Here is a 115343-nt window from a genome sequence, read left to right on the forward strand (position 1 = left end):
TCCAAGATGCGACGATTATAGACCATCCGAGCAGTAACCAAGCCATAATAGAAAACTCATTTCATCTGTATTCGACGACAATAGATGAAAAGGGGCAAGTGACCAAAAAGGAAGAGCTGGAAAAAGGGAAGGATTATGAGCTAGACCTTGAATTCGATCCAGATTCTTTTCAAATCAAATTTAAAGAAGAAATCACGAGACCATATATTTTAGAATACCAATCTCTCATTTTAGATAAGGTGGGAAGTACACTACAAAACGAAGTAACGTTTAGAGGTGAAAATGTAAAAGAAATTAAAAAGGAATCCGAAGCCTCAATTGTGGTCAAACGTACCGCTGGCATGGGAGATGGCACAGGAGCGATTGGCGCTTTAACCATTAAAAAAGTAGATGCGAGTAGTGGAAAAGTGCTAAAAGGAGCAAGCTTTTCTCTGACAGATGCGGCGAGCGGTATCGTCATTGGAACAAAGACAACAGATGAAGAAGGAGCTCTTCGATTTGATCGTCTTCTGTATGGTGACTATATCGTGACAGAAGAGAAAGCACCCGATGGTTATATTAAGACAAAAGAACCAATCAATGTCACGATTGATCAGCCTTATGAATCAGGAGATCAAGCGAAAACAGGAAATAGCATGACGGTGCAGAACCAAGAAATCCGCCAGCATGTCAAGCTCACGAAAAAAGACAAAGAGACAGGTGCTGCATTAGAGAATGCAGAATTTGAACTAAAAAATGAATCTGGGGATACCGTTCAAACCCATTTGAAAACGGACGAAAAAGGAGAAATTCTTTTCAAACATCTTGACCCAGGTTCCTATTATTTTGTGGAGACAAACGCACCGAAAGGCTATCAATTAAATCAGCAAAAATGGCCGTTCACCATTAAAGAAAATCAAACAGAAACAACGATTGTCACTGCAGTAAATGACATCATCAAAGGCTCTGCTGAATTGAGCAAAATAGGTGAAGGCGGAGAGAGACTAGAAGGTGCACAGTTCAAGCTCTTAGATCAAGATGGGCATGAGCTAAATGGTTCGCTCGTCACAGGAGAAAATGGCAAGATCACGATAAGCGAACTAAGACCGGGTACGTATCAGCTCATTGAAACAAAAGCACCCGATGGTTATGTATTAGATGAAACACCAATCACATTTGAAGTACCACTCGATCCAACAGAACCAGTCATCATTTCACAAAAGAACCTATATGAAACAAGTGCACTAGAAGTGATGAAAGAAGGGGAAGATGGCAAGAAGCTTCAAGGTGTTCGATTTGAAATCACGGATCAAAATGACGAAGTTGTACGTAAAGATTTGACAACAGATGAAGATGGGAAGCTTTTGGTCAATAACCTCAAACCGGGAAAATATCAGCTTGTAGAGACAGAGAGTATTGATGGTTATCAAAAGAAAAACAAACCTTATCCGTTTACCATCGAAATCGCACAAAAAACACCGGCAGAGATCAAAGTGATCAATGATCTCAAAACTGGAGCTGTCCAGCTCACGAAGCTTGGTGAAAAGAATGAAGCGCTTGAAGGAGCAGAATTCAAGCTTGTAGATGCAAATGGAAAAGAGATAAAAACAGGTCTTGTCACTGATCAGAACGGGGAAATCATCGTCAACGATCTTAAACCAGGAACCTATCAGTTTGTTGAAACGAAGGCTCCATTCGGTCATGAGCTTGACGAAACACCTGTCACTTTTGCTATCCCATTTAACCCTGAGAAGCTAGTCAGTGTGACAAAAGAAAATAGCCGCACTACAGGCGGAGTGCTGTTACACAAAAAAGGCGAAGATGGAAAATCATTAGAAGGGGTTGTCTTTGATCTATCTGATGCCAAAGGAAAAATAGTGGCAGGAGGAGAAGGAATCTCAACCAATCAGGATGGAAAGATTACCTTCACAGGTCTAAAACCAGGAACCTATCAATTTGTTGAAAGAAAGAGTCTTGAAGGCTATGAATTGAGTGCGACACCACTTGTCTTTGAAGTTGAATTAGGTCAAAAAGAATTGATTCAAGTGGAGGCCATCAATCAGCTCAAGAAAGGTTCTGTAGAACTAACAAAAATAGGGGAAGAAAAAGAAAGATTGAAAGGCGCAGAATTTACACTTTTCAATGACGATGGTAAAGAATTGATGTCAGGTTTAACAACCAACGAAAAAGGCATCATCACTGTCAACGATTTGAAACCAGGCGCTTACCAATTGGTTGAAACGAAGGCTCCTTTTGGACATCAACTTGATGCAGAACCAGTAGACTTCAAGATTGATTTCAATCCAAATCAACTGGTGAAAGTGACAAAAGAAAATATTCGGACGACAAGTGCTGTGAAACTTGAGAAAAAAGGGGAGGATGGTCAGTTGCTCGCTGGCGTGACCTTTGAACTGATTGATGCGCACGGTCAGCGTGTGAAGAAAGACTTAAAGACAGACAAAAACGGTCAACTGACAGTCGATCAACTGAAGCCAGGAACCTACCAATTTGTCGAAACAGCAAGCATTGCCGGCTATGAATTGGATCAGACACCTGTCTCATTTACGATTCGATTAGGTCAAGACAAACCAGCAAAAGTAGAAATGATCAACAAACTGACGCCGGGAGCAGTGGAACTGACCAAAGTGGATGATGAGGGACATACGCTCGAACATGCAGAGTTTGCTCTTCTGAGTAAAGAAGGGAAAACGTTGAAGAAATCACTTGTAACCGACCAAAAAGGAAAGCTTCATATCAACGATCTAAAACCGGGAGAATATCAATTCGTTGAAACGAAAGCACCTCATGGCTATCAATTGGATCATAAGCCGATCCTGTTTACAATTGAAAAAAATCAGCAGAAGCCACTTCAATTAACAGCAAAGAATCATTTGATCTTAGGAAGTCTGCGTATCATAAAGGTAGATTCGCAGACAGATAGAACCTTAAAAGGTGCAGCCTTTGACATTCGTACAAAAGCTGGAAAAACGATAAAATCTGTGACAACAGGAAAAGACGGAGAAGCCATTGTCAAAGGGCTTAAACCTGGTGAATATACACTCACAGAGACGAAAGCTCCAAATGGTTATGTAGCTTTAAAAAAACCACTCGCTTTTACAATTCAAATGGGCGAAGTGGAGATCAAGACAATGATTGTGAAAAATGCTCCAATGAAGAATGAAGAGGACCACACGAATCCTCCAGCCTCAGATAAAGGGGATCAACATCCGCCCCATGACTCAAACGGTGAGCTGCCAAAGACTGGAGAAGAATGGCTGCGTTATATGATGTATGCAGGGATTTTACTAGTAGTATCTGGAGCTGTTCTCCTTGTTCTTAGAAGAAGAACCATTCAGTAAAAGGAAGGAACGAGTGTATTAATGAAAAAAAGAACCTTATTAGGCAGCTTTTTGGTGGTCGCGGGACTAATGCTCATCTCCGTTCCTTTTATATATGAGTGGCGAACTTCTCAAGAGACAGCGGCAATGGAACAGGCATTAAAGATGATAGAAGAAAATGACAGTGATGCCCTTTCTTCTATTCCACATCTCACTGTGTCAGAAGAAGACCTTCGAGATGTAATGGAGCTAGAGATCCCGTCAATTGATTTAAACGAAAAAGTGCTTCCTGTTACATCAAAAGAAAATTTAGGTATTGCACTGACTCAGATCAAATCTCATCAAATGCCAGGTGAAGGGAATTTCACGATTGCAGGCCATAGAGGGTATAGAGGTGATCGGCTTTTCAGGCAGCTGCCTGAGGTGCCGAAAGGAGAAAAAGTTGTCTTACATCATCAAGCGAAAACATACGAATATAAAATTGTCAGCTCAGCTACAATTGAACCGACGGATGTTGATGTATTAAAGGATCGCGGGAAAAATGAACTGACATTGATCACTTGTACTCTTGATGGCCAGAAACGATTTGTCTTAAAAGGAATACGAATCAATGCTTCAAAAAGTGAGCAGCCGTCGGATGTATAACACCAACATAATAGATGATGGGTACGATGGAAAAGCAACGCTCACAACCGACATGTTACACCAATTGTTATCAGAGCATTATCCAACTTTAAAAAACGAATGTTGGGATGTTGATGTAGATACAATCCGGACTTCGCCTATTCTTCACCCTATATTAAAAAGAAAGCTTCCAATTGGTATCGAAAAATTCACCTGTGTTTTGTTCACGCAGCAAACAGTAGCTTTTGGCGAACCTTTGATTGTGTACTTTTTATTAGATGAAAAAGGCGAAATGATTTACGCAATGGGTATCTTGCTCGAGCAGCAAGATATCCATTAAACGAGAAATAAAAAAGGAAGGGACTTTGATCCCTTCCTTTTTTGTGATTTAATTACGCAAATAACTTCAGCCCAACGACGCCAATCACAATCAGCAGCAAGCTGAGGATACGAATCATGTTTTTCGGCTCTTTAAATAGAATCATATTAAACAAGACAGAGCCCGCTGTTCCAAGTCCAATCCAGACTGTATAGGCAACGGATACTTGAACGGAAGAGAACGAGGCGTATAAAAACAAAAAGGATAAGGCAAATCCGCCAACAAATAAAATGCCTGTCGTGATTTGCTTTTTCTTACTGAACATATTGAGACCAATGGTTCCGCCAATTTCAAAGGCAGAGGCTAACAGCACAAAAAACCAGCCCATTTATACCGCTTCTCCTTTCTGCTCATGTGCATCTCCATCAGACACTTTCAGTCCAATAATGCCGAGAATTAAAATACCCATAAATAAGAGTTTTTCTAATGAAAACGAACCGCCAAACAGCGCATAATCCATCAAAGACGTACCAATCGTTCCAACTCCGGCAAACACGGCGTACACGGTGCCTGTCGGCAGCTTCTCGCAGGCTTTCATTAAAAAATAAAAATCAACCGGGATCAGGCAGATAATGATCGCCCACTCCCACACAGCATCAGCTTTATTTAAACCAAATACCCAAAGTAATTCGAATAAACAAGTGAGTGCGACATACATCCAGCTTTTTTTCATCGTATTTCCTCCTAAAACTAAAAACTGACGATTCGTCATTTTGAAACCAAAAAAGAGCGTACAGCAAGTGCTGTACTAAGTTAAGGTGTCTCTATGCCAAGTGCGTAAAGGAGAAATTGCTTTACCTCTCGCTTTTGAATCAGAACCTCTTCTGTATCTGTTTCTGTAAATAAGTACATTTGCTCAGCAGACGATTCCAGTAAACCGATAATGAATTTGGCTGCATATTGACAGTTCAAATTCGCACGGACCTTATTGTCCTGCTTTGCTTTTTCTAAAAAAGCAGCGACCCATTTGTAAATCGGCTCATAAATATCTTCCCATTCCTTTAAATGCTCCGTGGCAGCTAAACCTGAGTAGGTCAGAGCAAGGACGTCACGGTATTGTCTTGTAAAAGAGAAGATGAATTCAACAAGCGCATCTGCTTGATCGAGGACATCTGCATGCTGAGTTAATTCCTTTTCGATCGCAGGCACCATCTGTGCGATAAGATGTTCTGCGATAGCAGGCATGACGGAAAGCTTTGAAGGAAAATATAAATAAAACGTTCCTTGCGCTACTCCTGCTGCTTTCACAATATCCGAAATGGTCGTCTTTTCGATTCCTTTTTCTTTAAACGCGCCAATGGCAGCAAGCATAATCTTTTCTCGTTTCGACACATCATCACCGACCTTAAATGACTGAATGTCAGTCAGTTTAGCGGAAAAATGACGATTTGTCAATATGGGTTTCTCGTCATTGAATAGGAGAATAAGTGATGAATAGATGCAGGCAAGCCTGAATAAGCTGTAAATATGGTCAAGCATCATGTGAGAAAGGGGCAGCTCTCCGTATGACATTCAGTGCGATGTTTTCCATTGCTTATTTTCTCTTGCTCGTCCCGCTCTATCTACATATGAGATACAGACAGGCGAAAAAGCACAAACGATTTATCTATTTACGAACAGAAATCGTTCTTGCCTTTCTGTTTATGTATACGAATGTTTTATTGTATTTGACGGTCTTTCCTAATCGTTTTTCCGCACCAAGGGATCAGGTGAGTGTCAACCTCATGCCTTTGCAGTCCATTTATCAAAATCTCCATGCCTATCATCACGGCTATCCCAATCTTGTTTTTTTAAATTTGGCAGGGAACATTTTGTTATTTGTGCCACTTGGTTTTTTTCTCTATCAAGCATTCCGAACCTTGCGCTGGCAAAAGGCGATTCTTGCTGGCTTTTTCTTGTCAACAATGATTGAAGTGCTTCAATGGATATTCTCGCAATCTGGTATGATTACAAGAAGCAGCGATATTGATGATATTCTCTTAAATACACTTGGCACAGCGCTAGGTTGTATGTTGTATCGGATGTATCAACGAAGGAAGGAGAAAATCAAGTGAAGCGAGTTTGTATCATTCCATGTGGGGCGAAGAAAATGTGGGACGTCCATCCAGAGGCAGGGAGCCAGCCGGCGAACCTCGTTTATTTAAGTCCGCTGCATCAACGTACGAAAAGCTATGCCCAAACATTCTTTTCAGACTACCTAATCATTTCAGCGAAGCATGGATTCTTAAAGGTAGATGATATTATTCATGAAAATTATGATGTGGCTTTTGGTACACCGCATACTGATCAGATAACAAGAGAAGCACTAAGTCAGCAATTTCATGAAAAATATCTCACTGCATATGATGAATTAGTGATACTAGGTGGAAAGAAATATCGAAAGGTGATCGATCCTTTATTACTTCCTCATCAGAAAGCGATTTATCCGCTAGCTCCATATAAGGGAATTGGCTATATGCTTCAGGCGTTAAAGCAAGCCGTTGAGACAAAAGTAGAACTTCCGCCGCATATTTAACGTATTCACATCTACCGGTAAGCAGGGTTTTGATCATTAAAAAGAGAATGAATGAAGTAGCGATGCTGATTGTTTCATATCTTTTCAGCAGCCACTTGGATGTCCGCATCGCTTATTAGAGTGGCTATATGAAAAAGGGGGCGTATGAACATGACAACCATCTATTTAGCTGGTGATTCAACCGTTTCATCTTACCCAGATCGTCCTGTTCAAGGAGGGTGGGGAGAGTTTTTACATCGCTACACAGCGCAGGGTGTGAGCGTCGACAACCGCGCAATCGGTGGAAGAAGCTCAAAAACATTCATTGAAGAAGGACGGCTTGATAAAATATTGGCTGACATACGGCCTGGGGACTGGCTGTTCACACAAATGGGGCACAATGATGCTTCAACGGAGAAGCCCGAACGGCATACAGATCCTTTCACAACGTATAAAAGCTATTTGTCACAATATATTCACGGAGCAAGAGCGAAAGGAGCTACACCGCTTTTATTAACGCCAGTTGGCCGCTTTCATGAAAAAGACGGAGAATATATCAATGATTTCCCTGATTACTGTGCCGCTATGAAAGAACTAGCTGATGAAGAAGAAGTCCTTCTTGTAGATTTAAATACGGCAAGCCTTCAGTTTTATCAAATTTCCGGCATAGAGAAAACGACTTCTTACTTTATGCTGTCAACAGGCATAGAGGATCGCACGCACTTTACAAAAGAAGGAGCAGATGCGATTGCAAGACTTGTTTCGCTGGAATTAAAGGACCTTGGATTAACGATTGTGTGATGGATGACAGGACGAGAAAGCGCTCGTCCTGTTCTTTTTTTGCAGAAAGCTATTGATTCCCTTCACCAGAGTAGACTACAATAGGTACATATGATAATGAGAATCAATATCACTTATAAATAGATCAATCGATGAAAAACTGGAGGGACTCAAATGACAGAACAACTTGAATTGTTTGACGTCACCATTATTGGCGGCGGTCCAGCAGGAATGTACACCGCCTTTTATAGTGGGATGCGGGATTTAAAGACGAAGGTACTTGAGTATAACGAAAGCCTTGGCGGGAAAATCCTACTGTATCCTGAAAAGGTCATTTGGGATGTAGGCGGTTTGCCGCCAACAAGAGGTGAACAGTTGATTCAGCAGCTGGAAACGCAGGCGAAAACATTTGAACCAGAGATTGCACTGAATCAAAAAATCACGTCATTCGAGCGCGATGAACATCAGAACATTTTGCTGACAGCTGAGAATGGTGATCGCCATTTGACGAAGACCCTCATTTTAGCAATGGGCCACGGTATTCCTGTTCAGCGGAAACTTGAAATCGAGCATGCAGACCGTTATGAAGTGACAAACCTTTATTACACAGTGCAGGAGCTTAAGACATTTGCAGGAAAGCGAGTGGTCATCTCTGGAGGCGGCGATTCTGCGGTTGACTGGGCAAATGCCCTTGTTCCAATTGCTGAAAGTGTCACCGTCGTGCATCGCCGTGACATGTTTGGCGGACATGAGAAAAACGTCGCCAACATGAAAGCATCTTGCACACGAATTTTAACCCCACATGAACTGACGGAACTTCATGGTCAAGGTGACAAAATTGATGCTGTCACTATTCAACATTTAGAGACAGGTGAAATCGAACGAATAGAAACAGACGCTGTCATCGTCAACCACGGTATGAAAGGCGATTTAAGCGTGCTATCAGAATGGGGACTCAAGCAAGGTGAATGGGGACTAATCGAGGTCAATGAAAAAATGGAAACCAATTTACCGGGCGTCTATGCGGTAGGCGATTTATGTACACATAAAAGCAAGGTCCGCTTAATTGCTGGGACATTTGTTGACGGAGTCAATGCGCTCAATAGCGCAAAGCTGTATATCGAGCCAGAAGCCGAAAAAGTGGCGTATGTTTCTTCTCATAACGAACGCTTTAAAGAGAAAAACAAAGAATTGCAAACGGCTGGCGCTCGTTCATGAACAGGAACATCCAGTCAACCATTGAAGTGCTAAAATTTTAGCACTTTTTTTATATGGAAGGAGAAAGAGAAAATGACAACCCGTACTCATACCATTCTGCGCATGAAAGAAAGTAGAGAGCGATCTCTTTCTGACAAACAAACAGTCTCCTGGCAAACATCTTCCCCTATGTTCTTGACTTGCGATGGATCTGTGAGAATTGAAATGGAAGGATTACAATATCAGCTAAACGCAAAAGACAGTATATTGATCCGCTCAGGTATAAACGTCATGCTCCAATCTTTATCAAGCGAGGTGGTGTCAATTCACACAATCACATTTAACCAATTTACCCTGGCAAATGATGCGCAAAATGAATTGGTCTATAAGATGAATTATGACGATCTCCCGGATAATGGATCGATGGTCAAAGGCTCTGCCATGCTTTTTTCCTGCATCAAACAAATGAAGACGAGTCAAAGCACCCAAGAACAGGTGAAGGGGCTGGAGGACATCATGCACATCTTTCACCGTCAATCCAAGCCATACACTGAGAAGGTGCATTATTCTATTGAAATGATTTTGCAATATATGGCGCAGCATTATGAAAAAAAGCTAACGAGAAAAGACTTAGCCCATAAGATGGGTTTTCATGAGAGCTATTTTTCGACCTTTTTCAAACAAAGTATGGGACTAAGTGTGACGGACTATATTGCCCAAATTCGAATGGATGAAGCAAAAAAACGTCTTCTGCAAACAGATGATCAAATTCAAATGATTGCGCGGCAAGTGGGCTATACAGACAGTTTATATTTCAGCAGGATCTTCAGGCGGAAGACAGGAAGGACCCCTAGTCAGTTCCGAAACAATCGAAGACCAGAGCGGATTGCTGCTTTTCAATTTGTCGGAACATTGGTCGCGCTAGGCATTCGCCCTGTCTGCATTGAAAAAGAAACCTTTCTTCATTCAGATATACTCAAAGATCAGCTGGCAGGTGCGCTGGTCATAGATGAACACACGCCTGATGACGTTTTCAAATCACTTCAACTAGATTTAATCATCATTCCTAACTATTTTTATTCGAAGCCTGAGTTGATCAAGCGGTTGGAGCGGATTGCCCCTGTCCTTGTTTTGCCATATGGCGGTGGTCATGTGGTACAAGAGGTCTTATCTACAGGCCGCCTGTTAGGAAGAGAGAAAGAGGCAGATGATTGGGTGAAACGCTTCAAACATGTGAGTCAGAAGGCAAGAAATGATCTATCTTCCTTTAGGAAAAAAGGAGAGACAGTGGCGATTTATGAAATGAGAGGACATGACAAAGTGTATATGTGGTCCTATGATGCTAGAGGCGCCTTCTACCTTTATGAAACGCTTGACTTAAAGCCTCCGAAGACGATTCTAGAAGAAGTTCTTCTCCCTAATCAACATACAGTCATTCCTTTAGAGAGGCTAAGAGAATTCGAGGCGGATCACATGTTTTTTATTGTAAGTGTTGAACATGGGTGGTATGAACAAATGGATCAGCGGCTGGAGGAAAGCGATGTTCTTCGTCAATTATCTGCTGTGAAAAACGGAACCTTCTATCCACTAAAGCTAGAGGAGTTTCGATTTGATGAGGGGGAGCGGGTGATTCATTTAATGAACCGATTTGTCTCCCAATTAACTCAGGCAGCCGATCCAACAATTGTCCATATGTAAGTTGCGAGAATCCTCCATAGACCATTTCGTATGAGGTTGTTAGAATACATGAGACTAGTAATTGATAACTATTCTCATTTATATCAGGGAATGAAGGAGGAATACTCATATGAAAAAGACATATTGGATATGTGCTGTCATCCTCATGCTGATATTGTCAGCCTGTGGTCATAAAGAACAAGCCAAAACGGCAGAAACAAAGGAACAAACGAAAACCATTGAGACCGTAAAAGGAAAAATCGACATTCCGGCAAACCCAAAACGCATTCTCATAGATGGATATTTAGGCAGTGCCATTGCATTGGATGTTCACCCTGTAGGTGCAACAACACAAGATTTAAAGAATGTACACTTGAAGGACAAGATCAAAGGAATAGAGGACATTAGTGACGAACGTTCAGCTGAAAAAGTACTTAGCTTAAAGCCTGATCTGATTATCACAGCAGTACAGGACGAAAAAGTCTATGATGTGTATAAAAAAATAGCGCCAACACTCGTATACCCTTACAATTCATTCAAAGATGCACAGGAAGAAATCAAGACTTTGGCTAAAGTGTTAAACAAAGAAGCGGAAGGAAAGGCGTTTCTTGCCTCCTTTGATCAACGAATCGAAACAGCTCGAAAAAAAGTGAAGTCTGCATTAAAAGAGAATGACACAGTGTCCATCATGGGCGCGTTTAAAAACGATGTGTATGTGTATGGGAACGGAATTTACCGAGGTGGACAGGCACTATATCAACAACTGCAAATGAACCCACCAAAGCAGGTCGAAGATATAATTTTAAACAGTAAAACAGGCTACGAAGTACTCTCCTATGAAACCCTTCCGAAATATGCAGGAGATTATATATTCATTGATGAATCAAATGGCGGGACATTTGATAAAAATAATTCCATTTGGAAGAGTTTAAAAGCTGTCAAAAAAGAGCAAACCTATCAACTAGATGCAGAATTCTTTTGGCCTTATGATCCAATTGCAGTCATGAATCAAGCTGAAAAATTTGCTGATATATTGACAGATTTATCTCATCAGTAGGAGGTCTGTCAATTGTTTAAACGCTTTTTTTCATACTACAAACCCTATATGGGACTATTTATATTAGATTTTTCCTGTGCGGTACTGGCGGCCTTACTCGAACTATCCTTTCCACTAGCCATCAGTAAAGTGATGGACGATTTACTGCCAAATGGTAATTGGGAAGCCATTTGGTTCTGGGGCAGTTTGCTGCTTGTTTTATACGTTATCAGCTCCACCATGCATTACGTTGTGACCTATTTTGGCCATAAGCTGGGCATCAATATTGAGACTGATATGAGGAACCAGCTATTCTCTCATGTACAGAGAATGTCCTTCCGCTTCTTTGACCAAAAGAAAACAGGCAAGCTCGTTTCTCGTATGACCAATGACTTAATGGATATTGGAGAGATGGCACATCACGGCCCAGAGGATTTATTTATTGCCATTATGACATTAACGGGCGCGTTTGGCCTCATGCTATCGATTAACTGGCAGCTTGCGGTTCTTACATTTATTGTCGTTCCATTCTTGATCGGATTATCCGTCTACTTTACGAAAAAAATGTCTGCTGCTTTTGATAAAATGTTTTCAAGCATTGGACAATTCCATTCACGAGTGGAAAACAATATTAGCGGCATTCGTGTGGTGAAAGCATTCGGAAATGAGTCACATGAAATGGATCGTTTTATCGAACATAACGAGGAGTTTAGAAAAACAAAACTGACAACGTATCAAATGATGGCAGTTCATACAGCAGTGAGTCATTTCCTCATTAAAAGCGTCACGGTATTTGGCCTCGTGTGTGGTGCATGGTTTGTATTGCAAAAAAATATGACGTATGGCGAATTTGTTTCATTCGTCCTATTAACAGGTATTTTCTTAGGACCAATTCAACAAATTAATGCAGTCATTGAAATGTATCCAAAAGGTGCAGCCGGCTTTAAACGATTCGCATCACTCATCGATCAAACACCAGATGAAAAGGATGATGAGGATGCAATCGAAGTCCAGCAGTTAAAAGGGAATATCATTTTTGACCACGTTTCTTTTCAATATGAATCAAACAAACCCGTGCTGCATGACATCAATCTAGAGGTCAAACAAGGAGAGAAAATTGCCATTGTCGGCCCATCTGGTGCTGGGAAATCGACCCTTTGCAGTCTGATTCCCCGTTTTTATGAATGGCAGGAGGGGAGCATTACAATTGATGGCATAGAAACGAGAAAGATGACACTTGCATCGCTGCGTTCTCAAATTGGTGTCGTGCAGCAAGAGATTTATTTATTTCATGGAACGATACGTGAAAACATCCTATACGGAAAACTGGATGCATCGGAAGAGGAAATTTGGCAGGCAGTAGAGAAGGCTCAGCTGATGGATTTAGTCAATAGTTTGCCAAAAGGGCTTGATACGATCATTGGTGAGCGCGGGATGATGTTATCTGGCGGACAAAAGCAGCGTATCTCCATAGCACGTATTTTCTTAAAAAATCCGCCGATTTTCATTTTAGATGAGGCGACCTCTTCGCTTGATACCGAGACAGAGTCTTTTATCCAAGCATCACTAGAAGAGCTGGCTCAGGGACGAACGACCTTTATTATTGCGCATCGTTTAGCGACAATACAGCATGCTGACCGCATTATCGTTCTCACAAATGAAGGCGTGAAAGAGCAAGGAAAGCATGAAGAGTTACTCAAAATGAACGGTCTGTACCGCCGGTTATACGAAACACAATTTAGAATGTAAACTTTACGCTAAAAAGAAGACAAAGGGCTAAAATAACCTTATTTTAGCCCTTTTTGTTTTGTAGACATGAGACAATTAACTGCGAGGCGCAAATAACATCACACTGACCCCGGCTAAACAGATCAAAGCACCCATCCAGTCATAGAGATCAGGCGTTTTTCGATCGACCCACCAGCCCCAAAACACAGCAAGAACCACAAATACACCGCCATAAGCCGCATAAACCCGTCCGAAAGTCGGGAACTGCTGGAAGGTAGGGATGACCCCGTAAGCGACGAGAATGAGGCTGCCGGCGATCCCGAAGCTGATAGGTTTTGCTTCACGCAGCCAAAGCCACACAAGATAGCCGCCGCCAATTTCTGCTATTCCTGCTAATAAAAAAAGAACGATCGTCAAGATCATGTAAGAACACTCCAATTCATTTCGTTACCTTCTATTATGACATGTTGAAAAAATGCGTTCTACTTCATTTCCATTGTGAGGGACATGAGAGTCTGCTAAAATCAACTGAACAGAGAATGGAAACACATGGATTCTTGACTTTTTAGATATAAGTGATCCAAATGGCCTTGCTTTTCGTACAGTAAGTACATTCTCATGAGGAGCACATTTCCTTTTTCGGCGCTCTTTTTTTCTCCTTGAAAAAAGAGTAAAGTACAAAGTAGGCTTATTTCAGCAAATCGAGTGATAAGCAATACGTGAAGGATTTCATGATGAATGCAGCATGCTCTTTCTCATGAAAAAGGAAGGAGATGACCATGGATACACTGAAAGATTCTGAGCTGTATCACAAGATCAAATTTGATCGTCACAAGCCTTCGCTTGAAGTGCTGTATGATCGTTATGAACGTGTGTTATATTCGTTTATTTATAAAATGACTGGAAGCCGTGAGCTTGCGGAGGAAGTGCTTCAAGAAGTCTTTATCAAGCTCTGGCGCGGTATAGGAGAATACCATACGGATAAAGGGAAATTCTCCTCGTGGTTATTCATGATGTCACGCAACACGGCCATTGATCTTCTAAGAAAGCACCGGAACGAAACGGCACTAGAAGATGAGCATATTGAATATTTAGCCGATCATCAAGAAGATGTGTCAGAGGAAGTCGAATGGAACGAGGAAAAACAAATCATACGTGAAGCAGTATCTACATTGTCAAAAGAACAGCAAACCATCATAGAAGATGTCTATTTTAAAGGAATGACACAAAAAAGCATTGCTGAAAAGCTAGGCATCCCCATTGGAACAGTGAAGGGAAGGGTTCGATTGTCATTGAAGCACTTACGGACGAGACTGTCTCGCGGAGGAAAGGAGGAAGAGGCATGACTCAGTGTAAACATCAAGTGATTGATTATTTCAACGGGCATATCCAAGGAGATGAAAAAGCACAATTTGAAGAGCATCTCAAGCACTGCTCAGCTTGCAAAGAAGAGCTTGAAGAATTGACATCGCTCATGTCTGACATTCCATTTCTAGCAGGTGACCAAACACCTCCGGCAGGGATGAAAGACCGTATTTTATCCCAGGTGTTTGAAGAAGAGACAGTCGAAGAAAAGAATAGCCATAGAAAAGACCTCAAGGCAGCATGTGAACCAAACGAGATGAAACCACTGCAAAAGAAACGAAACCAGTGGCTATTGCCGCTCGTTGCCGCACTGCTTCTCATTTCAGCAGCTGGAAACGTGTATTTCTTATCGAATGGAAAAGAACAGGCGGAAGAACCTGTCAGAGTTGTTGCGACAAAATCACTGGCATCAGCCGCATCACCAAAAACAACGGGTGCTTTTTCAGTGATTGAGCATAACGGCAAAAAAGAGCTGGTTGTGAGTGCAGACGGATTAAAGGGTCAGCTTGATTCATCTGCTGTTTATCAAGTGTGGCTCATTAAAGGAGATCAGCCGGTACCAGCTGGTGCCTTTAAAACAGATAACAAAGGAGAAGGAACCGTCACCTATGCGTTATCTGAAAAAGAAGCAAGCGAATCATGGGATACCGTGGCAGTCACCCTTGAACCAAAAAAGGATAACAAGCTGCCGCAAGGACCTGTCGTACTAAGCGCTGCATTTTAAATATGATTCAGGAAGGATGCCTTTTTGGCATCCTTTTTTGATAGGCAGAGGGAACTTTATGGCAGAGCAGACGTAGTACATATGGAGGTGACACAGATGAAACCATACATAGAAAAAGAACTATTTCTCTTATCAGTGAGACACGCATGTATTGCATGTTATTTTTTAGTGTTTCCATACGTTGCACAAGTCCTTTATACCCCATCACCTTTATTGATCGCCCTCATCGCTCTTTTTATGACTCATAACTTAGTAGAATGTACCATTTGGTTTTATAAATCGAGAAAGATCAGGAAGCGCCAGTCTGGTGATCTATCGAAACGAGGACATGTCTTGACCCAGCTCATGCAAAGGCTGGAACAGTTGATCATGATCGGTTTTGTTGTTTTCTTTATCACGGAATGGATGCATGGAGCAGCTGATCACCTAACTCTTTTACTAGCTATTTTTCTATTCATGCTCTTTTCCCTTCAGCACATCCAGTTTTATTACGTTCAGCTATTCTTTAAATCCAAAAGCTGGTTTTCCTATGTTCCTTCATTGCAAAAGACACGCCCTTCTTATATAGCAAGGGAGAGAAAGGCTTTGAAGAGTTCTTAATGTGCATTCACTCGTTTGATTACCTATAAACATCAGAAAATTATGATAAAATGTGGAAAAGAAGCATAGAGAAAGGGAGTGCAAGCGAGTGAAAGCTGTTGGATTATTGGAGTACTTACCGATCGAGCATGAGAAAAGCTTGATGGACCAGGAAGTAGAAAAGCCTAAAGCAACGGGCAGGGATATACTGGTGAAGGTAGAGGCTGTGTCAGTGAATCCAGTTGATACGAAGGTGAGATCACCGAAGGATCAGAAGGAAGAAAAACTGAAAATTCTTGGCTATGATGCAAGCGGTACAGTTGTTGAAGTTGGCGAAGCATGTACATTATTTCAGCCAGGTGATCACGTATACTATGCGGGAGATATCACGCGTCAAGGCTCAAATAGTGAGTATCAGCTTGTGGATGAACGGATTGTGGCAAAAAAGCCTGTCAATCTCTCCTTTGCAGAAGCAGCCGCGATGCCTCTGACGACGATTACGGCATATGAAGCGTTATTTGACCGGATGCATATGAAACGAAATGCAGAAGGGGCAACACTGCTCATCATCGGCGGTGCAGGCGGAGTAGGTTCTATTGCCATACAACTAGCCAAATTAGCAAATGCCACTGTGATTGCTACTGCATCGAGACCTGAAACAAAAGAGTGGTGTCTGTCATTAGGTGCTGATCATATCATTGATCATCATGAGCCGCTTCTTGAGCAGCTTCAGGAAAAAGAAATAGGCGAAGTGGATTTCATTTTATGCCTAAATGATACAGACGGACATTTCAAAGGCATGGCAGAAGCCATAAAACCGCAAGGCACGATCTGTACCATTGTCGAGAATCAGCACAACCTAGACATTCAATTACTCAAAAATAAAAGTGCGGCATTTGTATGGGAATTCATGTTCACACGCCCTATGTATGAAACAGCGGACATGATCAAACAGCATGAGCTTTTGACAGAGGCGGGTGAGTTATTTGAGCAGGGAAAAATAACGCATACCTTAACAAAGGTTCTCAGTCCGATCAATGCTGCTAACTTGAAGCAGGCACATCAAACCCTTGAACAAGGAAAGATGATTGGCAAATTTGTACTTGAAGGATTTGAGAAAGGGGAGAGGGTATGACGTCATTACAATATCCGATTGGCTTATATGAACCAGTTGAAAATAAAACAAAGGAACAGCTAGAGTCATGGATAGATCGGTTGGCTGAGATTCCCCAAGAATATGAAACGGTCACCAATCAATTGACAGATGCTCAGCTGGATACACCTTATCGGCCTGGAGGATGGACCGTCCGTCAGCTTATTCATCATGTAGCAGACAGTCATCTGAATGCATACTTACGATTCAAGCTTGCGCTCACAGAAGAAACACCGCACATACGTCCATATGATCAGGCGGGATTCGCCGAGCTTCCAGACAGCAAAGCGTCCATCAGCCTATCACTGCCCTTAATCAGTAGTCTGCATCGCAGGTGGGGCACTTTACTGCGGGGAATGTCAGAGGAAGACTTCAACGCTTCTTATTATCACCCAGCCGATCAACAAACGGTGTCCTTATATGATGCAACAGGTATGTACGTCTGGCACTCAAAGCATCATCTTGCCCATATCACGGAATTAATCAAAAGAAATCAGTGGAATTAAAGGAGTAAACGCATGTCTGGTAGAAGAATTGTCGGCGCCATGTTTATCTGTATGGCGGCATTGTTTTATTTAGCGAAATATGTTCTTTTTGAGATACGCTATAGTAACAGCTTAGGCTCAGAAAGAACGATTGAGGAACTTGAACAGCTGCTCCCTGGCGGTACGTGGATCAGCATTCTATTTCTCATCATCGGTTTAGCCTATCTTTTATGGGATGACAGAGTCGTTCTTCAAAAAACCTTCATCCTCTCAGATAAACAAGTAGAAGAACTAAAAAAGACGGATCTCAAGTGACCGTCTTTTTTCCTTTTCATGTTTAGCCGCGTTCAGGACGCAGTGCTTTTTCTAAAATAGCCAGCCCTTCGTTGACTTTTTCTTTTTCCTCGTCATTGAGCCGTTGCAGGGAGTTTTTGATTTTTTCGTGTCCTTTTTGATAAATGCTTCTGAAAATATTTTTCGCTTCCTCAGTTAGTTCGACGACAATGATTCTCCGGTCACGCTCAGAGTGCTTTCGTTCAACAAAATGAGACTGTTCTAACCGATCAAGCAGACCTGTCATATTGGACAAAGAAGCGCCCATTTTTTCAGCGATTTCGGATACCTTGAGAGAGCCATGGTTATTGAGCAGCATGAGTACCTTCATTTGAGGCATACTCATATCGAGCTTCATCCATTCTGACACATCTCCAAGACCTGCAGCTGTGAGTACTTTCATATAAAGCACCCATGTCTTTTTTTCCTCTGGAGATAGAATCTCTTCTTTTAATACTGTGGTGTCATGAATATTGTATTCCACGCTTGTTCACTTCCTTTAAGCGGCTCTTTTCTCTATATTACTGATTTTTACTTCTAATTGAAAGGTTCGTCAAGCTTTTGAATGTTAAACTGCATGAATCAAGTGGTATTTGTTGTATAATAATGTTCAGTCGAAATAAATGAAGCAACTTAGAAAGTTGGGAAAAACATGTGGAACAAAAAAACGGGTATGACGATCTTAAAAATGCTTTTTCCGATCGTGATTATCCTTGTCTTAATATTTGTCGCCAAGAAGGAACTGAGCGGCCTTTCCATTAAAAAAACGTTCTATATCATTGACAGCTTGAATCGAATGGACTTGTTTATTCTTGTCTTTCTTGGACTTGTTGCAGTGTTATCGATGTCCTTATATGATTTTATTTTACGAAAAAGCCTGAATATGCCCATCAGCGGCTGGAAAACGATTCGCATTTCTTGGATTGCGAACTCCTTTAACAGTGTCCTTGGGTTCGGCGGTCTATCAGGAGCAGGGCTTAGAACACTTCTATATAAGGAGTACATAACCGATACGAAAAAACTGCTCAAAGGCATTGCCCTTTTGACTTCCTCGGTCCTTTTGGGCTTATCTATTTTCAGCGATCTGATCTTGGTGAGGGTGCTTCCTGTTGAAAGTATTATCAGCCAAGAGCCGTGGCTGTGGGCTTTTGTGATCATCTTTGCTTGTATTGTGCCTATTTACATCATTATGGCGTCCGTACGAAAAAGCTCAATTGAGAGCGGTGAAAGCGGACTGAAGCATCCGATTTACGCTTATATTGGTGCATCGTTTTTAGAATGGCTCGCAGCTGGTCTTGTCATGTACATGGCTGTCGTCTCTATGGGGATGAATGTCGATGTCCGGATTGTATTAGGTGTATTTGCGATTGCGTCAATTGGCGGTTTAATCAGTATGGTTCCGGGCGGTTTTGGTTCGTTTGACCTCATCTTTTTATTGAGTATGCAGTACATTGGGTTTGATAAAGAGATGGTGCTGACGGCGCTCGTTTTGTACCGCTTCGTGTACTCGATCTTCCCGTTTATCCTTGGGCTTTGTCTAGCTGCTTATGATTTAACGGGAACGACGCTTAGACGTCTTGAAGGCAATCCCAGAATGGCACCAGCCGTAGAAACAACGAACGTCTTAATTGTGCTGCACCGTGCTTTATTAATCCGTTTACTGTACGGATCATTATCAATTTTAACCTTTGGAAGCGGCTTGCTCATTATGGCGTCTGTTGTCCTTCCTGTCGATCGATTAGGTGTAATTACAAGCATTCCACGCTTTTTGTTATCAGGATTTAATGGTCTTTCTTTAATGTTCGGCATTATCCTGATGGTTTTGTCCATTGAAGTGTACAAACGAACGAAAAGATCGTACGTGCTAACGATGATCGCCCTAGCAGGCGGCTTTGTGTTTACTTTGTTAAAAGGGTTTAACCTGAGTCTCATCTTTATATTGCCAGTCATCATGGCTGTCTTTTTCTCTCTTCGAAATCAATTTGTGAAGCAGCAGGCTCCTTATTCGTTGTATCAGTTTGTAGCAGCTGCCGCTGGTTATTTACTCGTGCTGTTTAACTATAACGTCATCGGCAACTTTATTTGGACCAAAATCGGGCATTTCTTGAGTAAGGATTACCTCGTGCATAATGAACGGCATATCACGATGACAAGCATGATTGCGCTCATCGGTGTACCGCTTTTCTTCTTCATTAGTAAATTGATTTTTAATAAGAAAGCATTTCCGATTGGAGAAAAAGCAGATGAAGAAAAACTAAAAACATTTTTAGAAGAAAAGGGCGGCAATGCCCTTAGTCATCTTGGCTTTTTAGGCGATAAAAAATTATTTTTCTCAAGTGATGGAGAGGCAATGCTTCAATTTGGACGTATTGGCCGCTGCGTCATTGTGCTCGGAGATCCCTCTGGACGTAAAGCATCCTATCCACTTGTGCTTGAAGAGTTTTTACAGCAGACAGAAAAAGCAGGCTATCGCGTCGCTTTTTATCAAGTAGAACGGGAAGGAATGGCGCTCTACCATGACTTAGGCTTTCATTTCTTTAAGCTTGGAGAAGAAGCCATGGTTGATTTAGAAACGTTCTCTCTCTCCGGTAAGAAAAAATCAAATTTACGGGCTGTGGCCAATAAGTTTGAACGAGAAGGCTATACGTTTGACATGCTGGAACCTCCTTTTTCAGATGAGCTGATCTCAACCTTAAAACAGATTTCTGATAGCTGGCTTGGAAAGAAAAAAGAAAAAGGGTTTTCGCTCGGCTATTTTCAAGAAGATTATCTTCAAAAAGCACCAATTGCGATACTGAAGGATGAACATGGGGAGATCATTTCATTTGTGTCATTAATGCCGATGTATCAAGAAGGGGAGATATCGATCGACCTTATGCGTCATATGCATGATGCACCGAACGGGATGATGGATGCGCTGTTTATCCACCTTTTTCAATGGGCGAAAGAAAAAGGCTACAAATCCTTTAACATGGGAATGGCGCCTTTATCAAATGTAGGAACATTTCATCAGTCCTTTCTCACGGAGCGTTTGGCGAGTGTTATTTTCAACAACGTCAGATTTATGTACAGCTTCAGTGGATTACGCTCGTTTAAACAGAAATATAAACCTGAATGGCGCGGAAAATATTTAGCGTATAAAAAGAATACATCTTTACCTGTCACAATGGTGCTTGTCACCAAGCTGATAGGGATGGACCCAAATCGCAACCGGCGTCCATAGATCAAAAACCTTTACCTTTCACTAGGTGAAGGTTTTTTTAGACAAAAGAATAGCAAAAGTGGTAAAGTTGAAGAGTAAGGGGGATGTAAATATGACATTAAATGAATGGTTTGCAAAGGGATTAACTGAACGTACATATGTACACAACATGGAGAAAAACCGAGAAAATCTACTCACGGTGTACAACCAGTACGCAATTCATCAAAAAGAAAAAGAGCTGCTTCAAAAGCTGCAAAAGAAAAAGCTCAGAGCGCTTGTCATCACAGCGGATTGGTGCGGAGATGCGATGGTCAATGTACCAATTTTCATGCGTATTGCAAGTGAAGCACTCATTGAAGCGCGCTATTTCATTCGGGACGAGCATCTAGACCTGATGGATCAGTATTTAACGAACGGAACCGCAAGATCGATTCCGATTATCGTGATCATTGATCAAGACGGGAATGAAGTAGGAAAATGGGGACCACGCTCAACAGAAGCACAACGCTTTGTTGATGAGAAAAAACCAGACAAGGATGCTCCTGATTTTGAGGAAGCTTTTCAAGTATTTGCGAAAGAAGCCGCACATCACTATACGACAGATCGTTACTTATGGAAAGATATTGAGAAAGAAATAGTAGAAGTTTTGGAAAAAATATAAACCAAAAGACTACTTCGCCGCAAAGGGAAGTAGTCTTTTTTTATCTTGTTTTTGCGTTTCACCTACAAAACACCGCATAAAGATGTAGAAAAACCGCAGAATTCTACAAAAAACCGCAGAAAACCGCAACGCATCACGATTTTCCCAACCATTTTTAGTTGAAAAACCTCATATGTGCCATGAAAACCTCAATTTTGCCCTTATCTAAAGGCTCATATAACGCACGTTGGTTTGCTTTTTCCCAATACAAGAGGCCCAGCAACTATAGTAATCTAGTTGTAATCTCCTTTGAACGAACTAAAAAAACAAATGACGGAAAAGGGCTGGCGATCAATCTATGAAAAAAATCATTTATCTCGATCAGGAAAAAAAGAAGCTCGCTGAATCGAAAAAAAGAGAACAGCGTTCCATCAAATCACTTAGGCTGCTTGTGTTTTATGACGGGCAAAGTCCTTCATGTGCAAAAGCGATAGACTTGTTGAAAGCTCTCGATTGGAAGAACCGTATTCATTTTGAATCCTTTCGACACTCGCAGCTGCTCAAACTGAACAAAATAAGTGAAGAAAAGGCAGAAAAGCGGATCGTGTCAATTTCCTTAGCCAAAAACCAAAAAAATTCGGGGATCTATACATTGCTGAAAATTGCTTGCAATATCCCTGCATTATGGGGAACGATCCCATTCATCGTGCTCAGCATTTGGTTAGGCTTTGGGCAGCATGCGTACGATTACTTTGCGAGAAAGCGGTATGTTCATTCAGTCAAACAAGTCACCCGTCCTGATACAGATCAACAGAAGACCATTTAATGAATAGGAAAAGCATGACCTTCGATCGGCAGAAGGTCATGCTTTTTTGTAATAGGGGACATATGATGCAAGATGATGAAGCAGCGTTTTCGTGTAGGACATATAGGTACGTTCGTCAAGCTCAGAAGCCGCATAGGAAAGCAAGGTTCTTAGAGCAAACAAGTACTCACTGTGCAGCTCATTGTGTTTAAAGTAAGGAAGGGCTGCTTCGATTAAATAGGTTTTCAAATCAAGAGGGTTTTCCTCAATCATCAATTTATAGATTTTGATCATATATAAACAGTTTGGCTGAATACGAGGCTGTTTTAACAGCTCATGTATGTAGGGAAGTGCCTTTTTGCGGTCGTATTCAGCATATAATGTCGCGATTTCATACAGAGTTTCACAGTAACGGTCTTCTATCTGTTCTTGATTAAAGTAATTGAGTGAATCTAGTAAATAAGGCACAGCTGAAGAGAAATCACCCTCCCGTTTTAAAAGTACCCCATAATAAAAATATGCGGTCATTTTAATATAGGCATCAGGATAAAGGGATGTGTGCAAAATCACTTCTTTTAAATATTTCTTCGCTGTTTGAAAGGCTTTTAGTTCCAGTGAGATCACGCCATGAATGAGTGTGCAGTGAATGATCCGTTTGAAATTGTTTTTTTGTCTATATAAATCCATCGCTTGGTGGGTTGCTTCAAGCGCATCACCAAGATGTCCCATGTTTCCAAGTGCTTTTGCATAGTGATAATACAGGTCACTTTGTTCAACAGACGCATAAGAAAAGCAGCTTTCCAGTTTCTTTATGCCTTCTTCAAGCTGACCATTTTTAATGAGATGAATGCCATCTAGATATTCAAATATTTCTTTTTCCGTTTCAATAAAGGTTTTTTCAAACTTTTTCAGTACGCGGTGTGTTTTTAAGGCAAGCGGCTGCTTGTCCGATAATAAATAAAATTGAAATAAGGACAAATGATACTGAATGCCTAAATCCAGCGAAAAGAACTGTTCCTCGTGCTGAATGATCATTTCTGCATTTTGTTCCGCTTGATCGAGTGCATAGAAATACATATTCATTTGAAACTCATCCAAGAGTGACAGCAGGTGACGAGCCTTTTGTGACAGCGTTTCTTGACTGATGCCGAGTCGTTCAAGCAGTAAATTGATCGTATCTTGATTGGCCTCTTTTGAGCCATTTTCGATTTTACTTAAATGAGAGACAGAACAAATTCCTTCTGCCAATTCAGATTGGGTCATATTTTGTTTATACCGGTAGAGCTTAATGATTTGCCCGATATTGATTTTCATTCCATCCAGAAGCCTCCCTTCCAATCATGGGTTGAAAGCCTTTTGACAATAGAACCGAATCAGACAAAATGGGAATACCTGAAATCATTTCATCATCTTGGCTTTTTTCTCAAAATTTGTTTAAAACGTAATATGATTGTAACATTACTTGAAAAACTCAAACAACTTTTTAGCAGACGGGAGGGGAAACATCATTTGCAACTGCTCGAAATGATGTTTATAATGTGAATGAGAATCAATTTCAATTAAGATTGATTGAAAGGATGACACATATGCCAGAAATCAAACAACAAACAGAAGCGTTAACGGTACGAGACGCTGTCAGATATAGACGATCCATTCGGAAATTCAAAGAAACGCCTGTGACCATTGAGCAGCTTCAGCCGTTATTAGAGGATGCGGTCTATGCACCGAATCATAAAATTACGGAGCCGTGGCGCTTTCTATATGCAGTGACGGAGGAAGCGAAAGCGACATTTGTTGATCGCTTCGTTGCGTTCTTCAAACGCAACAATCCAGATGCAAAGGAAGAAAAGATCAATCAATATAGAGATTACTTTTCAAAAGTTCCAGCCCTTTTACTTGTAGTGTTAAAGGAAGACGAAAACCCAGTAGTGAGAAATGATGATTTTGCCGCTGTGAGCGCACTCATTCAAAACTTCCAGCTGCTTGCTTGGGATCAAGGAATCGGTATGGTCTGGAAGAGCGGCCGCATCTTATACAACAAAGGCTTTCAACAGGACATGGGTCTAAAGGAAAACGAGCGGTTTGCTGCCATCCTTCATATTGGTTATCCAGAAGAGGTGCCTGAGGAAAAATCACGTCAGAAAGCATCAAGTCTTCTTACTGAAATCAAATAAAAGAAAAGCAGACCGCTAAAGGGTCTGCTTTTTACTTATTGTTTTTTGGCGCGCTGGTCGGCTGCTTTCATACGTGCCATTGCTTTTACGTCATTCGGATCTGCAAGTTCTTTGGAAAATTCAACATATTCGCCATCCGACTCTTGTGCTGCAAGTTCGTGATTGGTTTTTTGGTGTTGGTCTTTTTTCAAAGCCTTTCCCTCCTTTACAAGATCACTTTAGTTATGTGCTTGTTGGAGTGGAATATCCATCTTATTTGTTTCTTTTTTCTGCTGCTCTTTCCGCTTTTTTGAATTCCTGCTGATACAGGACTTCCTGGGTTTTCTTCAGCTTTGAAGTTGGCTGGTGTTCTTTTTTCTTCATCAAAATCGCCCCCTCATCTCATTTCTAATAGGATGGGTGTTTTTGACAAAATTTATTCCTTTGAATGCAAAATCGCTTCTTTTAATTCAGGATGCAAAAAGTCATAAGAAGAAAGCAATGCCTTCTTTGGCAGCGCACGCTGACCTTCTAAAACAAGTAATGACATTTCGCCAAGTGCCGTTCGAATGACAAAGGATGGAACCTTCAGCCAGTGAGGGCGGTGAAGGGCAGACGCTATCGTTTGTCCAAGCTGTTTCATTTGAACAGGATTCGGTGATGTGACATTGAGTGGACCTGAGATGTCGTCATTGTGTATGGCATAAGCAATGAGATGTGCTACATCTTCGACATGAACCCATGAAACCCATTGCGAGCCGGAGCCAATCGTTCCGCCGGCAAATAGTTTATATGGCAGTGTCATCAGTGGCAAGGTACCTTTTTCTCCTAACACGACGCCGAAGCGTGTGTAGACGGTACGAATGCCGAGTGCTTCAATCTTTTGCCCCTCAGCTTCCCAACGCTTAGATGTATGACTTAAGAAATCAGTATCCGCAGGAGGTGATTCCTCTGTAAAATCTCCTGTTTGAGACGTGCCATAAATTCCGACAGCACTTGCTTGAATGAGCACGGATGGTTTCGGTTCCTGCGCTTCTATAATGCGCCTTACTTCTTGTGTGGATTGAATACGGCTAGAGAGGATGCCTTCTTTTGCCTTGTCTGTCCAGCGGGTGAAAATGGATTTTCCAGCAAGGTTAATCCAGACATCAATCGCAGGCAATTCATGCTCAGGCGCAGCACCTTCTGTCAGCCACTGCACATAGTGTAAATGATTTTGTTCGGATTCCTTTGGATTTCTTGTTAAAATATATAGATGATGTCCTTCAGCAGCGAGCACTTTCGTGACGTGCTGGCCGATAAAACCGGTTCCTCCGGTGATGGCGATATTCAATTGACATCTCTCCTCTCATATACATACCTATATCTTTCACGAATTTGAATCAGAAGAAACATCCTGACTGTTTGAAAAAAGGAGTGATCACAGGATGCCCTATATTACAAAAATCTCCGCTCAGAAAAACAATACAGAGCGGGTAAACATCTTTCTTGATGAAAAGTACGCGTTTAGCGTGGATCTAGATGTGCTCGTCCAGCACGATTTGAAAAAGGGAAAAGAGCTGGACGAAGCCGATATCATCGACATTCAATTCGGTGATGCTGTGAAAAAAGGATTTCAGCAGGCCGTCGATTATTTATCCTACCGAATGAGATCGGTGAAAGAAGTCACCGATTACTTGACGAAAAAAGAAATCCCGGCACCTGCCATTAGTGAAATTATACACAAATTAAAGCATTACAAGTATGTAAATGATCTTGAATTTGCGGAAGCCTATGTCAGCACCCACCGTAAAACGAACAGCAAAGGGCCGTCCGTCCTGAAAAAAGAGCTAAAGCTCAAAGGGATAGATGATGACAACATTGAACAAGCACTATCGCAATATCCTGATGACTTACAGCTGGAGGAAGCTGTGAAGCAGGTTCAGAAGCTTGTGAGAAAAGAAAAAAATCGCTCCGCAAAAGAGATCGAGCAGCGCATCAAGCTGCAGCTGCAGCGAAAAGGATTTTCGTTTGAGATCATTGATAAAGCCCTTCAAGAAGCCTATGATGGACAAGAAGAGGAAAAGGAAGAAGAAGCGCTCCTTTATATGATGGAGAAGGCAAAACGAAAGGTAGGATACGACGGATCATTTGAAAAGAGGATGAAGGTGAAGCAATTTTTATTCAGAAAAGGCTTTGATCTCGACACAATTGATCACGTTTTAGACAAAGGGGAATGACAGATGGACAAACGTTATAGTGAGATGACGGAATACGAATTGAAGCAGGAGATAGCCTCTCTTTCTGAAAAAGCACGAAAGGCTGAGCAGCTTGGCATTGTGAATGAATATGCCGTCTTAGAACGGAAAATCGATATGGCCAAAGCCTACTTAGTAGATCCAGCCTTGATTCAAACGAAAACGACTTATCAAATCAAAGATACAGATGAAGAGTTTTACGTGGAATATTTAAATGGTGTATTTGCGTGGGGACACAGAGTATCAGCCCCAAATAAGGAAGATGCACTGCCAATTTCAATGCTTACGAAAAAGGACTGATCCGAGAGATCAGTCCTTTTCTTTACTTCGAACGTTGTTTACGGACGTTGTTCTGAAGTACGATGTCGTGCTGCGTTTGCTGCGTTTCTCCGTTGACCTGAGAGGCAGAATGCTTTGCATTCGCCCATGGTTGAGGGTAAGCGGTTGTCCTTAGTTGAACAAAGTCTTCCATATACGATTTCCCATTTGAACTCATATCTCAAGCACTCCCTTTGGAAAAATTAGCGTTTCCCTGATGCCCTCATTCGTTCCTGTGGACGTGTATTCGTCTCACCATTCGGCCTTTTAGACGCATAAGCATCTGTGGCGCCTGGCTCGCCTTCAAATTTGTGATTCACTTGATTTGGAAAGCCTTTTGCTTTATTACGCATATCGATTCCCTCCAAACAATACAAATCATTTGCGTCTTTTGAAGACGTAAGGGTAGTATATGAAAAAAGAGGTTTTTTTAAAAAGGCACTTTCTGCTAGATGAAGGAGGAACCGACATGGAACAATACTTTGAGCGATTAACAGAACAACTGATGGAAAAAAACAATATGCTGACATATGACGAAGCACGTACATGGGTAGAGCTGCTTTGGAGTGATTTTGAAACGACCTATGCAAAGGCTGGCCACAAGTATAAAGGACAGGAAACAACTGAACGGATTGTCCAAGAGTGGATTGAGAGCTACGGTGCGCAGCTGCATTTATTCCAAAATAAACAATCGAAGGCAAACGAGCATCTACAAGAGCAGAATAAAGGGCTGCTTCATTAAAAGAAGTGCCCCCTCATCTTTTTCAATAAATAGGAAAATATATAAATGAGTAAACAATTTTATGATACAATACCCAGTCTGTGATCGAAATTACAGGCTTTTTACAATGGTTAAACTTAAAATTACATTAAATTCATCTTGCTGAAAATCAATGGAAATAAAACTTTGATATAATGGAACGATTAAAGAAACATGTAATTTATGGATAATAAAAAAGGGTTTCGTTTCCTGATAAAAAAGGAATAATGAACATATCAGACTATGTGAAAAAAGTGAAGAGAAGGTGCGATATGGAACGAGAATTGCTCTCTGTTATAATTCCTTCTTACAATGAAGGTGAAAACATCAGACGAATCTTTGAGGCACTCGAGGAAGAGTTTCGCGATTTTCATTATGACTTTGAAATCATTTTTGTGAATGATGGAAGCAAAGACAATACACTTCAATATATGAGAGAGCTCTCTCGCAAAAGTGCAAAGGTCAAATATATTTCCTTCTCACGTAACTTTGGGAAGGAAGCCGCTATTCTGGCAGGACTTGAATATGCGAAGGGAGTAGCTGCGATCATCATGGACGCCGACCTGCAGCACCCAACGTATTTGATTCAGGACTTCGTCAGAGGATATGAAGAAGGCTACCATCAAGTCATTGCCAAACGGAACCGTAAAGGAGACAGCAAGCTTCGCTCTTACTTATCATCCATGTACTATAAAGTGATGAACAAGGTAGTCGAAGTGGACTTGCGTGATGGCGTCGGAGATTTCCGCTTAATTTCGCGCCAAGCAATCGATGCATTGCTTCAGCTGAAAGAAGGAAATCGTTTTTCTAAAGGGCTTTTTTGCTGGATTGGGTTTGAAGAAAAGGTCATCTATTATGAAAATGTAGAAAGACAGCATGGTGATACAAAATGGTCATTAAAGAAGTTGTTTAACTATGGCATAGATGGCGTTATTTCCTTTAACAACCGCCCGCTGCGTATTTGTTTTTATACTGGCATACTGATCTTATTCCTCTCTTTGATTTACATCGTGGCCACCTTTATTCAAATCGTCAAAACGGGCGTGATAGTACCTGGTTATTTCACTTTAATATCGGCTGTGCTTTTCCTCGGAGGTGTCCAGCTTTTGAGTCTAGGTGTGATTGGTGAATATATTGGCCGCATTTATTATGAAACGAAAAAGAGGCCGCATTATTTGATCCAAGAATCAAATGTCATGCAGCAAGAGACAAGCTCTAAGGAACAAGACCGAGTGTTAACGCAGTTATTTAAATAACGTGGAGTCAAATAACCGGCAAGCACGAATCGCTTGCTGGGTTGTTTTGTTTCAAAGAACAATGGATCTTTTGTGGAAAGGATTTAGATGATGAAACGTAGATGGATAATCATTGGAATGTGCCTCATTCTCGCATTATTAGGCCACTCCTTTTTCTTATATGAATATACGCAAGGCCGGTACATGACAGGAGATGGGGATGGCATTTCGCAAATGCTCCCATTTAAAAAGCTGCTTTACGACGAATACGTCAAAGGGAATTTCTTTTATTCCTATCAATTCGGTCTAGGCGGCGGTACATACACGCAATTAGGGTATTATTTCACAACGTCGACGGTCTTTATGGTGACAGTCGCTGTCGTCTGGCTGATGAATGCGCTCCATCTCATACAGTCAACAGACATCCATTTTTGGGCAAATGCCGTCATTTGGCTGAGCGTGATCAAGCTGACGCTTATTCTTTTCATCGCTTACCGTGTGCTTCTTTCAATGGTTCAAAATAGATTGGGTGCACTGACAGGTGCAGCAATCTATGGATTATCTATTGTATATTTCCGGCATCAAACGTTTTGGGAATTTTTCACCGACAGCATGATGTGGCTTCCGCTGCTTGTGCTTGGGGTTGAGCGGATATTCAAAACGGGTAAGCCCGCTTGGTTTATTGCGAGTTGCAGTCTGATGCTGATCAACAACTTTTACTTTGCTTATATTCACTTTATCTTTTTAGCGATCTATCTTATCTTCAGATATATGATCAAACTGCGAAGTGAGGAGCACGGGTGGAAAGTGTTTTGGACACTTGCGATCTCTACGCTGTTATCCTTTGGGATCAGTGCTGCCTTTTTTATCCCGTCTGTTTATGGCTTTCTTAACAATATAAGACCGCCGTATGAACAGACCATTCCTTGGTTCGAGCTGCATGATCATCTGCTGTTTACGAGCAGGGTGTATTTATTACCTGTGATTTTTCTCATTTGTATGTTCCTCGTTCCGCTTTACCGGAACAGGTGGTTTTTCATTTTTACATCGATCAGCGTTCTGCTCATTGTTTTTCACTACAGTCCAAAGATGGCGAGCGTGTTTAATGGTTTTTCAGCACCGCAATACAGATTTGAATACATTCTTGCCTTTACAGTTGGAGCGGTCGTTGCCATCACGATCAAGCATTTCTCACAAATCGAGTGGAAGTGGAAAAAGCGTGCGGTCTTAGGCGCTTGGATCGTGTTCCTTCTCGCTGTCGTCTTTTCAGAACGAGCAAAGGGAAACATGGATGTCGTTGTGTTTATAGGTATAGGACTGCTTGTGATCAGCTTGTTCATCCTATGGATGCATGCGGAAAAACGTCAGCACCTTCGTCTCTTTTCAGCTGTGCTTATTGCCATCAGCTTACTGACAGCAGGCGTGTATCAGCAGGGATACTTATCTGAAAGAAGCAATATTAAGAGCGTATCAGATACGTATCTGAATAGTGAGGCATATGCTGGACATGAACAAATGAAGCTCATTCAGCAGATTCAAAGCCGCTCTTCAAAAGATCCGCTTGCCCGGATTGATTGGATGAACGGCGTGCGCAACAACACCCCGTTATTTGAAGGCTTTCAAGGCATGAGTGCGTATTCAAGTATATTGAATCAGCATTTGCTCCATTTCTACTGGAATGACCTGCAAATTGATATGGGGAGGGAAAGTGTCAGCCGTTATGCAACAATGGGGGACAGGGCGAATTTATACAGTCTGACCTACGGGAAGTATTATATGAGAGACAAAAGGGTGTCTTTCTCACCGCCGGTTTATTTTAAGCCAATATTGGAAAGCGAACATTATGAAGTGTATGAAAATACACGCCCGCTCCCATTTGCAAGAACAACGAGTACCGTCTATTCAGAAAAGTCACTAGAGCATGCGTCAGCACTTGATAAAGAACATGCGATGTTGCAAGGTGTGATCTTAAACAAAAAAGGAAATGCTGAAATCGACCAATCGCCTGATCGAATAAAGGATACAAACATTCATACTGAACAAGCGGTATACGAAAATGGCGTGCTTGATGTATACGGGAAAACGGGCGGGCTGAATATCACCCTTCCAGATGATATCGCTCGCGTGGGGGATGTGTATGTGAGTTTTTATGTGAAGCGGACAGACCGCAATGAAGGGTTTCAGTTATCCATTGACGACTATGTTACATCTCGAAAAAGCAATACATCCATCTACAAAACAGGTGTCAATGAAGTGACGATTCGGGTCCCTGCGGAAAAGATCCTCTCCATTCGAGTACCAAAAGGGACATACGAACTCAATCAACTGAAGCTGTATCAAGAGCCTTACCGCGTCCTAGAGAAAGCATATAAAAAAGAAAAACAAGATAATGGCAACCAGCAAGTAAAGCTTAAAAATAACCGCTTTACGATTTCATATGATAACAAGCGCGGCGATAATTATATGGTTCTGCCAGTACCATATGAAAAAGGCTGGGAGCTCACGGTGAACGGCCATCAAACCGATATTGAACAAGCCAATTACGCCTTTATCGGTTTTCCAATAGAAAAAGGCGAAAACGAGATTGTGCTAACCTACTATCCGCCTTATATCAGAATTCTCGCATTGATTTCACTCGTCAGTTTGATTGGTGCGATCCTCTATGCACGGAGAAAACACAAGAAACACCACTTTTCATCATAAGTGGTGTTTTTTTATCTTTCATCTCATACGTAAGTTTCTTCATCCCATTCAATCGTGTATTCGTTCATTTTTTTATCAATATCGTTTTGAATACTCATGTGCTGAAATAGCGCATTCAATTCTTCTGTCCTCTTTCTTCGATCCTTTTCATAATAATAGAACGCATCTCGATAATCATGATCCCTTAGCATCTTTGCTATGAGCATGGCATCTTCTAGACTATACGATGCTCCTTGACCAACAAAAGGGTTCGCCGTATGTACCGCATCACCTACAAGAACAACACGTCCTTTTGACCACACAGGAAAATCCTTTATTTCATAGATACTTCTTGGAAAGAACATGTTTGTATGATCGATGATGTCAGAAAGGTGTTTAGGAATGTTCCAATGTTCCATTTGTTTATATAATAACTGTCGGATGGTTTCTTTATTGGCTTTCTCAAAATGTTTTGTAGGTAACTTCTCAGGACACTGAGAGAAAGCTTGCCACAAAATATTCATTTTATTTGTTGGATGCGCTTTTCCAAAAATGAATTGAAAGTTTCCGTCATTGTAAAAATAACTTGTTGCCTCATCCAATACAAAATTCTTCACAAACGATACTCCTTGTAGTCCCCAAAAACCGCTATAGTCTAATTTAGCATTAAACGCAATAGCCTCTCTTGTTTTAGAAAAAGTTCCATCTGCTCCTATTACGATATCACCTGTTATCTCAGTTTCATCTTCAAAAAGAACCTGAACGGAATGAGGCTGCTGTTTGATTGAGATTAACTTTTTGTTGTATTTCACTTCTATTCCTTGGCGGTGAACTTCTTTTAAAAGTGATTGGATGATTTGGTCTCTCATGACGTTCAGTAAAGGAGCATCATAATATTTTTCACTATAATTGTGAAAGGTCGCTTCTACTTCATTTTCACTGTTTATTTGCTGGATCTTCTTTATCACTGTTGCATTTGCTATCACTTCATTTTTACACCCGATTCCAGCCAAAATCTTTACCCCATTCGGAGAGAGTAAAAAACCTGCTCCTGTTTCTAATTCTTCATCTGACCTGCTTTCATAAATCGTACTTTCCATTCCAGCCTTTTTTAAAAATAAAGCAGTAGCCAATCCTGCTACACCACTGCCAATAATGATCACATTTTGAGATTTCATCATTTTCCCTCCCTTTTTATAAACAGACCGGTCGGTTTATTTTTGTGCAAAAAAATAAGCTTTTTCATATAGGACAGCGTATCACAATTCCCCCCTTTTCATTTGGTAATTAAAGTATATGATAATATGTTATAAATGATTTAGCAAGAATGAAACTATCCAATTTCTGATCAACTTCTTTTAAAAACATGAAGGGGATAACAAAACATGAACAAAGACACCGTGATAAAACACTATGAACACACCCTTGAATGGGTACAGTCACTAACGGAAGTAACAGAAGAAGAATGGCGTAGCACCATCGCTGATGGAAAGTGGAGCATTGCTGAGATCATCGCACATTTCGTTCCATGGGATGAATTTATTTTACACGATCGCCTAAAGGAATTTTGGAACAATAAAGCGTTACCTCAGGCACCTGATGTGCATGAAATGAACCGGCAGTCAGCCGAAAGAGCAAGAAAGGAAGAGAGAAGCGAGACGATCGGGCGATTTATTGCTGTTAGAACAATATTGCTTCAAGAAATGAAGAAAATCGAAGTATCTCGCTGGACTACACCCTTTCTGATCGGTCAAATCGAGCTGACGTTATCAAGTTATTTTCAAGGTTTGATTAAGCATGATCTCCATCATATGGAGCAGGTCAAACAAGCGCTCTCCACAAAAAGACGATAGCGCCTCACGAAGCTTCCTTATCAAACGAAAACGTCGCATAATCAAACAAAAAATGAAATAGCCAAAGACTTAGCGCAAAGAGAATTTCTTCAGAAGTAGTCAGCAAAATGCCGTCAACCAATTCATCTGATAAGTAGACAGCACCCCAAATAAACAAAAGGTGAAATAAAACGGCATAGAAAACGATGGATCGTTTTTTGGACCGACACTTACGAACAAACCGCATGAGCACGTGTTCCAGATGTTCAAAAGAGATCCCAAGTACAACATAGATGCCCATAAACAGAAGCAGCGATAAAATCGAATGATAAAAAGCACCCGTCAAATGAAAGAACAGCACACAAAACAACAAAAATATGTAACAGACAGCCGACGCCGCCATGAGCCATTTCAGCCCTTGCCATAAAGCGTGAACAGATTGTTGCATGGGTAAACAACACTCCTTTACATGAAGATACCTGCAAAAAGGACAGCCTTTTTGCAGGAAGGTTGGAATTAATCCTCTTTTTTAGGTGCAGCGATAACAGGATGTTTTTCAGTATCAAGCAGTTTCAAGAATTCTTCGCCTTGATCTAAATGATCCAAAACAAGCTGTTTCGGTGTGACCGCAAGCCACTGATTGAGTGAAATGTCTGCATAATGATCGCTCTTAAAGATTTCTAAGAAATAGAGCGGTTCGTCGCCTGTATTTTCTACATAATGCCCCATAGCAAATGGCACATAGCCAACGTCTCCCGCCTGATAGTTGAAGGTTCTCGCATGTCCATCAGAAGCAAATACCGTCATTCGAGCTTTTCCAGAAATGAAATATTGCCATTCATCCGTATTTGGATGCCAGTGCAGCTCACGGATGGCACCTGGATCAACTTTCACAAGAGCAGAGGCAATCGTTTTAGAAGCTTTGAAATTGGTAGAATCCGCAATCCACACTTGTCCGCCGCTTGACGTAATCGGCTCTTGCTTTAACAGCTCATATTTAAAGGAGTTCGGGACTTCTCCTTGCTCTGTTTGCACCTTGTCACATTCAAGGGAACCAGGAATTCCTTTTTGGAAAATATACTTCTCTTTCTCTGGCAGCTTGTTAAATTGTTCTTTTGTCATTCCAAAGTTTTGGAGAACGACTTCCTCTGGGGTATGGGCAAGCCAATCAGTCACTTGGAACGTACTATTTTCAGAGAAGGAACCATCATCAAACACTAGCAAGAATTCAGCTCCCGGTTCAAGTGCTTGAATAGAGTGCGGCAAGCCTGAAGGGAAGTACCATAAATCTCCCTCAGTCACATCCTCTGTAAAATTCCGCCCCTCTGCATCAACCGATGTAATTCGGGCTTCCCCATAAATCATATACGCCCACTCCGCTTCCTTATGCCAGTGCAGCTCGCGAATCGCACCAGGTTTTAGCCGCATGTTCACAGAGGCAAGACTTTTAGAGATTGGCAGTTCACGCACTGTTACCTCGCGGGCATAGCCGCCTTTTTCTAAACGGTTGTGCGTATCAGAAAAAGAATATTTCATGTTGGGAACCGTTCCATGATCGGTTTCTGGTGGCGTGAGCATATCTGGGTTTTGTCTGTCTCGCTCGAGATTACGTGGAATTTTGACCGTTGCTCCTTTTTCTCCTCGAATCGGCTGTGGTACACCATTTTGCTTTTCACTCATGATAAAATCCCCTTTCAACATCGTATTGTGTGAGGTGACAAAAGGCCTTTCATTCCGCCCTCGTTTTCATAAGGTGAAACGAATCAAGAAGATGTCAATCTGATTCATCATTTTTTTGAACAGCGACCAATCGTTGGATGAGCTTGCTTAATTCATCAAACTTTCGTTCAAAACGTGTCAGCAAATAAACCGTCAAAATGGCAGGAAAGCCAGCCTGACCGAGCTGCTTCAGCCATTCCTCCGAAAAAAAGGTCTCCATTTGTCTCACCTCCCAGCGGATGCTCGTCTTCTCTATAAGTGGTATGAAAGAAGAAATAGGAAATCAAAGGGGGAGAAAATGAACCATTAGACCCGTTTCACAAAGTTTACTTTTTTTAACTTTTGTCCACTTAATGCAAGTAGAGAGAACAAAGGGGAGGATGCACATGGATTATCGGCTGTTATTGAAAGCAAAATGGAAGGAAATCGTTGATCACCCGCTCATTCAGCAGTTTTTAAGCAATCCTAAAAACCAGCAGCTGCTCCGGCAAGTCATGGAAGAGCCAAACGAAGAAAATGCGAAAAAACTAGATTCCGAGTTCAAGCAGTTTTATCAAAAAATCCGCATCATCAAGTATATTTCCACAATGATCCGCATCTTTTCAGTCGACTTTGACAAACGAGTGAAAAAAAAGCAGCAACGTTTTCCGCTCATACTCGATCATCCTGATACGCAAGAAGTGAAAGACCCTGTTCAAACAGATACGTATGAAGCTGTGCTCTTTAACCAGCAAGACTTAGGGGAGCACCTGCAAGACCCAAGATTGTACAAGGCCTACCAGCAGCTCACAGACAAACAAAAAATGGTTTTAACCCATATTTATGTTGAAGGTCAAACAATGAAAGAAATAGCCGACCGGCTAGGCGAAACGAGACAAAACATCTCAAACATCCACAAAAAAGCACTCAACAAACTAAAAGAAGAAACAGGGGGAGATGTCCGTGCAAGAAGACAAAATGACCAATGGAGAAATGGAAGAACTCATTGAAACCTTCACACCCATGATCAAAAAGAAACTACAAAACACGGCATATCAAGAAAGAGAAGACCTCGAACAAGAACTTTATATCAAACTCATCGAAAAAATAGACCGGCTGATTTACCAAGAAGGACCTGGATTTTGGGAGTTTATTGTGGAATATATGACGAAGTTGTAAGAGAAGCTGATGGTGCGAATGTGAGGTGAACATAAAATCCCCGGGGTATTCGCACCTTTTTATTCGACAAAATTGAGAAAAAATGTATATTTTATGAAGGGAAAAACAAAATTCTTTATTGAAAGTTGTGGATTTTGCCTATCATTTCCTAAAAAATGTTACAATTAGGGCAGAAATCGCAGTCGCACTCTACATGAGTGCGTGGATTGAAATTAACGCAAGGGCTTTTGTATACTTCCCCCCACGTGTCGCACTCTACATGAGTGCGTGGATTGAAATAACAAAACGCATCTGATACGTCAATCATAGAAAGAGTCGCACTCTACATGAGTGCGTGGATTGAAATTGAATAAAATTGCGTTTTTAACCCAATTTTCAAGTCGCACTCTACATGAGTGCGTGGATTGAAATATAATATTGCCCGATCCTGCATAGGCGTATCCTCGTCGCACTCTATATGAGTGCGTGGATTGAAATACAGTAGCCGTATTAATTACAGGTCTTATATTTGTCGCACTCTATATGAATGTGAGGAATAAAATTCTTGTCAGTAGGTAGCTTGAAAGATTTATTGACATTGCGCTTGAAATAGGTGTGAAAAACATAACTCTGTCTCAGCCATTTTATTAATGAATTCAAAGATGTTGATGAAGCAGCGAAATAAGTATGATTATCATCAGTAATAGTTTTTAATTAAATAGGATTAAGAGAGATTCGGTGCGAATGTGAGGTGAACATAAAATTCCTGAGGCATTCGCACCTTTTTATTCGACAAAAATGAGAAAAAATGTATATTATTTAGAGGTGAAAACAAAATTCCATATAGAAATTGAGGGTTTTGGCTATCATTCCCTAAAAAATGTTATAATTAGGGCAGAAATCGCAGTCGCACTCTACATGAGTGCGTGGATTGAAATATTTCTACGGAACTCATACATCCCCATGAAGAAATGTCGCACTCTACATGAGTGCGTGGATTGAAATCTTATCGCTGCCACTAGTTTGTTTTCAAACTCAGGTCGCACTCTACATGAGTGCGTGGATTGAAATAGTATCATCTTTAAAGGTTTTTCCGTATTCGCTGTCGCACTCTACATGAGTGCGTGGATTGAAATATGGCGGTGTTTTTCTATTTGCTGTAAAGCGTCCCGTCGCACTCTACATGATTGCGTGGATTGAAATGATTTCTTCGTCTGTTAAATCTTCATAGTATTTGTCGCACCCATATATGAGGTGTGCATGGTTTTCAATGATTGTGTCTTAAACGGTTATGACTACCTTAAAGATCATCTTCTTACAACATCCTCTTTCAAATAGCCATCAAATATACTGTTCATTTGTACAGTGAAAACATGACTCCTTGCAGTCATGTTTTTTTCTTCTTCTTTTTCCTAAATAAACCTTAAAAAATCTCAAAATAAGTCGAAATGAAAAGTAGTTATTTAGATTCAAATATTATCCATTCGTAATGAGTGGTGAAGGAGGAAATGGTTTGGGTGAAACGGAGCGAACCGGTAAAGTGGAGCAGCTGATCTTAGAGAATTATCAAAGATTAAACAGCATGATATCAGAAGAAGTGGACTTTGCTTCTAATCATGGCGGGCTGACAGGAGATTCTAGAGAAGTGATGTGGTTGGAGTTTTTTCGGAAAATCATTCCTAAAAAATATTCATTAGCACAAGGTGTCATCATTATTGACTCAGAAGGAAATCATTCTAACGAAGTCGATATTGCCGTATTTGATGAGCAGTATACGCCGTATGTGTTCCAACACAATTCCTTGAAATTTATACCGATTGAGGCGGTTGCGGTTGCTATAGAATGTAAAAGTTCAAATTTCGATGTTGATAATTTAAAAGTTTGGTCTGACAATATAAAAAAATTAGTACCGAAAACAAAAGGAATAGCTAGGATAGCCGCCAAAGGGGTTGACATGGTTGAAAATGATACACAGAAACGAACACGTCCTATTTTAATTTTAGCAAGTAATTTAAAAAGGCAAACAGCAAACTCATCTTCAAAGATGTTTGAAATATTAGACAAAGCATTTGACCTTATTCTTATGAAACAAAAGAGTGTATTTCATTTAAGAGCTCCTAATGAAGATAAACAGTTAGGATGGTGGGCTAATGAATTAAATTGTTATGATCCAGAAAGGTCTAAGGAACAAGAGGATAAAGAAAAGAAAAAAAATAGTGAGAAAAATAAAGATGATAGTAAAGACAAAGTGATTTCGAACAAACTCAGCGATTTACGTATTGATGGATGCGATCTGTTGACACTAAATTTCCAATTAAATCAATTGCTGATGCTCATTAACAATCCCATGTTTTTCCCTCACTATGCATATGCCGAGCTATTTCAGAAACAGATAACAAAGTGAAGAAAGGAGAGCGACATGACAAGGGAATCTAGTAAACCCAAAACGAATTGGCATGATGTGAAACATGCGATTGACACGAAAATCCATGAAGACCAAAGACTTTTTAAAGAGCCGCTCACTATTCATTTGGTTACGCCAATGTTTGGCGGAGGGCCCCAATCAAACTCAATTGATCAAGACAGACCGATTCGAGAAAGTGCGATTCGTGGTCATCTTCGTTTCTGGTGGCGTGCAACTCGAGGAGCTGCTTGCAAAAACGCAAATGAATTATCTAAACGAGAAGCAGAGATATTTGGTCATACAGAAAAAAGCAGCTTAATTAAAGTAATCGTTGAAGAAATATTTAAAGAACAAAAACAAATCAAATTCCCTCCAAAATATATTTTTCAAAAAACACCAAATAAAATGTTGATGGGATATTTCAAAATGAATGTTTATTTGACCGAGAGTGCTTCAATGACTTCACAAGACAAAAAGAAGTTGGGCAATGAAATCGAAGCTGCACTATGGGCGTGGATCAACTTTGGGGGACTTGGTGCAAGAACGAGACGTGGTTGTGGGAGTTTATACTGTGAGACATTTTCTCCTAAAGAGCAAGAAGTCAGTAAGGAGCGATTTGATCAATGGTTTAAAGAGAAAGTATGTCAATATGCTATCTCCATTCCCGAAGTGCCTCGTGAATGGGCAACGCTCAGCTGGGAGTTTAGATTACAAAATAAAGCTTCTCAAACGCATTTATCCTGGACGAGAACAATGGATACATACAGTGAATTTCGAAAAAAACATAATGTCCAAAATGGGGAGGCTGGGAGAAGTTATTGGCCTGAGGCAGATTCCATACGTCGTCTAGCGAATATGTCACATCCTGATCACGAATTACAATATCCTTCAAATAAACCAAAGAGATATATCGCTTTTCCTAGGGCGCAATTTGGTATGCCGATTGTTTTTAACTTTAAAAAGAAATCGAAAAAAGATAAGGAGCGAAGCGAAGAAGAAATAGCAAAAAGAAGGTGGTTTCAAAAGGAGCCTAATACAAAGACGTTAGTCCCGCGAAATAAAAATCGCTTGGCTTCACCACTCATCTTAAAACCGTTAGCTATTAATCAAAAGGAATCGGTGGGCATGGTGATGGTGCTGCAGCAACCAAAGATCGAAGCTTTATCGCTTTTAGGAAAAGGAAAGCCTTTGCCCGATGTGACAGATGAACAAAGTATCTACCCAACAGCCACCTACTCAAACAATCCATTACGAGACGAGAGTGGCCGTACGCACTCATCGGCGATTCAAGCCTTTTTACATAGCAAGGAGGTGCAAACATTTTGCCAGAAGAATCACAAAAACAAACATTAATGCTATTTTCGATAGGGCCCGTTCAAGAATTTATTGCGCAAGCAAGGCGGACGCGTGATTTATGGTTTGGCTCTTTTCTTCTATCTGAATTAAGTAAAGCAGGTGCGAAGAAATTTCAAGAACTGGGTGGAACGCTTATTTTCCCTGTGTTCAACGAATCATCTGCAAATACAAACAATGCACCAAACAAAATATTGGGAGGAATTTCACACGAACAGCCTTCATCCGTTGCAAGACAAGTAAAAAAAGCAATATATGGCAAATGGAAGGAATACGCAGATTTTGTAAGAGGGATTGTGGATCCTTATATTCAAATAGGCACATGGAATCGACAAGTAGATGATTTAATAGAATTTTATGCTGTGTGGACTGAGATGCAAACTCCAGAGGAAGCGCCAAATGCGTCCGCAAGTTCATATCATATGGCTCTTCAAGAAGTCGAAGGTTTAATGGCGGCAAGGAAGACTTTAAGAGATTTTAAACAAAATGAGCCAAGGGCGTTATTCGGTGAACCAAAATCATCACTTGATGGTGGCCGGGAATCAGTTTTCCAAAAGCAAAAAACACCACAGCAAGTGGCGCAACTTGCTAAATGGGGAATTGGTGAACATGAATCATTAGATGCGATTTCAGTGATCAAACGATTATCTATACATAAGCACCCGAGTATGACCTTTCCATCAGTCTGCGATAAAGCGTTTGCTCCCTATCAAAACATGTTGAAACAAAATGAACAGAAGAAAGCTGCCACACAATATGTGAAAGATGTAGAAACATATCTTAAGAATATGAATCTAACAGTAGCCCCTATTGATTTGAGTGAGGCATCGCTTTTTTATGATAGAAGAATAGAAGATTATCTTGAACAACGTGGACTTGTCGGGACCACACGAACAGAAGCGAAAAATGATATCACACAGCTGCTCGAAAAATATTTCAAAGGTGAATACAGCAAGCATCATGGCCGGCCGGTCAAACCACCAGCACCTTCACCTTACTATGCCTTTCTCATGGCGGATGGAGATAAAATGGGCAGCCAACTGCGAAATATACAGCATGTAGAAAGTCATATTGCATTTTCTAAAACGCTCTCAACTTTTGCTTCAAAGGCAAGTGGGATTATTTCCGAATGTGAAGGTACATTGATTTATGGCGGTGGAGATGATGTCATGGCTTATGTACCGGTTCACAAATGCTTAGAAGCAGCTGGGAAATTACAAAGAGAATTTGTATCAACGATGAATGCTCATCAACATAGTGAAATACCTCCTTCGATTTCAATTGGCATCGCCATCGTTCATATGCTTGAGCCTCTTGAAGAAGTAAGAAGTATGGCACGCCAGGCTGAACAATATGCAAAACAAGAGCGAAATTCATTAGCGATTCATTTCCAAAAGCGAGGCGGAGGAGACACAATGAATATCTCAGTCTCTTTTCAAATAGATCCAGTGGCCTCTATCCAAGAGATGACGACATGGTTAAAACAGTCTTATTTCACATCTGGCTTTGCATATGGCTTACGAGAGTTGTATCAAACATACGAACAGTCTTCATTTAAAAAACAGCCAGCAATTTTAGATGAACTCATTCCACTAGAGATAAGACGTCTTGCATTCAAAAAGAAAACGGAAGCAAAAACAGAGCAAGAAACGAAAGAGTGGATCGATCAATTGATTACGAAGTATATACCGAAGAAGAATACATTAGAAGAATTACATACAATCGCTGAATGTATGATCATTGCTCTTCAACTAGAGGAGGTAAGTGGACATGCCTGAAAGATGGTTTCACATTCAACCGCTTGATCCGCTGCTTATTCGTGATGCACGCCCATTTCAAAGTGTACCGGGTATACGGGCGCGTTCATTAAACGATGTTCCCCCTAGTGTGGTCGCAGGAACACTTCGTACAGCACTAGCGAAGATACGACAATCAATGAAACACACCACGCCACTTTCTTATTATGCGAAATCTCTTGTGCGAGGTCCTTTATATCGCTGGCATGATCATTTATATGTGCCAATGCCTAATGACCTTGAGTTATTCGATGATGAGTATGGCATGTATCAAGTGAGACCGAAGCGAATGATGTCGAAAGGACAGGGCTTTTTTGGCACAGGAAAAACAGGCCGTTTTAGTGAGGCATTATGGCCGCCAATTGGAGCTGGTGCTCGTAAAAAAATGAAATCGCCGCCTGCTTTTGTATCACTAAAGTGGATGATGAACTGGCTGACAGACGCAGTGGATGAGAGTCAGGTGAAGGAAGCCTTGACTGAATACCAACACATGCAGAAGGAAAATCATTCGTTCAAAAATGATGCACCACCTGCATTTATTCCAGCATTACAGCGTCAGGAGCGAACACAAATTGAGGTGGAAACTGGCAGTAAAAGAGCAAAAGATCAGCATCTATTTTCAACTGAATCGCTCTTATTCCCAGATGACTTTAAACTGGAGGCAGGAATAGATTTATCTACTGAAGAGTCAGAAGAATTAAAGCCTTTCTCAGGGATTCACCCAATCGGTGGTGAACGGCGGCTGGCTCATATAGAAGACCGGCCACATGTATACCAACAAGATTGGACATGTCCGGATGCTATTAAAGAATCGCTCAAAAACAAGCCGTATGTTCGCATGATATTGGCGACACCTGCTTATTTCAGTAAAGGATGGCAGCCCGGCTGGCTGGATGAACAGCTCATGTCAAAACCACTATTTGATACAAATGTACGACTCAAATTGGTTTGGGCATCTGTTCCACATTGGCAGCCTATCTCTGGATGGAGTTTAGCAAATAAAGACAAAGGGCGTGAAAAAGCAATACGCCGCTTAGTCCCTGCGGGTAGCGTTTACTTCTTTACAGTAGAAGAAGGAGATCCAGCAGAACTGGCCGAAAAAATGTGGCTTCAATCAGTATCCGATCGTAACCGGCGCAAAGAAGCGTTTGATCGTGAAGATGGCTGCGGGTTAGCACTTTGGGGAACATGGAAGCCGAATGAATAAGAGGAGTGAGATGATGGAAGCAAGCCGTTGGTTTTGGATACATTGTTTATCCCCCCTTCATATTGGAGCGGGTGAAGGAGTTGGCGTGATTGATATGCCCATTCAACGAGAAAAAGTAACAGAATGGCCGATTATACCTGGAAGCAGTATCAAAGGCGTGCAGCGTGAACATTATCGCGCGAAAGGACAAGACACATTCGTACAAAAAGTATTTGGTACACAAGGAGATCAAGATGGAAGCGCAGGAGCAGTCGTCATGACAGATGGCCGGTTATTTTCATTCCCGGTGGCGAGTAGATACGGTACATTTGGATATGTGGCAAGTCCACTCATATTGAAAAGATTAGCCCGCGATGCAAAAGCATTAGGCGTATCGCTGGATATCCCTGATCTCATCGAAGAATCGAGCACGCTAGTCACCATGATTTCTAAATTAGTAGAGAATGACGAATTATATCTAGGTGAATTTCAAGGGGCTGCGAAAAAATCTCCACAACTAACCGATTTTGCTGAACAGATGGCCAAACTTTTATTCGACGATAAACAATCACAAACTCTTTGGATAGAACGATTTGTGATTGTAAGTGATGACGTTTTTCAATACATTGTCACCATGAATTCTGAAGTGACACCTCGTATTAGAATTGATCATGAAACCCAAACAGTTAGTAAAGGTGCTCTCTGGTATGAAGAGTATGTACCGGCAGAAGCCATATTTTATGGGCTCATGTGGTGTGATCGTGTCGATGGAAGCAATAATTTATCCGTTAGACATCAACTTTTAAATCAACTAGAAAAACAGATGTATCTTCAATTAGGTGGAAACACAAACGTAGGTAAAGGAAGAGTATCCTGGCGTATGACAGGAGGGGAGGGATCATGAAACTCATTCAACATCATTATGCTGAGAAAGCGTATCAACATGTGATGAATGCCAAAACGAATGAGGAGAATTTCTCAAATCAATATGGACAACTCTGTCACAGATTCGCCTCAATGATCTTAACAAATGGATTAAGGCTCACCATTACATTTTTTGAAGCAAAATCAAAAAAAGGAAATGCTTATCAACAATTCGTTCAGGATATAAAAGAAACACTGGATATACAAGGAGATTGGTCAGCTTCCAATCGAGATTACTTAATCAAATCAAGACAAGCTTTAAATGCATCTGTTTGGTTAAAAAGATATGCGGAATCTATTTTAAAGGTGGAACAAGGGGCGGAGAATGTGGAGGACATCCAATGAATCTGTCATTAACCTTAAACAAAAGCAAATGGGAGATTGATGGTTCTACATTGTCGGACATCATAAAGGACAGCTCGAAGAAGCAGTCATTTTATGAAAATGTGATTAGTTTGCATCAAGAACAGTGGGAAAAATACAATCACTTGCTGTATGAAAAATTTGTGGAGCGATATTATACCGATACGAACCTCACATGCTTAGTCAAGTCCATATCGCCGTTAGTCATTGGACATAGAGGAGAGGGTGTACTTGAAACGGGATTGTTATTACACCCGATATACGGCGTTCCTTATTTACCAGGAACAGCTTTAAAAGGTGTAGCCTCTCATTATGCCCACTCTGTATTAGGTGAAAACTTTCCTGAACTAAAACAAGGTGGTAGTGATTACAACACATTGTTTGGAACAAACGAACGTGCTGGCATCATCGAATTTCATGATGCGCTCATGATGCCTGAGACGGTAGGAGAAGCATTCAAAGTGGATGTGATGACACCACATCATTCAGACTACAACAGCGTCAAGCTAGATAAGATGAACAAAGGGGGAAGTGTTCCAGCCCCTCGAGACGATGACTCACCAACACCTATTCATTTCTTAACGGTGGTCAACGGCCGCTTTCAACTTCTATTGAAAACAAAAAAGAATCTACCAGAAGAATCGGAATGGCTCGAACTCGCCAAAACCATCTTACTAGGCGCTTTAGAACACGAAGGAATCGGTGCTAAAACAAATGCGGGTTATGGAAGACTTAAAATGGACGACGTCATTTCATGAAACTTGGTGCGAATGTGAGGTGAACATAAAATCCCTGGAACATTCGCACCGTTTTATTCAAAAAATGAGAAAAAATGTATATTTTTAGGTGTGAAAACAAACTGCTATATAGAAACTTAAGGGTTTTGACGATTATTCCCTAAAAAATGTTATAATTAGGGCGAAAATCGCAGTCGCACTCTATATGAGTGCGTGGATTGAAATAGAACGGTTCCGCTGATACCATCATCCAACAAAACGTCGCACTCTATATGAGTGCGTGGATTGAAATATTACAGTTTCATATCCCTCCATAGCTCCGTTGACGTCGCACTCTATATGAGTGCGTGGATTGAAATAACCTTTTTCAATCCATCAAGGATAGCCAGGATGGATTGAAAATGTCTTGGATATCGAGATAGCGCAGTAATTCGTCGTCACACTCAACATAAGTGCATAGTCCACAGTTTCTGCGAATTACATAAATTCAAATATCTATCCCCAAAAAATCCAAGCCCTACACAACAAAAAAAGACTCGCTCACACAGAGCCGAGTCTTAATTTTTTTTGCAGTTTTTCTTCACTGAAAATCCAGCCGGTATAGGAATTTTTGATTTGATGATCCAAGTCGATATGGCAGATCGCGACGAAAGGATAATGACCTTTGCTGCGGTAGCGCAAATCAATGAACCGTACCTCATAATGATCCTTGTATTTATCTACTTCCCACCGGTAGACAGGGGAGAAGGAGAGAAAGGCTGAAATGTTTTCATCCTGTTTGGCAATTTTCATAATCTCAGTATCAGGGACCGGCACACGGTTAAAGGTGTCTAAAATGATAATCTCACCATTCATACTGCGTCCAACATGGAAAGAGGATTTACATTTCACAGCAATGCGCCATTGTCTGAACTTCATTGTAGGCGAAATAATAATGTCTTCAATCTCATCGAATCGTGCACGCAGCTGACGTTTGATCTGAAGCTGCATGATGACCCTGACGATATAGTAACAAAAAATCACCGCATACAGCGTAATGAACGTATAGCCGGGATGCCCGCCAATCGCCCATACGACAATGGCGACAAGGTGTGTAAAAAAGATAAACGGATCAAACGTGTTAATGATCCCAAGTGCTACCCATTTCTTCGAAAATGGGCGAATGGCCTGCGTACCGTATGCATTGAAAATATCGACAAACACATGAAGCACAACGGCTAATAGGGTCCATAGCCAAAGGTGAAGTATATTCGCCCCTGGCACAAATGGGAAAATCACAGCCGGAATTAGCAATGACCAAAACAGTACAGCTGGAATGGAATGTGTAAATCCTCGGTGATTTCTTATATAAACCGCATTATTTTTTAGTTTTAGCACAGTATCAATGTCTGGTGCTTGGGAGCCGGCGATGGTCGCGATCATCACGGCATGTGCCATGTGTGGATCTGCGCTGACGGCTGGATCTAAAAGTGCAAGTCCCCCAAGAGAAATGCCCATTACTACATGAGTACCAGTATCCAATTGATTACCTCCTAGTTGTCATGCTTAGGAACAATCATACAAAGTATACGCCTTCTTTCAAGACTATGTGCAAAAGCACTTTTGCTTTGTCTTGATTTAATGTAACATGTTAACGTATCTACAAACAGTATACAACAAATAAGGTTCTTTTCAGAACGTTAGCCCTCGGTTCAAGTGAGAAGGAGTATAGATATGAAAGACATTCAAGAAAAGCTGGACCGCAAAAATATTGCGGGATTTCAGCATGATTTAATTGATTGGTATGAAAAAGAACAACGAACACTTCCGTGGCGTGAAAATCAAGATCCATACAGAGTCTGGGTATCAGAAGTGATGCTTCAGCAAACGAGAGTAGATACGGTCATTCCGTACTTCAACCGGTTTATGGAGCAATTCCCGACGGTGAAAGATCTCGCTTTAGCTGATGAAGAAAAGGTCATGAAAGCATGGGAAGGTCTTGGCTACTACTCAAGAGTGCGTAATTTACAGGCAGCTGTGAAAGAAGTATATGAATCCTACGGTGGCATTGTCCCTGATACGAAAGAGCAATTTTCAAAGCTCAAAGGTGTAGGTCCGTATACGAGCGGCGCAGTACTGAGTATCGCCTATAACAAGCCGTACCCTGCTGTAGACGGCAACGTTATGAGGGTCATTTCCCGTATTTTGTCCATATGGGATGATATTGCAAAACCAAAAACGAGAAATATTTTCGAGTTTGCGGTCGATCAGCTCATTTCCCGGGAAAAGCCATCAGAATTCAATCAAGGGCTGATGGAGCTTGGTGCGCTCATTTGCACCCCAACATCCCCTGCATGCCTCATTTGTCCTGTGAACATGCATTGCTCGGCACTCGAAGAAGGTGTTCAGCATGAGCTCCCAGTGAAAAGCAAAAAGAAAAAACCGACTGCAAAATCAATGGCAGCAGCGGTGTTATTTGATGACGCAGGCAACCTCTATATTCATAAGCGGCCAAGTACAGGCCTTCTTGCGAATTTATGGGAATTCCCTAACTTGGAAACCATAAAGGGAAGAAAAACGGAAAAAGAGCAGCTCATGGATTTCTTAAAAGAGGAGGCAGGTGTACAAGCAGAGCTTGGTGACTTAGAAGGCACCATTCAGCATGTATTTACCCACCTCATCTGGAATATTTCTGTTTTCTTTGGACGTGTGACATCTGTATCTGATGACACGATGCTGAAAAAAGTGACAACAGAAGAATTTGAGGCATATGCTTTGCCAGTCTCACACCAAAAAATTTGGAAGATGGCACTTGAAGAACCTAGTCGTATTTAACTGTTGTACCGTGGGTATAATCGGCTTCATTTCGGTGCAGACCCCCGCGGTCTTCAATTTCAGAAATGATTTCTCGATACTTAGATTGCCCTTCTTCGTTTAAATAAGGTAAAATTTGTTGGAAAGCATGATGAAAGTAAGCAAGCTCAGTATCTTTCCATTGATCCTTGGACATCATGCCAAGCTGGCTTAAATCGCGTCCGACATACATGAATGTAACCTCCTAATAGGAACTTTCTATTAGTGTGAAGCGAATGGACGAAAACTATTCAAATCAGGAGATGAACAATAATGAGTCAACGTAAATGTGCATTAATTACAGGTAGCAGCAGAGGTGTAGGGAAAGAAGTTGCCCTTCGCCTAGCTGAAAAAGGATATGACATTGTCATTAACTATGCGAGAAGCAAAAAAGCCGCACTTGAAACAGCGGAAGAAATTGAAGCGATGGGTGTTAAAACATTGGTTGTCAAAGCCAACGTAGGTCAGCCAGAGAAAATTAAAGATATGTTTCAGCAAATCGACGAAACCTTTGGCCGTTTAGATATATTTGTGAACAATGCGGCATCTGGTGTTCAGCGTCCAATCATGGACCTTGAAGAAAATCATTGGGACTGGACGATGAATATCAATGCAAAAGCGTTACTATTTTGCGGACAAGAAGCGGCGAAACTAATGGAGAAAAACGGTGGCGGTCATATCGTCAGCATTAGCTCACTAGGCTCTATTCGCTATCTTGAAAATTACACAGTTGTTGGCGTCTCAAAAGCAGCATTAGAAGCATTGACGCGTTATCTATCTGTGGAGCTGTCACAAAAGAATATTGTCGTGAATGCCGTATCTGGCGGCGCGATCGATACAGATGCACTTAAGCACTTCCCGAACCGAGAAGAGCTTTTAGAAGATGCCAAGAAAAATACACCAGCTGGCCGAATGGTGGAAATTAAAGACATGGTCGACAGTGTGGAATTCCTTGTATCAGGCAAGGCAGATATGATTAGAGGACAGACGATTATTGTGGATGGCGGACGTTCTTTGCTTGTTTAAAAAAATCATGAATAGGATTTGCACCTTCTGCACAAATTAATGTGCGTGGAGGTGATAATGATGGACAAACAACAAAACAAAACAAACGCACAACAAGTGAAGAAACAAAACCAAGCTGCTGCACAAGGTGGTCAATACGGCACTGAATTTGCTAGCGAGACTGATGCACAGCACGTAAAAAAATATAACCAAAAAGCTGAGCAAAACAAACAACAAAACAGCTAATCACTGAAACAGAGAAAGCACTTCATCTACGAATGAAGTGCTTTTCTTTTTGCCTCTCCCCACCATCCGACAAAACCTGTAAAACCTCTACATAAACAGTCAAAGGATTTCGGCGATCTTTCAAGAAATGGTATACAGACAAAAAGTGGATGAAAATAAAAGGGAGGAGTTAGATGTCTGATTTCGATCAGCTTGTAAAAGAACAAATGCAGCTCATGGATCAACTGCTCAATGTACAGGGAGAACTCGATCTATGCTTAGAAACAGAAAAACAATTGCTGCAAGATGAAAAAAAAGAAGAGTGGACCAGGCTTCATGATCAAATCAAACAGAAACGTGTGGAACTGCAAAGAGTTCAAACCTTGTTTACAAAACAGACAGAAGAGGTCATCAATTCATATAAGCAGATGGAAAAGAGTTCAACCGTGATGTAAGACAGTGTGCCGTTCAATTGGGTTGAATGGCTTTTTCATTTCATTTTTTAATGATGTAACGGTATAATATAATAGAGACATGTTTAGTTGGGAAATTAGGTCTTTGGACTGTTAGGTTTTTTTGTTATAGAAAGTAGGGGAGAAAATATGGGCTATCCCAAGGAAGGAGAAACCATCCAAATTCAAAGCTATAAACACAATGGCTTGATCCACAGGATTTGGAATGAAACCACCATTCTGAAAGCAACGGAATTGTGTATCATTGGTGCAAACGACCGGACAATGGTGACTGAATCCGACGGCCGTACTTGGATGACGAGAGAACCGGCTATTTGCTATTTCCATGCAAAACAATGGTTTAATGTGATTGGGATGCTTAGAGATGATGGGGTATATTATTACTGCAACATCAGCTCTCCTTTTGCAACAGATGAAGAAGCAATTAAGTATATTGATTACGACTTAGATGTCAAAGTTTTTCCGGACATGACATACAATATTTTGGATGAGGATGAATATGCAGATCATAAGAGGCAGATGAATTATCCAAAGGAAATCGATAGTATCTTAAGAGAGCATCTGAATACATTATTGCATTGGATTCACCAGCGGAAAGGTCCGTTTGCTCCTGAATTTGTGGATATGTGGTATGAACGTTTTTTACATTATACAAAATAGCAAGAGCAGCAAAAACCTGTTTAGCTTTTAGGCTAACAGGTTTTTGATTGCGTACGGATAAGAGGCACTGATAGATTGGGAAGGAGATTTACATGGGGGTCATTAAACGCTACATGGCTTTTGTAACACCGTATAAAAAACAGATTGCATTGACAATGGTCATCGGGATGATCAAGTTCTCGATACCCTTAACATTGCCTCTGCTTTTAAAGTATGTCATTGATGATGTCATTCAAGGCTCGGGGTCGGCTGAAGAAAAGACATCATCTCTACTGATGATTATGGGAATCATGCTCGTCTTATTTTTAGTGATGAGACCGCCTGTTGAATACTATAGACAATACTATGCGCAGTGGACAGGCAGTAAAGTATTATTTGATATTCGGGAAAAGCTGTTTTCGCATATTCAAAAGCTCAGCCTTCGTTATTATGCCAACACGAGAACAGGAGAAATCATTTCTAGAGTCATCAACGATGTGGAGCAGACAAAAGAGTTTGTCATCACAGGTCTTATGAATATTTGGCTTGATTTGATGACCGTGCTCATCGTGATCGCTATTATGTGTACACTGGACATCAAGCTCACCATTGTGTCTGTCATTATTTTTCCGTTATATGCGTTTGCAGTGAAGTTTTTTTACGGCAGGCTGCGTAAGCTGACAAAAGAGCGGTCACAGGCGCTGGCTGAAGTGCAAGGGCATCTGCATGAGCGGGTACAAGGAATGCCAGTCATTCGGAGCTTTGCCATTGAAGAATATGAACAAGAGAATTTTCATGATGAAAATAAAAATTTCTTAAACAAAGCGATCAATCATACGAATTGGAACGCCAAAACATTTGCCGTTGTCAATACCATTACTGATATTGCACCGCTATTAATCATTGCATTTGCTGGCTACACCGTCATTAATGGATCACTTTCGATCGGGACCATGATTGCCTTTGTCGGTTATATTGACCGGATGTACAACCCGATTCGCCGCCTCATAAACTCATCCACGACTTTAACTCAGTCGGTAGCGTCAATGGATCGTATCTTTGAATTTATTGATGAGCCATACGAGGTAACAGATCGGCCGAATGCAAAAGAAGCCGATCATTTAAAAGGAGAGGTCGAATTTAAAAATGTGTCATTTCGTTATGAACACACGCAGGAAGAGATTCTCCGCAACATCTCCTTGAAAGTAGAAAAAGGACAAACGGTTGCGCTTGTAGGAATGAGCGGTGGGGGGAAGTCCACTCTCGTCAGCTTAATTCCAAGATTTTATGATGTGACAAACGGATCACTTGAAATTGACGGCATTGATATAAAAGAGTACAAAGCAAGAAGCCTTCGAAATCAAGTCGGAATGGTGCTGCAGGATACTTTCTTATTCAGTGACACGATTAAAGAAAACATTGCCGTTGGAGATCCAGAAGCTTCTTTTGAAAAAATCGTTTCGGCTGCAAAAGCGGCAAATGCCCATGATTTTATCATGTCTCTTCCTGAAGGATATGACACGAAGGTAGGAGAACGGGGCGTGAAGCTGTCAGGTGGTCAAAAACAACGGATTTCCATTGCAAGGGTTTTTCTGAAAAATCCACCACTGTTGATTTTAGATGAAGCAACGTCTGCACTAGATTTAGAAAGTGAACATTACATTCAAGAAGCGATGCAAAAGCTAGCAAAGGACCGCACAACCTTTATTGTCGCGCACCGCTTATCAACAATTACACATGCTGACCTCATTGTCGTCATGGAACAAGGTGAGATTGTGGAAAAAGGAACACACGAAGAATTAATGAACAGAGACAGCCACTATCGCCATCTTTTTACCATTCAAACATTAAATTAGTAGAAGCCTATCCAATTCTAGCGGATAGGCTTTTTTATGCTTGTCAAAAACATGACATATTTCCCAGCTTGTCTCAATACAATTTTAAAAAGTATGACGGGGTGGTGAATATGTGAAAGAACAAGACGTGCTGCTAGATGTCAAACAGCTGTCCATTGCATTTCAGCAAAAAAAGCAAAAAGTACCCATCGTCCATCACATATCGTTCTCGATTCAAAAAGGAGAAACCTTAGGAATTGTTGGCGAATCTGGCTGCGGGAAAAGTATCACATCTATGTCATTAATGGGGCTGAACCAGCAAACAGAGACAACGGGAGAGATCCAATTCGAAGGGCAAAACCTGCTGTCGCTTTCAGAAAAACAGTGGCGAGAAATAAGAGGAAATGACATTTCGATGATATTCCAGGAACCAATGACCTCTCTGAACCCATTAATGACCATCGGCAAACAAATGACAGAAGCCCTTTTCACACATCAAGCAATCGGTCAAAAAGAAGCAAAAGCGAAGGCGGTTGATCTGCTTCAGACCGTCGGATTGAAGCAAGCCGAATCGTTGCTTAAAAAATACCCGCATGAATTATCAGGCGGCATGCGTCAGCGTGTGATGATTGCGATGGCGATGCTTTGTCACCCAAAGCTCATGATCGCAGATGAACCAACAACTGCACTTGATGTGACCATCCAAGCGCAAATCCTTCGCCTGCTCAAAAAGCTGAACGAAGAGATGGACACCGCGATCTTATTTATTACCCATGATCTAGGCGTTGTACGGCAAATATGCCAGCGAGTCATGATTATGTATGCCGGTCGAATCGTAGAAGAAGGAACCGTTGACCGTATTTTTCAAAAACCTCTGCATCCCTACACAAAAGGTCTTTTCGCCTCAGTTCCATCGTTCAAAGAGAAAAAAGAAAAGCTCATCTCTATTGCAGGTCATGTACCGAAGCCAGGGACCATTCGATCCGGCTGTCAATTTGCCGCGCGCTGCCCCTATCAAATGGCGCAATGTCTTGAAGAAGACCCCGTTTTACAATCCATTGAACAGGATCACCGCGTGGCGTGCTTTCTAATGGAAGGAGGAGAAGACACTGAGTCACCCACTCTTGCAAGTGAATCGGCTGACAAAACGGTATGACACAGCCGCTTTTTTTTCTAAACATAAACAATCGACTTTGGCTTTAAATCAAGTGTCCTTTCACGTGAAGGAGGGGGAAACGCTTGGCATTGTCGGTGAATCAGGCTGCGGGAAATCAACACTTGGCAAAAGCTTAATGAGATTAACTGAACCGACGTCAGGCTCTATTCAACTGAAAGGGCAAGAGGTCACTCTTTTGAAAGAAAGAGAGATGCGTTCTTTAAGAAAAGACATTCAAATGATTTTTCAAGATCCATATGCTTCATTAAATCCACGAATGAAAATCAAAGATATTTTAGAGGAACCACTCATTGTGCATCGACATGGGACGAAAGCAGAAAGACGGAAGTGGGTCAAAGAGATGCTGCATATTGTCGGTTTTGATCCTTCCTACGGGGAGCGTTATGCGCACCAATTTAGCGGTGGACAGAGGCAGCGTATTGGGATCGCTAGAGCACTCATTACCCATCCAAGTCTTGTCATTGCCGATGAACCGGTTTCAGCTTTAGATGTATCCGTTCAAGCGCAAATTTTAAATTTGATGCTTGAATTGCAAAAGACGCTTTCTCTGACGTATCTATTTATTTCTCACGATCTTGGCGTTGTCAGGTATATGAGCGACCGAATCGCCGTCATGTATGCTGGCCGCATTGTCGAGATGGGGCCTGCCGAAGATGTGTTTCACAGCCCGCTTCATCCCTATACATCGCTGCTTCTGAAATCCATTCCACATATGGATCACGTGCTAGAGACGCAAGATGTGGCAGCAGAAGAGTCTGCAATGACGCCAAGCGGCGGTTGTCCTTTCTACAAAAGGTGTCCAAAAAGGTGGGAGAAATGCTTGAAAGCAGCACCTGCTTTGTATGAGGAGGAGCCGGGGCATGCGGCGGCGTGTTACTTATATCAAAAGGAGGAACACAATGAAGAAGACATGGTTATTCAGTAGTTTCATTTTTGTGCTGGTGCTTGCACTATTTTTGGGGGGATGCTCGTCCGCTCCGTCATCAGAAGAGAAGGCAACAAAAGACACTCTCGTATTTGGCAGAGGAGGAGACTCCACTTCACTTGATCCAATCACAACAACAGAAGGCGAAACCTTCAAGGTCACAGAGAATATGTTTGAAAAGCTCCTGAATTACGGTGAGAAAGACACGACCATCCACCCAGGTCTCGCAACAGACTGGGATGTTGCAAAGGACGGAAAATCATACACATTCTACTTAAGAGAAGGTGTGAAATTTCACGATGGCACAGACTTTAACGCAGAAGCAGTGAAATTCAACTTTGACCGCTGGATGAATGGTGATGCAGAAAAATTTCCTTACTATGGCATGTTTGGCGGCTATAAAAAAGATAAAGGACATGTCATTAAAGACATCATCGTCAAAGGTGAGCATGAAGTAGAATTTCAGCTAAAGCGACCGCAGGCGACATTTCTTAAAAACATTGCCATGTCACCGTTTGGCATCGCAAGTCCTGCGGCTGTTGAAAAAAGCGGCGACTCCTTTCGCGAGAATCCAGTAGGAACAGGACCATTTAAGTTTAAAGAGTGGAAACAAAACGACCGTATCGTATTAGAAAAGAACGAAGATTACTGGCAGAAAGATAAACCAAAACTGAATCAAATCATCTTCCGCTCGATCCCAGAAAACTCGGCTCGCTTAAATGCCTTGAAAACAGGCGAAATCGATTTGATGGATGGTGTGAATCCGTCAGATTTAGATGGCATTAAAACGGATAAAGCACTCCAGCTCATTGAAAGACCATCAATGAACGTAGGCTATATCGGACTGACTGTCACAAGAAAGCCGCTTGATAACAAGCTGGTTCGTCAGGCACTCAATTATGCGGTCGATAAAGAATCGATTATTGAGTCATTTTATGGCGGACTGGCTGAGCCAGCAAAAAATCCATTGCCGCCTGCTTTAGAAGGCTACAATGACGACATTGAGCCATATCCATATGATCCAGAAAAAGCGAAAGAACTATTAAAAGAAGCGGGCTTCCCTGACGGCTTTCGCATCAAGCTTTGGGCAATGCCTGTACCACGTCCATATATGCCAGATGGAATGAAGGTAGCAGAAGTCATTCAGTCAAATTTTGAAAAGGTCGGCGTCAAAGCAGAAATTGTGACATATGACTGGGCCACCTATTTAGATAAAGCAAGTAAAGGGGAAGCAGATGTGTTCTTATTAGGCTGGACAGGGGACAATGGCGATCCTGATAATTTCATCTACACTCTGCTGGACAAGGACAGCATTGGCGGCAACAACTATACATTTTTTCAAAATGATAAAATGCATGACATTTTAATTGAAGCGCAAACAGACACAGATCAAAAGAAACGAAATGAGCTGTATAAAAAAGCGCAGGAAATCATTCATGACGAAGCACCTTGGATTCCATTGGTGCATTCGATCCCAATGCTTGCAGCATCTAGTGATTTAAAAGGCTACCAGCCGCATCCAACTGGTTCAGAAGCTTTGACTGACGTGTATTTCGAATAAGCAAATAAGGGAGATCTTGTATCTCCCTTATTCAAACAAAGAAAAGGCGGTGAAAGCTGTTTGTTTGCTTATTGTATGAAGCGGGCAGGAATGCTCATCCCAGTATTGATCGGAATGACATTGGTCGTGTTTTCAATTATACGGTTTATTCCAGGGAACCCAGCACAGGTTATCTTAGGACAGCGGGCAACGAAAGAAGCAGTAGAACAGTTAACCATCCAGCTCGGTTTAAATCAGCCTTGGTATGTTCAATACGGACATTACATGCTGGGCCTTTTAAAAGGAGATTTAGGGACTTCGATACGAACAGGAGCGGCTATTGCCCAGGAAATGAAACCATACTTATTTGCGACGTTAGAATTGACTTTTTTTGCCATGGTGCTGGCGATCGTTGTGGGGGTAAATGCCGGAATTATCAGTGCTTGGTTTAAGCATTCTTTCTTTGATTATGCCGCAATGTTTATTGCACTCATTGGAGTGTCCATGCCGATTTTCTGGTTAGGCTTAATGGGGCAATGGCTGTTCTCAATTGAATTAGGTATTTTACCGACAACGGGCCGTGAAAACGTCAGAAATCCAGTGGAGTCAATCACCTATATTCATACGCTGGATACGCTTTTGCAAGGCCGGTTTGATCAATTCACTGACAGCATCAAGCATTTGATCTTACCAAGTACAGCACTTGCCACAATTCCTGCTGCGATTATTGCGAGGATAACAAGGGCAAGTATGCTGGAAGTGCTTCATTCAGATTTTATTCGAACAGCAAAAGCAAAAGGAGTACGTTCATTTTTCATCATTTATCAGCATGGGTTGAAAAATGCGCTTATTCCGATCTTGACGATTATTGGTCTTCAGACAGGCCTCTTGCTAGGCGGAGCCATTTTAACAGAGACCATTTTTGCATGGCCGGGCATTGGGCGGTATATATATGACGCCATCAGCTATCGTGATTACCCAGTCATTCAAACTGGCATTCTCGTTGTTGCGCTCATATTTGTCCTGATCAACTTCATTGTGGATATCTTGTATGCGGTCATTGATCCAAGGATTAAATATTAGGGAGGGAGAGTGATCACATGGAAGCACAAAAAGAGCTTGAACCACCTCAACCAAAAGAAGAACGCTCTCAATCATTGATTCTTGAATCGATGAAGCTGTTCTTTCAGCACAAGCTGGCGGTCATTGGCAGTGTGATTGTCTTTTTATTTCTGATCTTAGCAATATTCGCACCGCTCATTGCTCCTTTTGGAATCAATGAACAATCTCTCGGTGAGCGATTTAGTGCACCATCAGCTGCGCACTGGTTTGGTACAGATGATTTCGGCAGAGATATATTCTCAAGAGTTGTGCATGGCGCGCGAATTTCCTTATGGGTTGGTTTCTTCTCGGTTCTCGGGTCTGTCATTTTAGGCACACTGCTTGGATTGATTGCAGGCTATGGCGGTAGAGTGCTAGATGCTGTGATCTCGAGAGTGTTTGATATTTTACTCGCTTTTCCTAGTATTCTACTGGCGATTGCGATCGTCTCCATCTTAGGCCCCTCCTTACAAAATGCCCTTATTGCCATTGCGATTATTAATGTCCCAACCTTTGGACGGCTCGTTCGTTCAAAAGTGCTGAGTATTAAACAAGAAGAATACGTGCTAGCAGCAAAGGCGGTTGGGATGTCACACCGCCGCATCGTGCTGCGTCACATTCTGCCAAATAGTATGGTGCCGGTCATCGTACAGGCGACGCTTGCGATCGGAACAGCGATTATTGAGGCAGCAGCTTTAGGTTTTTTAGGATTAGGTGCACAGGCACCAAGCCCAGAGTGGGGGAAAATGCTTGCCGATGCGAGACCTTATCTCGTTCAAGCCCCTTGGACATTAATTTTCCCAGGTGTCGCGATCATGCTGACAGTTTTAGGTTTTAACCTGATGGGAGATGGATTACGTGACACACTGGATCCTAAAATGAAGAAAATAAAATAAGACCAATTCTAGGAATTGGTCTTTTCTGTCTATGCTTCTTTTTCTTCTGTCTCAATTTCACTGTCTTTTGGGTGATACGTCTGGAAGCTTGTAATCAATGTATCTAAATGCTCTAGTTCATCACGGTATTCGATGATGCTGGACATAACATTTAGCATATTGTAATCGAGCAAGTCATTTTCTTGGTTTTGCTGATGCTGGATAAATGATTTCGTTAACGTTTCAAGACGAAGAGAGCATTCATTTTGAAATTCATCGTCCTGCGGTTTCATTTTACCGACGAATTTCATCAAGGTGCGCTCATGCCAATACAGTAAGTAATCAATTTCATCTGTTAAGCTTTCCCTGAAATGCTCTGGCATCAAATGAATTTCATTTTCTAATTTATGAAGCTTTTTCAGCAAGTAAAGAGCGCGATTCGATGCCATAATGGCCTGTCTAAACAAAACGAGCTTTCTTGATTTTACATAGGTTGTTTTCTTTAAATAGCTTCGTTCCTCTTTGTATAACAAGTAAATGTGATCTAATTTGATCATGCGTTCTTTTATTTGATCGATGTCATCCTTTAAAGTGGAATGATCAGTAGACTGTCTGGAGCTCAGACGGATCCATTTTAAAATCTCCTCCGTATTTTCCATAATGTGATGAACAAGCTTTGTTTCATACTTTGGCGGCAGGAAGATTAAATTCACTAAAAATGAAGAAAGAACTCCTAACACCACAGTAGCTGTTCGAATTAAGGCAAAGGAAAGGAAATGATCCCCTGCACTTTCTAAAATCGCAATGACGGTTACAAGTGCAATTGGAATCGTGTGTTCAATCTTCAGCTTTAAATTAATGGCGATGACCATGACGGCGGTTAAACCGATAATGACTGGTCCAGTACCAAAAAGCAGACCGAACGTAATGGCAAGTGCTGCTCCGATAATATTGGCTTGCACTTGATCAATAATCGTTAAAAAAGATCGATAAATAGATGGCTGGATAGCAAATACAGCTGCAATTCCCGCGAAGACGGGCGTTGGCAACCCAAGCCATGTTGCCAGGTAAAGCGCGAGTACAATGGCAATACCGGTTTTTAAAATACGGGCTCCAAGTTTCATTGGTTTTGTCCCTGCATTCCTTTCTTTTAGATAATAGATGATCACTCGTCATTTATTATAAATATTTTGATGAACAACTAAGTAATATACAGCGGTCTTCCGAAATATTCAAGTGATTTTTGAAAGTTCATGAAAACATCAAAAGAAGGTATTGAGAAGAAATGTAACAGATTCACACGCTTTTGACAAATAAGAGCTGATAAATAAAAAAACAGGCGCATCTTTTTACGCCTGTTTTTGACCCTATTATGATTGTTTCAACTGTTCAAACGCATGATCTACTGCTTGTAGCGTCTTAGAAATATCTTTTTCAGTATGTGCGATCGTTAAGAACCAAGCTTCATATTTAGAAGGAGCGAGGTTAATCCCTTGCGAAAGCATTAATTTAAAGAAGCGGGCGAACATTTCGCCATCCGTATTTTCAGCCTGCTCATAGTTTACAATGGTTTCTTTTGTGAAGTAGACAGTAAGAGCCCCTTTTAAGCGGTTCACTGTAATATCTACTTGATGTTTTTTTGCATGGGCTAAAATGCCTTCTTCTAGCATAGCGCCAAGCTGATCTAGACGTTCGTAAACACCATCTTGTTTTAACACTTCCAAGCAGGCAATACCAGAAAGAATGGATGCAGGATTTCCTGCCATCGTGCCAGCTTGATAGGCCGGTCCAAGAGGAGCGACTTGCTCCATAATTTCTTTTTTACCGCCATAAGCACCGATCGGAAGTCCGCCGCCAATGATTTTTCCTAATGCAGTGAGGTCAGGTTTTATTTGAAGCAAGTCCTGTGCGCCTCCGTACATAAAGCGGAAAGCTGTAATTACTTCATCATAGATCACAAGTGCGCCCTTTTCATGAGTGAGGTCATTGACTTGTTGCAGGAAACCGTCCTTAGGTTCTACGATGCCGAAGTTCCCGACAATTGGCTCGACAAGGACAGCTGCGACTTCATCGCCCCATCGATCCAATGCTTCTTTGTAGCTGTCAATATCATTAAATGGAACGGTAATGACTTCATTGGCGATGCTCTTAGGAACGCCTGCTGAATCAGGGGTTCCTAAAGTGGAAGGACCAGAGCCAGCTGCCACAAGTACAAGATCAGAGTGACCGTGATAGCACCCGGCAAACTTAATGATTTTTGTTCTGCCTGTATATGCACGTGCCACACGAATCGTTGTCATCACCGCTTCAGTACCTGAATTGACAAAGCGGACTTTGTCCAAAGCAGGCATGGCTTCCTTCAGCATTTTAGCAAAAGTGACTTCATGCTTCGTTGGCGTTCCGTAAAGAACGCCTGATTCAGCCGCTTTTGTAATCGCTTTTGTAATATGAGGGTGGGCATGTCCTGTAATAATGGGGCCGTATGCTGCTAGATAATCGATATAGCGATTACCGTCAACATCCCAAAAATAAGCGCCTTCTCCTTTTTCCATAGCCACGGGTGAACCGCCGCCTACTGCCTTATATGAACGAGAGGGGCTGTTGACACCTCCAACAATATGCTCCAGCGCCTCTTGATGTAATTTTTCTGATTCTGTGAATTTCATAAATAGCCTCCTATCTCAACGTATCACGTCGTCTATCATTATTTTAACATGCCAATGCAAGAGTCCTTAGTTGAATATCCTCTCAAAATTGGATAGGCTATTTAAAAAATAGGTTGGAGGGATTGTGTTATGACAATCGAAGTAGGCCAGCAAGTACCTGAAATCGAATTAACCAGTGACAACGGGGAGAAAATAAAGCTTTCTGACTTTAAAGGAAAACATATTGTCCTTTATTTCTATCCAAAAGATATGACACCCGGCTGTACAACAGAAGCATGTGATTTCCGCGATCGCCATCAAAGCTTTTCAGAATTAGATGCTGTCATTATCGGCGTAAGCCCAGACAGTCAGGACAAGCATCAGAAGTTTAAAGAAAAACATGATTTACCGTTCTTACTTCTTGTAGACGATGAACAGAAATTGTCTGAAGCCTTTGGAGTATGGAAGCTGAAAAAGAACTTTGGCAAAGAATACATGGGCATCGAACGTTCAACGTTTCTTATTAATAAAGAAGGAACGCTTGTAAAAGAGTGGAGAAAAGTTAAGGTGAAAGACCACGTAGAAGAAGCGCTTGAGGAACTAAAAGCTCACGCTTAATATCATCACAGGGTAGGACCGGCACACATGCCGGTCTTTTTTGTGAAAAAGAATAGGTAAAAAAGAGGATTGTAATTGACAAAGATTCGGCTCTGGGGGTACACTATTTATAAAGATTATAATATAAGAATATTTTTGAAGAGAGGTGCATGATGAAATGGCTGCTCACGAACTAAAAGACGCTTTAGATGCTTTAAAAGAAACCGGTGTTCGAATTACTCCGCAGCGCCATGCCATCTTGGAGTTTCTCGTAAATTCTATGACTCACCCAACCGCGGACGATATATATAAAGCACTTGAAGGTAAATTTCCAAATATGAGTGTCGCAACGGTTTACAACAATTTACGAGTCTTCCGGGAATCTGGATTAGTAAAGGAATTAACGTACGGTGATTCCTCAAGCCGATTTGATTTTGCGACATCTGACCATTACCATGCGATTTGTGAAAACTGCGGAAAAATAGTGGACTTTCATTATCCTGGCCTTGATGAAGTTGAACAGCTTGCATCCCATGTGACGGGCTTTAAAGTCAGTCATCATCGCTTGGAGATCTATGGGACTTGTCAAGAATGTGCGAAAAAAGAAAATCATTAATGAAAAAGCTGACCGGTTAAATGGTCAGCTTTTTTTATGACTTTTTTCGATTGTAGGATTCATCAAACTCTTTGCCTTCTAATGCTGGATCGAGTGTAAGCGGCTCTCTGCAATGCATACACATGTCCACCCGTCCAAGCACTTTTGTTTCCTTCTCACAGCCTGGACATACGACACGGACTGCCTTCGTAGAAAGCATACCGATCCAAAAGTAAACCACTGTACTCAATCCGATCGATAAGACGCCGAGCAGCATAAAGAAAGTCGACAGCCAAATCGATTCCTTGAAGAACACACCGATATACATGATCAGAAAGCCAACAAAAACCAAGCTAAGTGCAAATGTTCTGATTTTATTAATTTTACTGGAGTATTTCGCCATCCCTAGCCCCCCTTGTCTCCAATATAGCACATTTTACCTTTCCGTTTGAATTAGTTATAGAGTTTTGTGAATAAATTGCTTATAATGGTTCAATGATCTTTTTTCTTGAATTGAAGGAATTTTGATTCTATGAGGAGAAATACATAGCATTAGAGAAGAACTTTACACCCGAGTATTGGAGGAATCACTATGGAAAATCTTCTCCGTCCTATTTATCAAGAGAGAGCAAGTCATCCAGACACATTGGCTGTGATTATAGTAGAAAGAAGACACAAGGTATCTTCTGAGACGGATAACTTTGATGCAGCACTTCTAGTCATTGTAAAAGAAGCGGAAGAGCCGTTATTTATCAAGCACTATGAATCCGATCACCAAACAGCTTCTTTAAATGTTGTCACAGATGAGCAGTTGAAGGAATGGATTACCCTAGGCACGAACCGCCGAATCATTGATTGGATTTTGAATGGGAAAGTCCTATTTGACCGAAATGAATATATTTTTAACTTAATTGATGACCTGAGTACATTCCCATTTTCAAATCGCAAACTTAAAATCGGTTTAGAATACGGCAAGCTAATTCGCAGATATATAGAAGGAAAAGCATTTTTTGAGTCAAATCAATTCCTTGATGCATATAATTCAATTGTGCATGCGCTGCATCATTTGGCGCGTATTGAAGTAATCGATAAAGGCTTCCATCCAGAAGTGACAGTTTGGAATCAGGTGCGACATATGGAACCGGAAGTTTATAAACTTTATTCAGAACTCATTGAAAGCCACGAAAGCCTTCATAAGCGTTTGGAACTTTTATTTTTAGCAAATGACTTTTTGATCCATTCAAAAGCAGAAATTGGTGCCGCTCATTTGCGTCATGTCATGGAACAGCAAGATATATGGCTTTTTGGCGAGCTGCTCGCGCATCCTGACCTCAAGTATTTCACGCCTGACCTTAGCGTCATGATTGATTTCTTTGTGGAAAAAGGAATTGTCCAAGTGGAGCCGATTGAGACAAAGGGGCAAAAAATCTATCATCGAGGATATTTTGTGAAAAAAGATATTGACGCCTGAATATTATGATGGTATATTATTATACGTCGCTAACGAGCAACCAAGTTGCTTTGAAAGAAAAGCTGACAAAAAGAAATTCTAAAAAACACTTGACGCACACAGCGTCGAAATGTTATATTAAGAAAGTCGCCTCTGAGAGACGACGAAGATGATCTTTGAAAACTAAACAAGACAAAACGTACCTGTTAATTCGAGTTTTTATAAAAAAATCCTATGAAATATCATAGGTAGTCAGTCAAACGCTGACGAGGCAGGAAATGATCACATGCTAAGTTCGCTACATCGTGTAGCAACGCATGTGTGATATGCATCCTGCATACCTCGGAGAGTTTGATCCTGGCTCAGGACGAACGCTGGCGGCGTGCCTAATACATGCAAGTCGAGCGAACAGAAGGGAGCTTGCTCCCGGATGTTAGCGGCGGACGGGTGAGTAACACGTGGGTAACCTGCCTGTAAGACTGGGATAACTCCGGGAAACCGGAGCTAATACCGGATAGTTCCTTGAACCGCATGGTTCAAGGATGAAAGACGGTTTCGGCTGTCACTTACAGATGGACCCGCGGCGCATTAGCTAGTTGGTGGGGTAATGGCTCACCAAGGCGACGATGCGTAGCCGACCTGAGAGGGTGATCGGCCACACTGGGACTGAGACACGGCCCAGACTCCTACGGGAGGCAGCAGTAGGGAATCTTCCGCAATGGACGAAAGTCTGACGGAGCAACGCCGCGTGAGTGATGAAGGTTTTCGGATCGTAAAGCTCTGTTGTTAGGGAAGAACAAGTGCGAGAGTAACTGCTCGCACCTTGACGGTACCTAACCAGAAAGCCACGGCTAACTACGTGCCAGCAGCCGCGGTAATACGTAGGTGGCAAGCGTTGTCCGGAATTATTGGGCGTAAAGGGCTCGCAGGCGGTTTCTTAAGTCTGATGTGAAAGCCCCCGGCTCAACCGGGGAGGGTCATTGGAAACTGGGAAACTTGAGTGCAGAAGAGGAGAGTGGAATTCCACGTGTAGCGGTGAAATGCGTAGAGATGTGGAGGAACACCAGTGGCGAAGGCGACTCTCTGGTCTGTAACTGACGCTGAGGAGCGAAAGCGTGGGGAGCGAACAGGATTAGATACCCTGGTAGTCCACGCCGTAAACGATGAGTGCTAAGTGTTAGGGGGTTTCCGCCCCTTAGTGCTGCAGCTAACGCATTAAGCACTCCGCCTGGGGAGTACGGTCGCAAGACTGAAACTCAAAGGAATTGACGGGGGCCCGCACAAGCGGTGGAGCATGTGGTTTAATTCGAAGCAACGCGAAGAACCTTACCAGGTCTTGACATCCTCTGACAACCCTAGAGATAGGGCTTTCCCTTCGGGGACAGAGTGACAGGTGGTGCATGGTTGTCGTCAGCTCGTGTCGTGAGATGTTGGGTTAAGTCCCGCAACGAGCGCAACCCTTGATCTTAGTTGCCAGCATTTAGTTGGGCACTCTAAGGTGACTGCCGGTGACAAACCGGAGGAAGGTGGGGATGACGTCAAATCATCATGCCCCTTATGACCTGGGCTACACACGTGCTACAATGGACAGAACAAAGGGCTGCGAGACCGCAAGGTTTAGCCAATCCCATAAATCTGTTCTCAGTTCGGATCGCAGTCTGCAACTCGACTGCGTGAAGCTGGAATCGCTAGTAATCGCGGATCAGCATGCCGCGGTGAATACGTTCCCGGGCCTTGTACACACCGCCCGTCACACCACGAGAGTTTGCAACACCCGAAGTCGGTGAGGTAACCTTTATGGAGCCAGCCGCCGAAGGTGGGGCAGATGATTGGGGTGAAGTCGTAACAAGGTAGCCGTATCGGAAGGTGCGGCTGGATCACCTCCTTTCTAAGGATATATGGAGCAGCGTGCGTTTTCGTCTTGTTTAGTTTTGAAGGATCATTCCTTCAAGACATGTCTCTAGCGAGACAGGATTGTTCTTTGAAAACTAGATAACAATAAGTAATACATTCACATTGAATGCAATGCAAAGTTCATCACACATAGTGATTCTTTCTAAAGTAAGAAATGGTTAAGTTAGAAAGGGCGCACGGTGGATGCCTTGGCACTAGGAGCCGATGAAGGACGGGACGAACACCGATATGCTTCGGGGAGCTGTAAGCAAGCTTTGATCCGGAGATTTCCGAATGGGGAAACCCACTGCTCGTAATGGAGTAGTATCCATACTTGAATACATAGAGTATGAGAAGGCATACCCGGGGAACTGAAACATCTAAGTACCCGGAGGAAGAGAAAGCAAATGCGATTCCCTGAGTAGCGGCGAGCGAAACGGGAACAGCCCAAACCAAGAGGCTTGCCTCTTGGGGTTGTAGGACACTCTATACGGAGTTACAAAGGAACGATATAAGCGAAGAGGTCTGGAAAGGCCCGCCAAAGAAGGTAACAGCCCTGTAACTGAAATGTTGTTCTCTCCAGAGTGGATCCTGAGTACGGCGGAACACGTGAAATTCCGTCGGAATCCGGGAGGACCATCTCCCAAGGCTAAATACTCCCTAGTGACCGATAGTGAACCAGTACCGTGAGGGAAAGGTGAAAAGCACCCCGGAAGGGGAGTGAAATAGATCCTGAAACCGTGTGCCTACAAGTAGTCAGAGCCCGTTAAAGGGTGATGGCGTGCCTTTTGTAGAATGAACCGGCGAGTTACGATCCCGTGCAAGGTTAAGCAGAAGATGCGGAGCCGCAGCGAAAGCGAGTCTGAATAGGGCGCATGAGTACGTGGTCGTAGACCCGAAACCAGGTGATCTACCCATGTCCAGGGTGAAGTTCAGGTAACACTGAATGGAGGCCCGAACCCACGCACGTTGAAAAGTGCGGGGATGAGGTGTGGGTAGGGGTGAAATGCCAATCGAACCTGGAGATAGCTGGTTCTCTCCGAAATAGCTTTAGGGCTAGCCTCAAGGTAAGAGTCTCGGAGGTAGAGCACTGATTGGACTAGGGGCCCCTACCGGGTTACCGAATTCAGTCAAACTCCGAATGCCGATGACTTATCCTTGGGAGTCAGACTGCGAGTGATAAGATCCGTAGTCGAAAGGGAAACAGCCCAGACCGCCAGCTAAGGTCCCAAAGTATACGTTAAGTGGAAAAGGATGTGGAGTTGCTTAGACAACCAGGATGTTGGCTTAGAAGCAGCCACCATTTAAAGAGTGCGTAATAGCTCACTGGTCGAGTGACTCTGCGCCGAAAATGTACCGGGGCTAAACGTATCACCGAAGCTGCGGACTGTTCTTACGAACAGTGGTAGGAGAGCGTTCTAAGTGCTGTGAAGTCAGACCGGAAGGACTGGTGGAGCGCTTAGAAGTGAGAATGCCGGTATGAGTAGCGAAAGACGGGTGAGAATCCCGTCCACCGAATGCCTAAGGTTTCCTGAGGAAGGCTCGTCCGCTCAGGGTTAGTCGGGACCTAAGCCGAGGCCGAAAGGCGTAGGCGATGGACAACAGGTTGATATTCCTGTACCACCTCCTCACCATTTGAGCAATGGGGGGACGCAGGAGGATAGGGTAAGCGCGGTATTGGATATCCGCGTCCAAGCAGTTAGGCTGGGAAATAGGCAAATCCGTTTCCCGTGAAGGCTGAGCTGTGATGGCGAGCGAAATTTAGTAGCGAAGTTCCTGATTCCACACTGCCAAGAAAAGCCTCTAGCGAGGTGAGAGGTGCCCGTACCGCAAACCGACACAGGTAGGCGAGGAGAGAATCCTAAGGTGATCGAGAGAACTCTCGTTAAGGAACTCGGCAAAATGACCCCGTAACTTCGGGAGAAGGGGTGCTTCTTAGGGTGTTAAAGCCCCGAGAAGCCGCAGTGAATAGGCCCAGGCGACTGTTTAGCAAAAACACAGGTCTCTGCGAAGCCGTAAGGCGAAGTATAGGGGCTGACGCCTGCCCGGTGCTGGAAGGTTAAGAGGAGCGCTTAGCGTAAGCGAAGGTGCGAATTGAAGCCCCAGTAAACGGCGGCCGTAACTATAACGGTCCTAAGGTAGCGAAATTCCTTGTCGGGTAAGTTCCGACCCGCACGAAAGGCGCAACGATCTGGGCACTGTCTCAACGAGAGACTCGGTGAAATTATAGTACCTGTGAAGATGCAGGTTACCCGCGACAGGACGGAAAGACCCCGTGGAGCTTTACTGCAGCCTGATATTGAATGTTGGTACAGCTTGTACAGGATAGGTAGGAGCCTTGGAAACCGGAGCGCTAGCTTCGGTGGAGGCATCGGTGGGATACTACCCTGGCTGTATTGACCTTCTAACCCGCTGCCCTTATCGGGCAGGGAGACAGTGTCAGGTGGGCAGTTTGACTGGGGCGGTCGCCTCCTAAAATGTAACGGAGGCGCCCAAAGGTTCCCTCAGAATGGTTGGAAATCATTCGCAGAGTGTAAAGGCACAAGGGAGCTTGACTGCGAGACCTACAAGTCGAGCAGGGACGAAAGTCGGGCTTAGTGATCCGGTGGTTCCGCATGGAAGGGCCATCGCTCAACGGATAAAAGCTACCCCGGGGATAACAGGCTTATCTCCCCCAAGAGTCCACATCGACGGGGAGGTTTGGCACCTCGATGTCGGCTCATCGCATCCTGGGGCTGTAGTCGGTCCCAAGGGTTGGGCTGTTCGCCCATTAAAGCGGTACGCGAGCTGGGTTCAGAACGTCGTGAGACAGTTCGGTCCCTATCCGTCGCGGGCGCAGGAAATTTGAGAGGAGCTGTCCTTAGTACGAGAGGACCGGGATGGACGCACCGCTGGTGTACCAGTTGTTCTGCCAAGGGCATCGCTGGGTAGCTATGTGCGGACGGGATAAGTGCTGAAAGCATCTAAGCATGAAGCCCCCCTCAAGATGAGATTTCCCATTCCGCAAGGAAGTAAGATCCCTGAAAGATGATCAGGTTGATAGGTCTGAGGTGGAAGCGTGGTGACACGTGGAGCTGACAGATACTAATAGATCGAGGACTTAACCTATATTCTAATGTGAAGTTTGAACATTGTTATCTAGTTTTGAGAGAACATTTTTTAAATATCTCTTGATTTATTTTCAATACATAGTATAATATCTTTTGTCACTAAATTGTCTGGTGATGATGGCGAAGAGGTCACACCCGTTCCCATACCGAACACGGAAGTTAAGCTCTTCAGCGCCGATGGTAGTTGGGGGTCTCCCCCTGTGAGAGTAGGACATCGCCAGGCTTTCTTCATTCCGCAGTAGCTCAGTGGTAGAGCTATCGGCTGTTAACCGATCGGTCGTAGGTTCGAATCCTACCTGCGGAGCCAATTTGGAGAGCTGTCCGAGTGGCCGAAGGAGCACGATTGGAAATCGTGTAGGCGGTAACCCCGTCTCAAGGGTTCGAATCCCTTGCTCTCCGCCACAAATTTACATAATAAAGGGCCCGTTGGTCAAGCGGTTAAGACACCGCCCTTTCACGGCGGTAACACGGGTTCGAATCCCGTACGGGTCACCATTTATAGAATATACACCAGTATTTTTTATTCGGAGGATTAGCTCAGCTGGGAGAGCATCTGCCTTACAAGCAGAGGGTCGGCGGTTCGAGCCCGTCATCCTCCACCATATCTTTTATATCATCGCGGGGTGGAGCAGTTCGGTAGCTCGTCGGGCTCATAACCCGAAGGTCGCAGGTTCAAATCCTGCCCCCGCAACCAAATTATTTTATACACCAATAGGGAGTGCTCATTGAGTGCAACCAAAATGGTCCGGTAGTTCAGTTGGTTAGAATGCCTGCCTGTCACGCAGGAGGTCGCGGGTTCGAGTCCCGTCCGGACCGCCATTTTTAAAATGAATACATGGCTCGGTAGCTCAGTTGGTAGAGCAACGGACTGAAAATCCGTGTGTCGGCGGTTCGATTCCGTCCCGAGCCACCACTATTTGCCGGTGTAGCTCAATTGGTAGAGCAACTGACTTGTAATCAGTAGGTTGGGGGTTCAAGTCCTCTTGCCGGCACTGTTTTTCAAATGTGGAGGGGTAGCGAAGTGGCTAAACGCGGCGGACTGTAAATCCGCTCCCTCCGGGTTCGGCGGTTCGAATCCGCCCCCCTCCACCATTTTTATTTTCATAGGGGCATAGTTTAAAGGTAGAACAGAGGTCTCCAAAACCTCCGGTGTGGGTTCGATTCCTACTGCCCCTGCCAATTTTCTTAATATGATTCATAACATCTATGGCGGTTGTGGCGAAGTGGTTAACGCACCAGATTGTGGCTCTGGCACTCGTGGGTTCGATTCCCATCAATCGCCCCATTTTATTATTGGGCTATAGCCAAGCGGTAAGGCAACGGACTTTGACTCCGTCATGCGTTGGTTCGAATCCAGCTAGCCCAGTTGATTTGCGGAAGTAGTTCAGTGGTAGAACACCACCTTGCCAAGGTGGGGGTCGCGGGTTCGAATCCCGTCTTCCGCTCCAATAATGGCGGCATAGCCAAGTGGTAAGGCAGAGGTCTGCAAAACCTTTATCCCCGGTTCAAATCCGGGTGTCGCCTTTTTGAAAAGACTGCCGGGGTGGTGGAATTGGCAGACACACAGGACTTAAAATCCTGCGGTAGGTGACTACCGTGCCGGTTCAAGTCCGGCCCTCGGCACCATGTTTTTTATCATAAGTTGCGCTCTTTAATGATCATGCCGGTGTGGCGGAATTGGCAGACGCGCACGACTCAAAATCGTGTTCCTCACGGAGTGCCGGTTCGACCCCGGCCACCGGTATCTAATTTTAGATATTCTTTATTATCGTCCATTACAGAAGAATTAAGGAATATCAACGTTTAAACGTCTTTCTACAAACTGTAGGAGGGCGTTTTTTATTTGTTTTTTATAAGAGGACACTAGTACCCTGTGAAATTAGCACCGAACCACAGTAAGCCCACAGTAAGCCCACAGTACCCCACCATGGGGAGGCACCCCTATATAATCCCCTCGTCTAGTACTTGAAAAATATACATACCAGTTTAAGTGCATTAGATGATAAAAAATGGTTGTTACTGAGGGGCCATTCTAAGGAGATTGACTTTTACTTTATTGATAGTTACCTTATTATTAAAATAAAGGGGCAGGCTAATTGAAGAAGGATTGGATAAATTGTACATAAGAGGTGTTGGAATGATTACGGTTAAAAATGCTGAAAGTTATCTTAAAGATAGCATTGGTGAAGATACCGATGATATAAAAAAGGTTTGGGAAACATTTAAGGCTTTTTCAAAAGAGACAGTTGAGAGCGAAGAAGATAAAGAAATTTTATTTCAGTGTGGTTTCTATGATTTTACAGGAGAGGAACTATTTCATTTCGACTTTCTACGTCAGTTTACAGTTTATGAAGAAGATGATTATTCTCACATGGAACAACTACACTGTGAATTTTTATTTAAACCAACAAACGAGTTAAAAAAGTTAAAGGTGGTAGAAGAATGGTCAATGGATTATGACGATATAGAACATTTTTTTAATCATATTGAAAGTATTCATGAGTTTAAAATTCCTTTGAGTTTAAAGCCGATAAAATCAAAAATATATCAAGAAGAACTTTAATTTTTATTTCATTAACGGGTGCTTTACTTGAAGAGGGTATACCTTGCCTTTTTGGAATAATTTATCTCGGAGTGCCGGTTAGACCCCGGCCACCGGTATCTATTAATAATTTCATGATTGGTTTTTCCCGTCAATCTAACGTTTCACCCTCGTGGTGAAACGTTTTTTTGTGGTTTAAATGAGTTATTTAGATAAAAAATAGAAACCTATTAGAAAAGAATGAGCATGTACTTCTTTTAGCAGAATAATCTTTAGATGATTTGCAACATTTGATAAGATACATTTAACCATGTAAGGATACAAAATGAGGCAGCACATTCACATAAAACAGTGTACTACCTTTGTATAACTAAATGAATATTTGTGGGTACATACACATCTTTAGCTGACATCATCATTGTGACCCAGTTTGAGGAGAGAATTTATGAAAAAACAAAATGATCATGAGGAGTTATTGACAGGTGGAAATGTCTCGAACGTATATCGTTCGGGAGATACGGTTCGTCGAGAAGTAAATTCAGACAATATCAATACACGAAAGCTGCTAAAGCATTTAGAAAAAAAGAATTTCTCCTATGCTCCAAAGTTTTTAGGGGTTGATGAACAAGGTAGAGAGATCTTGTCCTTCATTGAAGGCGTAGCCGGTCATGATCCTTTAAAAGAATACATGTGCTCTCACCATGCCTTAAAAGAAATAGCGAGAATGCTTAGACTGTATCATGATGCTGTTTGTGATTTTCCCATTTCAGACGATTGGGAACGAATGGACAATACGCCTAACAACATAGAGGTTGTGTGCCATAATGATTTTGCGATGTACAACATCATTTTCAAAGATAAAAAGCCAGTGGGAATCATTGATTTTGATGTAGCTGCTCCTGGTCCAAGACTTTGGGATATCGCTTATACCCTTTATACATGTGTGCCTCTCAGTAGATTTTTTCGCACTGAAAAGGGGGAGATCGTGAATTATCATTCAATAGAACATGCAGGCCATATAAAGTATAGGGTCAAACTGTTTTTTGAAGCTTATGGTGAGGAAATAGCAGAAGATTATGTGGAGATGGTGCTGCTGCGTTTAAAAGGGTTATGTCAGTACATGAAACGAAAAGCGAGTGACGGGGATATAGCTTTTCAAAAAATGATTGATGAGGGGCACCTTGAGCATTATCAAAAAGACATACAATTCATTCATGAACATAGAAAAGAATGGGTTTGAGGGATACTAGGGGCTTTCTAAAGCGAAAGAACAATTAGGTGTTTATACCACTCTAATCACGCTTAAATAAGATTGACTTTACCTAGACCTAAAGTTATTTTTGAAATAGAGAAGAAATGAAGGGAGCAGGAAATGCTGTTTGAAGTAGTCGTTTATGATAAAGCAAAATATCATTATGATGGGGAGTTTCCAAAGGACTTATCTATTGATCAAGCCTTTGTACATACAGGCATGTTTTTGGGGTGGATCATTGATAATGATTTGTTCAGTGAAGAATTTGAAGAAGACATTGAGGGTGAAATTCAAAAATTTAAATCACGAGAAGTGACAGGGACTCAAATCTATATGGACTGTGATGGTGTGTTTTCAAATGATATGCTGAATGATGAGGGAAATGAATTTACCCAAGAATATTTCGATTTTGATAATGGTTTATATTTAGATGACTACGAGGAGACATTTCCAGAAGCTGAAGGCGTATATTATGTTAAAGATAGTTGGGAGAACTACGATAAAATCAAAAAAGTGATTCAAAGGCGTTATTTAGAATGGGTAAATCAGCGTTAAGGAATCAGATTTATGATTCAAAGATAAATGAGAAATAGAATAAATGTAAAAAGGCGGAGTTGTTAACTTGCAAATGAAGACGATATTACAGACCATCATTGAAGACGAGGGATCCCATGATTTTCCGCTTTTTAGACAGTACTGTGTGAAGAAAGAACAGGGTCTGCGTAAAGATGCGTTAAAGGTTCTTCAGACTTTTGTTGAAGAAATGAAGGAGAACGAATTTGCAGCACGGCGTTCATTTGTTGCTTGGCTGTTTGAAAAGATTGAACGGTTTGAGGATGGACATCATTTGCTTGTATATCCATTGATCATTGGGGTGATTCAGCCTGTTCTGCAAGAGTGGGAGAAAGTTGATCCGATGGATGTGAGGCCGTATCGCTGGCAGGGCTTGTTTGTGCATCGGGGAGAAGGGCTGCCCTATTTATTGAAGGCACTAGAGCTTGGAGGCAGCAAAGAGCAACGTGTCATTGTTCAAATATGCGAAACCTATTTATCGTCTTTATGGTATTCGTTTCATCATATACATGAAGATCTTTATTTGAGCATCTATGAGAAAGACCAAGAGCGAATTCAAGGTATTGAAGATGTCATGATGCTGATCGAAGATAAGAGAATTCGCACTAATGTTGAAAAACAAGTAGCCTATTATGATCGGCTTTTATCAGACTGGAAGAAATTTCAGCAAACGGAGACAACAGGCTTCGTGAAATGGTGTGCGGAGCGTAAGAAGCCGTATGAGTGGGTAGAGGCTTTTTATTATCAACAATAGATAAGGAAACGGCAGAATTCATTCTGCCGTTTATTTATGCCATATTCGCTCTATTTCTATATGATCTGGTTTAAAATATTTCAGGACATAGACGTCTGGATTGCTTAGTTTCTCCCACTCTTTGAATCCAATCATGGGATCGGCATGTTTAAGAAGCAGGCTCATAAGATTGCCATGTGTGACAAATATGGTATGATCGTTTTCTGAATTTATTTGTTCGTAGAGTAATTCTACAATGCGGTTCATGGCTTCGAGGCTTGATTCTCCGCCCTCACAAGTCAAATGTAAGTCCGTAAAACTAAGCTTTAGTTTCTCGTACCAATCGTCCATTGGTTTGCTACTTAGCACACGTTCAGCGAGACGCTGATCAATTTTCACCTCGAGTTGTTTTGCATGAGCAAGAGGATCAGCAGTTTGGAGCGCTCGCTTGTAGGGACTTGAGATGATCTGATTGAGGTGAATGCCATTAAAGAACTCTGCTAGTGCGTGAGATTGTGCAATGCCTTGTGGTGTTAAAGACGCATCCTCGGATTGTCCATTTGCGTGGCAATGTCTCGCGATATAAAATGTTTTCATGGGCCACACCTTTCATCGAGTATAAAAAAATCATCCGGGATTGGATGAGGTTAGGTTAGGTTCATTTGTTCGGGTCTGTTTCTTTATAGGGATCTGTGAGCTTCGAGGTAAGGTCTAAGTTGAACAAAAAATCATCTATGGTGTCTGAGCCAAAGGGAAGTGCGGAGAAGTTGATTGGGATGCTGTCTTCCTGTTTTTCAGTGGTGACCTGCTGTCTTGGCTGCTTTTTTTTCCAATAATTAAACAAGCGCATGTGAAGCCCCCTTTTCTATGAAAAAGATGGATTTATACATAATATACGGGGAGAGTTGTCCAGGCGTCAAATGTTTTCTTCAACAGGATATATGAAAAGAGCCACACAGGATAGTGCGGCTCTTTTTGTATATTTACATAGCACGACGTAAAGCTTTCAGTAATTTACGTTCGCATTTTAAGTTGTATCGCTTGCGATGGAGTTTATCCGTGTGACATCTGCCAATGACGTGTCTGACATCAGGATGATAAATGATAAGGTGTCTGTAAGCTGGATCATTTAATAATGCATGAAACCAGCTATACTTTTTGAGCTTGCTTGCGTTTCTAGAGATATCCTCTTCATCTACCTGTAGAAAAGGAATATACACAGCTAGTGAGAAGATATCAAAAATGAATCCCATATTGGTTCCTCCTTTCATATTATTTCCTACGCTTAGAAGGAGGGAAGGTTTCATTCAATACAACGTTAAAAACAATCCCAATGCATAAACCATTCTTTTGTGTCTTTGTCGTAATAGAAATACATCGTGCCGTTATCCCCAATCATAAATCGAGGTTTTTCTTCTGAGGCGATTTGCAGCATGAACTCGCCTGGTTGATGATGGGGTGGGGATTGAATATATGCTCCATATCCACCGATTTTTGTGAACGAATAATGGGTGTATTGATCAAAGAAGTGTTCTGTCGCTTCATCACTTTCATTCACTTCTGATAAATCAACATATGACCAAGCTTCTTCCCAGCAGGGGAAGTCCTTTTGCTCATTTTCGTTCCATTGGATTTGAAAGGGTTTTAGTCCTCTCACTTCGTCGGGAGTCTCAACTACTTCTAATCCATCCATAGTTGAATATTCAATGAGTTTCCAGCCTTCGCCGTTTTTTGTGATTTCCATCGGAAGTGCTTTCTGATTGAGAAAGATTTGAATCAATTGACATTCATTGAATCCGTTTAATCCTCCTGGCACTTCAGGTAAATGAATTTGTAAGATTGGAATCATGACACCATCTTGATCTATGGGCCAGCCTTGATCAGGGTGGATGAAGAAATGACCGGCAAACCAGCTATATACTGCTGGATCAGGACGAAAGCCACCAATCTTAGCTACGATGGGTGTTTTCCCTAATTGTTTTAATTCATGAAAAGCTTTGAACTCCATTACTTACCCCTCCAATTGTTAGCCTGCAATGTGGGCATCTTGAAAGGTGCCATTGATATTGCCAGAGACAATAATGACATGTCCCCAAAATAAATCACCGTCATGACAGTAGACCTCAAACTCTCCATCTGGGTAGGCATGCAAGCTTTCGAGGGAGATTCGGCTTATAAAGTGATCCAGCGTAAGCTCTTCTTGTGTTTCAGCGGAGTCATCTTGTGCCTGCCAGTCTTTAGCTAATTCAAGCAGCTGATTTGCTGCAAATGATTTAATAGAAGCATCCCATGTAGTCTGCCCTTTCATGAGTTGTCTAGCGGTTCGAAGAGAGTCGTTTACTTTTTCATCTTCTTCGAGGTTGAAGTAGAGCAGGCACTCTTCATTACTCCACTGGATCGTTGTTTCAAATAAGTCTAGTCCTTTCACTAATTCAAAGGTACCCAGCATGTCATCATGATAAAAAACAGGTTTTTGGGCTTCTTCTAGTATCACTTGCAGCTCTTCATCCTGTGTATCTGTATCGATGAGTGACACAAGCATGAACTCACCTTCACCTTTTCGGACCTGAAGTGTCACGATTGATCCTTTATGTAATTGTGCCTGCTTTTCCCTTAATCCCTCTTCATCTGTTAACCAGCAGAGTCTGATGTTTTCTGTTGTGATGAGGTCTTTATCTTTCCATGCAATGAGGGGAATTGAAGCGGTCAAAAGAGATTCCTGTCCGGCTTTTCCTGCACCTACTCCAGAGGGTCCTGTGACAGCAATGATGTGGTCTATTTCTTCTGAAAATCGTTCTTCAAATGCGTTTATTTGTTTGTTATGTTTCATTTGATGTCCTCCAGCCTGATTTGTTGAAAATCTATATCTTTATCACACCGCATATGAGGAGGAGAAATCAAGCTTTTTTTGCTTAAAACTTTTTTAGATTGTTAGAAGGAGAGAAAATACATGGATGGCTGGAAGTTATCAAATTTTGTATAAATTTAGGTGAAAGAGTCGAAAGACCTAGGTGATTCTTCCTTTTCTTTATAATTACTTTGACACGAATAGATGAAAAAAGTAAAGTAGTACTGAGTGATTTACAAACCCTTCTTCATCCATTGAATTGCAAAGTGTGTGTAAATCAAATGTAAATGGATATTTTTCCTTTTATTTACTCGTATTTTTTTTGAAACCTATAATGCTTCTCATACGTTATATTAGAGGAGCACACATATCCGGCGGAAACAGAGCATCGGAATGCTTGGTGAAGAAGATTTACATTTGCAAAATCAATGTAAATTTTTTATGATTTCATTTATATTAGAACGATAATAAGAAAGAAGAGGTTTTATGAAAAAAATATTTGCGAACAAATATAGCTTTTTTGTATTGGCTGTCCTTTTATTTTGGGCGAAATCGTATGCAGCCTACAAAATGGACTTTAATTTAGGAGTGAAAGGTTCTTTTCAAGAGGGTCTTCTTTTATTAAATCCATTTAGTTCAGCCATTGTGTTTTTGGGACTGGCTCTCTTTTTGAAGGGTCGTAAATCTGCCATTGTTTTAATTGTGATTGACTTTATTATGACCGCACTTTTATATGCGAATGTAGCGTACTACCGTTTCTTTGATGACTTTTTGACTTTCTCCACAATGAAGCAAGCAGGCAATCTTGGAGGAGGCATGACTGGCGGTGTGTTATCTAGTATTAAGCCGCATGACCTTTTGTATTTCCTTGATATTATGATCTTGATTGCGATTGTGATTTGGAGACCAGAAGTGAAGAAATTCCAAATGAAAAAGACATTTGCACTGCTGATTGTGGCTGCAGGTGTAGGACTGTTCTTCGTAAACCTTCATTTAGCTGAAAAGGACCGTCCAGAATTGTTAACAAGAACATTTGATCATAAGTATGTTGTTAAATATTTAGGTGTTTATAATTATACGATTTATGACGGAGTACAATCAGCACAAAATGCAACACAGGTAGCAAATGCGAGCAGTGAAGATTTAACAGATGTTGTAAACTATACAGCTTCTCACTATGCGAAGCCAAACGCAGAGTATTTCGGTAAAGCAAAAGGGAAAAACATCATTAAAATCCATTTAGAAAGCTTCCAGTCTTTCTTAATTGACTACAAACTAAATGGAGAAGAAGTGACACCGTTTTTAAATAAGCTGGCTCATGGGAAAGAGGACTTTACGTATTTCGATAACTTCTTCCATCAGACAGGTCAAGGAAAAACAGCTGATGCTGAACTGATGATGGATAATAGTATGTTCGGCTTGCCAGAGGGAGCAGCGTTTGTAACAAAAGGTGAAAACACTTACCAATCACTCCCTGCCATCCTAGATCAAAAAGCAGGCTATACGAGCGCAGTGCTTCACGGGGACTATAAATCTTTCTGGAACCGTGACACGATTTATAAGCATATGGGATATGATCAATTCTTCGATGCTTCATATTACAACATGGATGAAGAAAATCTTGTGAATATGGGTCTGAAGGATAAACCATTCTTCAAAGAATCAATCCCGATGCTAGAATCAATGAAAAAGCCATTTTATGCACATTTAATGACATTGACTAATCACTATCCATTTAATTTAGATGAAAAAGATGCGACGATTGCTAAGGCAACAACTGGTGACAAAACAGTAGATAACTACTTCCAAACAGCAAGATATCTAGATGAATCATTAGAGCAATTCTTTAAAGACTTGAAAAAATCAGGTATGTATAAAGACTCTGTCATTTTATTATATGGTGATCACAACGGTATTTCTGAAAACCATAACCGTGCAATGAGCGAAATTCAAGGGAAAGAAATTACACCTTATCAAAATGCGCAAAACCAGCGTGTACCACTCATGATTCGTATTCCTGGCAAACAGGGCGGCGTGAACCATACGTATGGTGGTGAAGTAGACGTGATGCCTACGCTTCTTCACTTACAAGGTATTGATTCAAATGAGTATGTAAATTTTGGAACAGATCTATTCTCTAAGAAGCATGATCAAACTGTTGCATTCCGTAACGGAAACTATGTGACACCAAAATATACACTTGTAGATAACACTGTCTATGATACAAAAACAGGTAAAGTTGTGAAACAAAATAAAAAGACAGAGGCAATTAAAGCCCGTGTCGATAATCAGTTAAGCCTATCAGATAAAGTGCTTTATAGGGATCTTCTTCGATTCCACAAGCTGTCTGATTTTAAACCAGTGAATCCATCTGATTATTTCTATGGTAAATCAAAAGAAAAAGAAGAGAATTCTACTGCTAAGTAACTGAGTTTTGGGCAAGCACAGAAGGGTGCTTGCCTTTTTCTCTCTCATCGCTTGATTTGTTGGCAAAATATGTTTATATTTAGGGTGATACAAGCGTGATGCTGGCGTACAGCTAGCGGAACTCATTTCGTCCTAGGGGATTTCAGGAGGAGCTTATGACAACAAATACAAAAACACAAAAAAAGAAATCAGAAGTATGGGGCTGGCTCAAAGCGATCTTAATCGCATTCATCGCCGTTTTTATCATTCGCAACTTTTTATTCGCACCGTACATTGTAAAAGGGACCTCTATGGATCCAACATTGCATAATACAGAGCGGGTTTTTGTGAATAAAACAGTTGATTACTTTGGTGATTACAAGCGGGGACAGATCATTGTTCTTGATGGTGAAGACCGCAGCACTCATTATGTTAAACGGTTGATTGGTTTACCTGGTGATAAAATTGAAATGAAAAATGACCAGCTATATGTCAATGGTCAAAAAGTGGCAGAGCCTTACTTAGCATCAAACAAAAAGAAAGCAGCTGCAGATGGGACCTTGCTTACGCCTGATTTTGGCCCTCTTACCGTTCCAAAAGGCAAGTATTTTGTCATGGGTGACAATCGTCAAAACTCAATGGACAGCCGCAATGGCTTAGGTCTTTTTACAAAGAGTGATATTCAAGGAACGACTTCATTTGTGTTTTATCCTTTCCAAGACATTCGACTACTTAATGATTAATGACACATAAAAAAAGCACACTGAGGTGTGCTTTTTCTATTTCATTCAGCCTGACTTTTTGTGATCGCCTGTTCAAGATCTGCAATAATGTCTTCAATCGCTTCTGTTCCGACAGATAAACGAATAAGCTCTGGTGTGACACCCGTCGCTTTTTGCTCTGCTTCACTTAATTGCTGATGCGTTGTGCTGGCAGGATGAATAATCAGTGATTTAGAATCGCCCACATTTGCAAGGTGTGAGAACAGCTTAACAGAATCAATGAGCTTTTTACCAGCTTCTCGTCCACCTTTAATACCAAATGTGAGAATGGCGCCTTGTCCTTTTGGTAAATAGGTTTTAGCAAGCTTATAAGATTCATGGCTTTCAAGACCTGGGTAGCTTACCCAATCTACTAGAGGATGATCTTGTAAGAATTGCGCTGTTTTTAACGCATTTTCACTATGTCGCTCGAGACGCAGATGCAAAGTTTCTAAGCCTTGCAGAAGTAAAAATGAGTTGAAAGGTGACAAGGCTGCTCCTAAATCACGTAAGAGCTGCACACGTGCTTTTGTGATATAAGCCGCTTCTCCAATTGCTTCGGTATATGTCAGGCCGTGATAACTTGGATCTGGTTCAGTCAGCCCTTTGAACTTATCACTTTCGTCCCAAGGAAACTTGCCGCTATCCACAATGACACCGCCAATTGATGTACCATGACCGCCAATGAATTTCGTAGCGGAATGGACAACAATGTCTGCACCAAACTCAATCGGTCTTAATAAATAAGGACTTGCGAGTGTATTATCCACAATAAGCGGAATATGGTGCTTGTGTGCAATGCCTGAGATGGCTTCAATATGTAGAATGTCGCCTTTAGGATTCCCAATGCTTTCTGCATACACTGCCTTCGTTTTGTCTGTAATCGCTGCTTCGAGTTCTTCTAAATTGGATGAATCAACAAATTTCACTGTAATACCGAGTTTTTTGAGTGTATGAGCAAATAAATTGTACGTGCCTCCATATAGGCTGCTGGAGGAGACAATTTCGTCACCAGCTCCTGCAATGTTTAAAATAGAATAAGTGGTCGCTGCTTGTCCAGAAGAGACAGCGAGTGCACCAATGCCGCCCTCAAGCTCGGCGATCCGTTTTTCAAAGACGTCATTTGTAGGGTTCATAATGCGAGAATAAATATTTCCGGGTTCCTGCAGTCCGAATAAATTCGCAGCATGCTCACTATCTCTAAAACCGAAAGAGCTTGTTTGGTAAATAGGAACGGCTCTTGAATAGGTTGCTGAATCAAGCTCCTGACCTGCGTGAATGGCTTTTGTTTCTAAACGGAATGGACGTTCTTCTGACATGTGTGTATCCTCCTTTTGTTAGATAAAACCAACTACTTTGATAAGAAATATTTAATATGACTATAAAACTTGTTTCATGCTTGGTCAATCATTTTTTAGATAAATCTGAAAAAATAATCAATAAAGTTGATGGGCTTTTTTTATTTCAATGAGAAAGGGTGTAGATATGCTGAGGAAAAGAGAGATTGTGTTATTAGAGAGTACGGATCAGTTTTTTTTGAAAGCAGTACAGCTAGTGAAGTCATTGGAATGCCTATGCTGTAAGTTGCTTTATCATAGAAAGAAGCGAATCATATGTTGGATGTTACTCAAGAAAAGAAAGGGCTTTTTTCCCAATGGGCTTTCTTGTATATACATATTTTAAGTGACAAGAGAAGAAGGAAAATAGGCTCACTCTTTTGTCGGAATTATCAGTAAATATTTCATAAATGGTGTTTTAACGACATATAATCAGGACTTTTTTATCTGATATATCGGGGGAATTCTTTCTATTTCACAAAAAAGAAAGCATATATAAAGGGATTGATAAATAAGGACTATTTCAAAAAAGGGAGAAAAAAGATGGTTTCATTGCCATTATATGGGTTTTGTGGTTCTTAAGGGGTGGGAAAATCTAGATAATAAGATAGGGTTTCTGCACTTAAAAGCGAAGAATTGAATAAAAAGTCACATTTTACTCGAAAGTACGTTTGGTCAAAAATGGGATCTTCTGTTGATGTTTGGAGAGTGAAGCCTATGATACGATCATCATAAGCTGGGAGGTGAAAAGTATGACTTATGCAGCGCCGCAAGTTGACTATTCCACTATGGAACCTGCTATTATGGACCAAGCTTGGTTCTTAGTATTTGTTGCTGTCCTTCTTGGATTGGGAGCAACAGTTGTTCTAGGAGCAGCAGTTTGGTGTTTAGCAAACGGCAAGGGTAGCTTTACAGGAGCCGTTCAGTGGGAAAGTGGCTTAAAAGTCCAAATTGAATGTAAGTAGCTATACTTAGGATTCATCTTTTTACTTCTATGAAATGACACCAAGGCTAAACCGTCTGTGGCGGGCGGTTTAGCCTGATCTGTTTTTAAAGAATATGCAGACACTTGGAGGTTATATGTTTACGATCGAGAAATTAACCAAGACGTATAAAAATAACGTGACTGCTGTCAATGATTTTCATTTAAAGATCGCCCCTCATCAAATCGTTGCTGTTGCTGGACCGAATGGTTCCGGTAAAACAACGATGATTAACTGTATACTCGGCATCATTAAGCATACAGAAGGAACGATTCTGTTGCAGGACGTCACAAATGACGAACCATCCTTTAAAAAACAAGTAGCCTATGTTCCAGATGATCTGCTGCTTCCTGAAGCATTGACTGGTGCTGAATATTTAGATTTTGTTTCTTCTATGTATGAATGTAAAACAATTCATAGAAGAAATCAACTAATTGAACTGTTTGATATGGACTCGGCTTTATCAAGACCGATTGAAACCTATTCACATGGTATGAAAAAAAAGACACAGCTGATTGCCGCCTTTATGCTTGATAGTCAATTGGTGATCATGGATGAGCCCTTTAGAGGACTTGATATTGAAGCGGTTATAAACACAAAGAAACTGATGAAGCGTTATGCCGAGCACCATGGTGCGATCTTGCTTTCAACGCATGATATGCTTTCAGCGGAAGAGCTGTGCCACAAAATCGCCATTATTTCTAAAGGAAATAAAATGGATGAAGGAACGGTCTCAGCCTTAAAGGAGAAATATCAATCAAGCACATTGGAACAGGTGTTTCTGAAAGCTTCAATGTTAAGTGATAGGGGTGCACATTTTGATGAAATCATTAATCATTTCTAGAATGATGCTTAAAATGTGGCAGCAGGAGATGTATAAGCTCTTTGATACTCAGACGAAGCGAATCATTGTGATCTTATTCTTTTTATTTGCCATCACAATGGGCGCCATCATCGGATATAGTTTTACGGGCGTCTTTATGAAGGCTTTCTTAAATGGAGATGAACGTTCACTTGGATTACTTGTTGTATCAATGGCGATCAATGCATCCATCTTTACAAGCCTGTTATTCATTTTGATCAAGGTCAGAACGCCTGAGCAAGACCGTTTTTCTATGCAGCTAAGCTGGTTCCCGCTTTCTACCTTTCAGAAAAGCCTTGGGTACTTTATCCCGATGGTGACAGTGGTGGCAGGGCTTGTTTTATTTTTTATCGGTATTCTGCTTTTACCTAATTTTATTGCCCAGGGAATAGGTATTTTCTTTATCTTTACGTTCTTTTTGATGGTGATTTTGCAATCGCTTTTTGTCTTAATGCTTTTACAGCTCATTTATAATATGACCTATTTGGTCGTACTGAAATTAAAATTACCGTTGCAAAAATTTGCAGCGATCTTTGTTTTATTAGCACTAGTTGTGGCGTATGGAATGACGCACTTTAATATCAGTCAAATTCAGCAATCATATATACAGTTTGATTATCATTTGATGTATTTTACAGCACCGTTTTTCTTAGCGGCTCAAGGAATGTCTCCTGAAGGGGTAAACTATGTAATTTTGATTCTGTTTATCCTTTTATCGGCGGGCGGCGCCTTTCTTTCTCTTGCGATGATGCCGATTATGGCAGAAAAAAAAGCGTTAACCTTTTTAAACAAGCTGCCATTTTCTTCTTCAAAAAAATGGTCACTTATTGTAAAGGAAATGAAATCACAGGTGCGAAATGAAGAAAACATTTTAAACTTTCTCATTCTCCTCATTGTGATCTTATTCGTCCGTTATCAATTTGGATTCCGCTTTGAAGCAGAAGCATTTTTTATTCTCTGCGCTCTCGCTGGATTAACCGCCTTCAATTCATTTGGCAATGATAAACGAATGCTGGGGATGTACAAAACGTTTGGCTTAAGATCTTGGGAAGTGGCTCTGTATAAGTTTATCGGGCTTTTGCTTGTTGGTGTACTGCAAATTGCAATATTTATGCTGACAACGCTGACGCTTCCTGATCAGGTTTGGAACGTATTGATTGGGGCCGCTGTCTTATGCAATGCCACTGCGCTCTTTTATGTGGTAGGTATTTTACTTCCGCTTGATCGGAACAATCCTTACACAGGCATTTTTTCATTTGGAGCACTTATTTTACTCATGATTCCGATTGTTTTTATTGGAAACTATGTCATAGGGGAGTCGAGTCAAACACTTCAGTGGCTGCTTGTAGCTGCATTTGAAGGTCTGCTCATCTTTGCCATATACAAAGGTTTTTCATGGAGGTATTCACATGATTCAACTTCTTAACAATAAGCTAAAGATTGAGCGGGTACCGGCACTTGCGCCGTATGTGACCTTACAAAAGAGGCATCTCACGGATACGCAGTATGGAAGCACACTCCCGATTAATGAAAGTGCCTATCATATGCTAACGAAAGTAGATGGCAAAAGGACAGAAGCGAGTATTACCGCAGAGCTCGCTGATTTGTTTCAGGTCGATGAGTCTGTGATTTCTCGTGACTTTTATCAACTGATGATGGGGTTGAATCAGCACCACTTAATGTCTATTCATTATCAATCACCATATCGGATTGTAACAGCCTGCTGTCAATTTTTTAAACAGTATCAAGTGAAAATGAAGGAACGATTTGATTGCACTGGTCACTCGTTCCTTCACATTTTTGGGACAGCATTGCTCATGGTGACACGTAAAATCATTTTTTTCTGGATGCTTTTTATGGTCATGGCAGGGCTCGCTTTTTTATTCATTCCTGACCGGTCGATTGCAGCCATTGCGATTTATTTTACAATTATTTATTTTGGATTAATTACCGGGACCGCCTTACATGAGGCAGCACACGGCTATGCGCATCGGAAATTTGCGGGACGGGATGGTCCACAAGGGTTTTTTGCGAGTGATATGATGTCTGTGAAATTTGTGAGACCCGTATTAGATCCGTTTCAGAAAAAGCAGGTATGGATTACCTTGCTTGGGCCGCTTGTCCCAGGTGTGATCGGGGCAGCAGGGATCATTGTGACCGTATTATGTCTAAAAGAAAATCCAATTTCAACAGGCTTCTTTATTTTTTCAATCACGTATTTTATTCAATTACTCTATCTTCTTCCGTTTATGGGGGATGGTAAATCCATTATGAAGCAACTATTGCTTGGGGGAATGGGAGGACAACGATCATGAACGTACAGGCGATGAAACAAGGTGCTATTGTTGGTGGTTTCTTGGGGTTTTTAGGCTTTCCGATGCTGACAATCGGTGTATTGTTTTATCATTTATTTCAATCAAAAACGAATGATGCTTTATTATTTAACAGTCTCGCTTTTGAGATGGAAGGTTCATCCGCATTTACTTTTCAAATCAAGCCAAACTTTTTTATTTATATGATTGTGATTTTTGCCGCGAGTTTTCTCATTGTGGCTTTCTTATCAGCCATGAAGCAGAAAAAAGCGAAAGGTTAGGAGAATTCTCCTAATCTTTTTTTGTATGTAAAACCAAATTTTAGTATAATAGAAAATAAAAAACATCAAAGGGGATCTCAATGTTAAAAAAATGGAGTTTTCTTATATTCACTGTTTTTCTATTAGCAGGATGCGGCGAGAAGGCCGAAGAAACCACGCAAACCGAGAAGACGGTATCTACAATAAACAAGGAGTCTACTAAAAAGAAAGTAACCATTGAACAAATGAAACTGACAAAAAAAGAAAAGAGCTTACTAGAAGCATCAACCACTAATGAAATGGTGGCTTTAACAATAAAAGGATTAACGAAGAAGGATAAGAGTATTACGTTTATCGGGAGTCATTATAAAAATGGCCGATTAGCTAATAAGGAAGCATCATCTGCCACCTTTACTTTACATCAGGATGGAACCGACCAAACGATGAATGTGCTCTTACAATTAAGACATGAGAAAGATACATATGAATCACAATTTAGTATGTGGTCAGACAACAAGAACGAGGGAATGACGAAAGCGACAGCAAGCTTTCCGTTCAAAGTAAGTGACTATGTTTTCTCTGCTCAATCTGAAACTGTCAAAGTCTCTTCTGGAGGAAAGGCACTGATTGCGTACACAGCGGCAATGGGGAAAGACGGAAATTCACCGATGCTTGAAAAGATTGAGGAAAATCCTAAGCAAGCGCTGAAGAATAAGTCACATGCCTACTTATTTTATATTCAGCTCGATAAATAACTATCGTAATATATACGGAGAATATGAAGTTTTTTGACGAAAAATCTTCATATTCTCTTGACGAATTGTTAAGAAAGTTGTAACATAATAAAAGTCAACGCAATGACGTTGCTTTTTAAAAATTGATGCGGGTGTAGTTTAGTGGTAAAACCTCAGCCTTCCAAGCTGATGTCGTGAGTTCGATTCTCATCACCCGCTCCAATACATAATTTTGTTTATAACGCAGTATTTCGTTTCTTAGATAAACGAAGTGTTGCGTTTTTTATTATGTCAGTATAATGTGAAAAAGCACTGTCAAGCTACAGTGCTTTTTCAATAAGTTCATATTTACTTTCTCCACCATGTATTTGTACAAACATCTTCGTCAAGGATTGAATGAGAGCTTCACTCTTTTCCCGGGAAATAGATGGCGGAAACAGGATGATTTGCAAAATGTTTTTTGTTTCTTGAGAAATGTGAGCTTTACTTGGTTGAGAAAATAATCCCTTAAGTCGTGCGTTGTCCTGCCATTCAATGTGACCTCTCTCATGTTTTGCTAGTGAAAGCGGCTCTTCTATTCGATCAGCATCGAATGTCAGGATAGGCAAGAAATATTTTAAAGAGAAAAAGATCGACAAATCCTGTACGGAATTGGTCGAGTCAATAAATTGTTCTTTTTGGATATCAGCAAGAATTGGCAAGAAAGGGATGTCTTTTAAAAGATCCATCCATTCTTTGATTGCTGGTACTTCTTCTAAGACTTTATCTTCGTATTCAAAAAATAAAGATTCTTGAAACAGGCGGAGCCTGCCTTTTAACATTTGCGGGGAAGTGCCAACTTCAATATGCGAATATTCAATCTGTCCAACATGGATAGACGGGTTTTCAGGATGAGAAATTTCCATATGTATCTTCACAGTGACTCACTCCAATCGGTCATGATACACTCGTATTATACTGAAAACAATAGAATAAACAAAGAAAGGAGGTTTGCAAGGTGATTCATGTTGGAGAATTAAAAGAAGAATTGATTCAATATGCTAAAGAAATTGGTGTTGATAAAATCCGATTTGCAAGTGCTGATACATTTGATTCATTAAAAGACCGCCTCATCTTACATGAATCGTTAGGGTATTTGTCAGGCTTTGAAGAGCCTGATATCGAAAAACGAACAAACCCTTCTTTGCTGCTTCCGAAGGCCAAATCAATTGTTGCGATAGCGCTTGCGTATCCTTCCAAAATGAAAGATGCTCCTCGAAGTACAAAGGATGCAAGAAGAGGGATCTTTTGCCGTGCTTCTTGGGGAACAGACTATCATGTTGTGTTGAAAAAAAAGCTCGATATGCTCGAAGAATTCTTGCGAAGCAAACATGCCGATATACGAACAAAGTCAATGGTGGACACAGGGGAACTGTCCGATCGTGCAGTAGCGGAACGTGCTGGCATAGGTTTTAGTGCGAAGAACTGTATGATTATCACGCCAGAGTTTGGGTCTTACGTGTATTTGGCTGAAATGATCACAAATGTCCCATTTGAACCGGATGAAAAAATTGAAGATCAGTGCGGAACGTGTAATAAATGTGTAGATTCATGTCCAACTGGTGCACTTGTGAATCCAGGACAACTGAATTCTCAACGGTGTATTTCCTTTTTAACGCAAACAAAAGGATTTTTGCCTGACGAATTTCGTTCGAAAATAGGAAATCGTTTATATGGGTGTGATACGTGCCAAATAGTCTGCCCGATCAATAAAGGGAAGGACTTTCACCTGCATCCTGAAATGGAGCCGGATCCTGAAATTGCGAAGCCGCTCTTAAAGCCGCTTCTTACGATCAGTAATCGCGAGTTTAAGGAAAAATACGGTCATGTTTCAGGTTCATGGCGGGGGAAAAAGCCGATTCAGCGAAATGCGATTTTGGCACTTGCACACTTTAAAGATACATCTGCCTTACCCGTGTTGATTGATTTGATGCACAAGGATCCGCGGCCTGTTATTCGGGGCACGGCTGCTTGGGCAATAGGGAAAATTGGTGATGTGGAGCTGCTCCCAGAGCTGGAAAAAGCCATTGAGCGGGAAAATGATGAAGAAGCGAAACAAGAAATTGTTAAAGGGATGGATCTTTTACAGACACCTTTAAATACTAAATAACATCCCTATGAACATAGAATGAACCAAACAGAGATTTTAAAAAAAGTTTGGTGGTGTCTGTGTGAAACAATTATTAGAGCAAACATTAGAAGACAGGCTTGGTTATTTATTAAATGGGAGTGCAATCAAACAGCCGCAGCTGATGTCTGATGTGGAAGCAGTCGAACGGAAAAAAGAGCTTTTTGCTAGAAGACAGGTGGAGATTGTCAAAGCAAAAGCCAAAGCAACACTCCTAGATTCATCGATTCAGGATGACGGTGCTCAGCATGTGCAGTATCTCGCTCATCTCACTTATGTATGCAAGGATGTAGACGATTCTTTTTATTTAGAGGAACAGGTAGAAAAAAGAGAAGCGTTCCTTTACAACGACATGCTTGTAAAAGATCGATTGATGATAGAAGAACGTCAAATGGAAGAGCAAGTGGATGAGCGCTTTCAGACCGAAGAACAATTTGGGAGAGCCTTTCACTATGACCGGCGGGCAGCCGTGCAATATGCGGAGACGTACTGGAATAAACGAAATCCTGCCTATAAAAATTTTGAAGATAACTGCACAAATTTTATTTCACAATGCTTAAAGGCAGGGAATGCGCCAACGAGAGGATATCCGAACCGTGGATCTGGCTGGTGGGTGAGGCCGCATACGTGGAGCTATAGCTGGACAGTAGCTCATTCGATGAAAAATTATTTAGCGAATTCGAAAGCGGGTTTAAGAGCAAAGAAACTGAAAGAAGCGCAGGAGCTTCAAATTGGTGATGTCATTTGCTACGATTTTGAGGGAGATGGCAGGTATAATCATACAACCATTGTCGTCGATCACGATAAAGGCGGGATGCCTCTTGTGAATGCTCAGACATATGACAGTCGTATGCGTTATTGGTCGTATGAGGATTCGACCGCCTATACACCAGCTATTCGTTATATGTTTTTTCACATTTTGGACGATGCCGCAAAGGATAGTTAATGGTATAATGTTGAGCGGAAAAGAAAATTAGAGGTGAACTTTTTTGGGACTTCATGTCGTTTTATATCAACCAGAGATTCCAGCTAATACTGGAAATATTGCGCGTACATGTGCAGCAACAAATACAACCCTTCATCTGATTCGTCCGCTTGGTTTTTCGACAGATGATAAAATGCTGAAGCGTGCAGGACTCGATTATTGGAAATATGCCAATGTGGTCTATCATGACTCGCTTGATGAATTGTTTGAGGCTCATCCGAAGGGACAATTCTTCTATATTACAAAATTTGGTCAAAAGCCGCATACGACATTTGATTACTCTCAGCTAGATGAAGACTATTTCTTCGTTTTTGGCAGAGAGACAAGTGGATTGCCGAAGGATTTGATCGAGCGGAATATGGACCGCTGTCTTCGTTTACCGATGACAGAACATGTTCGTTCTCTGAATCTATCGAATACGGCAGCAATTCTTGTGTATGAGGCACTTCGCCAGCAGCAATACCGTGATCTGATTTAAGGTCATCATGAAAGCCGGGATACTCATCTCGGCTTTTTTATATGAAATAAGAAACAAAAAGAAGGAAAATACGACACTTTTATACTTTTTTTGACATGTAAAAAAATAGGTAGTATGATAGATTGTGATAACGTTTTCAAAAAATGAATCCATTAGGAGGAAAAATGAGATGAAAAAGCTACTGATCACTAGTGCCATTAGTTCAGCTATTTTAATGGGGACGATTCCAGTCAGTATCCCAGGTCTCTCTCTAACGCAGGAAATAGAAGCAGCGCAACTATCGAAAGGTATCGGCGGGCGTACTTATATCAATAGCAATGGATCTATATTGGTCACAAAGATTCAACTCCCTTCCGCAATAAGTGTGTCAAATGGGACAGCTTATATTTATTCTGGGTTCACAGGATCAAAGGAAGCGGATATTGGTCTTCAATACAGTTCAACTTATAATGTGTGGAAACCTACGATGAAAGTAGGAGCAAATAATCAAGAGACATATATCGAAGGGAAAAATGACTTTACGTATACAAAAGGATTTAAGCCTGGAAGTACTGTGCAAATGACCATTTACAAAAACTTGAATGGACATACAAGAGCAACGTTCTGGGGGACAAATAATGTTGGTTATACCGGGCGTATCATCACGGAAATCCAAAACTCAAACATTGGCTCTGTGACGAAGTGGAACTTACTGTCCACAGTAGCAGTGACTGACGATATCTACCGGAAAGATATTCGTGCGAACTTCTCTACTCGTTTTACTGACATTACATTAGACAGTCGTGCCGTCACACCTGTGATTGATACGCAAGACTTTACGTCCATTCAGGTATCAGGAAATACAGTGAATATGCAGGTGCTAAAAACAACGAACTAAATGAAAAAAGGATGTTCCGCTAATGGAACATCCTTTTTTTCATTTACCAGGCTTGCCTTCGTAGCCAGCTGTGAAAATGGATACTAAAAACGTAATGATGACGCCCATCATAATGACCGTTCTCATATAAGCTCCCCCTTATCCCTTTGTTTCGATCGCTGCCTGTTTCATATGATGTGAAGTTCGCCTCTGAAAAGCAGGAGAAGAAGATCATTTTTCTCCTGTTTTTCCTTTATTATGAAGGGTCTTGCGGATGGTTGTCAATTCAGTTTGCCAATTCGTCATTTTGAAGAACGAAAGCATGTAATAGGACGCCTCCGCATAGATTGTAAAACAGTATCTGATTACTTGCTTCAATCTTGAAAGAGGAGGTTCATATGGATATTTTAAAGAAAATCGAACAGCACAGAGAAGAAGAGCAGCGTCTTAAATGGGAAGGCACATTTGGCGAGTATTTAGACATAATAAAGGAAAATCCACTTGTCGCTCAATCTGCTCATTCTCGCGTTTATCATATGATTAAAGACAGCGGGATTGAAGAGGAGAATGGGGTCAGAACGTACAAATTTTTTGATCAGGAGCTTTTTGGATTAGAGGAATCACTCGAAAGATTAGTGGAGGAATATTTTCACCCTGCTGCCAAGAGGCTCGATGTGAGGAAGCGTATTTTGTTATTGATGGGACCAGTGAGCGGGGGGAAATCTACGCTTGTTACTAGGCTGAAAAGAGGACTAGAAGAATATTCACTGACAGATAATGGCGCAGTCTATGCGATCAAAGGCTGCCCAATGCATGAAGATCCGCTTCATCTTATTCCGCAAAATCTGCGGGAGGATTTCTATAGAGAGTATGGCATTCGTGTGCAGGGGAATTTGTCTCCTCTCAATACGATGAGGCTGGAAGAGGAATATGGCGGACGAATTGAGGATGTAAGGGTTGAACGGATCTTTTTCTCAGAGGATAAACGGACCGGTATTGGTACCTTTAGTCCGTCTGATCCGAAATCTCAGGACATTGCTGATTTAACAGGGAGCATCGATTTTTCAACCATTGCTGAATTTGGATCAGAGTCAGATCCAAGGGCCTACCGCTTTGATGGAGAACTCAATAAAGCAAACCGCGGGATGATGGAGTTTCAGGAGATGTTAAAGTGTGATGAGAAATTTTTATGGCATCTTCTGTCATTAACACAGGAAGGAAATTTTAAAGCAGGCCGTTTTGCCTTGATTAGTGCAGATGAATTGATCGTTGCTCATACGAATGAAACCGAGTACAGGTCATTTATTTCAAATAAAAAGAACGAGGCCTTGCATTCAAGAATTATTGTGATGCCAATTCCTTATAACTTGAAGGTAACAGAGGAGGAACGCATTTATCATAAAATGATTTCAGAAAGTGATGTCGCAGGTGTGCATATTGCCCCGCATACACTGAAGGTGGCAGCGATGTTCTCCATTTTGACAAGACTCAAAGAGCCGAAGCGTTCTGATATTGATTTGGTGAAAAAAATGCGTCTGTATGACGGAGAAAGTGTCGAGGGCTTCCAATCTGCTGATATTGATGAGATGAAAAAGGAATTTCATGATGAAGGGATGAGCGGAATTGATCCGCGGTATGTCATTAACCGCATTTCCTCCACCATTATAAGGAAGAATATGGAATCTATCAATGCGCTGGATGTCCTTCGTTCGTTAAAAGAAGGGCTCGATCAGCATCCATCTATCTCAAGCGAGGACCGGGAGCGCTATTTGAATTTTATTTCTGTTGCGCGAAAAGAGTACGACGATATTGCGAAGAAGGAAGTACAAAAGGCATTTGTGTATTCCTATGAGGAGTCAGCGAAAACGCTCATGGATAATTACTTAGATAATGTCGAGGCCTATTGCAACAAAAACAAGCTGCGTGATCCATTAACCGGTGAAGAAATGAATCCTGATGAGAAGCTTATGCGTTCAATTGAAGAGCAGATCGGGATTTCTGAAAACGCCAAAAAGGCTTTCAGAGAAGAAATTCTGATTCGTATTTCGGCTTATGCGAGAAAGGGCAAACGCTTTGATTATAATTCTCATGAGAGATTGCGTGAGGCGATTCAGAAGAAGCTGTTTGCTGATTTAAAAGATGTGGTAAAAATCACGACGTCAACGAAGACACCGGATGAACAGCAGCTGAAGAAAGTGAATGAAGTAGTGGCTAGATTAATTGATGAACATGGCTATAATTCAACAAGTGCAAATGAACTTTTAAAATATGTAGGCAGTCTTCTCAATCGTTAATAAATGAAGGAGGCATTATTGGCGCACCTGCACCGGTAATGTCTTTTTTAGAAATGACCGTCAACTTGGGTGACGAGCAGCATAAGATAAAGGAATCGGTGGTTAGAAGAATAGTGCAAACAGGTGAGGAGGGGGATGGATGTCCCGGCAAGAAAAAAGTCAGTTTATTGTATCTCAGGAAGACTGGTCCCTCCATCGAAAAGGCTATGACGACCAGCAGCGTCATCAGAAAAAGGTCAAAGAAGCGATTAAAAACAATTTGCCGGATCTTGTCACAGAAGAGAGCATTATCATGTCTAATGGAAAAGATGTTGTTAAAATTCCAATTCGTTCGTTAGATGAATATAAAATTCGGTACAACTACGATAAAAATAAGCATGTGGGTCAAGGCGATGGAGACAGCGAGGTAGGCGATATTGTCGCACGTGATGGATCAGACAGTAAGCAAGGGCAAGGAAAGGGGCAGAGCGCAGGAGATCAGGCTGGAGAGGATTATTACGAAGCTGAGGTCTCATTAATGGATCTTGAGGAAGCGCTGTTTCGGGAATTAGAGCTGCCAAACCTTAAACAAAAGGAGCTTGACGACATCATTGTCGAGCAAATTGAGTTTAACGATATTCGCAAAACCGGGTTAACAGGGAATATTCATAAAAAACGAACGATGCTGTCAGCATTTAAACGAAATGCAATGACAGGCAGTCCTTCCTTTTATCCAATCTACCCAGAGGATATCAAATATAAGACGTGGAATGAAGTGACCAAACCAGAGTCGAAAGCCGTCGTTTTGGCAATGATGGATACGAGCGGAAGTATGGGACTTTGGGAAAAATATATGGCGAGAAGTTTTTTCTTTTGGATGACACGTTTCTTACGGACAAAGTATGAGACGGTCGATATTGAATTTATTGCCCATCATACAGAGGCGAAGGTTGTAGATGAAGAGCATTTCTTCTCGCGCGGTGAGAGCGGGGGGACGATTTGCTCCTCTGTCTATCGAAAGGCGCTAGAGCTCATAGACGAACGTTACCCGCCGTCACGATATAATATTTATCCTTTTCATTTTTCTGATGGAGACAATTTGACCTCAGACAATGCACGGTGCGTGAAACTTGTTTCTGAAATTATGAAAAAAGCCAACTTATTCTGTTATGGAGAAGTGAATCAATACAACCGTCATTCCACATTAATGTCAGCATATAAGCATATACAGGATGAGAAATTTAAGCATTATATTTTGAAGCAAAAATCAGATGTTTTTCTCGCCCTAAAAAAATTTTTTCAGCAGGAAGAAGTTCTTTCGTAAATAGCACATTAAAAAAAACCTTTCAGTATAAGGGCTGAAGGGTTTTTTGTATGGAGAAGGAAGGGATCACCAGAAAAAAAGTAAAACTTTCTCTTTGACATTTCAATTTTCATTTATTAATATTTAATCTTGTTAAATATAAGTTTTTCAAAAAAGATGCCGATCTTCTTTTCTTCTTTTTCTACTCTTTGCTCATGAGTGAACAATAAGTATAAATGGGCTGCACACCATTATTCATGCGGGGAAGATGAAGGGGAAATAACAGTTTTATGAGCTTACTTCATATTCTGTCAGATGATGGGCATTCTAAGTTTGCTAAAGCAGATGACACTATATTTTTATACATGAAAGGAGAAACAAAACATGAACAGAGGGCGTTTATTGCTAACGAACATTATTGGCCTTATTGTGATTCTTGCCATTATTGCCGGAGGTGCTTATTACTACTACGAAAGCACAAATTTTGTCAAAACTGACGAGGCGAAAGTAACAGGTGACATGTATCAAATCACAGCACCAGCAGCTGGACAAATCAAAGGCTGGGATATCAATGAAGGTGACGAAGTGCAAAAAGACAGCACTGTTGCAAAAGTTGAAGGAGAAACAAAAACAAACGTTAAATCAGTGGCTGATGGCACATTAGTCAAAAAAGAAGTACAAAATAATCAACAAGTGCAGCCTGGTACAGTTCTTGGTGAAACGATTGATTTAAGCAAGCTTTACATCACAGCAAATATCAAAGAAACAGATATTAAAAACATTGAAAAAGGCGACAAAGTCGACATCGTGGTAGATGGTGATCCTGATACAACATTTGAAGGAACAGTTGAACAAATTGGTTATGCGACAAATTCAACATTCAACATGCTGCCAGCAACAAACTCAAGTGGTAACTATACAAAAGTGACACAAAAAGTAGCAGTGAAAATTTCAATTAAAAATCCATCAGACAAAGTACTTCCTGGTATGAATGCTTCTGTCAAAATTTCATCTTAATGATGATTGATATCAAAAAATGAAAGGAGGTTGTCTGAGATGGCAAATCAACCTGCAGCAACAAAACAGGGAGCAGGCTCCTTGTCTTTACTGATCATTTTAATGGCCGGCTTGTTCGTCGCGATTTTGAACCAAACACTTCTGAACGTAGCTATGCCCCATTTAATGACTGAATTTAATGTGAGTGCAACGACGATTCAGTGGCTTACAACAGGTTATATGCTTGTCAACGGTGTGCTGATTCCGTTATCTGCGTTTTTAATCACACGCTTTGGACAGCGCAGTTTATTCCTAGTTGCCATGATCTCGTTTACACTAGGGACCTTTATTTGCGGGATTGCACCGAACTTTTCGACCATGCTCATCGGCCGTTTGATTCAGGCAGTCGGCGGCGGTATTCTGCAGCCACTCGTAATGACAACAATCCTTTTTATTTTCCCTCCAGAAAACAGAGGGAAAGGAATGGGGATTTTCGGTCTTGCGATGATGTTTGCTCCTGCGGTAGGACCAACTTTATCTGGTTACATTATTGAACATTATTCTTGGCGTATTATGTTTTATGGACTTGTTCCAATCGGAGCAATTGTCATTATCGCGGCTTTCTTTATGTTTAGAAATATTGTAGAGCCTAAAAAGATCAAGCTGGACAGCCTTGGTGCGATTCTTTCCATCGTTGGTTTTGCTTCGCTCCTATACGGAGTGAGTGAAGCTGGAAGTGATGGCTGGACAGATCCGATCGTCTTATCGACGATTATTGTAGGTGCGATTGCGATCATTCTCTTTATTTTCCAACAGCTGAAAGCTGATAATCCGATGCTTGATTTCCGAGTGTTTAAATACAGCATTTTCTCATTATCAAGTGTCATTAATATTATTATTACAGTTGCCTTATACACTGGGATGTTCTTACTTCCGATTTATTTGCAGAACCTCGTTGGGTTTACCGCATTGCAATCCGGGCTATTAATGCTTCCAGGAGCACTTGCGATGCTGATAATGTCCCCGATTTCAGGTATTTTGTTTGATAAATTTGGACCTCGTCCGCTTGCGATTGTGGGGATGCTCATTACCGTTGTCACCACATTTGAGTTTACAAGGCTGACTATTGATACATCATATAGTCACATTGTGCTCATGTATGCAATTCGTGCATTCGGTATGTCACTCCTTATGATGCCGGTGATGACAGCTGGGATGAACCAACTACCACAGCACTTAAACAGCCATGGGACAGCGATGTCTAATACATTAAGACAAATAAGCGGTTCGATCGGTACGAGTTTGATCACAACGATTTATACGAATCGGACAACATTCCATTATTCCAATATGGCGGATCAAACAAATACAGCGGACCCGTTCTTTATGAATTCATTCCAGGCGGCTGTGTCGAATGTGATGCACCATATGGGCATGACAGCTGAAGCTGCTCAAAAATATGTATCTACCCAGCTCTTTACGAAAGCACAGGTTGATTCAAACGTAATGGGTATCAATGATGCTTACATGTGGGTAACGTTATTCTGTGCCGCTGGTGTCATTCTCAGCTTGTTCCTGCGTGATGTACGTAAGGATAAAAAGCGAAAAGATCAGCAGCATAAAAAACAAGAAATGACACTGCTTCCAGCACCTAAGGAAGCAAATCAAGATGCAAGATAAGTGTGGAGGGACCGTACATGAAAATTTATGTCGTATACGATAGTGAAGGTGACCATACGAAAGCACTGGCAGAAGCAATTGCAGCGGGTGCAGGTGAAACAGAGCAGGCAGAAGTATTCGTTGATCACGTAAAAGATGCGGATATTCGCAAGCTTGATCAAATGGATGCAATCATTTGGGGCTGCCCTGGTCACTTTGGGACCATTAGTGCTGGATTAAAGACATGGATTGACCGTCTTGGCTATCTATGGGCAGAGGGAAAACTAATCGATAAAGTCGGTGCCGTTTTCTGTACAACTGCTACAACGCACGGCGGTTTAGAAATGACAATGCATAATTTGATTACACCAATGTTCCACCAAGGGATGCTTGTCGTTGGTCTTCCTGGAAATGTGCCAGAAAATGCTTTATACGGCTCTTACTATGGAGCAGGTGTGACATGTCCGATTGATTCTGATGAAGTGATTTCGACAGAAGGCATTGAACTCGGGAAAGCATTAGGAAGACGTGTAGCATCAGTCACTGCGTCATTTAAGCGATAAGGAGAGGGTTCTTTTGGCGACGATTATTGTAGCGTTAGTAGCTGCTGTTCTAGTCATTATCGGATTAGTAGCATTCAATGTTAGACACGCTTCGGTCGAGAAGAAAGAGATCAATGAAGATGTGCCCAATCAGCCTGACGTGGCCCGCAGCGAGTCAGAAGTTGCGGTGAGACCTGTAGAGCCTGAAGTAGAAGAGGAAGCGTCAACGCCTCCTCAAACGGATGAACGAGTGCCTGGAGATGATTTCTATAGACAGGCGCTTCAAAAGTTTAAGCAGCCAGAACCACCTGTCAAAGAAGAAGAACCAGAGACAAAAATGAATGATGATATGTATCGTTCTGCTTTGCAGAAGCTAAAGCAGAAGGATAAATAAAAAAGAGAACCTCTCGTCAGGTTCTCTTTTTTATTATGGCACAAAAAAACCGCCGGCAGAAGCCGGGCGGTTTTCCTTCACTCTATAAAGTGCTAAAGAGCAGATGCTCTTAAATTACGCTTTGTTAACGTTAGCAGCTTGTGGTCCACGGTTACCTTCAACGATTTCGAAAGAAACTGCTTGACCTTCTTCTAAAGTTTTGAAGCCTTCGCCTTGGATAGCAGAGAAGTGAACGAATACATCGTCTTGACCTTCTACTTCGATGAATCCGAAACCTTTTTCAGAGTTGAACCATTTTACTTTACCTTCTAACATGAAATTTCCTCCTAAAGCGATCATAACGCTTAAATTCACTATTCTTGCTCTTACACAAACTTCAAAGACGAAAACTCTTTCAAAACTTTCTTCTTAAAGATGATACGAACAAAAATAATTACCTTTACTTTACCAGTGTTTGCGGGAAAAAACAACTGTTATACGAAAACTTTTTTAAAAATAATTAGCGATAACAAATTGAGGAAAAAGCCTATATTCATTGGCCTCTTTTTCTCCTTGAGAAGCTCACTTGATTTCGGCCAGACTGCTTCGCTTTATAGAGCTCCTGGTCAGCTATAATCGGTAATTGTTTGATATCTGGACTTGTCCCGGGGTAATACGCACACCCAAGTGATACTGTAATATGAATGGACATGCCATTTTGTAAATAAACCGGCTGATCTGCTATTTTTCTCCGTAAGCGTTCTGCAATCTGCCATGTTTTTTCAACTGTACAATTTGGTAGAAAGACTGCAAATTCCTCGCCGCCGATCCGGCCAATATAATCAGAACTTCTTGTGTTTTTGATCAGCCTTTTTCCGATTTCTTTTAAAACCATATCTCCCTCATGATGTCCATATTGGTCATTGATGGATTTGAAGTAATCAATGTCTAAGTAAATAAGGGACATTTGATGGATAGGCTGCTTAAATTTCATCGAAAAAGCATCATTTAAGACCTCATCGAACTTCCGTTTATTTAAAACACCTGTTAAAAAATCATAATGAGCTTGGAATTTATATAAATTCAGCAGCTGATATGCTTTTGTTTGATGCTCAATGACGTAAAAGTTAAACAATCCTGCAATAAAAGAGAACATCCAATAAGCAAAATGCAGTTCAAATGATGTCTCATGCACGATTAAGATAAATAGGCTTGTGGCAATCACATTACCTAACGTAATGGACAACAGCATTTTCACAACATGATTCATATGCCGTTCAGCAATTAAAAAAGAAGCAGTTGCGATGATCATCATGGAAAAAATATTGATGAAAGAAGCGACGTTGGCTTCGATTAATAATCGACCAATGATCACAACAAAGGCTGCAATGATGGTTTGGGCGATGCCTCCGTAAAAGGCCGTTAAAATAAGGGGGATATGTCTTAAATCGATGATGGCTGGTCCTGCTTTGATAGAGAAGAACATTAAAAGGACACCGAGTAACCCAGAAAGAATGCCTTTGCATAGTTGTCTAAGCAGGGTATCTTCTTTCTTAAGGAAATTCTCTTTAAACACAAGCATAAATAAATAATGGAAAGTGACAAGAATTGTTAAATTAATAAAGAGGTCTCTTAGCAAAATTAAATCACCTTTTTAAAATTACTAAAATTTGTTGCAAAAGAAAAGGGGAAAAAGGATAATTAATAAAAATTTCACTTATGAGGGGAACGAAACACATGCGAGGAAAACGTTTCCCAGATGAAACGGACTGGCTTTCTTTTTTTGAAACGGAGCCTGATGAAAGGTTCGAGAAAGGGATGCCTATTGAATATCAAAGCCTGACATTTCGATTTGAGAATCAAGACGAGCGCTTTGTTGTCACGATGTACCTTGGAAGTCAAGAATTTACGTTAAAAGCTGTTCGAAAAAAAGATGGATCTGTTTTAGGCATCTATGATTTTAAAACCGTGCAGCATGTAGAGATCAAAAAGGATCGGCCGAACGAAAAAGAGCTTTTAATCATAATGGAAGCTTATCACGATTTTATGGCAACAGTTGAAATCACCTTTTTACCTTTCTTCTCTGTGATGGTGAAAGAACATTTTTCAGGAGAATAAACAGGAGCCTCTATACATGAAGGCTCCTGTTTTCTTATTTGTGCTCGATGTCATTGATCACTTGCTGGATTGATTCATCATCCATCACATTCATGACACTCTCATCAATATGGAGAGACTGTGCATAAGACTCTCTTGGCTGATGGTTTCTTGATGTTGATTGGTGCTGGTTCGAATGGTTTGGCTGTACAGCAGTGAATGCTTGCTTCATCATTTGTCCGATTTCCGCAGTGCCCTTTGATTCTTTCTGTGCGTGTGACTCGTGTCGAGTCGAGTCATGGTGCTGTTGATCTTTTCCCTTCATCATTGAAGACATGTTCATTTGCGTCATGCTTTTCAGTCTTCTTCTTAAAACCGGGGAAAATAATGCAATGATGGCTGTTGATGCTGCGATCATTGCGCCAGTGCTCATGCCTTTTCTTTTTTTAAACAAACGAATCCCTCCATTTGGTCGTGATGATACTTCTTCATCATGTTTAGGATGACCAAACAAAGCTGAATTATGAATTCATTTCGCTGAAAGAGAGGATGGATGCATAAAAAGCCGACTGGATGAAAAACCTAAGAGCAAAAGGAGGGAATAATTGATGAATAAGAAATGGATGCTATCTTTACTACTCGTTCCAGCATTGATCACCACTGGATGTGGTATGAACAACCAAGGAGACGAGCGAAGAGGAACAATGAAACGACAGTATGAAAATGTCACATATAAGAATGACAACATGAGGCAGGATCAGCAAAATGTCCAAACACCTCAGAAGGTCAAAGTGGCAGATAAAGCGTCAGAGCTTGTAGCCAACATGTCTGAAGTAAAAACAGCGAACGTACTTGTTACAGGAAAGAATGCATTTGTTGCCGTTATGCTTGAAGGCGATAAAAGTGGTAATGTCACAGAAGATTTGAAAAAGAAAATTTCTGATAAAGTCAAATCAACGGATCAACAAATCGACAATGTGTATGTATCTGCCAATCCAGACTTTGTCGACCGCATGGAAGGGTACGGAAAACGTATTAGAAGCGGAGAGCCTATCTCAGGATTTTTCGATGAATTTACTGATACGGTCAGACGTGTCTTCCCTGAATCAAAATAGCTACGACAAAAGCCGTATGTCATATGCGGCTTTTTTGTTTGGAACCGCACCTTGCGCACCTGACTGCATAAAGTAAAAAATATATCACCTCTTGTTGATCTTTGTTTCTTCATAGAAAGAGAAAGAGGCTGCAGGATGAATTCAGGTGGGGAGCAAATGAAAGCCAAGTCGTCTTTGATTCATAAAAAGCTTGTAGGCGGAATGATAGCAGCAGGTCTCATTTTTTATGCTTTCACCGCGTACTTGATTTATGTTGCGTTTCAGCTGACAGGACAATATTTAGAGCAGCAGTCTTCTCCTAAAACAATTCTAACGGAGGGACTCAATAAGCAAGTCTATGAACATATTAGAATATACTATGCAGAGGAAGAGGACGCTTTTGTTGATTTGACAATCGAGGCCATGGATCAGGCAAAGAAGAGGACAGCGTCAGTGTTTCAATTTGAAACTGACAAACCTTTAGACATTATTTATTTTGATGATAAAGAGACAATCGAGCAATTTGCCGGGATCAAGCATATTACAGGTTTTTACTCTGATCATGATCAAATGATAGGGCTATATCCAGATAAGCGGGAAGCATTATTGAAGAAAGAGACACTCCCTTTATACTTTTTCAACACGTTATTGATTCATGAATATGCTCACTTTGTTTTCTATGAAAAAGTTCATTCTTACGAAGTGTCTCCGGTGATCTTTCCCCTTTGGTTCCATGAGGGGACTGCAGAATGGACGGCCTATGATGTGTTAAATGCTACGTCTGAGCGGTTCGACGTCATTCCCTTTCAGTCTCTTCATTCCGATCAAGATTGGCAGGACTCCCGGATGACGTATGAGACAGATGTTTATGTGCAAAGCTACTATATGATTTATGAGCTCGTGCAGCTTTATGGACGAGATGTCATACATGAGATTATGGAGGAAACGGCGAAGACTGGCCGTTTTGATAGAGGTTTTGAACAAGCGACAGGACAGCGGCTCGCAGATTTTGAAGATCAGTTTAACAAGATATATCAAATAAAAAACGGCTGACCTGAGGATATAGGCCGGCCGTTTTTTATTTAATGAAGCGGTTTTTGCTGATTGGCTTTGTTTGGCGGCATTTGAACTTGGCCCTTCATTGGGGCAAATGTAGACGTCATCGCCTGCATATCTTGAGCTGTAAGCTGCGGAACTTGATAATAGCTATGTTTATTTTGATATAAGAAAATTTCATACGCCATTTCAATAAAGTTCGGAATTTGCGCTGCAAGCACACGTCGCACCACAGGGTTTGTTACCTCTAGTGCAGTCATTGAAAGTAATCCAGCATGTGATTTCACGAGACCTAGCATATGCCCTGTAATTCCCGTGTCTTTTACATCCTGTAACGATTGATTTGGCTTCTTAGGCTGAGATGGTTTTATTCCGTATGTCACCTGTGTTTGTTCTTTCATCATATACGTAGATGTTTCTTCACTAGGCTTTTGACCAGTAGAAAAACAATCTACTGTGACATTATACTGTGACAATACAAATTGATATTGTCGATCTAAAATGTCGGATAATGCGGGATCTTGGATGAATTGGCGAAAGATCATGTATTGATCCAAAATATTAATGGTCCCTGCTAATACTTCATGTAAATCAAATAACTCATGCCCGCCATGATTGAATTGGGGCTGCTGGACATTTCCTTGAACGTTTGTCTGCTGATCGTTTTGCATAGAGATTCCTCCTATTGTTTATACATTCTGTTTTAATGTGAGGATGTTTTCCTTCTTTCATGCAAAAACATTATTTACAATTAGAGGGTTTTCTTCCTTTTTGTCGAAAAAAAGTATCAGACGAATGAACATGGGGGTACCAGATGCAGGACAAAATCATTAATCGTTTGATAGAAGACGAACATGTGCAGACACCAGTGATTGGCATCGGTGTTTCGCCGTTTGAACAGCATCATCTTGAGGCTTTTTTTCAATCATTTCCACATGAATTAAATGCCTCTTTTATTGTTGTGCAAAATCATGTGACAGGCGATTGTATAACTGATTTGGAAGCACTTGTTTTACCGATTGGCTACCGGGCAAAAACGATTAAACATGGTGAGAAAGTCATGAAGAAGACGATTTATTTTTGTCCACAGCATGCGGTGGTGACGTTAACAGAAGATCAGCGGCTACACCTATCAGACCAGCTGCCGGCGTGCATGGCTTGCTCTGTGGACTTGCTTTTTCAGTCTCTTGCCAGCGTTCAAAAGGAGGAGGCTTATGCGATTTTCTTTCAAAAAGGTCATTGCGTGGGAAGTGGCTTGCTTCAGTTGGTTGAGCAGGGCGGTACAGCTTTATCGTGCAGTGAGGAAGAAAGTGGTTTTGACACCTTGTATCAACAAACATTCAAGGATCCTACCACCCTTGCGGCATATATCTCCAATATCATGAATGTTCCGCACATCGATGAGGCAGATCCTGTTTTACTGAGAATTATTGAACGACTTGAAATGTATAAAGGCATTGCCTTTTCAACCTATGAAAGGAAAAGGCTGCTATCTGTCATTCAAAAACGAATGAAGGTTGCAAAAAAACGGATTTCATTATTATCAGAGTACGACAACTTATTAGAAAGAGAACCAGATGAGCTTGACCTTCTGCACGTACAGCTTCTAAGCGGTATGACATCTTTTTTTAGAGATATGGAGGCTTTTCATGTATGTGAACATCAGATCATTCCGTCGATCATTGAAAATGCGGTGAAAAACGGGAAATCTCGATGCCGTATTTGGATTGCTGGATGTTCGACAGGAGAGGAAGCCTATTCTTTTACGATCTTATTTTTAGAAGAAATGAAGCGAAGACAAGTGACCATTGAACTTCAAGTATTTGCAACAGATATCAACCGGAAAGCCATTCAAACAGCTAGTAAAGGTCTTTACTCAGTAGAGTCTATGGCAAGGATGCCGGAAAAATGGCGGGCGCGATATTTCGAAAGGAAAGGTGACGCTTTTATTGTGAAGCAGTCGCTTAGAAAACATATTGTCTTTGCACCTCACAATTTATTGATCGATTCACCTTTTATCCACCTCGATTTTATCAGTTGCCGAAATGTTCTGATGTACTTCCAGCCTGAAGTGCAAAAACGAGTATTGTCCCGATTCCAATATGCTTTAAAAGACCAAGGGATGTTGATATTAGGGCCAAATGAAACTGTACCCAATATCCCTCGTTTGTTTCATTTGTTCAATGAAAAATGGAACATTTACACTCATTCAAACGTTTCAAAACCACATGTCCCTTGGACACCAGACGCTCGTGATATCGAGTTGAAAGCGCGAGCCGAACAATATATGCAAGAAGTAAGCAAGGATTATGATGCATGTATGGTCATCAACGATAGTGACAAAATCCTGGCAGTATCAAAGGGTGCGTATTCTTTTTTAGATCATACAGAAGTGTCAGATCAATCATGTGAATATGTGACACCTGATTATATGAAAGAGATGCTCAGTCAAACCTTTCAAAAGGTGTGGACAGACGAGACAGAGGTTGTGTTTCAACATGTTCTCATTTCGGAAAAAGGCAGAAAGCAGTATGCAGATTTTACCGTGAAAAGTTTTGACCGCCGTTTTAAGGGAGTTTACGTCATTCTCATTCGAATGAATGAGAGAGGGAAAAATCAAAAGAACGGCAGGGACATAGGGATGTCAGATCAGAATTCAGTCTACCAACAGCGTATTGTCGATTTGGAAAATGAACTCAATGAAGTCAAACAAAAGGAGCAGGAGGCAAGGGCTCAATTAAAAGCAAAACACACGCAATTAGAGGAGTTTGAGAAAAAACACGAGCATTATATAAATATCATAAACAATTTAAGGGTGACGAGAGAAGAACTGTACAGACCCTCTGTCAAGCCGGAGCTGGCAACGCTGTTTGTGGACAGGGACATGAATATACACTATTACACTCCTACAGCTGCCTCTTTATTTACTTCTGCGAAAATCAGACATCAACAATCCTTTCAGTCGATGGCTAAAAAGCTTACGCAGGAAACGCTCTATCATGATATCCAATCCGTCATATCGAATAGGCGCGCGATCGAACGTGAAATTGAAACGAACGAAGGCGAGCAATTCACTGTTCACATCACACCCATCTACGATGAAGAACATGAAGGCGCGGTGATGACTTGGATTAAAATGACTGAAGTAACGAAAATCAAGCAGTCGCTTCATCTAGCGGTAACGGCACTTGATAACAGCCATATTCATATTGTTGTGGCAACTGAGGAAGGAGTCATCCAATGCGTGAACCAGCGTTTCTGTCAGTTTGTCCAGCAACATGAATATGACCTGATCGGCAAAGATATTTTTTCTGTCTATCATTCACTATGTCAATGTGATGATTTAGAGAAGCAATGGAAGGTTTGTTTAAGAGAGGGCAGTTGGACAGGTGAGCTGTACTTTCAAGATTTATCTGGACGTGAACGATGGGAGAGAGTCTCTTTACATCGAATTGATGACCCTGACAAAATGCAGTCAACCGTCATGCGGATTTCAGAGGATATCACCAATCAAAAGCAGTCAGAGAAGATGCTGATGAAATCAGAGATGCTGTCAGCAGTAGGGCAGCTTGCAGCAGGCATCGCTCATGAGATACGGAACCCGCTGACCTCATTAAAAGGATTTTTACAGCTGATGATTCAAAGTAAGAAGTATCAGAAAGATTATGCAGATGTGATGATGTCAGAGTTTAATCGGCTCGAGTCGATTATTAATGAATTCCTCGTTCTTTCTAGAAGCAAATCGGTGAAATTTGAACCAGTACATGTCAATCTTCTGCTCGAAGAAGTGATCATGGTCGTTGAATCTCAGGCGGTCTTAAAAGGCGTGTCCATTCAGAAAAAGCTGTCTCCGTCGCTCCCTAACATTCAAGGCATTCCGAATGAACTAAAACAAGTCTTCCTAAACATCCTTAAAAATGGAATAGAAGCGATGGATGGTGTGACAGGCGTCATCAAGGTGGCCTCTCTCATGAAAGATCAGCAAATGATGCTGATCTTTGAAGACCAAGGAAAGGGAATACCAGAGGACGAAATAGGGAAACTCGGTGAACCATTTTATACAACAAAAGAAAAGGGGACAGGCCTTGGTTTAATGATGACCATTAAAATCATCGAAAGCCATGGCGGCACCATTCGTTTTGAAAGCAAAAGCTTTGAGGGGACACGAGTGATTATTACCTTTCCGATGAGTTAAAAAAGACAAGTTTTACATGAAATCCATTCAACATCAATATTTACTTTGTACACTATGAGAGATGAAGCGCAAAGGGGAGAGGTCTAATGAGACGAATGCTATCTATTCGAATGATTTGTTGTTTGGTTTTGGTGATCTTTAGTTTGCAATCCTTATTGCCTGGCATGTCCGCAGGGAGCGAGGTCAATGCATCTGAAAAGAAAGAAATGGTGTGGAAACAAAAAAAGATTGTGCAGATCAAAAAAGCCCGTCAGCTCATAGTAGAGACTGTGACGGTGAGCGGAATTGTGACAGCAGATCAATCAGCTGTTGGCAATGGGAAACTGTCCACATACATTCAAGACAAATCAGCTGGAATCAATGTTTATTCAGCGCAGCCCAATCACTTCCCGGAACTAAAAGCAGGGATGAAGGTGACAGTGACTGGTAAAATCACGTCTTATAAAGGACTGATTGAAATTGTGCCAGATCAAGGCAGTCTGAAGATAGATGCTGTGAAGCAAACCTTGCCAAAGGCGAAGCGAGTGTCTGTGAAGCAGCTAGAAACGGAACAAGCCGGTAAACATGAAGGAAGACTAGTAAAGCTCAAAGGCTATGTAGAGGCAAAACCAGCGCAGCCGGCTGGTGGTGGATACAATGTGGTGATCATTGATAAAAAATATCACAGCACCACTCTGAGAGTGATGGTCGATACGAATGCGATTGATAAAGTAAAGACAGGGAAATGGTACGAGTTTACAGGGGTGTTAAGCAGGTATGATACGCTGCAGGTGCTTCCAAGACATAAGGATGATATCAACCTGCTGAAACGCCAGCCAAAGCCGCCAAAGATGAAGAAAGAATACAAAGCAACGGTTGACCGTGTGGTGGATGGAGATACGATTCATCTAAAGAAGCCCGTTTTAGGTACAACAAAGGTGCGCTTTGTGAATATGGACACGCCTGAAACGTATCATCAGCCAAAAAGCGAATTAGACAAAAACCAATTGCGTTTTGGACAGCAAGCAACTGACTATTTAAAAACACTGCTTTCGAGTGGTGACCAGGTCACATTAAAGATTGGTCCTGAAGCAAAGGATAACTATGGACGTCTTTTAGCTCAAGTGAAAACCAAAAAAGGGTTAAATACAAATCTAGAGCTTGTGAAAAAAGGATATGCTCCTACTTATTTCATCTGGCCAGTAGGAGATGAAAAGGAGTATCATACGTATCAAAAAGCAGTAAAAGAAGCAAAGGAAAAAGGACTGGGCATATGGAACGAAGCGGACCCTCTCTTGGAACAGCCGTTTGAATTTAGAGCACGTGAACAGAAAAAAGGACTGACACGCTATGTTGGTGACTCATCTGTCAAAACCTACGTGTCCCCTGACAAATGGAAAGAAATCGATGTGGACAAACGGATCTTTTTTGCTTCCAAAGAAGAAGCAGAACAGGCTGGTTATCAGCCTGTAAAGGATGCGGACGACGTACCATTAACGATTTTAAGTATGAATGATTTACACGGTAAAATTGATCAAGAATACGAGCTGGATCTAAAAGGTGATGGCAATAAAGGCATGTATGGACGAATGGATTATGTCGCGGCCTATATGAAGCAAAAACAAGCAGCGCACAAAAATACGATTACGGTCCATGCCGGAGATATGATTGGCGGGAGCTCTCCAATATCTTCTCTTCTACAAGATGAACCAACCGTTGAACTCATGGAGAACATTGGATTTGATGTGGGCACGGTCGGCAACCATGAATTCGATGAAGGGGTAGACGAGCTATTGCGTATCTTAAATGGCGGAGATCATCCTAAAGGCACAAAGGGGTATGATGGACAGAACTTTCCGCTCGTTTGTGCGAACTGTGAATACAAGGATACTGGCAAACCGCTTTTACCAGCTTATGAAATCATCGATGTCGATGGAATCCCAGTCGCATTTATCGGCGTTGTGACCAAGTCAGCCGCAGGAATGGTCATGCCAGAAGGGATTAAAGACATTCAGTTTACAGATGAAGTCAAAGCCGTGAATGAAGCCACGAAGGAATTAAAACAAAAAGGAATTAAAGCCATAGCGGTTTTAGCTCATATGACAGCCTCTCAAAATGGAGATACAATCACTGGAGAGAGTGCAAAGCTTGCCAAAGAAGGTGATGATGAAATTGACGTCATCTTTGCAGGGCATAATCACGAAGTGGTCAATGGAGAGGTCAATGGAAAATTAATTGTGCAAGCCTTTGAATATGGAAAGGCGATTGGCGAAGTCAATGTGACACTTGACCGTAAAACGAAGGATATCGTCAAAAAGAGTGCGAAAATCCAGTATATAGATCAAGCAGGTATAGAAAAGGACAAGGAAGCAGCAGACATCTTGGCACATTACGGGAAAGAAGTGGAGCCGATAATTAGTGAGGTTGTTGGAGAAGCCGGGGTCAAAATGGAAGGCGGCTATTCAAATGATGGAGACACGCCGCTCGGTAATTTGATTGCGGATGGTATGAGATATTCAATGAAAAGTGACTTTGCCATGATGAATGGAGGCGGCATTAGGCAAAACCTTGAAAAAGGGCCGATAACGTGGGGAGATCTCTTTAATATTCAGCCATTTGGCAACGTTTTAGTCAAACTAGAGATCAAGGGAAAAGACTTAGTAGAGATCATAGAAGCACAAATTTCTCCACAATTTGGACCAGATTATAGCATTTCAGGCTTTTCATATTCCTATGATCCGGTAACATATAAAGTAGTCGACTTGAAGCTGCCAGACGGTTCAGCTGTAGCTCTTGATCAAACGTATACACTCACTGTGAATAACTTCATGGCAACTGCAACTGGCAGTAAATATGCACCAATAGGCAGGCTGGGGCAAAACCCTGAAACAGGCCCAGAAGACTTAGAAGCGACTGTCGATTTTGTGAAAAGCTTTGAGGGAGCTTCCATTGTGTATCAAAAAGAGGGACGAATTCAAAAAGCAAAACAAGAAGAAAAAGCAGCAAGCTAAAGAGCGTATCATCTAAGAGAAATGGAACAAGCAAAGGAGTTTAAGCATGAAAAAGTGGCTTGCACTGACTGTGATGACAGCTGGGATTGTGCTTCTCGGCTGGGGAATTTGGCAAATCGCATCGACTCATCTTCAAACAGCCCAATCATTAGACGAAGCGAAGAAGGTCGTGGCGGACGATCAAGGGATGTCCAAGAAGCAGTTTGCTCCTGAAATGGGGAAAGCCTCTGGCATCCTGACGATTCCAAAATTAAAAGCAGACCTTCCCATTGTCGAAGGGACGGATGCCGATGACCTTGCGAAGGGAGTAGGACACTACAAAGACAGTTATTATCCGGATCAAAATGGACAAATCGTCCTTTCTGGCCATCGTGACACGGTGTTTCGCCGGACAGGCGAACTGGATATTGGAGATCAACTGAAAATCACTGTGCCGTATGGTGAATTTATATATGAAATCACACATACAAAAATTGTCGATCAGCATGATACATCCATCATTACATTGCAGAATGAAAAGGAAGAGCTCATATTAACCACATGCTATCCTTTTCATTTCGTCGGCAATGCGCCAGAGCGGTATATTATTTATGCAAAAAGAGTGTCTGAATAAAGAAAAAGAGCCTGCGTATGAAAGCAGGCTCTTTTGTTAATGGATGATTTGACTCATGAGCTGGTCCATATCAGGTGGTAGAGGTGCTTCTATGATTAGATGCTCGCCTGTAAAAGGATGTTTCATGTCTACTTGCTTGGCGTGAAGAGCACACCTGTTGATGTATTCACGAACTCCGTCATATAATGTATCCCCAACTAGTGGATGCCCGATACTGCTCAGGTGAACACGAATTTGATGCGTTCTACCCGTCTCTAATTGAAGTTTAACCGCTGTTAGTTGCAGACGTTTATTTATGTCCATGACCTGAAAATGAGTCACAGCTTTTTGCCCTGTAGGGGAGATTCTTCGTTTGACTGCATGGTGTTTGTCACGGCCGATCGCTGCATCGATGGTGCCTTTCTTCTTTTTGAAAAGTCCCTCTGCGATGGCGATGTATGTACGTTTGATTGTTTTTTTAGAAAGCATTTGATCAAGAGCCGCATGGGCTAATCTATGCTTTGCAAATATGACGGTGCCGCTCGTGTCTTGATCAAGTCTGTGGATATGTCTTACCCGCTTTTCTTCTCCATTTGCTTGAAAATGGAACGCCACAAGATTTGCCAGTGTGCCTGTTTGTCCTTGTTCATTCGGATGAGTGGGTCGTCCGGCAGGTTTTTGCACAATTAATAAATGCTCGTCTTCGAAGAGTACCTCTAATTCACCGTATTCCGGTGTCACATCACTTTCTTCTGTTTCAAATAAATCAATGATGATCTGGTCGCCTTGACTGACTTTAGCCGCGTGATGGGCAGGCTTTTGATTTAAACGGACTTTTTGATGCTCCATCCAAAAATGAATAATTGGTTTTGATGCAGATACGGCCGTCTTTAAAAAATGACTGAGTGATGTGTGATGATACTGCTCGTCTACTTTGAGTGAGAGCGTGTGTCCTTTTATGATCATGATATCCGTTCCTCTCTATGGGTATATATAGGAAACACTTACCTTGGCGAACGCCTTTTTTTCTGTGCTATTCTGAATGGAGAAATAACGACAGAGAGGTAGATGTCACGTGAGATTAATGAAAGCTGCTACAGACCTGCAAGAGCAGGCAATTGAAGAAATATCAAAGGATGTTGAAGATCTTCTTTCTCATGCTGTCAATGGACAGCAGCGGGATATGCGTCAAAAAGATCGCTCCCTTACCTTTATTGATGGCGTATATAACGGGACGATGGATGATGCTTTTCGTATTTTATCGGGACTTCAGCTATTACATACCATTATTGTAAAACCGAAACGTCATATCACCAAACGTGATCGTGAGTTATTCGAGCGAAACCGTGAGCAGGTCAATGCCTGCGGCTTTTCTTTTCCGTTTGATCTAGACGATTTTGCCAGTCGTCACCTTCAAAATGCGTAAAAGATGGTGTGAACTTCCTTGTTAACTTACAAGGCCCTCGCACATACTATTTTTAAGGGAACGGAGAAACCTTTAAGATCTGTAATACCAAACCCGCTCTTTTTCAACATTGCCTATTTCTCCACGAATCGGAGCGCTTGGATCTCTTGCAGAATAAACCGAACACGGGTAGGAGCCTGACAAAATGGTGCAGGCTCCTTTTATACATAATCATTTTAGCAGACATTCATCTTTGAAAGTCAATTTTATTCACGATATGATAGCATGGAGTATATGTTTAAGACTTTTGTAAAAAAAAGGAGTGGCCTCGTTGGTAAAGGCGATTATATTTGATTTTGACGGATTAATTTTAGATACAGAAACACATGAATATGAGGTTTTACAAGAAATGTTTGCGGAGCACGAGTCAGATCTGCCTCTTTCTGTATGGGGCAAGGTCATTGGCACGCAGGCAGGCTTTAAGCCATTTGAATATTTGGAAAAGCAGCTAGGGAAGACGCTGGATCATGAGACACTCACAGCAGATCGGCGTTCTCGTTTTCAACAAAGAATGAAGGACGAATCAGCAAGACCTGGCGTAGAAGCTTATTTAGAAGCAGCAAAGGAGCTGGGGATTAAGATTGGACTTGCTTCCAGCTCAGACTATAAATGGGTGTCTGATCACCTGAAGCAGATTGGTCTTTTCGACTACTTTGAATGTATCCGCACGTCAGATGATGTGGAAGAAGTGAAACCAAATCCAGAGCTCTATTTGCAAACCGCACGCTGCTTAGGGGTAGAACCAAAAGATTGCGTGGCATTTGAGGATTCTGTAAATGGATCAGTAGCTGCCAAACGCGCAGGCATGAAATGTGTCATCGTCCCAAACAAAGTGACGAGCACGCTGCAATTTGAAGAATATGATGTCAGATTAGAATCCATGGCTGAAATCGAATTGCTCCAGCTATTCCATCAGCTTGAAAAAGAGGATCAGTAAGGGGGCAAATACATCATGGCAGAAAAACTAGACTTAACGCGATTTGAAAAAAGAATGGTGATCCGTAATATCCGGGAAGAGGATATTGACCGAATCATTGCCTTGCAAGAGGTATGCTTTCCTGGCATGGATCCTTGGAAACGAGAGCATCTTGAAAGCCATCTTGAGCATTTCCCAGAAGGGCAGTTTTGTGCTGAATTCGAGGGGGAAATTATTGGCTCTTGTTCAAGTTTATTAATTAACTTTGATGAATACGATGATCGCCACACGTGGCAGGACATTACAGATGATGGGTACATCACAAACCATAATCCTGATGGAATGAATATGTACGGAATCGAAGTCATGGTGAGTCCTGAATACCGACGAATGAAAATTGGACATCGTTTGTATGAAGCAAGAAAAGACTTGGCAAGAAGATTAAATTTAAAAAGCATCATCATTGGCGGGCGCATTCCGAACTATCATAAATACCAAGAGGAAATGACGCCTCGCCAGTATGTCGAGCAGGTCATGCTTCACCAAATTTATGATCCTGTTTTATCTTTTCAGCTGTTAAATGAATTTAGTCTCATGCGGATCAATCCGAATTACTTGCCAGATGATAAAGCATCCAGCACATATGCGACGTTAATGGAATGGAACAATGTCGATTATCGCCCGCAATCGAAAAGGTATTATAAATCGGCGTTCCCTGTTCGAATTTGTGTAATTCAATATGCAATGAAACAAATTCATTCCTTTGAAGAATTTATGAACCAGGTCGAGTATTATGTGGATGTCGCATCAGATGCATCAGCTGACTTTGCCGTATTCCCAGAAATTTTCACGACGCAGCTCATGTCTTATTTAGAAGAGCGGTCACCAAGTCTTGCCGTGCAGCGGATCACGGAATATACAGAGGACTACATCAATTTGTTCACAGACCTTTCTGTGAAATATAACATTAATATCATCGGTGGTTCCCACTTTGTAGAAGAGGAAGGGAAAATCTACAATATTGCCTATTTATTTAGACGTGATGGAACGATTGAAAAACAATATAAGCTTCACATCACGCCAAATGAAAGAAAATGGTGGGGGATTTCAGCAGGTGACCAAGTCCGGGTATTTGATACGGATTGCGGCAAAATTGCGATCCAAATTTGCTACGATATAGAATTTCCTGAGCTTGCACGGATCGCAGCGGACAAAGGAGCGAAAATTATTTTCACTCCGTTCTGTACAGAAGACCGCCAAGGCTATTTAAGAGTACGTTACTGTGCACAGGCGAGAGCAGTTGAAAACCAGATTTATACCGTTATCTCTGGAACAGTTGGCAACCTTCCGCAAACCGAAAATATGGATGTTCAATATGCACAATCGGCTATATTTGCCCCATCAGACTTTGAATTTGCAAGAGATGGGATTGTAGGAGAGTGTAATCCAAACATTGAGATGGTCGTCGTAGGTGATGTCGATTTAGAAATTTTAAGAAGACAAAGACAAGATGGGACTGTACGTCAACTGAAAGACCGAAGAAGAGATGTGTACCATATTGAATATAAGAAATAATGAAGGAAGCGCCTATCGTTGAGGCGCTTCTTTTTGATGACATCAGATTTTTTCAATTGACAAAGGGATGCTGGAGAAAAAGCTGAATATACTTAAAGGAGATTATGTGTTCAAGAAGGAGAGGAACATGAGGCGACAATCTAAACATTTGTATATCAATTTGCCGGTAAATCATGTGAAGGAATCTATCGCTTTCTTTGAGCGGCTGGGTTTTGAATTTGAGCAGCAGTTCACGAATGATCAGGCGGCCTGTTTGGTCATTGATGACACGATCACCGTCATGCTGTTATCTCTTAGGCATTTTCAATCTATTTCAGAGAAACAATTAGTGGATGCAAAAAAAGCATCAGAGGTGATTATCTCTATGCGCGTTCATTCACGGGAAGAGGTCGATGAGCTTGTCGAGCAGGCAATGGCGGCAGGCGGTTCACCGTTTAAGGAGAAGCAGGATCATGAGTTCATGTATGGATGGAGCTTTCAGGATCTAGATGGTCATTTGTGGGAAGTGTTTTATATGGATGAGGAAAGAAGCGGCCTTTCATAGGGGTGCTTCTTTTTTATTGTTTATCAGTGGTATGATAATGAGGAGCAGAAGGAATCTGGAATTCAACTAGAGAAAAGTAGGTGCAGCATGGAGTTTTTACTTGTCTTACTGCCAGTGTTCGGCATATTCCTGATCGGGTATATCGGGCAGAAGGCGATTGGTTTTGACATACATACGCTCTCATCAATGTCTTTATATTTAATGTCACCATTTCTTGCGTTTGAAACCTTTTATCAAAACAAAGTGTCGATGGACTATGTGTATTTATCCATTTTTGTTGTCGGGCTTTGTCTTGCACTTATTTTATTTGTTTTTATTTTATCTCGTATTTATGGGTATTCGAATGAAACGTATTGCGCCATGATTCTGTCGTCAGCCTTTATGAACAATGGAAATTATGGCACGCCCGTTGTGCTACTTGTCTTCGGAGCAGCAGGATTGGATATTGCGATCGTGTTGATGGTGCTGCAGCAGCTTGTCATGAGTACAATCGGCATGTATTATGCAGCAAAGGGCGGAGAGGATGCAGGAGATGGAAAGGTCGTCTTGAAAAAAGTGCTGCGTATGCCAGTTGCTTACGGGGCGCTCATCGGTCTATTATTTCAGCTGATTGACCTTTCATTACCTAAAGAGCTGATGACGGGTATTCAGCTTGTGGGGAATGCTGCCATACCGACGATTATGCTTATTTTAGGCATGCAGCTTGCCGTGATCTCTTTTAAGCAAGTGGATTATCGCAATATTTCTTATGCTGTATTGCTGAAGCTGTTTATCTCCCCACTCATCGCATTTGGCTTTACGCTTATTTTACCGGTAGATGATATGGTGAAACAAATTATGATTTTAGTGGCAGCGATGCCGACAGCAGCAAATACCACGCTGATGGCTGTACAATTTCGAACGAAGCCTGAGTTTGTCTCAAGCACGACATTTCTCAGTACAATCTTAAGTATCGTGACATTACCAGTTTTATTATGGATTTTATCCATGCACCCTCTGGGATAGGGGATAGGCGGCAAACAAAGGGGGACATATGAATGAATGTAGATGTTCATTTCCAAGTGAGTGACGTGTTGAAAACGAAGCATTTTGCGCATGCAAAAGTGTTAGCAGGGGAAAAAGGATTGTTTCGGCAGGTCAAATGGATACATGTGTTAGAAGTTCCTGATGTAGAGGATTTATTAAATGGCGGCGAGCTTATATTAACAACAGCCGCAGGCTTCCATGATCAACTGGATGTGTTTCAAGCGTTTTTACGACAGTTGATTGATTCAGGGGCGGCCGGCTTGTGTATTGAATTTGTCCCGCTAAGA

Annotated in this window: 114 protein-coding genes, 17 tRNA genes, 3 rRNA genes, 1 pseudogene and 3 CRISPR repeat arrays (2 of these 138 running past the window's edge); of the genes and pseudogenes, 103 read left to right on the forward strand and 32 right to left on the reverse strand. The window is 41.5% G+C overall.

What is annotated here, in order from left to right; all coding sequences use genetic code 11:
* The 3 genes in view from MHH68_RS04080 to MHH68_RS04090 are tightly spaced (at most 21 nt apart) and all read left to right on the forward strand, a layout consistent with a single transcriptional unit that may run on beyond the window.
* Nucleotides 1–3338 carry the 3' portion of a SpaA isopeptide-forming pilin-related protein gene (locus MHH68_RS04080; protein ID WP_339165271.1) on the forward strand. Its footprint begins 2809 nt before the window's first position, so only the last 3338 of its 6147 coding nucleotides appear in the window; its start codon lies beyond the left edge, outside the window; it ends in the stop codon at nt 3336–3338.
* 21 nt (nt 3339–3359) lie between these two features.
* Complete coding sequence (locus MHH68_RS04085; protein WP_058015751.1) at nt 3360–3962, forward strand: class D sortase; 603 nt, start codon at nt 3360–3362, stop codon at nt 3960–3962.
* Entirely contained in the window at nt 3955–4281 is a 327-nt protein-coding gene (locus MHH68_RS04090; RefSeq protein ID WP_058015752.1) for a hypothetical protein, read from the forward strand. The genes MHH68_RS04085 and MHH68_RS04090 overlap by 8 nt, the downstream gene beginning before the upstream one ends.
* Nucleotides 4282–4333: 52 nt before the next feature.
* On the opposite strand, the gene MHH68_RS04095 is transcribed toward MHH68_RS04090, so the two are convergent.
* The 3 genes from MHH68_RS04095 to MHH68_RS04105 form a co-directional block, all read right to left on the reverse strand.
* A complete protein-coding gene (locus tag MHH68_RS04095) occupies nt 4334–4648 on the reverse strand; it encodes a multidrug efflux SMR transporter (RefSeq protein ID WP_034665057.1) in 315 nt (104 codons plus the stop codon).
* Nucleotides 4649–4993, reverse strand: a complete 345-nt coding sequence (locus tag MHH68_RS04100; protein ID WP_017358819.1) for an SMR family transporter — start codon at nt 4991–4993, stop codon at nt 4649–4651.
* An 80-nt stretch (nt 4994–5073) separates the two neighbouring features.
* A complete protein-coding gene (locus MHH68_RS04105; protein WP_144463097.1) occupies nt 5074–5652 on the reverse strand; it encodes a TetR family transcriptional regulator in 579 nt (192 codons plus the stop codon).
* A gap of 173 nt (nt 5653–5825) precedes the next feature.
* Here MHH68_RS04105 and MHH68_RS04110 point away from each other — a divergent pair, with 173 nt between their 5' ends.
* The 7 genes from MHH68_RS04110 (at nt 5826) to MHH68_RS04140 (ending at nt 13253) form a co-directional block, all read left to right on the forward strand.
* Nucleotides 5826–6374, forward strand: coding sequence for a VanZ family protein (locus MHH68_RS04110; protein WP_339165273.1), 549 nt, complete (start codon nt 5826–5828; stop codon nt 6372–6374).
* Entirely contained in the window at nt 6371–6835 is a 465-nt protein-coding gene (locus MHH68_RS04115) for a DUF6884 domain-containing protein (protein ID WP_268497979.1), read from the forward strand. Before MHH68_RS04110 ends, MHH68_RS04115 begins: the two co-directional genes overlap by 4 nt.
* Nucleotides 6836–6985: 150 nt before the next feature.
* Nucleotides 6986–7615 (forward strand): rhamnogalacturonan acetylesterase, encoded by a 630-nt coding sequence (locus MHH68_RS04120; RefSeq protein ID WP_268465900.1) that lies wholly within the window; start codon nt 6986–6988, stop codon nt 7613–7615.
* A gap of 153 nt (nt 7616–7768) precedes the next feature.
* Nucleotides 7769–8812, forward strand: a complete 1044-nt coding sequence (locus tag MHH68_RS04125) for an NAD(P)/FAD-dependent oxidoreductase (protein ID WP_268497978.1) — start codon at nt 7769–7771, stop codon at nt 8810–8812.
* A 72-nt stretch (nt 8813–8884) separates the two neighbouring features.
* Nucleotides 8885–10489: an AraC family transcriptional regulator gene (locus MHH68_RS04130; protein ID WP_339165278.1), complete on the forward strand. Its 1605-nt coding sequence runs from the start codon at nt 8885–8887 to the stop codon at nt 10487–10489.
* A gap of 109 nt (nt 10490–10598) precedes the next feature.
* Nucleotides 10599–11525, forward strand: coding sequence for an ABC transporter substrate-binding protein (locus MHH68_RS04135; protein ID WP_061407121.1), 927 nt, complete (start codon nt 10599–10601; stop codon nt 11523–11525).
* A gap of 12 nt (nt 11526–11537) precedes the next feature.
* Nucleotides 11538–13253 (forward strand): ABC transporter ATP-binding protein, encoded by a 1716-nt coding sequence (locus MHH68_RS04140; RefSeq protein ID WP_339165279.1) that lies wholly within the window; start codon nt 11538–11540, stop codon nt 13251–13253.
* Nucleotides 13254–13328: 75 nt separating this feature from the next.
* Here MHH68_RS04140 and MHH68_RS04145 read toward each other — a convergent pair whose 3' ends face one another.
* A complete protein-coding gene (locus MHH68_RS04145; RefSeq protein WP_169057368.1) occupies nt 13329–13655 on the reverse strand; it encodes a YnfA family protein in 327 nt (108 codons plus the stop codon).
* Between the two features lie 356 nt (nt 13656–14011).
* On the opposite strand from MHH68_RS04145, the gene MHH68_RS04150 reads away from it, so the two are divergent.
* The 6 genes from MHH68_RS04150 (at nt 14012) to MHH68_RS04175 (ending at nt 17853) form a co-directional block, all read left to right on the forward strand.
* Nucleotides 14012–14578 carry a sigma-70 family RNA polymerase sigma factor gene (locus MHH68_RS04150; RefSeq protein WP_339165281.1) on the forward strand — a complete coding sequence of 189 codons (567 nt, stop codon included), beginning with the start codon at nt 14012–14014 and terminating at the stop codon, nt 14576–14578.
* Nucleotides 14575–15321, forward strand: a complete 747-nt coding sequence (locus tag MHH68_RS04155) for an anti-sigma factor (RefSeq protein WP_339165283.1) — start codon at nt 14575–14577, stop codon at nt 15319–15321. Before MHH68_RS04150 ends, MHH68_RS04155 begins: the two co-directional genes overlap by 4 nt.
* Before the next feature lie 96 nt (nt 15322–15417).
* Nucleotides 15418–15921 (forward strand): hypothetical protein, encoded by a 504-nt coding sequence (locus MHH68_RS04160; protein ID WP_339165285.1) that lies wholly within the window; start codon nt 15418–15420, stop codon nt 15919–15921.
* Nucleotides 15922–16009: 88 nt separating this feature from the next.
* A complete protein-coding gene (locus MHH68_RS04165) occupies nt 16010–17035 on the forward strand; it encodes a zinc-binding alcohol dehydrogenase family protein (protein WP_339165287.1) in 1026 nt (341 codons plus the stop codon).
* Nucleotides 17032–17559 (forward strand): YfiT family bacillithiol transferase, encoded by a 528-nt coding sequence (locus MHH68_RS04170; protein ID WP_339165289.1) that lies wholly within the window; start codon nt 17032–17034, stop codon nt 17557–17559. Before MHH68_RS04165 ends, MHH68_RS04170 begins: the two co-directional genes overlap by 4 nt.
* A gap of 12 nt (nt 17560–17571) precedes the next feature.
* On the forward strand, nt 17572–17853 hold the full coding sequence (locus MHH68_RS04175) for a hypothetical protein (protein WP_339165291.1): 282 nt from the start codon (nt 17572–17574) through the stop codon (nt 17851–17853).
* Nucleotides 17854–17875: 22 nt separating this feature from the next.
* On the opposite strand, the gene MHH68_RS04180 is transcribed toward MHH68_RS04175, so the two are convergent.
* Nucleotides 17876–18355 (reverse strand): MarR family transcriptional regulator, encoded by a 480-nt coding sequence (locus MHH68_RS04180; protein WP_003217817.1) that lies wholly within the window; start codon nt 18353–18355, stop codon nt 17876–17878.
* Between the two features lie 168 nt (nt 18356–18523).
* Here MHH68_RS04180 and mprF point away from each other — a divergent pair, with 168 nt between their 5' ends.
* From mprF to MHH68_RS04195, 3 genes are all read left to right on the forward strand, one after another.
* Nucleotides 18524–21094 carry a bifunctional lysylphosphatidylglycerol flippase/synthetase MprF gene (mprF, locus tag MHH68_RS04185; protein WP_268497963.1) on the forward strand — a complete coding sequence of 857 codons (2571 nt, stop codon included), beginning with the start codon at nt 18524–18526 and terminating at the stop codon, nt 21092–21094.
* Between the two features lie 91 nt (nt 21095–21185).
* Entirely contained in the window at nt 21186–21734 is a 549-nt protein-coding gene (locus MHH68_RS04190) for a thioredoxin family protein (protein ID WP_058015766.1), read from the forward strand.
* Nucleotides 21735–22071: 337 nt separating this feature from the next.
* Nucleotides 22072–22539, forward strand: coding sequence for a DUF393 domain-containing protein (locus tag MHH68_RS04195; protein WP_058015767.1), 468 nt, complete (start codon nt 22072–22074; stop codon nt 22537–22539).
* 36 nt (nt 22540–22575) lie between these two features.
* Here the strand turns inward: MHH68_RS04195 and MHH68_RS04200 are convergent, their stop codons facing one another.
* Complete coding sequence (locus tag MHH68_RS04200; RefSeq protein ID WP_061407125.1) at nt 22576–23832, reverse strand: transcriptional regulator; 1257 nt, start codon at nt 23830–23832, stop codon at nt 22576–22578.
* 272 nt (nt 23833–24104) lie between these two features.
* On the opposite strand from MHH68_RS04200, the gene MHH68_RS04205 reads away from it, so the two are divergent.
* Nucleotides 24105–24692: a nitroreductase gene (locus MHH68_RS04205; RefSeq protein ID WP_339165293.1), complete on the forward strand. Its 588-nt coding sequence runs from the start codon at nt 24105–24107 to the stop codon at nt 24690–24692.
* 35 nt (nt 24693–24727) lie between these two features.
* On the opposite strand, the gene MHH68_RS04210 is transcribed toward MHH68_RS04205, so the two are convergent.
* The 3 genes from MHH68_RS04210 to MHH68_RS04220 form a co-directional block, all read right to left on the reverse strand.
* On the reverse strand, nt 24728–24883 hold the full coding sequence (locus MHH68_RS04210; RefSeq protein ID WP_012009317.1) for a YfhD family protein: 156 nt from the start codon (nt 24881–24883) through the stop codon (nt 24728–24730).
* Nucleotides 24884–24944: 61 nt separating this feature from the next.
* Nucleotides 24945–25055 carry a YfhE family protein gene (locus MHH68_RS04215; RefSeq protein ID WP_017358836.1) on the reverse strand — a complete coding sequence of 37 codons (111 nt, stop codon included), beginning with the start codon at nt 25053–25055 and terminating at the stop codon, nt 24945–24947.
* A 52-nt stretch (nt 25056–25107) separates the two neighbouring features.
* Entirely contained in the window at nt 25108–26004 is an 897-nt protein-coding gene (locus tag MHH68_RS04220; protein WP_106033152.1) for a TIGR01777 family oxidoreductase, read from the reverse strand.
* Between the two features lie 94 nt (nt 26005–26098).
* On the opposite strand from MHH68_RS04220, the gene recX reads away from it, so the two are divergent.
* Together recX and MHH68_RS04230 are read left to right on the forward strand one after the other, a co-directional pair.
* Nucleotides 26099–26890, forward strand: a complete 792-nt coding sequence (gene recX, locus MHH68_RS04225; protein ID WP_268497959.1) for a recombination regulator RecX — start codon at nt 26099–26101, stop codon at nt 26888–26890.
* A 3-nt stretch (nt 26891–26893) separates the two neighbouring features.
* Nucleotides 26894–27208: a YfhH family protein gene (locus tag MHH68_RS04230; RefSeq protein ID WP_169057378.1), complete on the forward strand. Its 315-nt coding sequence runs from the start codon at nt 26894–26896 to the stop codon at nt 27206–27208.
* Nucleotides 27209–27230: 22 nt separating this feature from the next.
* On the opposite strand, the gene MHH68_RS04235 is transcribed toward MHH68_RS04230, so the two are convergent.
* Together MHH68_RS04235 and MHH68_RS04240 are read right to left on the reverse strand one after the other, a co-directional pair.
* Nucleotides 27231–27404 (reverse strand): YpzG family protein, encoded by a 174-nt coding sequence (locus tag MHH68_RS04235; RefSeq protein ID WP_003217811.1) that lies wholly within the window; start codon nt 27402–27404, stop codon nt 27231–27233.
* A 25-nt stretch (nt 27405–27429) separates the two neighbouring features.
* The gene (locus MHH68_RS04240) at nt 27430–27579 is read right to left on the reverse strand and encodes a small, acid-soluble spore protein K (protein WP_003217849.1); all 150 of its coding nucleotides are present in this window, start codon (nt 27577–27579) and stop codon (nt 27430–27432) included.
* Nucleotides 27580–27695: 116 nt separating this feature from the next.
* Here MHH68_RS04240 and MHH68_RS04245 point away from each other — a divergent pair, with 116 nt between their 5' ends.
* The 3 genes from MHH68_RS04245 to MHH68_RS04255 all read left to right on the forward strand — a co-directional run bounded on the left by MHH68_RS04245 (nt 27696) and on the right by MHH68_RS04255 (nt 31924).
* Nucleotides 27696–27968 carry a YfhJ family protein gene (locus tag MHH68_RS04245; RefSeq protein ID WP_003217809.1) on the forward strand — a complete coding sequence of 91 codons (273 nt, stop codon included), beginning with the start codon at nt 27696–27698 and terminating at the stop codon, nt 27966–27968.
* A 290-nt stretch (nt 27969–28258) separates the two neighbouring features.
* Nucleotides 28259–29242 carry a glycosyltransferase family 2 protein gene (locus tag MHH68_RS04250; RefSeq protein WP_212046482.1) on the forward strand — a complete coding sequence of 328 codons (984 nt, stop codon included), beginning with the start codon at nt 28259–28261 and terminating at the stop codon, nt 29240–29242.
* Between the two features lie 87 nt (nt 29243–29329).
* Nucleotides 29330–31924: a YfhO family protein gene (locus MHH68_RS04255; protein ID WP_339165296.1), complete on the forward strand. Its 2595-nt coding sequence runs from the start codon at nt 29330–29332 to the stop codon at nt 31922–31924.
* 23 nt (nt 31925–31947) lie between these two features.
* Here the strand turns inward: MHH68_RS04255 and MHH68_RS04260 are convergent, their stop codons facing one another.
* On the reverse strand, nt 31948–33081 hold the full coding sequence (locus MHH68_RS04260) for an NAD(P)/FAD-dependent oxidoreductase (protein ID WP_339165297.1): 1134 nt from the start codon (nt 33079–33081) through the stop codon (nt 31948–31950).
* A 207-nt stretch (nt 33082–33288) separates the two neighbouring features.
* Here MHH68_RS04260 and MHH68_RS04265 point away from each other — a divergent pair, with 207 nt between their 5' ends.
* Nucleotides 33289–33756: a DinB family protein gene (locus tag MHH68_RS04265; protein ID WP_339165299.1), complete on the forward strand. Its 468-nt coding sequence runs from the start codon at nt 33289–33291 to the stop codon at nt 33754–33756.
* Nucleotides 33757–33760: 4 nt separating this feature from the next.
* Here MHH68_RS04265 and MHH68_RS04270 read toward each other — a convergent pair whose 3' ends face one another.
* The 3 genes from MHH68_RS04270 to MHH68_RS04280 all read right to left on the reverse strand — a co-directional run bounded on the left by MHH68_RS04270 (nt 33761) and on the right by MHH68_RS04280 (nt 35674).
* On the reverse strand, nt 33761–34183 hold the full coding sequence (locus tag MHH68_RS04270) for a regulatory YrvL family protein (protein WP_180309352.1): 423 nt from the start codon (nt 34181–34183) through the stop codon (nt 33761–33763).
* A 68-nt stretch (nt 34184–34251) separates the two neighbouring features.
* Nucleotides 34252–35415, reverse strand: coding sequence for an oxalate decarboxylase family bicupin (locus MHH68_RS04275; RefSeq protein WP_339165302.1), 1164 nt, complete (start codon nt 35413–35415; stop codon nt 34252–34254).
* 94 nt (nt 35416–35509) lie between these two features.
* Nucleotides 35510–35674, reverse strand: coding sequence for a YvrJ family protein (locus MHH68_RS04280; RefSeq protein ID WP_003217819.1), 165 nt, complete (start codon nt 35672–35674; stop codon nt 35510–35512).
* Between the two features lie 166 nt (nt 35675–35840).
* Here MHH68_RS04280 and MHH68_RS04285 point away from each other — a divergent pair, with 166 nt between their 5' ends.
* From MHH68_RS04285 to cmr6, 9 genes are all read left to right on the forward strand, one after another.
* The gene (locus MHH68_RS04285; RefSeq protein WP_047947015.1) at nt 35841–36443 is read left to right on the forward strand and encodes a sigma-70 family RNA polymerase sigma factor; all 603 of its coding nucleotides are present in this window, start codon (nt 35841–35843) and stop codon (nt 36441–36443) included.
* Nucleotides 36391–36612, forward strand: coding sequence for a sigma-O factor regulator RsoA (gene rsoA / locus MHH68_RS04290; protein WP_073204404.1), 222 nt, complete (start codon nt 36391–36393; stop codon nt 36610–36612). Before MHH68_RS04285 ends, rsoA begins: the two co-directional genes overlap by 53 nt.
* 181 nt (nt 36613–36793) lie before the next feature.
* Nucleotides 36794–37154: a CRISPR direct-repeat array (repeat unit 32 nt; unit sequence GTCGCACTCTACATGAGTGCGTGGATTGAAAT).
* Nucleotides 37155–37497: 343 nt separating this feature from the next.
* A CRISPR array of direct repeats spans nt 37498–37794; the repeat unit is 32 nt; unit sequence GTCGCACTCTACATGAGTGCGTGGATTGAAAT.
* 310 nt (nt 37795–38104) lie between these two features.
* Nucleotides 38105–38995 carry a DUF6602 domain-containing protein gene (locus MHH68_RS04295; protein ID WP_339165304.1) on the forward strand — a complete coding sequence of 297 codons (891 nt, stop codon included), beginning with the start codon at nt 38105–38107 and terminating at the stop codon, nt 38993–38995.
* A gap of 15 nt (nt 38996–39010) precedes the next feature.
* Nucleotides 39011–40348 carry a type III-B CRISPR module RAMP protein Cmr1 gene (cmr1, locus tag MHH68_RS04300; protein WP_339165305.1) on the forward strand — a complete coding sequence of 446 codons (1338 nt, stop codon included), beginning with the start codon at nt 39011–39013 and terminating at the stop codon, nt 40346–40348.
* Nucleotides 40318–42126 carry a type III-B CRISPR-associated protein Cas10/Cmr2 gene (cas10, locus tag MHH68_RS04305; protein WP_339165307.1) on the forward strand — a complete coding sequence of 603 codons (1809 nt, stop codon included), beginning with the start codon at nt 40318–40320 and terminating at the stop codon, nt 42124–42126. The genes cmr1 and cas10 overlap by 31 nt, the downstream gene beginning before the upstream one ends.
* Nucleotides 42119–43351 (forward strand): type III-B CRISPR module-associated protein Cmr3, encoded by a 1233-nt coding sequence (gene cmr3, locus MHH68_RS04310; RefSeq protein ID WP_339165308.1) that lies wholly within the window; start codon nt 42119–42121, stop codon nt 43349–43351. The genes cas10 and cmr3 overlap by 8 nt, the downstream gene beginning before the upstream one ends.
* Nucleotides 43352–43364: 13 nt before the next feature.
* Nucleotides 43365–44234: a type III-B CRISPR module RAMP protein Cmr4 gene (cmr4, locus tag MHH68_RS04315; RefSeq protein WP_233421727.1), complete on the forward strand. Its 870-nt coding sequence runs from the start codon at nt 43365–43367 to the stop codon at nt 44232–44234.
* A complete protein-coding gene (cmr5, locus tag MHH68_RS04320) occupies nt 44231–44599 on the forward strand; it encodes a type III-B CRISPR module-associated protein Cmr5 (protein WP_339165311.1) in 369 nt (122 codons plus the stop codon). The genes cmr4 and cmr5 overlap by 4 nt, the downstream gene beginning before the upstream one ends.
* Nucleotides 44596–45375: a type III-B CRISPR module RAMP protein Cmr6 gene (gene cmr6 / locus MHH68_RS04325; protein WP_339165313.1), complete on the forward strand. Its 780-nt coding sequence runs from the start codon at nt 44596–44598 to the stop codon at nt 45373–45375. Before cmr5 ends, cmr6 begins: the two co-directional genes overlap by 4 nt.
* Nucleotides 45376–45547: 172 nt before the next feature.
* Nucleotides 45548–45714: a CRISPR direct-repeat array (repeat unit 33 nt; unit sequence GTCGCACTCTATATGAGTGCGTGGATTGAAATA).
* Nucleotides 45715–45894: 180 nt separating this feature from the next.
* Here cmr6 and MHH68_RS04330 read toward each other — a convergent pair.
* Nucleotides 45895–46875 (reverse strand): metal-dependent hydrolase, encoded by a 981-nt coding sequence (locus tag MHH68_RS04330; RefSeq protein ID WP_339165315.1) that lies wholly within the window; start codon nt 46873–46875, stop codon nt 45895–45897.
* Nucleotides 46876–47067: 192 nt separating this feature from the next.
* Here MHH68_RS04330 and mutY point away from each other — a divergent pair, with 192 nt between their 5' ends.
* Nucleotides 47068–48168, forward strand: a complete 1101-nt coding sequence (gene mutY, locus MHH68_RS04335; protein ID WP_339165317.1) for an A/G-specific adenine glycosylase — start codon at nt 47068–47070, stop codon at nt 48166–48168.
* Here the strand turns inward: mutY and MHH68_RS04340 are convergent.
* Entirely contained in the window at nt 48155–48379 is a 225-nt protein-coding gene (locus MHH68_RS04340) for a hypothetical protein (protein ID WP_003217808.1), read from the reverse strand. The genes mutY and MHH68_RS04340 overlap by 14 nt on opposite strands.
* Nucleotides 48380–48459: 80 nt before the next feature.
* Between MHH68_RS04340 and fabL the strand changes: the two genes are divergently transcribed.
* The 10 genes and pseudogenes from fabL (at nt 48460) to MHH68_RS04390 (ending at nt 58002) form a co-directional block, all read left to right on the forward strand.
* A complete protein-coding gene (gene fabL / locus MHH68_RS04345; RefSeq protein ID WP_003217873.1) occupies nt 48460–49212 on the forward strand; it encodes an enoyl-[acyl-carrier-protein] reductase FabL in 753 nt (250 codons plus the stop codon).
* A gap of 75 nt (nt 49213–49287) precedes the next feature.
* Nucleotides 49288–49437 (forward strand): annotated as a pseudogene (locus MHH68_RS04350) (gamma-type small acid-soluble spore protein); the annotation flags it as partial.
* 173 nt (nt 49438–49610) lie between these two features.
* A complete protein-coding gene (locus MHH68_RS04355; RefSeq protein WP_137055487.1) occupies nt 49611–49871 on the forward strand; it encodes a YgaB family protein in 261 nt (86 codons plus the stop codon).
* Nucleotides 49872–50018: 147 nt separating this feature from the next.
* Nucleotides 50019–50549, forward strand: a complete 531-nt coding sequence (locus MHH68_RS04360) for a DUF402 domain-containing protein (protein WP_012009337.1) — start codon at nt 50019–50021, stop codon at nt 50547–50549.
* Between the two features lie 92 nt (nt 50550–50641).
* A complete protein-coding gene (locus MHH68_RS04365) occupies nt 50642–52384 on the forward strand; it encodes an ABC transporter ATP-binding protein (protein WP_058015783.1) in 1743 nt (580 codons plus the stop codon).
* Nucleotides 52385–52496: 112 nt separating this feature from the next.
* A complete protein-coding gene (locus tag MHH68_RS04370) occupies nt 52497–53519 on the forward strand; it encodes an ABC transporter ATP-binding protein (protein WP_061407158.1) in 1023 nt (340 codons plus the stop codon).
* Complete coding sequence (locus tag MHH68_RS04375; RefSeq protein ID WP_339165321.1) at nt 53488–54465, forward strand: ABC transporter ATP-binding protein; 978 nt, start codon at nt 53488–53490, stop codon at nt 54463–54465. Before MHH68_RS04370 ends, MHH68_RS04375 begins: the two co-directional genes overlap by 32 nt.
* The gene (locus tag MHH68_RS04380) at nt 54440–56026 is read left to right on the forward strand and encodes an ABC transporter substrate-binding protein (RefSeq protein ID WP_339165323.1); all 1587 of its coding nucleotides are present in this window, start codon (nt 54440–54442) and stop codon (nt 56024–56026) included. The genes MHH68_RS04375 and MHH68_RS04380 overlap by 26 nt, the downstream gene beginning before the upstream one ends.
* Nucleotides 56027–56086: 60 nt before the next feature.
* Nucleotides 56087–57088 carry an ABC transporter permease gene (locus MHH68_RS04385; RefSeq protein ID WP_061407164.1) on the forward strand — a complete coding sequence of 334 codons (1002 nt, stop codon included), beginning with the start codon at nt 56087–56089 and terminating at the stop codon, nt 57086–57088.
* Nucleotides 57089–57105: 17 nt separating this feature from the next.
* Nucleotides 57106–58002 (forward strand): ABC transporter permease, encoded by an 897-nt coding sequence (locus MHH68_RS04390; protein ID WP_061407165.1) that lies wholly within the window; start codon nt 57106–57108, stop codon nt 58000–58002.
* A 29-nt stretch (nt 58003–58031) separates the two neighbouring features.
* On the opposite strand, the gene MHH68_RS04395 is transcribed toward MHH68_RS04390, so the two are convergent.
* Nucleotides 58032–59105: an aromatic acid exporter family protein gene (locus MHH68_RS04395; protein ID WP_058015788.1), complete on the reverse strand. Its 1074-nt coding sequence runs from the start codon at nt 59103–59105 to the stop codon at nt 58032–58034.
* A 246-nt stretch (nt 59106–59351) separates the two neighbouring features.
* Nucleotides 59352–60647 carry a glutamate-1-semialdehyde 2,1-aminomutase gene (locus MHH68_RS04400; protein ID WP_339165326.1) on the reverse strand — a complete coding sequence of 432 codons (1296 nt, stop codon included), beginning with the start codon at nt 60645–60647 and terminating at the stop codon, nt 59352–59354.
* Nucleotides 60648–60776: 129 nt separating this feature from the next.
* Between MHH68_RS04400 and bcp the strand changes: the two genes are divergently transcribed.
* Complete coding sequence (gene bcp / locus MHH68_RS04405; protein ID WP_339165328.1) at nt 60777–61244, forward strand: thioredoxin-dependent thiol peroxidase; 468 nt, start codon at nt 60777–60779, stop codon at nt 61242–61244.
* 157 nt (nt 61245–61401) lie between these two features.
* The gene (perR, locus tag MHH68_RS04410; protein WP_012009347.1) at nt 61402–61839 is read left to right on the forward strand and encodes a peroxide-responsive transcriptional repressor PerR; all 438 of its coding nucleotides are present in this window, start codon (nt 61402–61404) and stop codon (nt 61837–61839) included.
* Between the two features lie 34 nt (nt 61840–61873).
* On the opposite strand, the gene MHH68_RS04415 is transcribed toward perR, so the two are convergent.
* Complete coding sequence (locus MHH68_RS04415) at nt 61874–62221, reverse strand: YgzB family protein (RefSeq protein ID WP_003217804.1); 348 nt, start codon at nt 62219–62221, stop codon at nt 61874–61876.
* A 189-nt stretch (nt 62222–62410) separates the two neighbouring features.
* On the opposite strand from MHH68_RS04415, the gene MHH68_RS04420 reads away from it, so the two are divergent.
* From MHH68_RS04420 to MHH68_RS04535, 24 genes are all read left to right on the forward strand, one after another.
* Nucleotides 62411–63289 (forward strand): nucleotidyltransferase-like protein, encoded by an 879-nt coding sequence (locus MHH68_RS04420; protein WP_003217861.1) that lies wholly within the window; start codon nt 62411–62413, stop codon nt 63287–63289.
* A 318-nt stretch (nt 63290–63607) separates the two neighbouring features.
* Nucleotides 63608–65156, forward strand: a 16S ribosomal RNA gene (locus MHH68_RS04425).
* Between the two features lie 182 nt (nt 65157–65338).
* Nucleotides 65339–68269, forward strand: a 23S ribosomal RNA gene (locus MHH68_RS04430).
* A gap of 109 nt (nt 68270–68378) precedes the next feature.
* A 5S ribosomal RNA gene (gene rrf, locus MHH68_RS04435) occupies nt 68379–68494 on the forward strand.
* The 16S, 23S and 5S rRNA genes sit together here with 16 tRNA genes alongside, the layout of an rRNA operon.
* Before the next feature lie 9 nt (nt 68495–68503).
* A tRNA-Asn gene (locus MHH68_RS04440) sits at nt 68504–68578 on the forward strand.
* A 4-nt stretch (nt 68579–68582) separates the two neighbouring features.
* Nucleotides 68583–68673: transfer RNA gene (locus tag MHH68_RS04445), tRNA-Ser, on the forward strand.
* An 18-nt stretch (nt 68674–68691) separates the two neighbouring features.
* A tRNA-Glu gene (locus MHH68_RS04450) sits at nt 68692–68766 on the forward strand.
* Between the two features lie 31 nt (nt 68767–68797).
* Nucleotides 68798–68873, forward strand: a tRNA-Val gene (locus MHH68_RS04455).
* A 15-nt stretch (nt 68874–68888) separates the two neighbouring features.
* Nucleotides 68889–68965, forward strand: a tRNA-Met gene (locus MHH68_RS04460).
* Nucleotides 68966–69013: 48 nt separating this feature from the next.
* Nucleotides 69014–69090, forward strand: a tRNA-Asp gene (locus MHH68_RS04465).
* Between the two features lie 18 nt (nt 69091–69108).
* Nucleotides 69109–69184 (forward strand) — tRNA-Phe (locus MHH68_RS04470).
* Between the two features lie 6 nt (nt 69185–69190).
* A tRNA-Thr gene (locus MHH68_RS04475) sits at nt 69191–69263 on the forward strand.
* Between the two features lie 15 nt (nt 69264–69278).
* Nucleotides 69279–69363: transfer RNA gene (locus MHH68_RS04480), tRNA-Tyr, on the forward strand.
* A 13-nt stretch (nt 69364–69376) separates the two neighbouring features.
* Nucleotides 69377–69450: transfer RNA gene (locus tag MHH68_RS04485), tRNA-Trp, on the forward strand.
* Between the two features lie 30 nt (nt 69451–69480).
* Nucleotides 69481–69556, forward strand: a tRNA-His gene (locus MHH68_RS04490).
* A gap of 9 nt (nt 69557–69565) precedes the next feature.
* A tRNA-Gln gene (locus MHH68_RS04495) sits at nt 69566–69637 on the forward strand.
* A 7-nt stretch (nt 69638–69644) separates the two neighbouring features.
* Nucleotides 69645–69719 (forward strand) — tRNA-Gly (locus tag MHH68_RS04500).
* 5 nt (nt 69720–69724) lie between these two features.
* Nucleotides 69725–69795, forward strand: a tRNA-Cys gene (locus MHH68_RS04505).
* 13 nt (nt 69796–69808) lie between these two features.
* Nucleotides 69809–69897: transfer RNA gene (locus MHH68_RS04510), tRNA-Leu, on the forward strand.
* 36 nt (nt 69898–69933) lie between these two features.
* Nucleotides 69934–70015: transfer RNA gene (locus tag MHH68_RS04515), tRNA-Leu, on the forward strand.
* Between the two features lie 393 nt (nt 70016–70408).
* Complete coding sequence (locus tag MHH68_RS04520; protein ID WP_339165330.1) at nt 70409–70834, forward strand: hypothetical protein; 426 nt, start codon at nt 70409–70411, stop codon at nt 70832–70834.
* A 424-nt stretch (nt 70835–71258) separates the two neighbouring features.
* Entirely contained in the window at nt 71259–72053 is a 795-nt protein-coding gene (locus MHH68_RS04525) for a phosphotransferase (RefSeq protein WP_058014479.1), read from the forward strand.
* A gap of 135 nt (nt 72054–72188) precedes the next feature.
* Nucleotides 72189–72620 carry a hypothetical protein gene (locus MHH68_RS04530; RefSeq protein WP_058014502.1) on the forward strand — a complete coding sequence of 144 codons (432 nt, stop codon included), beginning with the start codon at nt 72189–72191 and terminating at the stop codon, nt 72618–72620.
* A 67-nt stretch (nt 72621–72687) separates the two neighbouring features.
* On the forward strand, nt 72688–73392 hold the full coding sequence (locus MHH68_RS04535; protein WP_339165333.1) for a hypothetical protein: 705 nt from the start codon (nt 72688–72690) through the stop codon (nt 73390–73392).
* A 30-nt stretch (nt 73393–73422) separates the two neighbouring features.
* On the opposite strand, the gene MHH68_RS04540 is transcribed toward MHH68_RS04535, so the two are convergent.
* The 5 genes from MHH68_RS04540 to MHH68_RS04560 all read right to left on the reverse strand — a co-directional run bounded on the left by MHH68_RS04540 (nt 73423) and on the right by MHH68_RS04560 (nt 76201).
* Nucleotides 73423–73968 (reverse strand): histidine phosphatase family protein, encoded by a 546-nt coding sequence (locus MHH68_RS04540; protein WP_323639982.1) that lies wholly within the window; start codon nt 73966–73968, stop codon nt 73423–73425.
* A 61-nt stretch (nt 73969–74029) separates the two neighbouring features.
* Entirely contained in the window at nt 74030–74221 is a 192-nt protein-coding gene (locus MHH68_RS04545; RefSeq protein WP_058014476.1) for a hypothetical protein, read from the reverse strand.
* Between the two features lie 133 nt (nt 74222–74354).
* Nucleotides 74355–74624 carry a hypothetical protein gene (locus MHH68_RS04550; protein ID WP_339165335.1) on the reverse strand — a complete coding sequence of 90 codons (270 nt, stop codon included), beginning with the start codon at nt 74622–74624 and terminating at the stop codon, nt 74355–74357.
* A 65-nt stretch (nt 74625–74689) separates the two neighbouring features.
* Nucleotides 74690–75379 carry a DUF1963 domain-containing protein gene (locus MHH68_RS04555; protein ID WP_323639986.1) on the reverse strand — a complete coding sequence of 230 codons (690 nt, stop codon included), beginning with the start codon at nt 75377–75379 and terminating at the stop codon, nt 74690–74692.
* Between the two features lie 18 nt (nt 75380–75397).
* Complete coding sequence (locus MHH68_RS04560) at nt 75398–76201, reverse strand: DUF2262 domain-containing protein (protein WP_339165337.1); 804 nt, start codon at nt 76199–76201, stop codon at nt 75398–75400.
* 504 nt (nt 76202–76705) lie between these two features.
* On the opposite strand from MHH68_RS04560, the gene MHH68_RS04565 reads away from it, so the two are divergent.
* Both MHH68_RS04565 and lepB read left to right on the forward strand, forming a co-directional pair.
* Nucleotides 76706–78646, forward strand: coding sequence for an LTA synthase family protein (locus tag MHH68_RS04565; RefSeq protein WP_339165339.1), 1941 nt, complete (start codon nt 76706–76708; stop codon nt 78644–78646).
* Nucleotides 78647–78801: 155 nt separating this feature from the next.
* Complete coding sequence (gene lepB, locus MHH68_RS04570) at nt 78802–79368, forward strand: signal peptidase I (RefSeq protein ID WP_060595832.1); 567 nt, start codon at nt 78802–78804, stop codon at nt 79366–79368.
* 41 nt (nt 79369–79409) lie between these two features.
* Here the strand turns inward: lepB and MHH68_RS04575 are convergent, their stop codons facing one another.
* Nucleotides 79410–80705 carry a homocysteine synthase gene (locus tag MHH68_RS04575; RefSeq protein WP_339165340.1) on the reverse strand — a complete coding sequence of 432 codons (1296 nt, stop codon included), beginning with the start codon at nt 80703–80705 and terminating at the stop codon, nt 79410–79412.
* A 770-nt stretch (nt 80706–81475) separates the two neighbouring features.
* On the opposite strand from MHH68_RS04575, the gene MHH68_RS04580 reads away from it, so the two are divergent.
* The 7 genes from MHH68_RS04580 to MHH68_RS04610 all read left to right on the forward strand — a co-directional run bounded on the left by MHH68_RS04580 (nt 81476) and on the right by MHH68_RS04610 (nt 86096).
* The gene (locus MHH68_RS04580) at nt 81476–81688 is read left to right on the forward strand and encodes a hypothetical protein (protein ID WP_003211695.1); all 213 of its coding nucleotides are present in this window, start codon (nt 81476–81478) and stop codon (nt 81686–81688) included.
* A 115-nt stretch (nt 81689–81803) separates the two neighbouring features.
* A complete protein-coding gene (locus MHH68_RS04585; RefSeq protein ID WP_310427249.1) occupies nt 81804–82550 on the forward strand; it encodes an ABC transporter ATP-binding protein in 747 nt (248 codons plus the stop codon).
* A complete protein-coding gene (locus MHH68_RS04590) occupies nt 82528–83994 on the forward strand; it encodes a hypothetical protein (RefSeq protein ID WP_339165342.1) in 1467 nt (488 codons plus the stop codon). The genes MHH68_RS04585 and MHH68_RS04590 overlap by 23 nt, the downstream gene beginning before the upstream one ends.
* A complete protein-coding gene (locus MHH68_RS04595) occupies nt 83978–84883 on the forward strand; it encodes a PqqD family protein (RefSeq protein WP_268498206.1) in 906 nt (301 codons plus the stop codon). Before MHH68_RS04590 ends, MHH68_RS04595 begins: the two co-directional genes overlap by 17 nt.
* Nucleotides 84880–85161 carry a hypothetical protein gene (locus MHH68_RS04600; protein ID WP_058014465.1) on the forward strand — a complete coding sequence of 94 codons (282 nt, stop codon included), beginning with the start codon at nt 84880–84882 and terminating at the stop codon, nt 85159–85161. The genes MHH68_RS04595 and MHH68_RS04600 overlap by 4 nt, the downstream gene beginning before the upstream one ends.
* 80 nt (nt 85162–85241) lie before the next feature.
* Nucleotides 85242–85895, forward strand: a complete 654-nt coding sequence (locus MHH68_RS04605; protein WP_268498205.1) for a hypothetical protein — start codon at nt 85242–85244, stop codon at nt 85893–85895.
* A 127-nt stretch (nt 85896–86022) separates the two neighbouring features.
* Nucleotides 86023–86096, forward strand: a tRNA-Gly gene (locus tag MHH68_RS04610).
* A gap of 98 nt (nt 86097–86194) precedes the next feature.
* Here the strand turns inward: MHH68_RS04610 and MHH68_RS04615 are convergent.
* On the reverse strand, nt 86195–86791 hold the full coding sequence (locus MHH68_RS04615) for a hypothetical protein (RefSeq protein ID WP_260850314.1): 597 nt from the start codon (nt 86789–86791) through the stop codon (nt 86195–86197).
* 83 nt (nt 86792–86874) lie between these two features.
* Between MHH68_RS04615 and queG the strand changes: the two genes are divergently transcribed.
* From queG to MHH68_RS04665, 10 genes are all read left to right on the forward strand, one after another.
* Nucleotides 86875–88023: a tRNA epoxyqueuosine(34) reductase QueG gene (gene queG / locus MHH68_RS04620; protein ID WP_268498221.1), complete on the forward strand. Its 1149-nt coding sequence runs from the start codon at nt 86875–86877 to the stop codon at nt 88021–88023.
* Nucleotides 88024–88084: 61 nt separating this feature from the next.
* Nucleotides 88085–88987 (forward strand): amidase domain-containing protein, encoded by a 903-nt coding sequence (locus MHH68_RS04625; protein ID WP_061407193.1) that lies wholly within the window; start codon nt 88085–88087, stop codon nt 88985–88987.
* 43 nt (nt 88988–89030) lie between these two features.
* A complete protein-coding gene (gene trmL / locus MHH68_RS04630) occupies nt 89031–89504 on the forward strand; it encodes a tRNA (uridine(34)/cytosine(34)/5-carboxymethylaminomethyluridine(34)-2'-O)-methyltransferase TrmL (RefSeq protein WP_003211950.1) in 474 nt (157 codons plus the stop codon).
* 169 nt (nt 89505–89673) lie between these two features.
* Nucleotides 89674–90381 (forward strand): YrpD family protein, encoded by a 708-nt coding sequence (locus MHH68_RS04635; protein ID WP_339165346.1) that lies wholly within the window; start codon nt 89674–89676, stop codon nt 90379–90381.
* Nucleotides 90382–90758: 377 nt separating this feature from the next.
* Nucleotides 90759–92654, forward strand: a complete 1896-nt coding sequence (locus MHH68_RS04640; RefSeq protein WP_058014461.1) for a PrkA family serine protein kinase — start codon at nt 90759–90761, stop codon at nt 92652–92654.
* Between the two features lie 139 nt (nt 92655–92793).
* Complete coding sequence (gene yhbH / locus MHH68_RS04645) at nt 92794–93957, forward strand: sporulation protein YhbH (protein ID WP_003211440.1); 1164 nt, start codon at nt 92794–92796, stop codon at nt 93955–93957.
* A 363-nt stretch (nt 93958–94320) separates the two neighbouring features.
* Entirely contained in the window at nt 94321–94953 is a 633-nt protein-coding gene (locus tag MHH68_RS04650; RefSeq protein WP_058014460.1) for an HlyD family efflux transporter periplasmic adaptor subunit, read from the forward strand.
* A gap of 39 nt (nt 94954–94992) precedes the next feature.
* Nucleotides 94993–96612, forward strand: a complete 1620-nt coding sequence (locus tag MHH68_RS04655; protein ID WP_058014459.1) for a DHA2 family efflux MFS transporter permease subunit — start codon at nt 94993–94995, stop codon at nt 96610–96612.
* Between the two features lie 17 nt (nt 96613–96629).
* Nucleotides 96630–97154: a flavodoxin family protein gene (locus MHH68_RS04660; protein WP_012009378.1), complete on the forward strand. Its 525-nt coding sequence runs from the start codon at nt 96630–96632 to the stop codon at nt 97152–97154.
* 13 nt (nt 97155–97167) lie between these two features.
* Nucleotides 97168–97527, forward strand: coding sequence for a hypothetical protein (locus MHH68_RS04665; RefSeq protein WP_268498201.1), 360 nt, complete (start codon nt 97168–97170; stop codon nt 97525–97527).
* Between the two features lie 114 nt (nt 97528–97641).
* Here the strand turns inward: MHH68_RS04665 and cspB are convergent, their stop codons facing one another.
* Both cspB and MHH68_RS04675 read right to left on the reverse strand, forming a co-directional pair.
* Complete coding sequence (cspB, locus tag MHH68_RS04670) at nt 97642–97842, reverse strand: cold shock-like protein CspB (RefSeq protein ID WP_003212277.1); 201 nt, start codon at nt 97840–97842, stop codon at nt 97642–97644.
* 217 nt (nt 97843–98059) lie between these two features.
* Nucleotides 98060–99145, reverse strand: coding sequence for a diguanylate cyclase (locus MHH68_RS04675; protein WP_268498200.1), 1086 nt, complete (start codon nt 99143–99145; stop codon nt 98060–98062).
* 98 nt (nt 99146–99243) lie between these two features.
* Between MHH68_RS04675 and MHH68_RS04680 the strand changes: the two genes are divergently transcribed.
* Complete coding sequence (locus MHH68_RS04680; RefSeq protein ID WP_061407201.1) at nt 99244–99624, forward strand: hypothetical protein; 381 nt, start codon at nt 99244–99246, stop codon at nt 99622–99624.
* A gap of 34 nt (nt 99625–99658) precedes the next feature.
* Here MHH68_RS04680 and MHH68_RS04685 read toward each other — a convergent pair whose 3' ends face one another.
* Nucleotides 99659–100057, reverse strand: a complete 399-nt coding sequence (locus MHH68_RS04685) for a hypothetical protein (protein WP_061407202.1) — start codon at nt 100055–100057, stop codon at nt 99659–99661.
* Nucleotides 100058–100211: 154 nt separating this feature from the next.
* Here MHH68_RS04685 and MHH68_RS04690 point away from each other — a divergent pair, with 154 nt between their 5' ends.
* Nucleotides 100212–100718 (forward strand): YhcN/YlaJ family sporulation lipoprotein, encoded by a 507-nt coding sequence (locus MHH68_RS04690; protein ID WP_169056173.1) that lies wholly within the window; start codon nt 100212–100214, stop codon nt 100716–100718.
* A 156-nt stretch (nt 100719–100874) separates the two neighbouring features.
* Nucleotides 100875–101750, forward strand: a complete 876-nt coding sequence (locus tag MHH68_RS04695) for a hypothetical protein (protein WP_339165779.1) — start codon at nt 100875–100877, stop codon at nt 101748–101750.
* 29 nt (nt 101751–101779) lie between these two features.
* Here the strand turns inward: MHH68_RS04695 and MHH68_RS04700 are convergent, their stop codons facing one another.
* The gene (locus MHH68_RS04700) at nt 101780–102424 is read right to left on the reverse strand and encodes a spore coat protein (RefSeq protein ID WP_058014453.1); all 645 of its coding nucleotides are present in this window, start codon (nt 102422–102424) and stop codon (nt 101780–101782) included.
* 143 nt (nt 102425–102567) lie between these two features.
* Between MHH68_RS04700 and MHH68_RS04705 the strand changes: the two genes are divergently transcribed.
* The 3 genes from MHH68_RS04705 (at nt 102568) to MHH68_RS04715 (ending at nt 109551) form a co-directional block, all read left to right on the forward strand.
* Nucleotides 102568–105948 (forward strand): CheR family methyltransferase, encoded by a 3381-nt coding sequence (locus MHH68_RS04705; RefSeq protein ID WP_144462493.1) that lies wholly within the window; start codon nt 102568–102570, stop codon nt 105946–105948.
* 86 nt (nt 105949–106034) lie between these two features.
* On the forward strand, nt 106035–108938 hold the full coding sequence (locus MHH68_RS04710; protein ID WP_339165353.1) for a 5'-nucleotidase C-terminal domain-containing protein: 2904 nt from the start codon (nt 106035–106037) through the stop codon (nt 108936–108938).
* A gap of 46 nt (nt 108939–108984) precedes the next feature.
* The gene (locus MHH68_RS04715; protein WP_058014450.1) at nt 108985–109551 is read left to right on the forward strand and encodes a class D sortase; all 567 of its coding nucleotides are present in this window, start codon (nt 108985–108987) and stop codon (nt 109549–109551) included.
* Nucleotides 109552–109587: 36 nt separating this feature from the next.
* On the opposite strand, the gene MHH68_RS04720 is transcribed toward MHH68_RS04715, so the two are convergent.
* Entirely contained in the window at nt 109588–110496 is a 909-nt protein-coding gene (locus MHH68_RS04720) for an RluA family pseudouridine synthase (RefSeq protein ID WP_268498195.1), read from the reverse strand.
* Nucleotides 110497–110605: 109 nt separating this feature from the next.
* On the opposite strand from MHH68_RS04720, the gene MHH68_RS04725 reads away from it, so the two are divergent.
* The 6 genes from MHH68_RS04725 to MHH68_RS04750 form a co-directional block, all read left to right on the forward strand.
* Nucleotides 110606–110956 (forward strand): DUF5365 family protein, encoded by a 351-nt coding sequence (locus MHH68_RS04725; protein WP_034663751.1) that lies wholly within the window; start codon nt 110606–110608, stop codon nt 110954–110956.
* A gap of 310 nt (nt 110957–111266) precedes the next feature.
* Nucleotides 111267–111932 carry an HAD family hydrolase gene (locus tag MHH68_RS04730; RefSeq protein ID WP_012009393.1) on the forward strand — a complete coding sequence of 222 codons (666 nt, stop codon included), beginning with the start codon at nt 111267–111269 and terminating at the stop codon, nt 111930–111932.
* A 15-nt stretch (nt 111933–111947) separates the two neighbouring features.
* A complete protein-coding gene (locus MHH68_RS04735; RefSeq protein WP_012009394.1) occupies nt 111948–113486 on the forward strand; it encodes a bifunctional GNAT family N-acetyltransferase/carbon-nitrogen hydrolase family protein in 1539 nt (512 codons plus the stop codon).
* Between the two features lie 127 nt (nt 113487–113613).
* On the forward strand, nt 113614–114030 hold the full coding sequence (locus tag MHH68_RS04740) for a VOC family protein (protein ID WP_339165357.1): 417 nt from the start codon (nt 113614–113616) through the stop codon (nt 114028–114030).
* Between the two features lie 87 nt (nt 114031–114117).
* Nucleotides 114118–115035, forward strand: coding sequence for an AEC family transporter (locus MHH68_RS04745; protein ID WP_058014444.1), 918 nt, complete (start codon nt 114118–114120; stop codon nt 115033–115035).
* 32 nt (nt 115036–115067) lie between these two features.
* Nucleotides 115068–115343: the 5' portion of a PucR family transcriptional regulator ligand-binding domain-containing protein gene (locus MHH68_RS04750; protein WP_339165359.1), read on the forward strand. The gene runs 1317 nt beyond the window's last position; only the first 276 of its 1593 coding nucleotides appear in the window; the start codon lies at nt 115068–115070; its stop codon lies off the right edge, out of view.

The sequence above is a fragment of the Bacillus sp. FSL K6-2841 genome (genome assembly GCF_037976435.1).
GTDB lineage: Bacteria > Bacillota > Bacilli > Bacillales > Bacillaceae > Bacillus > Bacillus pumilus.

Bases quoted from the DNA above. Each gene is read 5' to 3' on its own strand.
- cmr6 (WP_339165313.1), top strand. From the start codon at position 44,596: ATGAATCTGTCATTAACCTTAAACAAAAGCAAATGGGAGATTGATGGT.
- MHH68_RS04400 (WP_339165326.1), bottom strand. From the start codon at position 60,647: ATGAAATTCACAGAATCAGAAAAATTACATCAAGAGGCGCTGGAGCAT.
- MHH68_RS04100 (WP_017358819.1), bottom strand. From the start codon at position 4,993: ATGAAAAAAAGCTGGATGTATGTCGCACTCACTTGTTTATTCGAATTA.
- MHH68_RS04255 (WP_339165296.1), top strand. From the start codon at position 29,330: ATGATGAAACGTAGATGGATAATCATTGGAATGTGCCTCATTCTCGCA.
- MHH68_RS04550 (WP_339165335.1), bottom strand. From the start codon at position 74,624: ATGGGATTCATTTTTGATATCTTCTCACTAGCTGTGTATATTCCTTTT.
- MHH68_RS04555 (WP_323639986.1), bottom strand. From the start codon at position 75,379: ATGGAGTTCAAAGCTTTTCATGAATTAAAACAATTAGGGAAAACACCC.
- MHH68_RS04355 (WP_137055487.1), top strand. From the start codon at position 49,611: ATGTCTGATTTCGATCAGCTTGTAAAAGAACAAATGCAGCTCATGGAT.
- MHH68_RS04285 (WP_047947015.1), top strand. From the start codon at position 35,841: ATGGATTATCGGCTGTTATTGAAAGCAAAATGGAAGGAAATCGTTGAT.
- MHH68_RS04240 (WP_003217849.1), bottom strand. From the start codon at position 27,579: ATGCGTAATAAAGCAAAAGGCTTTCCAAATCAAGTGAATCACAAATTT.
- MHH68_RS04695 (WP_339165779.1), top strand. From the start codon at position 100,875: ATGAAAGCCAAGTCGTCTTTGATTCATAAAAAGCTTGTAGGCGGAATG.
- MHH68_RS04660 (WP_012009378.1), top strand. From the start codon at position 96,630: ATGAAAATTTATGTCGTATACGATAGTGAAGGTGACCATACGAAAGCA.
- MHH68_RS04250 (WP_212046482.1), top strand. From the start codon at position 28,259: ATGGAACGAGAATTGCTCTCTGTTATAATTCCTTCTTACAATGAAGGT.
- MHH68_RS04605 (WP_268498205.1), top strand. From the start codon at position 85,242: ATGTTAAAAAAATGGAGTTTTCTTATATTCACTGTTTTTCTATTAGCA.
- MHH68_RS04150 (WP_339165281.1), top strand. From the start codon at position 14,012: ATGGATACACTGAAAGATTCTGAGCTGTATCACAAGATCAAATTTGAT.
- MHH68_RS04680 (WP_061407201.1), top strand. From the start codon at position 99,244: ATGCGAGGAAAACGTTTCCCAGATGAAACGGACTGGCTTTCTTTTTTT.
- MHH68_RS04565 (WP_339165339.1), top strand. From the start codon at position 76,706: ATGAAAAAAATATTTGCGAACAAATATAGCTTTTTTGTATTGGCTGTC.
- MHH68_RS04135 (WP_061407121.1), top strand. From the start codon at position 10,599: ATGAAAAAGACATATTGGATATGTGCTGTCATCCTCATGCTGATATTG.
- MHH68_RS04700 (WP_058014453.1), bottom strand. From the start codon at position 102,424: ATGCAAAACGATCAGCAGACAAACGTTCAAGGAAATGTCCAGCAGCCC.
- MHH68_RS04160 (WP_339165285.1), top strand. From the start codon at position 15,418: ATGAAACCATACATAGAAAAAGAACTATTTCTCTTATCAGTGAGACAC.
- cmr5 (WP_339165311.1), top strand. From the start codon at position 44,231: ATGAAACTCATTCAACATCATTATGCTGAGAAAGCGTATCAACATGTG.
- MHH68_RS04245 (WP_003217809.1), top strand. From the start codon at position 27,696: ATGGAACAATACTTTGAGCGATTAACAGAACAACTGATGGAAAAAAAC.
- MHH68_RS04650 (WP_058014460.1), top strand. From the start codon at position 94,321: ATGAACAGAGGGCGTTTATTGCTAACGAACATTATTGGCCTTATTGTG.
- cspB (WP_003212277.1), bottom strand. From the start codon at position 97,842: ATGTTAGAAGGTAAAGTAAAATGGTTCAACTCTGAAAAAGGTTTCGGA.
- rsoA (WP_073204404.1), top strand. From the start codon at position 36,391: ATGTCCGTGCAAGAAGACAAAATGACCAATGGAGAAATGGAAGAACTC.
- cmr4 (WP_233421727.1), top strand. From the start codon at position 43,365: ATGGAAGCAAGCCGTTGGTTTTGGATACATTGTTTATCCCCCCTTCAT.
- MHH68_RS04130 (WP_339165278.1), top strand. From the start codon at position 8,885: ATGACAACCCGTACTCATACCATTCTGCGCATGAAAGAAAGTAGAGAG.
- MHH68_RS04540 (WP_323639982.1), bottom strand. From the start codon at position 73,968: ATGAAAACATTTTATATCGCGAGACATTGCCACGCAAATGGACAATCC.
- MHH68_RS04280 (WP_003217819.1), bottom strand. From the start codon at position 35,674: ATGGAGACCTTTTTTTCGGAGGAATGGCTGAAGCAGCTCGGTCAGGCT.
- fabL (WP_003217873.1), top strand. From the start codon at position 48,460: ATGAGTCAACGTAAATGTGCATTAATTACAGGTAGCAGCAGAGGTGTA.
- MHH68_RS04395 (WP_058015788.1), bottom strand. From the start codon at position 59,105: ATGAAACTTGGAGCCCGTATTTTAAAAACCGGTATTGCCATTGTACTC.
- MHH68_RS04110 (WP_339165273.1), top strand. From the start codon at position 5,826: ATGACATTCAGTGCGATGTTTTCCATTGCTTATTTTCTCTTGCTCGTC.
- MHH68_RS04190 (WP_058015766.1), top strand. From the start codon at position 21,186: ATGACATTAAATGAATGGTTTGCAAAGGGATTAACTGAACGTACATAT.
- bcp (WP_339165328.1), top strand. From the start codon at position 60,777: ATGACAATCGAAGTAGGCCAGCAAGTACCTGAAATCGAATTAACCAGT.
- MHH68_RS04600 (WP_058014465.1), top strand. From the start codon at position 84,880: ATGAACGTACAGGCGATGAAACAAGGTGCTATTGTTGGTGGTTTCTTG.
- MHH68_RS04230 (WP_169057378.1), top strand. From the start codon at position 26,894: ATGGACAAACGTTATAGTGAGATGACGGAATACGAATTGAAGCAGGAG.
- MHH68_RS04655 (WP_058014459.1), top strand. From the start codon at position 94,993: ATGGCAAATCAACCTGCAGCAACAAAACAGGGAGCAGGCTCCTTGTCT.
- MHH68_RS04580 (WP_003211695.1), top strand. From the start codon at position 81,476: ATGACTTATGCAGCGCCGCAAGTTGACTATTCCACTATGGAACCTGCT.
- MHH68_RS04640 (WP_058014461.1), top strand. From the start codon at position 90,759: ATGGATATTTTAAAGAAAATCGAACAGCACAGAGAAGAAGAGCAGCGT.
- MHH68_RS04545 (WP_058014476.1), bottom strand. From the start codon at position 74,221: ATGCGCTTGTTTAATTATTGGAAAAAAAAGCAGCCAAGACAGCAGGTC.
- MHH68_RS04360 (WP_012009337.1), top strand. From the start codon at position 50,019: ATGGGCTATCCCAAGGAAGGAGAAACCATCCAAATTCAAAGCTATAAA.
- MHH68_RS04735 (WP_012009394.1), top strand. From the start codon at position 111,948: ATGGCAGAAAAACTAGACTTAACGCGATTTGAAAAAAGAATGGTGATC.
- MHH68_RS04085 (WP_058015751.1), top strand. From the start codon at position 3,360: ATGAAAAAAAGAACCTTATTAGGCAGCTTTTTGGTGGTCGCGGGACTA.
- MHH68_RS04365 (WP_058015783.1), top strand. From the start codon at position 50,642: ATGGGGGTCATTAAACGCTACATGGCTTTTGTAACACCGTATAAAAAA.
- MHH68_RS04260 (WP_339165297.1), bottom strand. From the start codon at position 33,081: ATGAAATCTCAAAATGTGATCATTATTGGCAGTGGTGTAGCAGGATTG.
- MHH68_RS04340 (WP_003217808.1), bottom strand. From the start codon at position 48,379: ATGTATGTCGGACGCGATTTAAGCCAGCTTGGCATGATGTCCAAGGAT.
- MHH68_RS04145 (WP_169057368.1), bottom strand. From the start codon at position 13,655: ATGATCTTGACGATCGTTCTTTTTTTATTAGCAGGAATAGCAGAAATT.
- cmr3 (WP_339165308.1), top strand. From the start codon at position 42,119: ATGCCTGAAAGATGGTTTCACATTCAACCGCTTGATCCGCTGCTTATT.
- mprF (WP_268497963.1), top strand. From the start codon at position 18,524: ATGTGGAACAAAAAAACGGGTATGACGATCTTAAAAATGCTTTTTCCG.
- MHH68_RS04380 (WP_339165323.1), top strand. From the start codon at position 54,440: ATGAAGAAGACATGGTTATTCAGTAGTTTCATTTTTGTGCTGGTGCTT.
- MHH68_RS04595 (WP_268498206.1), top strand. From the start codon at position 83,978: ATGATTCAACTTCTTAACAATAAGCTAAAGATTGAGCGGGTACCGGCA.
- MHH68_RS04200 (WP_061407125.1), bottom strand. From the start codon at position 23,832: ATGAAAATCAATATCGGGCAAATCATTAAGCTCTACCGGTATAAACAA.
- MHH68_RS04710 (WP_339165353.1), top strand. From the start codon at position 106,035: ATGAGACGAATGCTATCTATTCGAATGATTTGTTGTTTGGTTTTGGTG.
- MHH68_RS04275 (WP_339165302.1), bottom strand. From the start codon at position 35,415: ATGAGTGAAAAGCAAAATGGTGTACCACAGCCGATTCGAGGAGAAAAA.
- MHH68_RS04175 (WP_339165291.1), top strand. From the start codon at position 17,572: ATGTCTGGTAGAAGAATTGTCGGCGCCATGTTTATCTGTATGGCGGCA.
- MHH68_RS04155 (WP_339165283.1), top strand. From the start codon at position 14,575: ATGACTCAGTGTAAACATCAAGTGATTGATTATTTCAACGGGCATATC.
- MHH68_RS04575 (WP_339165340.1), bottom strand. From the start codon at position 80,705: ATGTCAGAAGAACGTCCATTCCGTTTAGAAACAAAAGCCATTCACGCA.
- MHH68_RS04585 (WP_310427249.1), top strand. From the start codon at position 81,804: ATGTTTACGATCGAGAAATTAACCAAGACGTATAAAAATAACGTGACT.
- MHH68_RS04205 (WP_339165293.1), top strand. From the start codon at position 24,105: ATGCCAGAAATCAAACAACAAACAGAAGCGTTAACGGTACGAGACGCT.
- recX (WP_268497959.1), top strand. From the start codon at position 26,099: ATGCCCTATATTACAAAAATCTCCGCTCAGAAAAACAATACAGAGCGG.
- MHH68_RS04705 (WP_144462493.1), top strand. From the start codon at position 102,568: ATGCAGGACAAAATCATTAATCGTTTGATAGAAGACGAACATGTGCAG.
- MHH68_RS04235 (WP_003217811.1), bottom strand. From the start codon at position 27,404: ATGAGTTCAAATGGGAAATCGTATATGGAAGACTTTGTTCAACTAAGG.
- MHH68_RS04715 (WP_058014450.1), top strand. From the start codon at position 108,985: ATGAAAAAGTGGCTTGCACTGACTGTGATGACAGCTGGGATTGTGCTT.
- MHH68_RS04525 (WP_058014479.1), top strand. From the start codon at position 71,259: ATGAAAAAACAAAATGATCATGAGGAGTTATTGACAGGTGGAAATGTC.
- MHH68_RS04420 (WP_003217861.1), top strand. From the start codon at position 62,411: ATGGAAAATCTTCTCCGTCCTATTTATCAAGAGAGAGCAAGTCATCCA.
- MHH68_RS04415 (WP_003217804.1), bottom strand. From the start codon at position 62,221: ATGGCGAAATACTCCAGTAAAATTAATAAAATCAGAACATTTGCACTT.
- MHH68_RS04635 (WP_339165346.1), top strand. From the start codon at position 89,674: ATGAAAAAGCTACTGATCACTAGTGCCATTAGTTCAGCTATTTTAATG.
- MHH68_RS04740 (WP_339165357.1), top strand. From the start codon at position 113,614: ATGAGGCGACAATCTAAACATTTGTATATCAATTTGCCGGTAAATCAT.
- MHH68_RS04590 (WP_339165342.1), top strand. From the start codon at position 82,528: ATGAAATCATTAATCATTTCTAGAATGATGCTTAAAATGTGGCAGCAG.
- lepB (WP_060595832.1), top strand. From the start codon at position 78,802: ATGACAACAAATACAAAAACACAAAAAAAGAAATCAGAAGTATGGGGC.
- MHH68_RS04390 (WP_061407165.1), top strand. From the start codon at position 57,106: ATGGAAGCACAAAAAGAGCTTGAACCACCTCAACCAAAAGAAGAACGC.
- mutY (WP_339165317.1), top strand. From the start codon at position 47,068: ATGAAAGACATTCAAGAAAAGCTGGACCGCAAAAATATTGCGGGATTT.
- MHH68_RS04560 (WP_339165337.1), bottom strand. From the start codon at position 76,201: ATGAAACATAACAAACAAATAAACGCATTTGAAGAACGATTTTCAGAA.
- MHH68_RS04090 (WP_058015752.1), top strand. From the start codon at position 3,955: ATGTATAACACCAACATAATAGATGATGGGTACGATGGAAAAGCAACG.
- MHH68_RS04720 (WP_268498195.1), bottom strand. From the start codon at position 110,496: ATGATCATAAAAGGACACACGCTCTCACTCAAAGTAGACGAGCAGTAT.
- MHH68_RS04215 (WP_017358836.1), bottom strand. From the start codon at position 25,055: ATGAAGAAAAAAGAACACCAGCCAACTTCAAAGCTGAAGAAAACCCAG.
- MHH68_RS04520 (WP_339165330.1), top strand. From the start codon at position 70,409: ATGATTACGGTTAAAAATGCTGAAAGTTATCTTAAAGATAGCATTGGT.
- MHH68_RS04125 (WP_268497978.1), top strand. From the start codon at position 7,769: ATGACAGAACAACTTGAATTGTTTGACGTCACCATTATTGGCGGCGGT.
- MHH68_RS04690 (WP_169056173.1), top strand. From the start codon at position 100,212: ATGAATAAGAAATGGATGCTATCTTTACTACTCGTTCCAGCATTGATC.
- cmr1 (WP_339165305.1), top strand. From the start codon at position 39,011: ATGACAAGGGAATCTAGTAAACCCAAAACGAATTGGCATGATGTGAAA.
- MHH68_RS04270 (WP_180309352.1), bottom strand. From the start codon at position 34,183: ATGCAACAATCTGTTCACGCTTTATGGCAAGGGCTGAAATGGCTCATG.
- MHH68_RS04195 (WP_058015767.1), top strand. From the start codon at position 22,072: ATGAAAAAAATCATTTATCTCGATCAGGAAAAAAAGAAGCTCGCTGAA.
- MHH68_RS04120 (WP_268465900.1), top strand. From the start codon at position 6,986: ATGACAACCATCTATTTAGCTGGTGATTCAACCGTTTCATCTTACCCA.
- MHH68_RS04095 (WP_034665057.1), bottom strand. From the start codon at position 4,648: ATGGGCTGGTTTTTTGTGCTGTTAGCCTCTGCCTTTGAAATTGGCGGA.
- perR (WP_012009347.1), top strand. From the start codon at position 61,402: ATGGCTGCTCACGAACTAAAAGACGCTTTAGATGCTTTAAAAGAAACC.
- MHH68_RS04170 (WP_339165289.1), top strand. From the start codon at position 17,032: ATGACGTCATTACAATATCCGATTGGCTTATATGAACCAGTTGAAAAT.
- yhbH (WP_003211440.1), top strand. From the start codon at position 92,794: ATGTCCCGGCAAGAAAAAAGTCAGTTTATTGTATCTCAGGAAGACTGG.
- MHH68_RS04745 (WP_058014444.1), top strand. From the start codon at position 114,118: ATGGAGTTTTTACTTGTCTTACTGCCAGTGTTCGGCATATTCCTGATC.
- MHH68_RS04265 (WP_339165299.1), top strand. From the start codon at position 33,289: ATGAACAAAGACACCGTGATAAAACACTATGAACACACCCTTGAATGG.